This is a genomic window from Pseudomonas corni, from assembly GCF_057128765.1.
Genome location: NZ_JBSKHW010000004.1, coordinates 114,007 through 228,812 on the forward strand (window position 1 = coordinate 114,007; position 114,806 = coordinate 228,812).

The 114,806-nt window shown below is 60.1% G+C and carries 100 protein-coding genes and 2 pseudogenes (1 of these 102 running past the window's edge); 48 read left to right on the forward strand and 54 right to left on the reverse strand.

Annotation, left to right across the window (positions count from 1 at the left end):
• Together ACWKV9_RS09340 and ACWKV9_RS09345 are read left to right on the forward strand one after the other, a co-directional pair.
• Positions 1-593, forward strand: partial view of a GntP family permease gene (locus ACWKV9_RS09340; protein WP_483835817.1) — the end only. It extends 799 nt beyond the left edge of the window; only the last 593 of its 1,392 coding nucleotides appear in the window; its start codon lies beyond the left edge, outside the window; its stop codon occupies positions 591-593.
• Between the two features lie 10 nt (positions 594-603).
• Entirely contained in the window at positions 604-1,377 is a 774-nt protein-coding gene (locus ACWKV9_RS09345; RefSeq protein WP_483835818.1) for a 3-hydroxybutyrate dehydrogenase, read from the forward strand.
• Between the two features lie 130 nt (positions 1,378-1,507).
• On the opposite strand, the gene ACWKV9_RS09350 is transcribed toward ACWKV9_RS09345, so the two are convergent.
• The 7 genes from ACWKV9_RS09350 to ACWKV9_RS09380 all read right to left on the reverse strand — a co-directional run bounded on the left by ACWKV9_RS09350 (position 1,508) and on the right by ACWKV9_RS09380 (position 10,091).
• Positions 1,508-4,609, reverse strand: coding sequence for an error-prone DNA polymerase (locus ACWKV9_RS09350; protein WP_483835819.1), 3,102 nt, complete (start codon positions 4,607-4,609; stop codon positions 1,508-1,510).
• Entirely contained in the window at positions 4,606-6,036 is a 1,431-nt protein-coding gene (locus tag ACWKV9_RS09355; RefSeq protein WP_483835820.1) for a Y-family DNA polymerase, read from the reverse strand. The genes ACWKV9_RS09350 and ACWKV9_RS09355 overlap by 4 nt, the downstream gene beginning before the upstream one ends.
• A gap of 7 nt (positions 6,037-6,043) precedes the next feature.
• Positions 6,044-6,661 carry a translesion DNA synthesis-associated protein ImuA gene (gene imuA, locus ACWKV9_RS09360; protein ID WP_483835982.1) on the reverse strand — a complete coding sequence of 206 codons (618 nt, stop codon included), beginning with the start codon at positions 6,659-6,661 and terminating at the stop codon, positions 6,044-6,046.
• A complete protein-coding gene (gene lexA, locus ACWKV9_RS09365; RefSeq protein ID WP_483835821.1) occupies positions 6,661-7,278 on the reverse strand; it encodes a transcriptional repressor LexA in 618 nt (205 codons plus the stop codon). The genes imuA and lexA overlap by 1 nt, the downstream gene beginning before the upstream one ends.
• Positions 7,279-7,401: 123 nt before the next feature.
• Positions 7,402-7,941, reverse strand: a complete 540-nt coding sequence (locus ACWKV9_RS09370) for a methylated-DNA--[protein]-cysteine S-methyltransferase (protein ID WP_483835822.1) — start codon at positions 7,939-7,941, stop codon at positions 7,402-7,404.
• Between the two features lie 107 nt (positions 7,942-8,048).
• On the reverse strand, positions 8,049-8,729 hold the full coding sequence (locus tag ACWKV9_RS09375) for a hypothetical protein (protein WP_483835823.1): 681 nt from the start codon (positions 8,727-8,729) through the stop codon (positions 8,049-8,051).
• A gap of 243 nt (positions 8,730-8,972) precedes the next feature.
• Entirely contained in the window at positions 8,973-10,091 is a 1,119-nt protein-coding gene (locus ACWKV9_RS09380; RefSeq protein WP_483835824.1) for an MFS transporter, read from the reverse strand.
• Positions 10,092-10,396: 305 nt separating this feature from the next.
• On the opposite strand from ACWKV9_RS09380, the gene ACWKV9_RS09385 reads away from it, so the two are divergent.
• The 8 genes from ACWKV9_RS09385 (at position 10,397) to ACWKV9_RS09420 (ending at position 18,664) form a co-directional block, all read left to right on the forward strand.
• Positions 10,397-11,398, forward strand: a complete 1,002-nt coding sequence (locus ACWKV9_RS09385) for an aliphatic sulfonate ABC transporter substrate-binding protein (RefSeq protein ID WP_483835825.1) — start codon at positions 10,397-10,399, stop codon at positions 11,396-11,398.
• The gene (locus ACWKV9_RS09390) at positions 11,395-12,228 is read left to right on the forward strand and encodes an ABC transporter permease (protein ID WP_483835826.1); all 834 of its coding nucleotides are present in this window, start codon (positions 11,395-11,397) and stop codon (positions 12,226-12,228) included. The genes ACWKV9_RS09385 and ACWKV9_RS09390 overlap by 4 nt, the downstream gene beginning before the upstream one ends.
• A gap of 170 nt (positions 12,229-12,398) precedes the next feature.
• Positions 12,399-13,400 carry a LacI family DNA-binding transcriptional regulator gene (locus ACWKV9_RS09395; protein ID WP_483835983.1) on the forward strand — a complete coding sequence of 334 codons (1,002 nt, stop codon included), beginning with the start codon at positions 12,399-12,401 and terminating at the stop codon, positions 13,398-13,400.
• Positions 13,401-13,478: 78 nt separating this feature from the next.
• Positions 13,479-14,276, forward strand: coding sequence for a sugar phosphate isomerase/epimerase family protein (locus tag ACWKV9_RS09400; protein WP_483835827.1), 798 nt, complete (start codon positions 13,479-13,481; stop codon positions 14,274-14,276).
• Complete coding sequence (locus tag ACWKV9_RS09405; RefSeq protein ID WP_483835828.1) at positions 14,269-15,234, forward strand: sugar kinase; 966 nt, start codon at positions 14,269-14,271, stop codon at positions 15,232-15,234. Before ACWKV9_RS09400 ends, ACWKV9_RS09405 begins: the two co-directional genes overlap by 8 nt.
• A gap of 91 nt (positions 15,235-15,325) precedes the next feature.
• Entirely contained in the window at positions 15,326-16,612 is a 1,287-nt protein-coding gene (locus ACWKV9_RS09410; RefSeq protein WP_483835984.1) for an MFS transporter, read from the forward strand.
• Positions 16,613-16,634: 22 nt separating this feature from the next.
• Entirely contained in the window at positions 16,635-17,618 is a 984-nt protein-coding gene (locus tag ACWKV9_RS09415; RefSeq protein ID WP_483835829.1) for an NAD(P)-dependent oxidoreductase, read from the forward strand.
• A 95-nt stretch (positions 17,619-17,713) separates the two neighbouring features.
• Positions 17,714-18,664: a VTT domain-containing protein gene (locus ACWKV9_RS09420; RefSeq protein ID WP_483835830.1), complete on the forward strand. Its 951-nt coding sequence runs from the start codon at positions 17,714-17,716 to the stop codon at positions 18,662-18,664.
• Here ACWKV9_RS09420 and ACWKV9_RS09425 read toward each other — a convergent pair.
• The 6 genes from ACWKV9_RS09425 to ACWKV9_RS09450 all read right to left on the reverse strand — a co-directional run bounded on the left by ACWKV9_RS09425 (position 18,646) and on the right by ACWKV9_RS09450 (position 24,566).
• Positions 18,646-19,638 carry an XdhC family protein gene (locus ACWKV9_RS09425; protein WP_483835831.1) on the reverse strand — a complete coding sequence of 331 codons (993 nt, stop codon included), beginning with the start codon at positions 19,636-19,638 and terminating at the stop codon, positions 18,646-18,648. The genes ACWKV9_RS09420 and ACWKV9_RS09425 overlap by 19 nt on opposite strands.
• A gap of 470 nt (positions 19,639-20,108) precedes the next feature.
• Complete coding sequence (locus tag ACWKV9_RS09430) at positions 20,109-20,849, reverse strand: amino acid ABC transporter ATP-binding protein (RefSeq protein WP_483835832.1); 741 nt, start codon at positions 20,847-20,849, stop codon at positions 20,109-20,111.
• The gene (gene argH / locus ACWKV9_RS09435; protein ID WP_483835833.1) at positions 20,846-22,348 is read right to left on the reverse strand and encodes an argininosuccinate lyase; all 1,503 of its coding nucleotides are present in this window, start codon (positions 22,346-22,348) and stop codon (positions 20,846-20,848) included. Before argH ends, ACWKV9_RS09430 begins: the two co-directional genes overlap by 4 nt.
• Positions 22,349-22,359: 11 nt before the next feature.
• Positions 22,360-23,037, reverse strand: coding sequence for an amino acid ABC transporter permease (locus tag ACWKV9_RS09440; protein WP_483835834.1), 678 nt, complete (start codon positions 23,035-23,037; stop codon positions 22,360-22,362).
• 7 nt (positions 23,038-23,044) lie between these two features.
• Positions 23,045-23,707: an amino acid ABC transporter permease gene (locus ACWKV9_RS09445; protein WP_483835835.1), complete on the reverse strand. Its 663-nt coding sequence runs from the start codon at positions 23,705-23,707 to the stop codon at positions 23,045-23,047.
• A gap of 13 nt (positions 23,708-23,720) precedes the next feature.
• A complete protein-coding gene (locus ACWKV9_RS09450; RefSeq protein ID WP_483835836.1) occupies positions 23,721-24,566 on the reverse strand; it encodes a transporter substrate-binding domain-containing protein in 846 nt (281 codons plus the stop codon).
• Positions 24,567-24,797: 231 nt separating this feature from the next.
• Here ACWKV9_RS09450 and ACWKV9_RS09455 point away from each other — a divergent pair, with 231 nt between their 5' ends.
• Complete coding sequence (locus ACWKV9_RS09455) at positions 24,798-25,700, forward strand: LysR substrate-binding domain-containing protein (protein ID WP_483835837.1); 903 nt, start codon at positions 24,798-24,800, stop codon at positions 25,698-25,700.
• A gap of 137 nt (positions 25,701-25,837) precedes the next feature.
• Here the strand turns inward: ACWKV9_RS09455 and ACWKV9_RS09460 are convergent, their stop codons facing one another.
• From ACWKV9_RS09460 to ACWKV9_RS09500, 9 genes are all read right to left on the reverse strand, one after another.
• Complete coding sequence (locus ACWKV9_RS09460; protein WP_483835838.1) at positions 25,838-26,191, reverse strand: RidA family protein; 354 nt, start codon at positions 26,189-26,191, stop codon at positions 25,838-25,840.
• Between the two features lie 9 nt (positions 26,192-26,200).
• The gene (locus ACWKV9_RS09465; protein ID WP_483835839.1) at positions 26,201-27,382 is read right to left on the reverse strand and encodes an NAD(P)/FAD-dependent oxidoreductase; all 1,182 of its coding nucleotides are present in this window, start codon (positions 27,380-27,382) and stop codon (positions 26,201-26,203) included.
• Positions 27,375-28,751: an FAD/NAD(P)-dependent oxidoreductase gene (locus tag ACWKV9_RS09470; protein WP_483835840.1), complete on the reverse strand. Its 1,377-nt coding sequence runs from the start codon at positions 28,749-28,751 to the stop codon at positions 27,375-27,377. The genes ACWKV9_RS09465 and ACWKV9_RS09470 overlap by 8 nt, the downstream gene beginning before the upstream one ends.
• The gene (locus tag ACWKV9_RS09475) at positions 28,748-29,101 is read right to left on the reverse strand and encodes a (2Fe-2S)-binding protein (RefSeq protein WP_483835841.1); all 354 of its coding nucleotides are present in this window, start codon (positions 29,099-29,101) and stop codon (positions 28,748-28,750) included. The genes ACWKV9_RS09470 and ACWKV9_RS09475 overlap by 4 nt, the downstream gene beginning before the upstream one ends.
• Positions 29,091-30,230, reverse strand: a complete 1,140-nt coding sequence (locus tag ACWKV9_RS09480) for an NAD(P)/FAD-dependent oxidoreductase (protein WP_483835842.1) — start codon at positions 30,228-30,230, stop codon at positions 29,091-29,093. The genes ACWKV9_RS09475 and ACWKV9_RS09480 overlap by 11 nt, the downstream gene beginning before the upstream one ends.
• On the reverse strand, positions 30,227-31,024 hold the full coding sequence (locus tag ACWKV9_RS09485; protein WP_483835843.1) for an ABC transporter permease: 798 nt from the start codon (positions 31,022-31,024) through the stop codon (positions 30,227-30,229). Before ACWKV9_RS09485 ends, ACWKV9_RS09480 begins: the two co-directional genes overlap by 4 nt.
• Positions 31,025-31,030: 6 nt before the next feature.
• Positions 31,031-31,903 carry an ABC transporter permease gene (locus ACWKV9_RS09490; RefSeq protein ID WP_483835844.1) on the reverse strand — a complete coding sequence of 291 codons (873 nt, stop codon included), beginning with the start codon at positions 31,901-31,903 and terminating at the stop codon, positions 31,031-31,033.
• Entirely contained in the window at positions 31,890-32,963 is a 1,074-nt protein-coding gene (locus ACWKV9_RS09495; RefSeq protein WP_483835845.1) for an ABC transporter ATP-binding protein, read from the reverse strand. Before ACWKV9_RS09495 ends, ACWKV9_RS09490 begins: the two co-directional genes overlap by 14 nt.
• A 73-nt stretch (positions 32,964-33,036) precedes the next feature.
• Positions 33,037-34,104: an ABC transporter substrate-binding protein gene (locus tag ACWKV9_RS09500; protein WP_483835846.1), complete on the reverse strand. Its 1,068-nt coding sequence runs from the start codon at positions 34,102-34,104 to the stop codon at positions 33,037-33,039.
• Positions 34,105-34,326: 222 nt separating this feature from the next.
• Here ACWKV9_RS09500 and ACWKV9_RS09505 point away from each other — a divergent pair, with 222 nt between their 5' ends.
• Entirely contained in the window at positions 34,327-35,220 is an 894-nt protein-coding gene (locus tag ACWKV9_RS09505) for a LysR substrate-binding domain-containing protein (RefSeq protein WP_483835847.1), read from the forward strand.
• A gap of 345 nt (positions 35,221-35,565) precedes the next feature.
• Here ACWKV9_RS09505 and hemB read toward each other — a convergent pair whose 3' ends face one another.
• A complete protein-coding gene (gene hemB, locus ACWKV9_RS09510) occupies positions 35,566-36,540 on the reverse strand; it encodes a porphobilinogen synthase (RefSeq protein ID WP_483835848.1) in 975 nt (324 codons plus the stop codon).
• Between the two features lie 246 nt (positions 36,541-36,786).
• Here hemB and ACWKV9_RS09515 point away from each other — a divergent pair, with 246 nt between their 5' ends.
• Positions 36,787-38,046: an MFS transporter gene (locus ACWKV9_RS09515; protein ID WP_483835849.1), complete on the forward strand. Its 1,260-nt coding sequence runs from the start codon at positions 36,787-36,789 to the stop codon at positions 38,044-38,046.
• A gap of 9 nt (positions 38,047-38,055) precedes the next feature.
• Here the strand turns inward: ACWKV9_RS09515 and ACWKV9_RS09520 are convergent, their stop codons facing one another.
• Positions 38,056-38,601 (reverse strand): N-acetyltransferase family protein, encoded by a 546-nt coding sequence (locus tag ACWKV9_RS09520; protein WP_483835850.1) that lies wholly within the window; start codon positions 38,599-38,601, stop codon positions 38,056-38,058.
• Positions 38,602-38,709: 108 nt separating this feature from the next.
• Here ACWKV9_RS09520 and ACWKV9_RS09525 point away from each other — a divergent pair, with 108 nt between their 5' ends.
• Positions 38,710-39,651: a class I SAM-dependent methyltransferase gene (locus ACWKV9_RS09525; protein WP_483835851.1), complete on the forward strand. Its 942-nt coding sequence runs from the start codon at positions 38,710-38,712 to the stop codon at positions 39,649-39,651.
• An 80-nt stretch (positions 39,652-39,731) separates the two neighbouring features.
• On the opposite strand, the gene ACWKV9_RS09530 is transcribed toward ACWKV9_RS09525, so the two are convergent.
• The 3 genes and pseudogenes from ACWKV9_RS09530 to ACWKV9_RS09540 all read right to left on the reverse strand — a co-directional run bounded on the left by ACWKV9_RS09530 (position 39,732) and on the right by ACWKV9_RS09540 (position 43,098).
• Positions 39,732-40,499: a methyl-accepting chemotaxis protein gene (locus ACWKV9_RS09530; RefSeq protein WP_483835985.1), complete on the reverse strand. Its 768-nt coding sequence runs from the start codon at positions 40,497-40,499 to the stop codon at positions 39,732-39,734.
• A gap of 165 nt (positions 40,500-40,664) precedes the next feature.
• Positions 40,665-41,351, reverse strand: a pseudogene (locus ACWKV9_RS09535) (methyl-accepting chemotaxis protein); the annotation flags it as partial.
• 898 nt (positions 41,352-42,249) lie between these two features.
• Positions 42,250-43,098 carry an IclR family transcriptional regulator gene (locus ACWKV9_RS09540; RefSeq protein WP_483835852.1) on the reverse strand — a complete coding sequence of 283 codons (849 nt, stop codon included), beginning with the start codon at positions 43,096-43,098 and terminating at the stop codon, positions 42,250-42,252.
• Positions 43,099-43,345: 247 nt separating this feature from the next.
• Here ACWKV9_RS09540 and ACWKV9_RS09545 point away from each other — a divergent pair, with 247 nt between their 5' ends.
• The 8 genes from ACWKV9_RS09545 to ACWKV9_RS09580 all read left to right on the forward strand — a co-directional run bounded on the left by ACWKV9_RS09545 (position 43,346) and on the right by ACWKV9_RS09580 (position 51,590).
• A complete protein-coding gene (locus tag ACWKV9_RS09545; RefSeq protein WP_483835853.1) occupies positions 43,346-44,374 on the forward strand; it encodes an ABC transporter ATP-binding protein in 1,029 nt (342 codons plus the stop codon).
• Complete coding sequence (locus ACWKV9_RS09550) at positions 44,371-45,243, forward strand: ABC transporter permease (protein ID WP_483835854.1); 873 nt, start codon at positions 44,371-44,373, stop codon at positions 45,241-45,243. The genes ACWKV9_RS09545 and ACWKV9_RS09550 overlap by 4 nt, the downstream gene beginning before the upstream one ends.
• 3 nt (positions 45,244-45,246) lie before the next feature.
• Positions 45,247-46,041 carry an ABC transporter permease gene (locus ACWKV9_RS09555; RefSeq protein WP_483835855.1) on the forward strand — a complete coding sequence of 265 codons (795 nt, stop codon included), beginning with the start codon at positions 45,247-45,249 and terminating at the stop codon, positions 46,039-46,041.
• Positions 46,042-46,081: 40 nt separating this feature from the next.
• Complete coding sequence (locus tag ACWKV9_RS09560; RefSeq protein ID WP_483835856.1) at positions 46,082-46,372, forward strand: (2Fe-2S)-binding protein; 291 nt, start codon at positions 46,082-46,084, stop codon at positions 46,370-46,372.
• Positions 46,369-47,730: an FAD/NAD(P)-dependent oxidoreductase gene (locus tag ACWKV9_RS09565; RefSeq protein WP_483835857.1), complete on the forward strand. Its 1,362-nt coding sequence runs from the start codon at positions 46,369-46,371 to the stop codon at positions 47,728-47,730. The genes ACWKV9_RS09560 and ACWKV9_RS09565 overlap by 4 nt, the downstream gene beginning before the upstream one ends.
• Positions 47,727-48,911: an NAD(P)/FAD-dependent oxidoreductase gene (locus tag ACWKV9_RS09570; protein ID WP_483835858.1), complete on the forward strand. Its 1,185-nt coding sequence runs from the start codon at positions 47,727-47,729 to the stop codon at positions 48,909-48,911. The genes ACWKV9_RS09565 and ACWKV9_RS09570 overlap by 4 nt, the downstream gene beginning before the upstream one ends.
• Positions 48,908-49,960: an ABC transporter substrate-binding protein gene (locus ACWKV9_RS09575; protein ID WP_483835859.1), complete on the forward strand. Its 1,053-nt coding sequence runs from the start codon at positions 48,908-48,910 to the stop codon at positions 49,958-49,960. Before ACWKV9_RS09570 ends, ACWKV9_RS09575 begins: the two co-directional genes overlap by 4 nt.
• Before the next feature lie 283 nt (positions 49,961-50,243).
• On the forward strand, positions 50,244-51,590 hold the full coding sequence (locus ACWKV9_RS09580) for a cation:proton antiporter (protein ID WP_483835860.1): 1,347 nt from the start codon (positions 50,244-50,246) through the stop codon (positions 51,588-51,590).
• 11 nt (positions 51,591-51,601) lie between these two features.
• On the opposite strand, the gene ACWKV9_RS09585 is transcribed toward ACWKV9_RS09580, so the two are convergent.
• Complete coding sequence (locus tag ACWKV9_RS09585) at positions 51,602-53,350, reverse strand: ATP-binding protein (RefSeq protein ID WP_483835861.1); 1,749 nt, start codon at positions 53,348-53,350, stop codon at positions 51,602-51,604.
• Between the two features lie 186 nt (positions 53,351-53,536).
• The gene (locus ACWKV9_RS09590; RefSeq protein WP_483835862.1) at positions 53,537-53,725 is read right to left on the reverse strand and encodes a hypothetical protein; all 189 of its coding nucleotides are present in this window, start codon (positions 53,723-53,725) and stop codon (positions 53,537-53,539) included.
• A 93-nt stretch (positions 53,726-53,818) separates the two neighbouring features.
• On the opposite strand from ACWKV9_RS09590, the gene ACWKV9_RS09595 reads away from it, so the two are divergent.
• Positions 53,819-54,646, forward strand: coding sequence for a formate/nitrite transporter family protein (locus tag ACWKV9_RS09595; RefSeq protein WP_483835863.1), 828 nt, complete (start codon positions 53,819-53,821; stop codon positions 54,644-54,646).
• Positions 54,647-54,708: 62 nt separating this feature from the next.
• Positions 54,709-55,707, forward strand: a complete 999-nt coding sequence (gene moaA, locus ACWKV9_RS09600; protein WP_483835864.1) for a GTP 3',8-cyclase MoaA — start codon at positions 54,709-54,711, stop codon at positions 55,705-55,707.
• Positions 55,708-55,956: 249 nt separating this feature from the next.
• Here the strand turns inward: moaA and ACWKV9_RS09605 are convergent, their stop codons facing one another.
• The 8 genes from ACWKV9_RS09605 to pedF form a co-directional block, all read right to left on the reverse strand.
• Positions 55,957-57,687, reverse strand: a complete 1,731-nt coding sequence (locus ACWKV9_RS09605; protein WP_483835865.1) for a PAS domain-containing hybrid sensor histidine kinase/response regulator — start codon at positions 57,685-57,687, stop codon at positions 55,957-55,959.
• Entirely contained in the window at positions 57,671-58,834 is a 1,164-nt protein-coding gene (gene ercA, locus ACWKV9_RS09610; RefSeq protein WP_483835866.1) for an alcohol dehydrogenase-like regulatory protein ErcA, read from the reverse strand. Before ercA ends, ACWKV9_RS09605 begins: the two co-directional genes overlap by 17 nt.
• Before the next feature lie 154 nt (positions 58,835-58,988).
• The gene (pqqA, locus tag ACWKV9_RS09615) at positions 58,989-59,060 is read right to left on the reverse strand and encodes a pyrroloquinoline quinone precursor peptide PqqA (protein ID WP_483835986.1); all 72 of its coding nucleotides are present in this window, start codon (positions 59,058-59,060) and stop codon (positions 58,989-58,991) included.
• Positions 59,061-59,174: 114 nt separating this feature from the next.
• The gene (locus ACWKV9_RS09620) at positions 59,175-60,950 is read right to left on the reverse strand and encodes a PQQ-dependent methanol/ethanol family dehydrogenase (protein ID WP_483835867.1); all 1,776 of its coding nucleotides are present in this window, start codon (positions 60,948-60,950) and stop codon (positions 59,175-59,177) included.
• Between the two features lie 248 nt (positions 60,951-61,198).
• Positions 61,199-62,158 carry a quinoprotein relay system zinc metallohydrolase 1 gene (locus ACWKV9_RS09625; protein WP_483835868.1) on the reverse strand — a complete coding sequence of 320 codons (960 nt, stop codon included), beginning with the start codon at positions 62,156-62,158 and terminating at the stop codon, positions 61,199-61,201.
• Complete coding sequence (locus ACWKV9_RS09630; RefSeq protein ID WP_483835869.1) at positions 62,158-62,928, reverse strand: quinoprotein dehydrogenase-associated SoxYZ-like carrier; 771 nt, start codon at positions 62,926-62,928, stop codon at positions 62,158-62,160. The genes ACWKV9_RS09625 and ACWKV9_RS09630 overlap by 1 nt, the downstream gene beginning before the upstream one ends.
• Before the next feature lie 165 nt (positions 62,929-63,093).
• Positions 63,094-63,984, reverse strand: coding sequence for a substrate-binding periplasmic protein (locus tag ACWKV9_RS09635; RefSeq protein WP_483835870.1), 891 nt, complete (start codon positions 63,982-63,984; stop codon positions 63,094-63,096).
• A gap of 5 nt (positions 63,985-63,989) precedes the next feature.
• A complete protein-coding gene (gene pedF, locus ACWKV9_RS09640; protein ID WP_483835871.1) occupies positions 63,990-64,466 on the reverse strand; it encodes a cytochrome c-550 PedF in 477 nt (158 codons plus the stop codon).
• A gap of 181 nt (positions 64,467-64,647) precedes the next feature.
• Here pedF and ACWKV9_RS09645 point away from each other — a divergent pair, with 181 nt between their 5' ends.
• From ACWKV9_RS09645 to ACWKV9_RS09670, 6 genes are all read left to right on the forward strand, one after another.
• Positions 64,648-65,829 (forward strand): ABC transporter substrate-binding protein, encoded by a 1,182-nt coding sequence (locus ACWKV9_RS09645; RefSeq protein ID WP_483835872.1) that lies wholly within the window; start codon positions 64,648-64,650, stop codon positions 65,827-65,829.
• Between the two features lie 46 nt (positions 65,830-65,875).
• Entirely contained in the window at positions 65,876-66,835 is a 960-nt protein-coding gene (locus tag ACWKV9_RS09650) for a YVTN family beta-propeller repeat protein (RefSeq protein ID WP_483835873.1), read from the forward strand.
• A complete protein-coding gene (locus tag ACWKV9_RS09655; protein ID WP_483835874.1) occupies positions 66,832-67,563 on the forward strand; it encodes an ABC transporter ATP-binding protein in 732 nt (243 codons plus the stop codon). The genes ACWKV9_RS09650 and ACWKV9_RS09655 overlap by 4 nt, the downstream gene beginning before the upstream one ends.
• Positions 67,560-68,354: an ABC transporter permease gene (locus tag ACWKV9_RS09660; RefSeq protein ID WP_483835875.1), complete on the forward strand. Its 795-nt coding sequence runs from the start codon at positions 67,560-67,562 to the stop codon at positions 68,352-68,354. Before ACWKV9_RS09655 ends, ACWKV9_RS09660 begins: the two co-directional genes overlap by 4 nt.
• A 178-nt stretch (positions 68,355-68,532) precedes the next feature.
• Positions 68,533-69,072, forward strand: coding sequence for a PQQ-dependent catabolism-associated CXXCW motif protein (locus ACWKV9_RS09665; protein ID WP_483835876.1), 540 nt, complete (start codon positions 68,533-68,535; stop codon positions 69,070-69,072).
• A gap of 53 nt (positions 69,073-69,125) precedes the next feature.
• Entirely contained in the window at positions 69,126-69,791 is a 666-nt protein-coding gene (locus ACWKV9_RS09670; protein WP_483835877.1) for a response regulator, read from the forward strand.
• Positions 69,792-69,809: 18 nt separating this feature from the next.
• Here ACWKV9_RS09670 and ACWKV9_RS09675 read toward each other — a convergent pair whose 3' ends face one another.
• Positions 69,810-70,139, reverse strand: coding sequence for a thioredoxin family protein (locus ACWKV9_RS09675; RefSeq protein WP_483835878.1), 330 nt, complete (start codon positions 70,137-70,139; stop codon positions 69,810-69,812).
• An 850-nt stretch (positions 70,140-70,989) separates the two neighbouring features.
• Between ACWKV9_RS09675 and ACWKV9_RS09680 the strand changes: the two genes are divergently transcribed.
• From ACWKV9_RS09680 to ACWKV9_RS09695, 4 genes are read left to right on the forward strand one after another with little or no spacing between them, the layout of a single operon-like run.
• Positions 70,990-71,538, forward strand: a complete 549-nt coding sequence (locus tag ACWKV9_RS09680; protein WP_483835879.1) for a winged helix-turn-helix transcriptional regulator — start codon at positions 70,990-70,992, stop codon at positions 71,536-71,538.
• A 6-nt stretch (positions 71,539-71,544) separates the two neighbouring features.
• Positions 71,545-72,708 carry an HlyD family secretion protein gene (locus ACWKV9_RS09685; protein WP_483835880.1) on the forward strand — a complete coding sequence of 388 codons (1,164 nt, stop codon included), beginning with the start codon at positions 71,545-71,547 and terminating at the stop codon, positions 72,706-72,708.
• Complete coding sequence (locus ACWKV9_RS09690) at positions 72,705-74,318, forward strand: DHA2 family efflux MFS transporter permease subunit (protein ID WP_483835881.1); 1,614 nt, start codon at positions 72,705-72,707, stop codon at positions 74,316-74,318. Before ACWKV9_RS09685 ends, ACWKV9_RS09690 begins: the two co-directional genes overlap by 4 nt.
• Before the next feature lie 7 nt (positions 74,319-74,325).
• A complete protein-coding gene (locus tag ACWKV9_RS09695; RefSeq protein ID WP_483835882.1) occupies positions 74,326-75,852 on the forward strand; it encodes an efflux transporter outer membrane subunit in 1,527 nt (508 codons plus the stop codon).
• Positions 75,853-76,110: 258 nt separating this feature from the next.
• Here the strand turns inward: ACWKV9_RS09695 and ACWKV9_RS09700 are convergent, their stop codons facing one another.
• Entirely contained in the window at positions 76,111-77,736 is a 1,626-nt protein-coding gene (locus tag ACWKV9_RS09700; RefSeq protein ID WP_483835883.1) for a methyl-accepting chemotaxis protein, read from the reverse strand.
• Positions 77,737-78,363: 627 nt separating this feature from the next.
• Between ACWKV9_RS09700 and ACWKV9_RS09705 the strand changes: the two genes are divergently transcribed.
• Positions 78,364-78,645 (forward strand): DUF1652 domain-containing protein, encoded by a 282-nt coding sequence (locus ACWKV9_RS09705; RefSeq protein WP_483835884.1) that lies wholly within the window; start codon positions 78,364-78,366, stop codon positions 78,643-78,645.
• A gap of 101 nt (positions 78,646-78,746) precedes the next feature.
• Here ACWKV9_RS09705 and ACWKV9_RS09710 read toward each other — a convergent pair whose 3' ends face one another.
• A complete protein-coding gene (locus ACWKV9_RS09710) occupies positions 78,747-81,254 on the reverse strand; it encodes a UvrD-helicase domain-containing protein (RefSeq protein ID WP_483835885.1) in 2,508 nt (835 codons plus the stop codon).
• 268 nt (positions 81,255-81,522) lie between these two features.
• Here ACWKV9_RS09710 and ACWKV9_RS09715 point away from each other — a divergent pair, with 268 nt between their 5' ends.
• Positions 81,523-82,218, forward strand: coding sequence for a pirin family protein (locus ACWKV9_RS09715; protein ID WP_483835886.1), 696 nt, complete (start codon positions 81,523-81,525; stop codon positions 82,216-82,218).
• A 153-nt stretch (positions 82,219-82,371) separates the two neighbouring features.
• Here the strand turns inward: ACWKV9_RS09715 and pgm are convergent, their stop codons facing one another.
• From pgm to ACWKV9_RS09740, 5 genes are all read right to left on the reverse strand, one after another.
• A complete protein-coding gene (gene pgm, locus ACWKV9_RS09720) occupies positions 82,372-84,018 on the reverse strand; it encodes a phosphoglucomutase (alpha-D-glucose-1,6-bisphosphate-dependent) (RefSeq protein WP_483835887.1) in 1,647 nt (548 codons plus the stop codon).
• Positions 84,019-84,192: 174 nt separating this feature from the next.
• The gene (locus tag ACWKV9_RS09725; protein ID WP_483835987.1) at positions 84,193-86,478 is read right to left on the reverse strand and encodes an ATP-dependent DNA helicase; all 2,286 of its coding nucleotides are present in this window, start codon (positions 86,476-86,478) and stop codon (positions 84,193-84,195) included.
• A gap of 150 nt (positions 86,479-86,628) precedes the next feature.
• Positions 86,629-88,032 carry an aminotransferase class I/II-fold pyridoxal phosphate-dependent enzyme gene (locus ACWKV9_RS09730; protein ID WP_483835888.1) on the reverse strand — a complete coding sequence of 468 codons (1,404 nt, stop codon included), beginning with the start codon at positions 88,030-88,032 and terminating at the stop codon, positions 86,629-86,631.
• Between the two features lie 90 nt (positions 88,033-88,122).
• Positions 88,123-89,628: a hypothetical protein gene (locus tag ACWKV9_RS09735; RefSeq protein WP_483835889.1), complete on the reverse strand. Its 1,506-nt coding sequence runs from the start codon at positions 89,626-89,628 to the stop codon at positions 88,123-88,125.
• Between the two features lie 707 nt (positions 89,629-90,335).
• Positions 90,336-91,358, reverse strand: a complete 1,023-nt coding sequence (locus ACWKV9_RS09740; RefSeq protein ID WP_483835890.1) for a zinc-dependent alcohol dehydrogenase family protein — start codon at positions 91,356-91,358, stop codon at positions 90,336-90,338.
• 486 nt (positions 91,359-91,844) lie between these two features.
• Here ACWKV9_RS09740 and ACWKV9_RS09745 point away from each other — a divergent pair, with 486 nt between their 5' ends.
• The 6 genes from ACWKV9_RS09745 (at position 91,845) to ACWKV9_RS09770 (ending at position 101,705) form a co-directional block, all read left to right on the forward strand.
• Positions 91,845-92,759: a LysR family transcriptional regulator gene (locus ACWKV9_RS09745; RefSeq protein ID WP_483835891.1), complete on the forward strand. Its 915-nt coding sequence runs from the start codon at positions 91,845-91,847 to the stop codon at positions 92,757-92,759.
• Between the two features lie 429 nt (positions 92,760-93,188).
• The gene (gene mexE / locus ACWKV9_RS09750; RefSeq protein WP_483835892.1) at positions 93,189-94,427 is read left to right on the forward strand and encodes a multidrug efflux RND transporter periplasmic adaptor subunit MexE; all 1,239 of its coding nucleotides are present in this window, start codon (positions 93,189-93,191) and stop codon (positions 94,425-94,427) included.
• Between the two features lie 12 nt (positions 94,428-94,439).
• Positions 94,440-97,631, forward strand: coding sequence for an efflux RND transporter permease subunit (locus ACWKV9_RS09755; protein ID WP_483835893.1), 3,192 nt, complete (start codon positions 94,440-94,442; stop codon positions 97,629-97,631).
• A complete protein-coding gene (locus ACWKV9_RS09760) occupies positions 97,631-99,028 on the forward strand; it encodes an efflux transporter outer membrane subunit (protein WP_483835894.1) in 1,398 nt (465 codons plus the stop codon). The genes ACWKV9_RS09755 and ACWKV9_RS09760 overlap by 1 nt, the downstream gene beginning before the upstream one ends.
• An 838-nt stretch (positions 99,029-99,866) precedes the next feature.
• Positions 99,867-100,967: a tetratricopeptide repeat protein gene (locus ACWKV9_RS09765; RefSeq protein ID WP_483835895.1), complete on the forward strand. Its 1,101-nt coding sequence runs from the start codon at positions 99,867-99,869 to the stop codon at positions 100,965-100,967.
• A 375-nt stretch (positions 100,968-101,342) separates the two neighbouring features.
• Positions 101,343-101,705: a histone-like nucleoid-structuring protein, MvaT/MvaU family gene (locus ACWKV9_RS09770; protein WP_483835896.1), complete on the forward strand. Its 363-nt coding sequence runs from the start codon at positions 101,343-101,345 to the stop codon at positions 101,703-101,705.
• A gap of 468 nt (positions 101,706-102,173) precedes the next feature.
• Here the strand turns inward: ACWKV9_RS09770 and ACWKV9_RS09775 are convergent, their stop codons facing one another.
• Positions 102,174-102,725, reverse strand: coding sequence for a DUF4946 domain-containing protein (locus ACWKV9_RS09775; protein WP_483835988.1), 552 nt, complete (start codon positions 102,723-102,725; stop codon positions 102,174-102,176).
• 151 nt (positions 102,726-102,876) lie between these two features.
• Between ACWKV9_RS09775 and gloA the strand changes: the two genes are divergently transcribed.
• Entirely contained in the window at positions 102,877-103,404 is a 528-nt protein-coding gene (gene gloA / locus ACWKV9_RS09780) for a lactoylglutathione lyase (RefSeq protein ID WP_483835897.1), read from the forward strand.
• A gap of 95 nt (positions 103,405-103,499) precedes the next feature.
• Here gloA and ahpF read toward each other — a convergent pair whose 3' ends face one another.
• The 6 genes and pseudogenes from ahpF to galU form a co-directional block, all read right to left on the reverse strand.
• Complete coding sequence (ahpF, locus tag ACWKV9_RS09785; RefSeq protein WP_483835898.1) at positions 103,500-105,062, reverse strand: alkyl hydroperoxide reductase subunit F; 1,563 nt, start codon at positions 105,060-105,062, stop codon at positions 103,500-103,502.
• A 152-nt stretch (positions 105,063-105,214) separates the two neighbouring features.
• Positions 105,215-105,778, reverse strand: coding sequence for an alkyl hydroperoxide reductase subunit C (gene ahpC / locus ACWKV9_RS09790; RefSeq protein WP_483835899.1), 564 nt, complete (start codon positions 105,776-105,778; stop codon positions 105,215-105,217).
• Between the two features lie 193 nt (positions 105,779-105,971).
• Positions 105,972-106,328 carry a response regulator gene (locus ACWKV9_RS09795; RefSeq protein WP_483835989.1) on the reverse strand — a complete coding sequence of 119 codons (357 nt, stop codon included), beginning with the start codon at positions 106,326-106,328 and terminating at the stop codon, positions 105,972-105,974.
• A gap of 75 nt (positions 106,329-106,403) precedes the next feature.
• A pseudogene (locus ACWKV9_RS09800) lies at positions 106,404-107,672 on the reverse strand (hybrid sensor histidine kinase/response regulator); the annotation flags it as partial.
• Between the two features lie 107 nt (positions 107,673-107,779).
• Positions 107,780-109,135 (reverse strand): glutathione-disulfide reductase, encoded by a 1,356-nt coding sequence (gene gorA, locus ACWKV9_RS09805; protein WP_483835900.1) that lies wholly within the window; start codon positions 109,133-109,135, stop codon positions 107,780-107,782.
• 147 nt (positions 109,136-109,282) lie between these two features.
• Positions 109,283-110,113, reverse strand: a complete 831-nt coding sequence (gene galU / locus ACWKV9_RS09810; RefSeq protein WP_483835901.1) for a UTP--glucose-1-phosphate uridylyltransferase GalU — start codon at positions 110,111-110,113, stop codon at positions 109,283-109,285.
• A gap of 313 nt (positions 110,114-110,426) precedes the next feature.
• On the opposite strand from galU, the gene ACWKV9_RS09815 reads away from it, so the two are divergent.
• Both ACWKV9_RS09815 and ACWKV9_RS09820 read left to right on the forward strand, forming a co-directional pair.
• Positions 110,427-110,612, forward strand: coding sequence for a hypothetical protein (locus ACWKV9_RS09815; RefSeq protein WP_483835902.1), 186 nt, complete (start codon positions 110,427-110,429; stop codon positions 110,610-110,612).
• A 126-nt stretch (positions 110,613-110,738) separates the two neighbouring features.
• Positions 110,739-111,020 (forward strand): hypothetical protein, encoded by a 282-nt coding sequence (locus ACWKV9_RS09820; RefSeq protein WP_483835903.1) that lies wholly within the window; start codon positions 110,739-110,741, stop codon positions 111,018-111,020.
• A gap of 6 nt (positions 111,021-111,026) precedes the next feature.
• Here ACWKV9_RS09820 and ACWKV9_RS09825 read toward each other — a convergent pair whose 3' ends face one another.
• Positions 111,027-111,386: a hypothetical protein gene (locus ACWKV9_RS09825; RefSeq protein WP_483835904.1), complete on the reverse strand. Its 360-nt coding sequence runs from the start codon at positions 111,384-111,386 to the stop codon at positions 111,027-111,029.
• 169 nt (positions 111,387-111,555) lie between these two features.
• Here ACWKV9_RS09825 and ACWKV9_RS09830 point away from each other — a divergent pair, with 169 nt between their 5' ends.
• The 3 genes from ACWKV9_RS09830 to alkB all read left to right on the forward strand — a co-directional run bounded on the left by ACWKV9_RS09830 (position 111,556) and on the right by alkB (position 112,820).
• Positions 111,556-111,861, forward strand: coding sequence for a DUF1883 domain-containing protein (locus ACWKV9_RS09830; protein ID WP_483835905.1), 306 nt, complete (start codon positions 111,556-111,558; stop codon positions 111,859-111,861).
• A gap of 66 nt (positions 111,862-111,927) precedes the next feature.
• Positions 111,928-112,107: a hypothetical protein gene (locus ACWKV9_RS09835; protein ID WP_483835906.1), complete on the forward strand. Its 180-nt coding sequence runs from the start codon at positions 111,928-111,930 to the stop codon at positions 112,105-112,107.
• Between the two features lie 35 nt (positions 112,108-112,142).
• Positions 112,143-112,820, forward strand: a complete 678-nt coding sequence (alkB, locus tag ACWKV9_RS09840) for a DNA oxidative demethylase AlkB (protein ID WP_483835990.1) — start codon at positions 112,143-112,145, stop codon at positions 112,818-112,820.
• Between the two features lie 143 nt (positions 112,821-112,963).
• Here alkB and ACWKV9_RS09845 read toward each other — a convergent pair whose 3' ends face one another.
• On the reverse strand, positions 112,964-114,772 hold the full coding sequence (locus ACWKV9_RS09845) for a glycoside hydrolase family 15 protein (protein ID WP_483835907.1): 1,809 nt from the start codon (positions 114,770-114,772) through the stop codon (positions 112,964-112,966).
• Positions 114,773-114,806: the final 34 nt, after the last annotated feature.

Sequence of the window (114,806 nt, forward strand, 5' to 3'; positions counted from 1 at the left end):
TGGCCGCGCCGGTGCAGACGGAAATCGGCAAAATTACTGCCATCTGGGCCGTTGAAGCGGCGTTGCTGGTGGGCATCTTGTTCGTGCTGGTGTTCGCCTTCAACGCGGTGCGCACCAAGCTTGCCGAAGGCAGTAAAAGTGCCGTCAGTGGCGCATTATTGGCGGCCATGAACACCGCGTCGGAATACGGTTTTGGCGCAGTGATCGCTTCCCTGCCCGGCTTTCTGGTGTTGGCGGACGGCTTGAAGAGCATCCCCAACCCGCTGGTCAACGAAGCGATCACTGTGACATTGCTGGCCGGTATCACCGGTTCCGCCTCGGGCGGAATGAGCATTGCACTGGCGGCGATGTCCGACAGCTTCATTGCCGCCGCCAACGCGGCCAACATCCCGATGGAAGTCCTGCACCGCGTGGCGGCCATGGCCAGCGGCGGCATGGACACGCTGCCGCACAACGGCGCGGTGATCACCTTGCTGGCGGTCACTGGGCTGACCCACCGCGAGGCCTACAAGGACATTTTCAGCATCACCATCATCAAGACCCTGGCGGTCTTTGTGGTGATCGGCACCTTCTATGCAACCGGCATCGTATGAGGAATCGAACATGAGTCTGCAGGGCAAAACCGCACTGGTCACGGGTTCCACCAGCGGCATCGGCCTGGGCATCGCGCTGAGCCTGGCCAAGGCCGGGGCCAATCTGGTGCTTAACGGTTTCGGTGACGCTTCGGCAGTCATCGAGCAAGTAAAACAGCACGGCGGCGGCAAGGTCGGGCATCACCCCGCCGACGTCAGTGACGTGGCGCAGATCGCCGACATGATCGCCTACGCCGAGCGCGAGTTCGGCGGCGTCGACATTCTAGTGAACAACGCCGGTATCCAGCACGTTGATGCGGTGGAAGATTTTCCGGTAGAAAGCTGGGACAAGATCATCGCGATCAATCTGTCGTCGGTGTTTCACAGCACCCGCCTCGCCCTGCCTGGCATGCGCGCCAAAGGCTGGGGCCGGATCATTAATATTGCTTCTGTGCATGGGTTGGTGGGTTCTACCGGGAAAGCGGCTTATGTGGCCGCCAAGCATGGCGTGATCGGCCTGACCAAAGTCGTCGGCCTGGAAACGGCCACCAGCAACGTCACCTGCAACGCGATCTGCCCCGGCTGGGTGCTGACGCCGCTGGTGCAGAAGCAGATCGATGATCGCGGCGCCGAGACCGGTGATCTCGAACAGGCGAAAACCGATTTGCTGGCCGAGAAGCAGCCTTCGCTTGAGTTCGTCACGCCGTCGCAGCTGGGCGAGTTGACGTTGTTTCTGTGCAGCGAAGCCGGCGCGCAGGTGCGGGGCGCGGCGTGGAATATTGATGGAGGGTGGTTGGCTCGATAGGCGCCCAATCGGTGTTTTCAGGGGGCACCCCCTGTAGGAGCGAATTCATTCGCGAGACGGCAGATCGGGACTCACCCGTACAACCGCCTCGCCAACAAGTTGGCTCCTACAGGATATGTCCTGCGCTCAATCACTTGAAATCCCGGCTCCGCACGTCCAGCCCGGTCAGCAGTGGCGTAAGGTCAAACAGCCGTTGGGCGATGACGTGGCGCACGCCTTTCTGGTACTCGAACTTGCCGAACACCTGCATCAATTGCGAACCCACCAGCACTTTTCTCTGACGCTCGGCCAAGTCCAGCCACACCACCACGTTGAGCATGCCGTGCTCGTCTTCCAACGTGACGAAGGTCACTCCACTCGCGGTTCCCGGCCGTTGCCGCCCGACCACCAGGCCTGCGACATTGACCGTGCAGCCATGTTCCAGCGTCAGCAAATCCTTGGAGCTGCGAAAGCGCTTGGCCGCCAGTTTGCCGCGCAACAAGGCCATCGGGTGCGGGCCCAGTGTGGTGCCGAGGGTCTGGTAATCGGCCACCAGATCCTGCGCGACACTGGGAAGCGGCAGCGCCACTTGCGGTTCAGCGGAGGTGCATTGATCGGTGAACAGCGGTCGCTGCGCCTCGACCCCGGCGATTTCCCAACGCGCCCTATGACGATGGCCGATCAAGCCCCGCAGCGCACCAGAGTCGGCCAAGGATTCGCGCGCGCGATTGTCCAGACTGGCTCGCAGGCACAGGTCAGTGGCGTCGCTGAATGACTGGACAGCGCGCACGGCTTCGATACGTTTGGCGTCTTCCTCGCGAAAGCCACGGATCATGCGCAGGCCCATTCTGATCGCCAGATTCTGGTTGTATTCCGCGCTTTGAACCGGCTCCAGCGAGCAATCCCAGTCGCTATAACGCACGTCCACCGGGCGGATTTCAATGTGGTGGCGTCGTGCGTCCTGAAGCAGTTGATCGGGGCTGTAGAAACCCATCGGCCAACTGTTTATCAGCGCGCAGGTGAACGCCGCCGGTTCATGGCATTTGAGCCAGCAACTGGCGTAGGTCAGCAGCGCAAAACTTGCGGCGTGGGACTCGGGAAACCCATAGCTGCCAAAGCCCTTGATCTGCTCGAAAATCCGCGTAATGAAGTCTTGGGAATAACCTTTTTCGGCCATCCGCGCACCAAGCCGGATGCGATGGGGCTCCAGCCCGCCATGGCGTTTCCAGGCGGCCATGGAACGGCGCAACTGATCGGCTTCGCCGGGGGAGTAATCGGCGGCGACGATCGCCAGTTGCATGACCTGCTCCTGAAACAGCGGGATGCCCAGGGTTCGTTCGAACACGGCCTTGAGTTCTTCGGAGGGATACGTCACCTCCTCCTCGCCCATGCGCCGCCGCAGATACGGATGCACCATGCCGCCCTGGATCGGTCCCGGCCGGACAATGGCCACTTCGATCACCAGGTCGTAAAAGGTTTTGGGCTGCAGGCGCGGCAGCATCGACATCTGCGCACGGGATTCGATCTGGAACACGCCGATGGTGTCGGCGCGACTGATCATCTCGTAAGTCGGTTTGTCCTCCTGCGGGACAGTCGCCAGGGTCCAGTGGGTCTGGCGATGCAGCTGCACCAGATCGAAGGTGCGGCGTATCGCCGTGAGCATGCCCAACGCCAGAATGTCGACCTTGAGCAGTCCGACCAGATCCAGATCGTCCTTGTCCCACTGAATGATCGTGCGATCGGCCATCGCCGCGTTTTCCACGGGCACCAGAGTGTGCAGCGGATGCTCGGAAATCACGAAACCTCCGGGGTGCTGCGACAGGTGCCGGGGGAAGCCGATCAACTCACCAGTCAGCGTCATCACCCGGCGCAGGATCGGGCTGTCCGGATCGAAGCCGCACTCGCGCAGACGTTCGGCGGGCGGCATCGAATCGCTCCAGCGGCTGAAGCAATCGGCCAGCGCGTTGATCTGATCAGGCGGCAAGCCCAGCACTTTCGCCACGTCCCTGACGGCGCCAGCCCCGTGATAAGTGCTGGCTACCGCCGTCAGCGCTGCCCTGCCCCGGCCATAACGACGAAACACGTATTGCAGGACTTCTTCCCGGCGCTCGTGCTCGAAATCCACATCGATGTCCGGTGGCTCGTTACGCTCGGTGGAAATGAACCGCTCGAATAGCAAGTTGCTGGTTTCCGGGTCCAGCTCGGTGATGCGCAGGGCGAAACACACTGAAGAGTTGGCCGCCGAGCCCCGGCCCTGACACAAAATCCCGCGCTCACGGGCGAAGGCGACGATGTCCTGCACCGTGAGGAAGTAGCTTTCGTACTTCATCTGGGCGATGACTTTCAGCTCTTTTTCAAGGTTGGCCCGAGCTGTGGTCGGGACGCCCTCGGGCCAGCGAAAACGTGCGCCCTCCTCGGTCAGTTGGCGCAGCCATGAACTTGCGGTGTGATCCTTGGGCACCAGTTCATGGGGGTACTCATAGCGAAGCTGGCTTAAATCGAAGGTACAGCGCCCGGCAATGCGCAGGGTTTCGGCCAGCAAGTGCGAGGGGTATACGTCCGCCAACATGGAGAGTGGACGCAGATGCCGCTCGCCATTGGCAAACAATCGATGGCCCGCTTCAGCGACGGTGGTGTGATGCCGGATTGCGGTCATGGTGTCTTGCAGGGCGCGGCGACCACGAGCATGCATGTGTACATCGCCACAGGCTACGGCAGGAATGTCTGCCTCACGGGCGAGTGTTAGCAAGTGCGCGAGACGCTTTTCATCGTCCGGCCCACGATGCAGCTCGACGCTGAGCCACGCACTGTCGGGAAATATCCCACCCAGCCATTGGCCCTGCTCACCCAGCGTGGCGGCGTCTTCCTGCAAGTCCGGCACCCACAACGCCAGCAACCCGCTCATGGGGGTTTTGAAATCCTCGCGTAGCAGCCGGTACTCGCCCTTTTTCACCCGACGACGCGCCTGAGTGATCAGCCCGCACAGGGTCTGATAGCCCGTCAGGTTTTCCACCAGCAGCACCACTTTCGGGCCCTGGTCGATGCTCATTTCGCTGCCGATGATCAGCGGCAGTTCGGCATCCTTCGACGCCTGCCAGGCCCGCACGATGCCGGCCAGCGTGCATTCGTCGGTAATCGCCAGCGCCTGATAGCCGTGCAGTTTCGCCCGTTCGAACAGCTCCTTGGCGCTGGAGGCTCCGCGCTGGAAACTGAAGTTGGACAGGCAATGCAGCTCCGCATATTCGCCGCTCATGCAAACCAGCCGTGCAGCAACAGGCCGCTGTCGTCACCCACCGGGCGATAGGCCCAGGCGCGCTGACCGGAGCGGGTTTCGATGAGGAAATAATCGCGCCGCACATCCCCGCCGTCCCACCAGCCGGACTCGATGCGCTCGGGACCTGCCAGCACCCGGACGCTGGATTCGTGCAGCGGCTCAGGCTCACGCAACAGCCAGCCGGGGCGCGGGACAAAGGGCGCGGGGCTGGTGGTCTTGCTGATCAGGCCCGGCTGCCACGCACATTCGGGACGATGATCGGCATGGGCGCGCAAGCCGCTGACCGCTTCATCCCCCAGCCGCGCGCGCAGACGTTCGCGCAGCTGCTCCCACGGCAACGATTGTTGCGGGCGCTCGTCGAACAGCTCGCGGTGGGTGGGCACGAAGGCCGGCAGATCCCGAGCGTGCAGGCGCATGGCGCGCACCGGCGCTGGCACCTGAATCTGCTCCAGTCGCCCACGCGCCAGTTCAAATAGCATGTTCACTTCACGCTCGGCGCTGAGCAATCCGATCGGCACCAGGGTGTCCGGCACAGCACCGGTCACACTCGGCACATGCTCCAGATGAATGATGAAGCGCTGCACGCCGCTGTCGCGCCCGGCCAGAAACGCAGCCAGATCGGAAATCAGACGTTTGAGCGGAAACAGCAGCGCCTGATGGGATTCCACGTCGAAATTGAGCTCGAGGCGGATGTCGAAAAAGTCCGGTGGCAGGTAGCACTCCAGCGCCACAGGCCTGCGCCCGACCAGGGTGTCCAGATGTTGCAACACCTGCGCCGGAAAGCGTCGGGCCAGGGTTTCCCGAGGTAATGCCAGCACTTGCCGCAACGTGTGCAAGCCCATGCGCGCAAAAGCGGTGGAGGCCTCGCGGCTCAGGCCAATGCGGTTGACCGGCATCTGCTCGATGATCTGCAGCAGGCTGTCATTACAGGTCACCGACAGCCCGTCGTGACCATTGGCGAGCATGCGCGCCGCCACCGGATTGGGCGCCACGACGATACGGTGAGTGAAACCCAGAGCGGTCAGTTCATGGCGCAGACGTGCTTCAAACACCGGCCATGGGCCGAACAGACCCAGGCTTGATTCAATCTCCATCAGCAACACCCGTGGGTATTTCAGGCTGACCTGAGAGCTGAATCGGTAGGCCCAGGCAGCCAATAACCGATGCCAGCGCTCGGTGTCGGCGGGCTCGTATTCGACCGTGTCGAAGCCATGGGTCATGGCGTGGGCGGCGGTCAATGACTGACCCGGACGCAGACCCAGTTCGCGAGCCGCTGCGTTAACGGTCTGCAACACACGCCGCTGGGCCGTGCCGCTGATCAGCGCCAGCGGTTGTTCAGGATCGGCGCGACGACGCAAAACGCCGTCCAGCGCCAGTTGCGGCAACAGGACACAGGCCCAGAGCATAGGAACCTCAAGCGTCGGTCGCGAAGGGAATGGGCGTCAGCGGCACCAGACCGCCTCGGCATTTGAGCACCCGCAATTGGGTCGGGCGCACGTCGATGGCCAGGCGTAACGCTGCCGGCGACGGATTGGCAGCGGCCTGTTGCGGACGGCAGGCAAACGCCAGGGTTTCGCCGGTTTCGGCGGCAACCTGCAGTCTTCGCAGCGCGCGGTCATCGGCCTTCTTCGGCCAGCACAGCACCGCGCCGCAACTGCCCGAACGCAGGCATTGCTCAACCGCCCACAAGGCATCGCGCTCGTTGGCCTCGATCACCGCCAGTTGCCGCAGATCAATCCCCGCCGCCTGCCAGGCCTGCGGATACGGCACGTAGGGCGGCGCCACCAGCACAATGCGTTCGCCGCTCTCGGCCAGACGGGCCAGCGTCGGCCAGAGCAATCGCAACTCACCACTGCCATCGGCCGGAATCAGGATTTCGCTCAGCGCAGACGGCGGCCAGCCACCCATGGGCAACGCGGCATCGAGCAACGCATGCCCGGTGGGTTGCGCGGCGACGGGCTGGACCGCAGGACGGCCTTTCCAGATTCGACGCTCATCGAGCAGCGCGTCGAGGCTGACCACTGCGCCCATCATTCGCGTCGCACCAGGCCACAGAACACGCCTTCAATGGCGAAGTCCTGATCGGGATGAACGATGATCGGCTTGTATGCCGGGTTGCGTGGCAGCAACTGGATTTGCTGCTCGCCTTTGTGCAGGCGCTTGATCGTCACTTCGCCGTCCAGCCGCGCCACAACGATTTGCCCCTCATGGGCCTCGCCGCTTTGCTGCACGCCCACCAGATCGCCATCGAGGATGCCGTCCTCGATCATCGAGTCACCTTTGACCCGCAGCAGATAATCCGGTACGCGGGAGAAAGTCCCACGGTCCAGCAGCAATGTGTCATGGGTGTCGATGTCCGGCCCGATGGGCAAGCCCGCTGCCACGCGACCGAGCACGGGCAGTTCCAGTAATTCAGGTCTGGGGCTGGCAGACACCAGTCTTATGCCCCGCGCCTGATTGGCGGTAACTTCGATCAGCCCGGCCTCGGTCAACGCCACAATGTGCTTGCGCGCCACACTGCGCGACGCAAAACCGAAGGCTTCAGAGATTTCAGCAAGGCTCGGCGGCTGTCCGTTCTGCGCAATGCGATCACGGATAAAGGCGAGAATTTGGGTACGGCGGGGAGATAAGGTCGTCATGGAGTACATTTGTACTCCATTGGGAGGTTTTTTGGCTAGGGCCTTTGGTCAGGCAGAAGATTTTCAAGAGAAGAACAAGCAAGCGGCGCTCCTAGGGCCTCCGGCCAGAATCAAAACCGCAATGCAGCTGCCCTAAAACAACGAGGCCTGCGCGGCATTCTCAACCGCGACGCGGTTCTTCAACCGATTGCCATCCCACCCCTCAAGCCTCAGCAGCAACTCTTTGGCCGCCAACCCACCGGCAAACCCGGTCAATTCACCGGACATGCCAATCACCCGATGACACGGCGCGATGATTGAAATCGGGTTCTTGCCGTTGGCAGCGCCCACCGCTCTGACTGCCGCAGGGCTGCCGATTTGATGGGCGATCTGGCTGTAGGTGCGGGTTTCGCCGAAGGGAATGGTCAACAGGGCTTGCCAGACTTTCTTCTGAAAGTCGGTGCCGGAAAAATCAAGATTGAGTTCGAAACTGGTACGCGTGCCAGCGAAGTACTCGTTCAATTGCTGTTCGGTACGCTGGAGAATTTCGCTGTTCAGGTCATGCGTCATAGGACCAAGGTGGATGCGGTTCGGGCGGTCGTTTTCCCACAAAATCGCTACCAGCATTTGCCCTCTGGCAATCAGCTTGAGCTGGCCCACCGGGGAATCCATGAAGCGGTAGATGAGGGTCATCGGGTGTTCCTGATCAACGGGGGCAACACGGTTTGATCCGTACTGGCGGGGCAAACCGAAAGATTACCCCGTCACACCGTTTCAATCACCCACGCTGTGGCAGCGACTCAGGTTGGACAACCCTCTTCGCCGCCATTCAGATTCTGCTTGTAGTTCTCATACTCCAGCGACGCCTTGCCGTTGACCCACTTGAGGGTCAGCACCAGCACGGAGTCGAAGTCATCGCCGACCCAGTCGTCTAACAGCTTGACCTTTTTACCGGAGGCCTCTTCAGCCACCTTGTTGATCAGCTCTGGCAGATAGCCGTGGGACCAGGCGGTGTAGATGGTGGCGTCGTGGTATTTGTCGCGCATGAACTCGTCGGCCAGATCGCTGGTGTCGTTGGCGGCGAAGTCGATGTTGACCGGCAGACCCAATTTGATGGCGCTGGGGCTGATGGTCATCAGGGGGCGCAGGTAGCTGTAAGAATGGTCGCCTTCGCCTTCTTCTACATGCCGGCTGGGGTTGGCGGCGAAGATGAAGTTGGCGTTACCAAACTCTTTGGGCAGCAGGGTCGAAAGGTCAATGGCGCGATTCAAACCCTGACAATTCAACTGGCCGAGCCCCATGTCGGGCTTTTCCGCGTGACGCAGAAAGACCAGGGTTTGCGTACCGTTTTTCGGTTCGGCATGGACACCTCTGCCCACCGAGAAGAACACCACGGCGGAGCAAAGAAGCAATACGGGCAACAGGAAATAGGCGATGCGGCGCAGAGGGTGGGATAGAGCTGAGGATTTGAAAAAAGTCATGATGGCCTGAGTTCTTATAGTACGTGGTGGGCGCCTGCGGCCCGGCTGCTACGTCCTTGTGAGCTGGCTGTTTGATACTCGCCACAGCTTGGCAGCGATTTATTGCGGTATGAAGAATGAGGGTAAGAGGCGAAAACGCCTGAAAGGTTGCACGTAAGTGCCTGATTGAGCGAAATATTCGCCGAACGGTCGCTAAGTACCGCAGATTTACCGGAGCAAGATCATACCTTTATCCAGCCCAAATCACCTGCGCAGACTGCAGACTATCGCACTGGCGACCACTGCCAGTCCCGCCAGCGAATATACCCAGGACGCCGAGGCAACCGGCAGTAAAACCCCCGCCAACAAAGGGCCAACCCCTGCCCCGACATCACGCCATACCGCATTGGAAGCCAGCGCCTGCACGCGACTGGCGCCCGGATTGCGTTGCGCAACCAGAGTCGTAACCAACGGCAATTGCAAGGCTCGCAGGATCAGCACACCACCGGCTCCGATGATCAGCCAGTGAAAGCCGAAGGCTGTCAGGGCAAGGGCGGTCAGCGCAGAAAACACCACCAGCATTTGCACTGCGCCAAAAGTGTCGGCAGCGCGTCCACCCAGAGGGCTCAGAAGCATTTCCGAAGCGTAACGCAGGGCCAGCAGCACTCCCGCGATAAACACCGCATTGCCGCCGAGTACCGCTTGCGCCTGCAACGACAAGCCGAAGATGAACAAACCGTCCAGTGCCACGCCTTCAACGAAGGACCACACCGCCACGCTGTCGGGCATTTTGAAGCGACGGCCGCTGGCAGGCGGCATGGGGTGGGCCTTGTCCGGCAAGCCACGGGCTACCCACAACCCCAATAGCGAGGCAAACGCCAGGATCAGAAAAATCAATCGTGGTCCGAAATGCAGGCTGATCAACGCGCCGACGGGCAAGGCGATCATCGGACCGATGGCGATCAATGCCCGCGAACGACCTGAGCGCCGGGCCGCGCCGCCGGGTTCTGAGGTCGCCAGCACTTGGGTGGAAAGGTTCAGAGCGGCGTAGGCCAGGCCCCACCCCAGACGCAGGATCAATAGCCACCAGAAGCCAGAAATGAACGAATTACCCAGCGCGCAAACGGCCGCAACGCCTGCCGCCAGCATCACCGTCGGGCGATCGCCTCGGCTGGCGAAGAAGCGCACTACGTAGCTGTAGCCAAAAATACGTACTAGCCGATTGGCGGCCAGAAGAACACCGGCCTGGGCCAGGGAGATGCCGAAAGCGTCGGCATTCATCGGGAGCAAAAGGTACAGCAGCACATCGCTGGGCAGGCACAAACTAAGAACGATCGCCGAGCGGCGAGAGGCGTGGTCGGCATCACGGGCAGCGGCAGACATGTGCAGAAAGACCCTGAAACAATTGGACCGATAGAATGCTGTGCCGCCAGTCATCTGACAACCTGCATGTGACGATTTTGTTGCAGCCACCTCAAGTGTTTTCCCAGCAACAGCACATCAACAGACTGTCGCTAAACCACCCTTCTGATCTCCTTCTAAAACAGTTCCAGCCCGCAAAATCACCGCTCCAGCAACATGGCACAGAGCCTGCAATATTCCATTTAAATAGTACGTCGGCATCTGTACTGCTCATTTCGAAATAAGCATGCCACTGGCCGTTCCTGAATGCAGATTGGAAAACAATGATGACTCAACTCCCCCGTTTCAATGCGCTGCGCCTACCTTTCACCCGTTTGGCCACAGCCTTCGCCCTGGCTTTGGGTCTGCAATCAGGCGTTCAGGCCGCCGAAGCGCCGCCCGCCGAAGTGCATCTGGATTACGCCTACTACTCGCCCGTGAGCCTGGTGCTAAAGCATTTCGGCTGGCTGGAAAAAGCTCTGCCGCAATCGAAAGTGACGTGGGTGTTCAGCCAGGGCAGCAACCGCTCGCTGGAGTACTTGAACAGCGGCGGCGTGGACTTCGCCTCGTCCGCCAGCCTTTCGGCGGTATTGGCACGGGCCAACGGCAGCCCGATCAAATCGGTCTACGTGTACAGCCGCGCCGAATGGACCGCCTTGGTGGTGCGCAAGGATTCAACCCTGCAAACCGTCGCCGATCTCAAGGGCAAGAAGATCGCGGCCACCAAAGGCACCGACCCCTACTTGTTTACCCTGCGCGCCCTACAGCAAGCTCACCTGACCAAAGACGACGTTGAACTGCTGCACTTGCAACACCCGGACGGTCGCATCGCGCTGGAAAAAGGCGACGTAGACGCGTGGGCCGGCCTTGATCCGCACATGGCTGCCAGCGAAATTCAGGCCGGCTCGCGCTTGCTCTATCGCAACAAGGACTTCAACAGCTATGGCGTGGTCAGCGTCACAGAGACCTACGCCGAGGAACACCCTGAAACCATCAAAACTGTGTTGAGCGCGTACGAAAAGGCTCGTGAATGGGCGCTGAAGAATCCGGAAGAGTTCGCCAAACTGCTGTCCACCGAGTCAGGCTTGCCGCTGGATGTCGCCAAACTTCAACTGACCCGCACTGACCTCAACAGCCCGCAACTGACTGACAAGGACGTCACCGCCTCCAAAGCCGCGGCACCGATCCTGGTGTCCGAAGAGCTGGTGCGCAAAGGCGTGAACGTCGATCAGGTCATCGACCAACTGATCGATCCGAGCTTCTCCAAAGCGGTGATCGGCAAGCCATGAAGACGTTGACCGGACAGTGGCGCACCCGCCTCAAGGGGCTTGCAGTCCCGGTGGCGATCATTGTCCTGCTGGAAATCGTCGTACGCATCGGCTGGGTGCCGTCCTACCAGATGCCGGCGCCCAGTGAGATCGCCGTGACCCTGACCGACCTTGCCAACGGCGCGCTCTGGAAGCACATCGGCGCCAGCTTGATCCGGGTTCTGAGCGGCTTTGCCATCGGCGCCAGTCTGGCGCTGTTTTTTGCCGCCTGGGTCGGACTGAGCCGCGAAGCCGAGGCCTATCTGGAACCGACATTTGCCGGGCTGCGTTCGATTCCGAGTCTGGCCTGGGTGCCGCTGTTACTGCTGTGGCTGGGCATCGGCGAGACCTCGAAAGTAGTGCTGATCGCCATCGGCGCGTTCTTTCCGGTGTACCTCAACGGTGTCGCGGCGATTCGCGGCATCGACCGCAAGCTGGTGGAGGTCGGGCAAGTGTTCGGCTTCAGTCAGCAGCAAATGACTCTGCACGTGTTTCTCCCCGCCGCCATGCCGGGTTTGTTCACCGGATTGCGCAGCGGGCTGAGCCTGTCGTGGATGTTTCTGGTGGCTGCCGAATTGATCGCCGCCACCAAGGGGCTTGGTTATCTACTCAGCGACGGCCGTGAAACCTCAAGGCCCGACATCGTGCTGGCAGCGATCATCGTCCTAGCCGTACTTGGAAAATTGAGCGATGGCATATTGGCTGCGCTGGAAAAACGTTTCCTTGCCTGGCGTGATTCCTACAGCGGCAACAGCAAATCCCCTGCCCGCTTGAACCCCGATTCGCCCAAGCTGAAACCCCTCCAGGAATAACCTTTCATCTGAAGCCGTGTTGACGAACGCCTTGCCATGGTGTTTCCTGAAACCGGTTTCAGAGCGTGACAATCCGTCGCACCTCTCTTCCCGACGGGTCCGGTAACGGTTGTACAAAGCCTGCTGATAAATCCAATAAGGACCAGGCCGTGAACAGTATTCCTACACCGATGCGCCCACGCGTCACCATGAGCGACGTCGCCGAACTGGCAGGCGTGTCCAAAGCCAGCGTCTCGCGCTTCATCGGCGAAGACCGGCCATTGCTGTCGGTCGCCATCGCCCAGCGCATCGAACACGCCATTCAAACCCTCGGTTATCGCCCCAATCAAATGGCCCGAGGCCTCAAGCGCGGCCGTACTCGTCTGATCGGCATGCTGGTCGCCGACATCCGCAACCCCTACTCCATCGCTGTCATGCACGGCGTCGAAACCGCATGCCGCCGTCACGGCTACAGCCTGGTGGTGTGCAACACCGATCGCGACGACGAACAGGAACGTCTGCATCTGGCCGCGTTGCGCTCCTACAACATCGAAGGGCTGATCGTGAATACGCTCGGCCATCATCTTGATGAGCTGCGCGAACTGCACGCCGAATTACCGATGGTGCTGGTGGATCGCAAGGTCGACGCGCTACACAGCGATCTGGTCGGTCTGGACAATCTGGCCACCGTACGCCAGGCGCTGGACCATCTACAGGACTCAGGCTTTCGCGACATCTTGATGGTCACTGAACCTCAGGACGGCACCAGTTCGCGCATCGAGCGCGTAGAGGCGTTCAACATGCTGATGCAGCAACGGCCCGGATTGCGCGGCCAGGTGCTGGAAACCAACAGAGCGTTCGACGAGCAACTAAGAACATTTATCGCAGCCCCGGGCCCCGGCCCAAAAGCGCTGTTCACCGCCAACGGCGTCGCCACCCTGACCTGCACTCGCCAGCTGCACGAGCTGGGTTGCCATCTGTTCGACGACGTCGGCCTGATCGCCCTCGACGAACTGGAGTGGTATCCGCTGGTGGGCAGCGGCATCACGTCGCTGGCGCAGCCGACTCACGACATTGGCGTGACGGCATTCGAGTGCCTGCTCGGCCGATTGCGCGGCGATCAGGCGCCAGTGCGCGCCTACGACTTCCCGGCGCAATTGATCGTGCGCGGCTCCACTCGACGACGACGGTAAGGCCCCGCTTTGCACGAAGGCGGCTGCGCCTGCTTTTGACATGAAAGAAAATGAAACCGGTTTCAGAGGACAACAACAATGAATAGATTCCCTGTATCCATCAGCCTGTCCAGCTTCGGCGCGGACCTTGTACGCGAGCGCGGTCAGGCCAGCTTTATCCCGTTGCTGGTCGAGGCTGGCGTCAAACGCATCGAACTGCGCGAAGAACTGTTCACCACCGAAGACTTCCCTGCCCTGGCCGGGGCCATCAAATCCCAAGGACTGGAATGCCTGTACTCGGCGCCGCTGGAACTGTGGCTTGAAGGCCAGCCGCTGCCTAATCCGGCGCTGGAGCCCACATTGCAACGCGCGGTTCAGTGCGGCGCGGCATGGCTGAAGGTGTCGCTCGGGCATTTTTCGGAAATCAGCGAAGTGGCCGCCTTGGCCGAGCGCCTGGCCCCTTACAACGTGCATTTACTGGTAGAGAACGACCAGACCGTTCAGGGTGGCCGGATCGAGCCGTTCACCCGGTTCTTCGCCCGGGTCGAGGCGCTGCAAATGCCTATCGGCATGACGTTCGACATCGGCAACTGGCAGTGGCAAGACCAATCGGCCAGCGAGGCAGCGCGGGAGCTGGGTCGTTTTGTCGAATACCTGCACTGCAAGGCCATCACCCGCAACGCCCACGACAAACTGATCGCAATTGCGCCATCGCCCGTTGACGTACAGCACTGGAACCAGCTGATGAAGCACATGCCCAACGGCCTGCCCCGCGCCGTCGAATACCCGTTGCAGGGCGGCGACTTGTTGCAGGTCACCCGTGAGCAAGTGGAGATTCTGGCCACTCTCGGCCAACCGCACGAAGCGCCAACAGCGCAGGGACTGAGCCATGTCTGATCTGGATATCCTTTCGTTCGGCGAAACCATGACCATGCTGGTGGCCGAGCAAGCCGGCGATCTGGCGCAAGTCACCCATTTCGAAAAACGCATCGCAGGCGCCGACAGCAACGTCGCCATCGGCTTGTCGCGATTGGGTTTCAACGTGGCCTGGCTGAGCCGGGTCGGCAACGACTCCATGGGGCGTTTCGTCATCGACAGCTTGCAGGGCGAAGGCGTGGATTGCCGTTATGTGAGCATCGACGCTGCCCACCCTACCGGCTTCCAGTTCAAATCCCTGGAACTGGAAGGCGCCGACCCCACCGTCGAGTACTTCCGTCGCGGTTCGGCGGCCAGTCACTTGTCGCTGGCCGACATCAAGCCCGAGCTGCTCAAGGCCCGGCATCTGCACGCCACCGGCATCCCGGCGGCGCTGTCCGACAGCTGCCGCGAGCTGTCGCGGGCGCTGATGACGCAGATGCGCGACGCCGGTCGCAGCGTGTCGTTCGATCCCAACTTGCGCCCGTCGCTGTGGTCGAACCAGGCAACCATGATCCGTGAAATCAACCACCTCGCCAGCCTCGCCCACTGGGTGATGCCGGGCTTGGCCGAAGGTGAACTGCTCACAGGTTTCGACACCCCCGCCGACATCGCCGCGTTTTATCTGGATCAGGGCGCAGAAGCGGTGGTGATCAAGCTGGGCGCAAAAGGCGCGTATTACCGCACCCAGCTCAACCAAGCGTTTGTGCCGGGGGTGGTAGTGCCCAAGGTGATCGACACGGTTGGCGCTGGCGATGGCTTCGCGGTCGGCGTGATCAGTGCGCTGCTGGAGAACCTCGATTTCCAACAGGCCACGGCGCGCGGCAACTGGGTTGGCAGCATGGCCGTGCAGAGCCGGGGCGACATGGAAGGTCTGCCGACACGCCAGCAGTTGCAGGCAGCGACATCGACTGCGCAGCCCCACGTACACACCGCCTGACCGATTCACAACACACACGACAACCGCAATCACCTGCTGCGAAAACAACAACAAGCTCAGGGAGCTCGATATGGAAAACATCCTCAACACCATGAAAACCGGGGGTCTGAAACGCCGCTGGCTGCTGATCATGCCCATCGTGTTCATCACCTACAGCCTGGCGTACCTGGACCGGGCCAACTACGGTTTCGCCGCCGCGTCCGGTATGGCTGAAGACCTCAATATCACGCCGAGCATGTCCTCTTTGCTGGGCGCGCTGTTCTTCCTTGGCTACTTCTTCTTTCAGGTACCGGGCGCGATTTATGCGCAGAAAAAGAGCGTCAAGAAGCTGATCTTCGTCAGCCTGATTCTCTGGGGTGGCCTGGCAACCCTGACCGGCATCGTCTCCAACGCCTACATGCTGATCGGCATTCGTTTCATGCTCGGCGTGGTCGAAGCGGCTGTGATGCCAGCGATGCTGGTGTACCTCTGCTACTGGTTTACCAAAGCCGAACGCTCCCGCGCCAACACCGTGCTGATTCTCGGCAACCCGGTGACCATGCTCTGGATGTCGGTGGTGTCCGGTTATCTGGTGGCACATTTCAGCTGGCGCTGGATGTTCATCGTCGAAGGCTTGCCCGCCGTGATCTGGGCGTTTATCTGGTGGCGTCTGGTGGACGAACGTCCGGCCCAGGCCAAGTGGCTGAGCGACGCTGAGAAAGCTGAACTGCAACGCCGTCTGGACGCCGAGCAAGTCGGCATCAAGCCGGTGAAGAACTACGCCGAAGCCTTCCGCTCGCCAAAAGTGCTGCTGCTCGCCGCGCAGTATTTCTGCTGGAGCATCGGTGTTTACGGCTTTGTGCTGTGGCTGCCGACAATCCTGAAAAAAGGCATGCAGATGAACATGGTCGAGGCGGGCTGGCTGTCGGCGCTGCCGTATCTGGCGGCGGTGATCGGCATGGTCGCCGTGTCTTGGGCTTCGGACAAACTGCAAAAACGCAAACTGTTCGTCTGGCCGCCACTGTTGCTGGCAGCCGTCGCTTTCTACGGTTCGTACGCTCTTGGCACCGAGCACTTCTGGTGGTCGTACTCGCTGCTGGTCATCGCCGGCGCCTGCATGTACGCGCCGTATGGTCCATTCTTCGCCATCGTTCCGGAAATCCTGCCGTCCAACGTGGCCGGTGGCGCCATGGCACTGATCAACAGCCTCGGCGCGCTGGGCTCCTTTGCCGGCTCGTATCTGGTGGGTTACCTGAACGGCGTGACGGGCACTTTGAGCGCGTCGTATCTGTTCATGAGCGGCGCATTGCTGGTCTCGGTGGTGCTGACGCTGATGCTCAAGCCCGACACCAAGACCAAGCCGGTGCAAACGGCGCCCACCGCCCCCGCGCATTCCTGATCCTGACGTGGAACCGAATTCGATGAAAAAGCAGGTCGTTTTGTACAAGCAACTTTCCGCGCCCTTGATGGCGCGGTTAAAAGAACACGCCGATGTCACGCTGATCGAGGATGTGAAAGGCGCAGGCCTGGCGCGATTGAAAGCCGCCCTGCCCCAGGCGCAAGGTCTGCTGGGGGCCAGCCTCAAGCTGGACGCCGCATTGCTGGATTTGGCGCCGAAGCTGGAAGCGGTGTCCAGCGTGTCAGTGGGTGTCGATAACTACAACATCGATTATCTGGACCGTCGCGGCATCGTCCTGAGCAACACCCCGGACGTGCTGACCCAGACCACCGCCGACACCGGTTTTGCCCTGATCATGGCGACCGCCCGGCGCGTGGTGGAGCTGGCCAATCTGGTGCGCAACGGCGAATGGACACAGAACCTGGGTCCTGCGCATTTCGGCACCGACGTACACGGGAAAACCCTCGGCATCATCGGCATGGGGCGCATCGGTGAAGCGGTGGCGCAACGGGGTCATTTCGGGTTCGGCATGCCGATCCTCTATCACAGCCATTCGCCTAAACCTGCCGTAGAAGCGCGCTTCAATGCCAGCTATCGCAGCCTTGAGGCGCTGTTGCAGGAGGCGGATTTCATCTGCCTGACCGTGCCGCTGACCGCTGAAACAGAGGGCCTGATCGGTGCAGAACAATTTGCGCTGATGCGTCCCGAGAGCATCTTCATCAACATCGCCCGGGGTAAGGTGGTGGACGAACAGGCGCTGATCGCCGCCCTGCAAAACGGCCAGATCCGCGCTGCCGGGCTCGATGTGTTCGAGCGTGAGCCGGTTGCGCCGGATTCGCCGTTATTGAAGATGGATAACGTCGTCGCCACCCCGCACATGGGTTCAGCGACCCATGAAACCCGGGAGGCCATGGCCCGTTGCGCGGTGGACAATCTGATCAGTGCGCTGGCGGGGGAAAAGCCGGCCAATCTGGTCAATCCAAAGGGCTGGGACGCCCGCCGCTAAGCGTCAGGCCTTCTCAATCTGATCAGCAGCATTGACACATCGGGGTGTTCAGGCGACGTTACTGGCACCCTTTTTGTTTGCACGAGCCGCGCCCGATGAACGAACTCCAGCAACTGAACGAAACCCACGGCTTGTTGCTGGTGTTCGTCAACGTTCTGTTGGAGCAATTGGGTCTGCCAGTGCCAGCCTATCCAACGCTGATCGTCACCGGCGCCCTGGCCATGCAAAGCAAGCCGTTGCTAGGCGCGGGCGTAGTATTTGCGATCATCGCCTGCCTGATCGCCGACTCAGTCTGGTACTGGGCCGGCAAACGCTTCGGCGGCACGCTGCTCAAATCGATCTGCAAGATTTCCCTCTCTCAAGACACCTGCGTGCGCCAGGGCCTCACGGTCTATCAGCGGGTAGGCGTGCGCGCGCTGCTGCTGTCCAAATTCCTCCCCGGCGCCGGGGCGTTGGTCACCACTGTGGCCGGCATGAACGGCACGCCGTATGGCATCTTTGTGCGTTACTCGCTGGCGGGCTCTTTTATCTGGGCAGGTTCGGCGATGCTGCTGGGGATGTTGTTCAGCGATGCCATCATGCCAATCCTCGACTGGCTAAGCGGCTATGTGCCCCTGGCGCTGGCGATAGTGTTCGGCGCCCTGGCGGTGTTCATCGCCTGGAAATACTGGAAACGGCGGCGCCTGATGTGGCGCACGGCGCAGGTGCCGCGCATCACCGTTCCCGAGTTGCTGGCCCTGCGCGATACCGATGATGCCCCGGTGGTGATCGACGTACGTCCTTCATTCCATGTGAGCGATCAGGAAGGCATCCCGGGCGCAGTGGCCATCGGGCTTGAAGAACCGCTGGCGCCGTGGGTGGCTCAGTTGGGCGACGTCGACATGGTGATTTATTGCGCCTGCCCCAATGAGCTATCAGCCGCGCTGCTGGCAGAGAAACTGCGGGCTCACGGGCTGACCAAGGGCAAGGCACTGATCGGCGGGCTGGACGCCTGGCAACTGGCGCATCCAGTACCATCGGTGAAACCTCAGGCCAGCGCGGCCTGAGGAAACGGTTTTTTCTGCACCGCCAGCACGCCGTTCTTGATCGAAACGATTTCAGCCATCAGCGACAAAGCAATCTCCGGCGGTGTGTGGCTTCCGATGTGCAGGCCGATGGGGCCGTGCAAGCGGGCGATTTCTTCGTCGGACAGGCCCAGCAGCGCAAGATTTTCCCGGCGCTTGAGCGTGTTGACCCGTGAGCCGAGTGCGCCGATGTAGAACGCATCGGACTTGAGCGCGGTCAGTAAGGCCATGTCGTCCAGCCGCGGATCGTGGGTCAGCGCGACAATGGCCGTGCGCGCATCCGGGACGATGGACTCCACCGCATCATCCGGCATGCCCGGCACGAAGCGCGCGCCCTCTTCTTCCCAGCCGAAAGCAAATTCCTCGCGGGGATCGCAGATCAGCACTTCAAAATCGAGCATCCGCGCCATCGACGCCACGTAGCGCGACAGCTGACCTGCACCAATGAGGAACAAACGCCAGCGCGGGCCGTAGATGGCGCGCAGTGTGTGCCCATCGAAGCTCAACGCATCATCGCGCGTCGCAGTGCCCAAGGTGACCGCGCCGCTGGCAAGCGACAGTTCACGGGAAACGATTTCATGGTTCTGGCAGCGTGCGAGCAGGTCATCGACCCAGGCGTCTTCGACCACTTGTTCTTCGGTCAGGCGCAGCGTGCCGCCACACGGCAGGCCGAAGCGCGCTGCCTCGTCCTTGGTAACCCCGTAGGTGACCAGCTGGACGCGGTCGGGAGGCGATTGTGCTTCGCGCTGAGTTTGCACGCGGGTAATCAGGTCATCTTCGATGCAGCCACCGGACACGGAGCCTGTGACTACACCGTCATCACGCAACGCCAACATCGCCCCCGGCGGACGCGGCGCACTGCCCCAGGTTTGAATGACGGTGTACAGCCACACGCGGTGGCCTTCAAGACGCCATTGGCGAACGCTCTTCAACACGTTCAAATCAACACTGTCCACCGGGACCTCCAAGGCTGAATAAAGATGTGCGAATGGATGCAGAAAGGGTGCCATTCGAGCCCATGTAGGAGGGCCCGGACGCCCGATAAGTTCTGTTCGTTCGACGAGATCCCAGCGTTGTACACCATGAGGCGGATCGATGGAATCGGTGGGCGCGCAGTGTACTGCCCGGCATAACCCCGCAGCGCGTGGTGACGATCGGTATTTTTGCGGCGAATGCAATCCTTGTCGTTGATTGATCAGCATGGGCATGAAACCTGTGGGAGCGGACCTGTCCGCGAAGAGTGATGATCCGGCACCACACCTGTGTCGGCTGTACCGCCCTTTCGCGGACAGGTCCGCTCCCACGGAGTTTGCATGGCGTCAGCAACCATCGACACGGCCTGCGGCCAGAATCAAAAGCTTCACGGGCAAGGCGAAATGCCGCCTACTCGCCCAACAAGATTTGCAGCGTTTGGCAAAATGGTTATTCATCGCAACACGCTCTGCAAAAACTGCTGCGTGCGCGCTTCTTTCGGGGCGGTGAATATCTGCGCGGGCGGGCCCATTTCGACGATCTGGCCGCCGTCGAAAAACACTACGCGGTCTGCCACTTCCCGGGCGAAACCCATTTCATGGGTGACCACGATCATGGTCATGCCCTCTGCCGCCAGGCCCTTCATCACGTTGAGCACATCGCCTACGGTTTCCGGGTCCAGCGCCGAAGTCGGCTCATCAAACAACATCAATCGAGGCTTCATCGCCAGTGCGCGCACGATCGCTACGCGCTGTTGCTGGCCCCCCGACAGTTCCGAGGGGTAGCCCTCAGCCTTGTGCCGCAGCCCCACCCGATCCAGCAGCGCCAGCGCGTTGCTTTCAGCTTCTGCTTTGCTCGCACGACCCAGTTTCACCGGCGCCAGGGTCATGTTTGCCAGCACGCTCATGTGCGGGAACAGGGTGTAGTCCTGAAACACCATGCCCACCTCTTCGCGCAGCCGTGCCAGCGCCTTGCGGTCCCCGGCTTTGATCGATTCACCGCCAGCGATCACCACACTGCCAGCGGACGGCTCTTCCAGACTGTTGAGGCAGCGAATGAACGTTGACTTGCCCGAGCCGCTGGGCCCGATGATCACCACCACCTCGCCTTCGCTGACGTCCATGTCCACGCCCTTGACCACCTCGTGCTCGCCAAAGCGTTTGTGCAACCCTCGCACCGTCAGCATTGTGCTCATAGGCCAGCCTGGGCACGGGTAGCCGCCTGCAAACGTTCATGTGCCGCCGCCATACGATCACGCAGCGCCTGACTGGCCCGACGCTCGACGACGATGCGGTTGTTGGCGCGCTGTAAACTCGGCTTGAGCGACGACAGCGACGGCCCTCCCGCCGAACTGCGGCCCTGCACGTTGGCAGTCGGATCGAGGCAATCGCGAACCATCGCCGCCGGAAGATTCAGCGCATGACCCAGCTGCTCCATCGCGCACACGTCCACCATCGCCGTGTCGATCTGATGGGCAAACAGCCCCGCGTCCATCGCCATGCGCACCACCCCGCCAACCACATGATGGGCCTCGCGAAACGAGAGATCCGCTTCCCGCACGATCAAATCGGCCAAGCCCGTGGCAGTAGAGAAATCTTCCCCTGCGCGCTTCACCGCCAACCCGACATTCGGCGTGGCGGTACGCAACACCAGATCCAGCAGTTTCAGGCAGCGCAGGCTTTCTTCGGCGGCTTCCCAGAAACCCCGCGTGCCTTCGCGGTTGGCGTCGCCGGTGTGGGAAAAGTTGCTGCCCTTGATGGTGATGCTCGCCCCCATCAACAGCCCGACGATATGCCCGCTGCGGCCCTTGAGGTATTCAAGCACCGTAGGGTTTTTCTTCTGCGGCATGATGCTCGACGTGGCTGCAACGCTGTCCGGGAAATCGATCAGGCTGAATTCGTGGGTGCTCCAGATGAAATAATCCTGCGCCACGCGACTCCAGAACACCGACAGCAGACTCAGGTGCGACAGGCTTTCAAGAATGAAATCCCGCGAACCGACTGCGTCCAGAGCGTTATCGAGATAGCCATCGAAACCGAGTAATTCAGCTGTGCGCGCCCGATCAATGTCGAACGGCGTTCCGGCAAACGCAGCAGCGCCCAGCGGGCTTTGATTCATGGACTCCAGCGTCTGGGTCAGGCGTTTGCAGTCACGTTCCAGCGCCTGCTCCACTGCCGACAAGTAATAGCCGTACGTAATCGGCTGCGCCGGTTGCAAATGGGTGTAACCGGGCATCACCACATCGGCGAACACTTCGGCGTTGTTGATTGCGGTCTGGCGCACTTGAATCAGGGCGTCGATCAGGTCCATCAGCACTTCACGGCATCGCAAACGATCGAGCGTTGCCAAGATGTCATTGCGGCTGCGACCGGTGTGCAAGCGCCCGCCGATGTCAGTGCCGATCTGCTCGATTAAATGCGCTTCGTAGTTGAAATACGCATCCTCCCGGGACGGGTCCAGCGTCACCACACCTGGCCCTGCGGCTTCCATGTCCAGCACGCCTTTGGCGAGCACCGCCGCGTGCTCGCCACGAATCAGACCTTGCTCGGCGAGCATCACAATGTGCGCCTTGTTGACGTTGCCCAGGTTGTCGAAACCTGCGGCGAAACCTTCCAGCCTTGGCCGGTAGATGAACTCATTCACTTCTGGGGCGGTGGTTTCTTTCAGGCGCCGACTGACTTTGGACTCTTGCATGGTGAAACCCCTTAAATGGTGGCGCGCGTCACCGGGCGACCCAGGCGACGTTCGAGATAACGGCTGAGCCAACTCAGCAGCGAACAAATGACGAAATAAACCAGCAGCACCACGCCGTAGACGGCAAACGCCGGACTGACGCCGGTCATGACCGTGGCGCGTTCGATGATGATCTGGCCGACTTTGAGAAACTCACCGACACCGACCAGAGCCCCGAGGGACGTGGCCTGCACCAGCATGGTCAGCAAGCCGGTGTAGGCCGGCAGAATCGCGCGCATCGATTGCGGCGCGATCACGTGGAGATAGATCTGCCAAGGCCGCAGCCCCAGTGCCCAGGCGCTTTTCCATTGATGGCGAGCGACTGATTCGAGACCGCCGCGCACGATTTCGATGCCGTTGGCGCTGCCCCATAACGTCAGCCCCGTAGTCACGGCAGCAAACGGACTGAGGTCCAGGCCCAGCATCGGCGCACCGAAGAAGATGAAGAACACGTTGACGATCAGCGGGATCGAACGGAACAGCTCGACGTAGGCATGAATCGTCCACCACAGCACCCGATTTTTCAGGGTCGCCAGCACGCCGAACACCGCCGAAATCAGGGTAGTGAACAGCAGAATCACCAGCGCCAGGCGCAAGGTCATCCACAGGCCCTTGGTGACAAAACCCCAGTTTTCCACGAGAAAATTCATAGTGGCCTCACTGCCGGAAGGGTCGTTGCAAATGCGCAGAGAGGCGCCCGGTCAACAGCGCCAGAACCGCCACCAAGACCAGGTACATCACGCAGATCGCGCTGAACATCTCGATGGCGCGGAAATCCGTAGCGATGCGGTCCACTGCCACGAACGTCAGCTCGGCCAGACCGATGGCCTGCAAGTACGAGGAGTTCTTCAACAGCGAAATCGCCGTGTTGAGCATCGCCGGCAAGCTGGTCCTGACCGCAATCGGCAAGGCCACCAGACAGAAGTAATGCGCAGGTTTCAGGCTCAGGGCCATGCTCGCCTCGCGCATGCCGTGCTCGACCGTCGCCAGACCGCCGCGCACGTTTTCAACCTGATAAGCCCCGGCCCACAGCGACAGGCAAAACACCCCGGACCAGAACAGCGACAGCTCCAGGCCAATCGCCGGCAAGCCGTAGAAAATGAAAAACAACTGCACCAGGATCGGCGTGTTGCGAATCAACTCCACGTACAGCACGACGATCTGCGACAGCACCGGCACCTTCATCACCCGCGCCGCGCCGCCCAACACACCGATCACCAGTGAGAACGCGATAGCCAGCAGCGACACTCGCAGCGTCATCAATACGCCGTCGAGCAGCGCGGGCCACTGAGCCAGCAGGTAGTTGACGTCGAAATCCATCAGCGGCAACCGGTTACAGGGCTTCAGCAGGTTTGGCCTGCTCGAAGACGCTCAGGTAGTAGCTCTGGATGTTGGTGGGCACGTATTGCTGAACCCAGACGCGGTAGAGCTTTTCTTCGTGCATGCGAGCAACTGCAGCGCTCAGGTAATCGCGCCACTTGTCCTCGTTTTTGCGCACGCCGATGGCAGCGTCGGAAATCTGGAACGGCTCATTGAGCAAGCGCGCGTCCTTGTCGTTGTCGGCCACGACCACCAAAGTTGCGGCGTCGTGGGTGTAGGCATCGGCGCGACCCTGACGGAAGGTCTGCAACGCGTCGGCGGCACTGTTCATGCGCAGGGTCTTGACCTCGGGCATGTGGTCCTCGAACCACTTGGCCTGCACCGAGCCTTTGAGCGTGGCGAGGGTCTTGCCGTTGAGGTCCTTGATGTTCTTGATCGGGCTGTCTTTCTTCACCACCACGTCGCTCGCGCCCCAACGGTAGGGCGTGGTGAAGTCGATCACGCGCTGGCGTTCAGGGGTGACGCCGAGGGTCGCGATCAGGAAATCGACCTTGCGCCCGAGCAACTGCGGCACGCGGTTTTCAGCGGTGACACAGGTGAACGTCACTTTGTCTTTGGAGCCCAGCGCCCACAACGCGATCTGTTTGGACATCTCCACTTCAACCCCAGCGAACTCGCCGCTGCCGTCCTGAAAACCGTACGGCGGCTGATCGCAACGCACCCCGGCGCGCAATTGGCCGGCCTCTTTGATTTCATCGGGAACAGCAGGCAGGTCTGCGGCAAGCACCTGCGTCACACCCGCCAGGGACAGGCAGGAAACGGCCAACGCATTGCCAAGGGTTTTGAAAGAAAACGACATGATGCCTCCTGGTTACATAGCAGCATCGTCTGGCTCAGGGCCTGAAACGACGCAATGAATTCAAGGGCAGAACTGAAAAGAGATGACGCGGTGCAATCAGTGCTTGAGGGCTAGTGGTGATCGCATCCGTCTGCGCGGTGATATCGATCTCGCAATCAGTTATAAAGCCTCTGGCTCATGCCAACAAATGACAATACAGTGGTCATCCATACCGAATTGATATGGCCTGCCATGAACTTCAAACAAGTCGAAGCCTTCCGTGCCGTGATGTTGAGCGGCTCGATGACCGCTGCTGCCGAGTCCCTGCACACCTCGCAGCCGAACATCAGCCGCCTGATTGCACAGCTGGAGCGCACCAGTGGTTTCAAATTGTTCGAGCGGGTCGGCGGGCGTCTATTGCCCACGGATGAGGGGGCGGCGCTGTTCGCCGATGTTGAGCGCGCATTCACTGGTCTGCAGAGCATTGAGCAGTCGGCGCAGAACATTCGTCGCGGCGGCACCGGGCGTTTGCGTATCGCGGCCGTACCGTCTCTGTCACTGACCGTATTGCCTCGGGTGATTCAGCGCTTTCGCCAGGAAAACCCGGACGTGGCGATTTCGATTCACACCAGTGATTCACCAATGGTGGCGCACTGGGCGGCCTCGCAGTTTTGCGACCTGGGTCTGGCGTCGTATGTCGCTGAAGACATGCCAGGGGTGAAAACCCAAGTGATCTGTGACGTGCCGGGGGTCTGCGTGTTTCCCAAAGGGCACCGCCTGAGCGGCTTGACGTCGGTGGGACCAGAGGATTTGAAGGGCGAGGAGTTTATCTCCCTGTCCCAGAGCGACGGCACCCGCAGCCGAGTGGACCGGGTGTTCCCCGACGACAAGGGACATCGCAAACTGAACCTGGAAACACCCTATGCCGCGACCGTGTGCTCGCTCGTGGCGTTGGGCTTGGGTGTGAGCATCGTCAGCCCCATGGTGGCGCTGGAATACCTGCACACCGGCATCGAAACCCGACCGTTCCGCCCGAAGATCCGGTTTTCCACCTATTTGCTACTCCCAGCGGATCGTCCACAGAGCGTGCTTTCGCAGCGATTTGGCTTGCTGATACACGAAATGCTGACGACGGCTTCGGAGGATTGGCAATAGATCCGCGCATTTGCAGGAACGCGCTTGCCCGCGATGACGTCCGTACAGTCGACACAATTTCATCGCCCATTCGAGTTTCGCGGGCAAGCGCGCTCCTACAGGTTTGGATTACGACCGGGGACGCGAGCGTTGGGCAATCAGCCCGCCGCGATCACGGTAATTTCCACCAGCAGATCCGGCGCAGCCAGCTTCGACTCAACCGTCGCGCGCGCGGGCGCATGGCCTTCGGGGGCCCAGGCGTCCCAGACTTCGTTCATACCGGCAAAGTTGGCGTTGATGTCTGACAGCCAGACTTGCGCAGTCAGGATGCGTGTCTTGTCCAGACCGGCCTTGGCCAGGAAGTTGTCGATCTTCTCCAGCACCTGTGCGGTCTGGCCCTTGATGTCCAGGGTGCGGTCGGTGGCGGTCTGGCCGCCGAGAAAGGTGAAACCGTTGCACTGAACGACGCGGCTCATGCGCTGATTGGTTTCGATACGGGTAATTTCAAGCATGTGAACTCCTCAATGGTGCGGGATGGTTGAAGCGGTTTTTGGAAGGGAAAGCGGCGCCAGCAGCGCGACTTTCTCGAATCGGTCGACGGCGAACGCATCGAGGGAAATATCCGAATGCTCGCCCAGTATTTGTTGCGCAAGACGCTTGCCGGTCCCGGGCCCCATCTGGAAGCCGCTGCCGCAGAAGCCAAATGAATAGCTCAGGTTGCTGGCTTTGCGACTGGCACCAATCACCGGCAGATCGTCTGCGGTAAAGGCCTCGACGCCCGCCCAAACCCGATTGACGCCCAGGTTTTTCAAGTGGGGAAACAGGTCAGTGACGGTTCGCGCGCTGGTACCCAGCCGGGTCATGTCGACCTCACCGTGACGCGCCGGAAAATCCAGCGAGCCGATCAGTTTGCCGCCAATCACCACTGTGCCGTTGGCAAACTGTTTGAAAGACAACGAGCGCCCGGTCGCGCCCAACACCGGCGCGCAAAACGGCGCGACACGGTGGGTGACCATCAGCATCAGACCCTCGGGATGCACCGGCACCGGCTCACCGATTTGCGCGGCCAACTCACCGGCCCAGGCGCCTGCGGTCACCACCAGATGCTCTGCCGTATACACCCCGCGCGCGGTAGTCACGCGCCACTGGCTGCCGGTCTGTTCGATGCGCTGGGCAGGGGTGGTTTCATGCACCAGCACTCCCAGCTTTTGCGCGGCCAGACGAAACGCCGTCACGGTTTTATAAGGCACGGCAAAGCCATCGTCCTTGACCCAGATGCCGCCCACCACATGCCGGGCGACGGTCGGAATGATGTCGAAAACCTGCTGTTGATCGATCAGCACTTCATGGTCGAAACCCAGTGCTTGAAGCTGCTCCACGCGCTGCCGACACTCTTCAAGCTCGGCCAGGTTTTCCGCCAGTTTCAACTGCCCGCTGGGCACGAATCCGCCGTCATCACCCAGCACGCTTTTCAGCTCATGCCACAGCGTGCGAGAAGACAGCGCCAGCGGGATTTCCGGCATGTGCCGACCCAGGGTTCGCACGCCACCGGCATTCACCCCGGAGGCATGACGCCCGCAGTAATCAGCCTCCAGCACCGTCACCTTGACCCCACGCTGAGCCAAATGAAACGCCGTGCTCAGGCCATGAATACCGCCGCCGATCACCAGCACATCGCCCTGGCGCTGGCCTGAGTCACTCACCGGCCAGCTCTCCCAGGGTAATCGGCTTGATCGGCGGACGTATGCGGTAGTACCCCACTTCCGACGCAGACACACCCCGCGCCTTGGCAATCACTTCGGTCACGGTCAGGCCGCACATGCGCCCCTGACAAGGCCCCATGCCGCAACGCCCGAACGATTTGGCCTGATTTGGACCGGCGCAACCCAATGCGACAAACCCGCGCAAGTCCCCCGCCGTCACCTCCTCACAGCGACAGACCATCACGTCATCGGCAGGAATGCGGTTCTCTTCCTTAGGCTGATACAGCGCGTCAAGAAACGGCCGAATGCGCAGGTTGCTTTCAAGCTTCGCTCGTAACGGATCGGCCTGATGATCGCGCTGCGCCGGGTTGATCGAACCCAACCGGGAAGCGATGCCCAGCGCCGCCAATTGCCCTTGCACCGCTGCCGCCAGCGCGCCACCAATTCCGGCGCCATCGCCTGCGACAAAAACGCCCGGCACATCCAGCTCACCCCACGGATCTACCACCGGGCTGAAGCACAGCTGATCCAGATCCCACACATGACGGGCGCGCAGTGACTGGCTGAATTGAATATTCGGCACCACGCCCTGATGCAGCAGCACGCAGCGGGTAGCAACGCGCTGAGGTTTGCCGGACGCAACGAAGGTCAAGGCTGTGGCCGCCTCGTCACCCTCCACCGCCAACTGCTCGGCGCCGGTGTAATGAGCAATACCGGCGCTGCGTAAACTGCGCATCAATTCCAGCCCCTTGCGCAGGTACGGCCAGGCGCGCAGCGCTGCGAACAGATGACGCCGGGCGCGCCAGTAATCTTCGGGCCGGGTGGTATCGACCAACGCTTTGATCGGCACACCGGCCCGCAGGTATTGCCAGCCAAGCAGGTACAGCAGCGGCCCACAGCCGGCCAGCACCACTGGCTCGGTCGGTGCCAGGCCTGCGCTTTTCAGCAGAATCTGCGCAGCGCCTGCGCTCATCACGCCGGGCAATGTCCAGCCGGAAATCGGAAACGGACGTTCCATGGCGCCGGTGGCGAGCAATACGGCCTTGGCCTGCAAGGTATGCAAACGGCCTTCGCGCAAATAACTGACTTGATGATCCCGGGTGACCTGCCACACCGCCGCGCCCTTTTCATAACGCACGCTGGACGACGCCAAAGCCTGAGCCAGTTGGTTGCCATGGGCGTAATCCGGCCCAAGCATGTCCCGGCGCGACAACGGCGCCAGGGTGATGCCGCGGTAAATCTGCCCGCCGGGGCTGCCCTGTTCGTCCAGCAGCACCACTTGCAGGCCCAGCCGTGCCAGCTCAACCGCGCCGCTCATGCCTGCAGCACCCGCGCCAATCACCACCACATCGACCGTTTCCGGATTCATGACTGCACCTCCACGGCAAGGACATTAACCGGTTGAAACACCAGGTCCCGGGCGCCTTCCTGGGAGTGAATGCGCATGCCGTCGGCGGCTTCGATCAGGCAGCTCTGGCGATTGGGTACGCCGTCGATTTCCACCAGGCACTCGAAGCACACACCCATCATGCAGTAAGGCGCGCGAGGCGACTCGCTCACTGGCGTGGCGCGAAAACGACTGACGCCGGACATCAGCAGCGCAGCGGCGACACTGATGCCAGCGGGCACCGTCAGGGATTGTTCGTTGAAGGTCAGGCTCACGGTCCGCGTCGATCTGACTTCACTGGCGACCGGTTGAAACAGCGAATCAGTGCGCATGGGAAAACACCTTGTCAGTTAAAAAACGCTCACCGGCAAACACGCCCAGCTCACCGGGTTGCGCGCCGCCCATGACCCACGGTGCGATGCGCAACGCGTGCGCGGCGGCCAAAGTGACGCCGCTGTGGCACGTCACAACGAAGGCGCCGGGATGAGCGTCGGATTGCTGATAGATCGGAAAACCGTCCGGGCTCATCACCCGCAATGCACCCCAGGCACGAATCAGCCGCACATCGCGCAGCAGCGGAAAGGTCGACACCCCGCGCTTGGCGATGGCCGCCAGGACCTCGGTGGACGTGCCGTCATCAAAACCCACCTCCTCCATTGAATCGCCCAACTGCACGGTGCCTTCGTCGGTCTGTCGGACGTTGATGGTCGGATACTCGAGAAACGGCCGGACGCGTTCGCTGACCAGCACTTGCCCGCGATTGGGCGCAACAGGCGCATGCAGGCCAACCTGTTTCGCCAGCCCCGGATTGCCCAAACCGGCGGCCAGGACGATGCGCGGCGCGATAAAGCGGCGATTGCCAGCGCTCACACGAAACTCACCCGGTGCGCAGTCGATGCGATCCACCTGCACGCCACCAGAAAAACGTGCGCCTTTGGCCTGGGCCGAGGTGTGCAATGCGCGCAGCAGCTTCAGCGGATTGACGTGGCCGTCCTGGGGCGTGTAGCTGGCGCCGATCACCGACGGCCCGATCAGCGGGAGTCGTGCCTTCAGCTCAGCGGCGTCGAGCATCTGAAACGGGTAGTCGCCCAGCGCGTCCTGCAGGGTTTGCAAGCGCGACTGACGCTCCAGCAGTTCTTCATCACTGAAGCACATATGGAAACCGCCCGGCTGCTTGAGCTGCACATCGACGCCGCTATCTTCCATCAGCGCTTGGGCCAAGGCCGGCCAGCGCGTGGCCGATGAACGCGTCCAGCGCGAATAATCCGGCAGGTCGTGGCCCTTGCCCTGCACCCAGACCAACCCGAAATTGCCTCGCGATGCACGAAAGGCATCGTCGCCCTGATCGAGCACCACGGTGTCGGCGCCGGTACGTGCCAACCCGTAGGCCACCGCCGTGCCCACCAGACCGCCACCGATCACGATGACGTCAGACTGCGTGACATTTAAATCCTGGCTCATTTGCCCTCTCCGATCAGTACCCGATCCAGACCCACCATGCGGTCGAGCACCAGCATCAGCAGCAAGGTGCCGACGATGAGCACCGTCGAAACGGCGGTGATCAACGGGTCAATGGTCTGGGAAATCTGGTTGTACATCGCCACCGGCAAGGTCGTGGTGCCGGGCGTGGCGACGAAGACAGTCATGGTCAATTCATCGAAGCTCTGGATGAACGCCAGCATCCAGCCGCCGATGACACCGGTGCGAATGCGCGGCAGCACAACCCGATAAAACGCGGTCCAGCGACTGGCGCCGAGTGACAAGGCCGCCTGTTCGATGTCGCGCTCCAGGCCGATGGTCGAGGCCAGGGTCAGGCGTAGCGCATATGGCAGGACGACAATGACGTGAGTGAGCGTGAGCGCCCAAAACGATCCGCCAATCTGCGCCAGGGAAAAGAAGCGCAGAAACGCGATCCCCAACACCACCGACGGGATCATCAGCGGCGACAGCAGAAAGCCGGTCAGCGCGCCGCGTCCGGGGAACTCATAGCGACTGATCGCCAGTGCCGCCGGGATCGCCAGCAACGCAGCGATGGTGGCCGAGGCCAGCCCCAGCTTGATCGACAGCGTGAAGGCATCGAGCATTTCCTGGTTGTCCAGCAATGCACGAAACCAGCGCAGCGACAGGCCGTCGGTGGGCAGCGACAGATAGCCCTTGTTGGTGAACGCCATCGCCATGACCACCAGTAACGGCGCGACGATGAAGGCCACGAAACAAGCGTGATACAGCTGCGAGAAAAATCCGTTCTTGTGCATGGCCGTCTACTCGAAGACTTGCTTGAAGCGGCGCTCGGCCAGCTTGCTGCAACCTAAAATGATGATCAGGTTCGCCACCAGCAACAGCATGGCAATGGCCGCACCGAGGGGCCAATTGAGCGTGCCGAGGAACTCGTCGTAGGCGGCAGTGGCAACGACTTTCAAACGCCGACCGCCAATGATCGCCGGTGTGGCAAAGGCTGAGGCTGCGAGGGCAAAGACGATGATCGAGCCCGAGAGAATGCCCGGCATGATCTGCGGCAGGATGATTCGGCGAAATACCGTCAGCCGCGATGCGCCCAGGGACAGCCCCGCCCACTCCACCTGCAGGTCAAGGCGCTGCAAAGTCGCCCACACCGCGATGACCATGAACGGCACCAGCACGTGGGTCAGCGCGATGATCACCCCGACCTGGGTGAAGAGCATTTTCACCGGCTGATCGGTAATGCCCAAGGCTTGCAGGGCGTCGTTGATCAGTCCGTTATTGCCCAGCAGGATCGCCCAGCCCAAGGTACGCACCACCACCGAAATCAGCAGCGGGCCAAGCACCACCAGCAGAAACAAGGAGCGCCAGCGCGGGGCCATGCGCGCAATGATGATGGTCTCCGGCACGCCCAGCAGCACGCAGAGCACGGTGACGGCCAGCGCCATGCCGCCAGTGCGCAGGAAGATTTCGTGAAAATAACCGTCCTGGAACACTTCGATGTAGTTGCCCAGGCTGTAGCCCGGCACTACGACGCCGCTGTCGCTGAACAGGTTCAGGGACAAGACGGCCGTCAGCAGCAAAGGCGCCAGCAACAGCGCGATAAAGACCAACAGCGCCGGCCCGCTGAGCAACCACGGCGCAGCGCCGACGTGTTCGGCGTCATACCTGGCCATGGGCGACCTCCCGATCCAGCAGGCGCAAGTCATCATCTGACCAGTCGAGGCCGACTTCGCTGCCTTCATCCGGCGGCGGCGTGCCCAGATTCGGCTGGGTCATGTGCACCAGGCCCAAATGGCTGTCCACCGCGATCAGCCACAGGTTGCCGAGGAACACCCGCAGGCGCACCCGGCCGGTCATGCGCCCTGCGCCGACGGCGGTCAGGCGTATTTTTTCCGGGCGGATATAGACGTTGACGTCGTTGCCCAGCGAGCGGTCTTCGTGGGGTACGTGCAGCGTGGTGTCCTTGACCTGAACGTGACAGCAGCGGTCATTGCGTAACTGGACGGCGCCTGCGAAAGCGTTGGTCTTGCCCAGAAACGCCGAAGCGAAGGGCGAATGCGGGCGCTCGTAGGCCTCGAACGGCGTATCGATCTGCACGATGCGACCCTTCTGCATCACGGCAATGCGGTCGCTCATGGTCATGGCTTCGACCTGATCGTGGGTTACCAGAATGGTGGTGATGCCCAGATCGCGCTGAATCGCCCGCAGTTCGATGTGCATCTCCTCGCGCAGCTTGGCGTCGAGGTTGGACATCGGCTCGTCGAGCAGCAATAAATTGGGGCGGATCGCCAGGGCGCGAGCGATGGCCACCCGCTGACGCTGTCCGCCGGAGAGCGCTTTTGGATAGCGATCACCCAGGCCTTTGAGGCGTACCAGATCCAGGGCTTCGACGACCCGCGTGCCGCGCTCGGCCTTGGGCACGCCGCGCATTTCCAGGCCAAAGCTGATGTTTTGCGCCACGGTCATGTGCGGAAATAGCGCGTAGCTCTGAAAGACGATCCCCAGACCTCGCTGCTCGGGGCGCACGTGGGTGATGTCACGGCCATCGAGGACGATGCGCCCTTCGGTGGGCTGCACAAATCCTGCAATCGACTGCAACGTGGTGGTCTTGCCGCAGCCGGACGGACCGAGCAAGGCGATGAATTCGCCGTGCTGAACTTCGAGGTTCAGCCCGTCAATGGCCCGGAAACTGCCGTAGGTTTTGACGAGGCCTTCGAGTGTGAGAAATGCCATGGGCTTGCCACGCAGGCACGGGGCCTGCGTCTCCAGAAAGGTGTCGGGAAGCGTCATCCATCAACGCAGGCGTCTAGCGCTCGACCGTGCGGTTCCAGCGCGTCGTCCACTCGCTGCGCTGCTGGTTGATGGTGTCCCAATCGACCTTGATCAGCGCGTTGACCTTCTCGGGTCCATAAGGCATGCGAGCGGCGATGTCCGGCGCCAGCGTCACTGTCTGGTTGACCGGGGCAAAGCCGTTTTCCTTGGCCTGAATGGTCTGCACTTCCGGCGAGAGCACGTACTGAATGAACGCTTGCGACAGCTCGGACTGAGCATTGGGCGTGACGCCGCAGGCCGCGATCTGCAGGGCGATGCCGCCCTCTTTCGGATAGATGAATTTCAGCGGAAAACCGGTGCTTTGCAGCGCCACCGCGCGACCGCTGCCGTAGACGGCCATGACCACGTCGCCGTTCTGCATCATGCCGTCCATTTCGCCGGGCGCTGAAACCCAAGCCAGCACGTTGGGCCCGATTTCGTCTTTGAGCGCCTTGAAGCCGGGGTCGATGTTTTTCTCGCCACCGCCACGCAATCGGGCCATTTCCACCAGGCTGTGCAGGCCGTAGGTGTTGGTCACCGGCGGCATGCCCAGCAGTTGCTTGTATTTGGGATCGGTGAGGTTTTCCCAGGAATCAGGTGGCGCCCAACCGCGCTTCTTGAACGCGTCCTCGTTGTAGCCAATACCGGTGGCGACCACGCCAATCCCGGTGGCCTCCGGGCTCAGCCGGGCCAAGGGATAGAGGTCCTTATAGACCGGTGCATCGCTGAGCTTTTCGCACAGCCCCATCTGCAACGCCTGATACATCGGGCCGTCGTCCATCATCGCCACGTTGATCTGCTGCCGGCCCTTTTGCGCCTGCAGCTTGGCCAGGGTTTCGGTGGAGTTGCCGGCGACGTAGATGACTTTGACGTTGTGCAGCTTTTCGAAGGCGGGGATGACTTTGGTTTTGTACATCTGCTCGGTGGAGCCACCGACCCCTGCGACATACAGGGTGGTGTCGGCGGATGCGCTGGCGCTGCCAAAACCTGCAAGGGTCATGGCTACGGCGGCGGCGATGCGGGCAAACGGCTGTGGGGCTGAGGACGAGTTGAGGCTATTCACAGACTATCTCCGAAGTGCATGGGGCAGATCGAACAATGCGTCAGTCGCTTCGGTGTGAGCCGAGGCTTTGCATGCACGGTGCATGCGCCCGGAGTATCCGTTCCGGGTGGCGCATCTTCATGTGCGCTATGGGTTGCTGGCTTCGAGTATTGCTATCGACGATCCATATGGTCAAATACGGATATATCGGTTAGTTATTCATATTTGATATGGAAGATCGTGATGAATCTCAGGCAGATTGAAGCGTTCCGCAGCGTGATGAGACTGGGTTCCATGACCGCTGCGGCCGAGGTCCTGTACACCTCGCAGCCCAATGTCAGCCGGCTGATTTCGCAGCTGGAATTGAGCACGGGGCTGAGTCTGTTCAAGCGTGCGGGCGTGCGATTGATTCCGACCCAGGAAGGCCAGGCGTTCTTTCAGGAGGTCGAGCGTGCGTATGTGGGGCTGGACAGCCTCAAACTGTCTGCCAAGAACATTCGCAATCTGGGCACCGGGCGTTTGCGAGTGGCGGCGGTGCCGTCGATGGGCCTGAGCGTGATTCCCAGAGTGCTGAAAACCTTCACTGACTCACGCCCGGAACTCACCGTGTCGCTGCACGTGAACTCATCGCCGACGGTGGAGCAATGGGTGAAATCGCAGTTCTGCGACATCGGCATCGTCGTGCACCCAGGCGATGTCAGCAGTCAGCAGATCGAGTTGCTGGCGCAGGTGCCGGCGGTCTGCGTTTTGCCTGGATCGCACCCCTTGGCCGAGCGATCTGAAATCACGTTTACCGACCTTGAGGGTGAGGCGTTTGTCTCGCTCTGCCATGGCGATGGGACGCGGTCTCTGGTGGACGGCTTGTTCGAGCAGGCGGGTGTCGAGCGGATCATGGCGGTGGAGGCGCAATACGCCGCGATCAACTGCGAAATGGTAGCGCTGGGCATGGGCATCACCCTCGCCCACCCCTTCGTGGCCCGGGATTATCTGCACCTGGACGTGGTGGTACGCCCGTTCCGGCCGGACATCCTGTTCCCCACCTACGTGATCTGGCCCACGTCGCAGGCAAGGACGACATTGGCCGAGGAGTTCATCGACACATTGAAAGCGTATTACCGGGAGGTGTTGGGACATTGATCGCACCCACGGTCGCGGCCCCCCACACATCTCCTGTAGGAGCGTACGAGCAGCGCGAGGCCGCGATTGCGGTGTGTCAGGTGTATCGCGATCGCAGCCTTCGGCGGCTCGGCAGCTCCTACAGGTTGGGTAGCGACCTGCACAACTGCGGCGCAACCCCATTCGCGGACGGGTCCGCTCCCACGGATCCCGTGCCCTCCGGCAAACATACATCCCCTGTAGGAGCGTACGAGCAGCGCGAGGCCGCGATGCGGTGTGTCTGATACACCGCGTGCTCAGCTTCGCGGGCAAGCCTCGCTCCAACAGTCTTGCGCACGTCCAGGCTTGCTGATCAAGCCATCTCTATCAAATCCCGCTCAGCGCCAGATCCATCGCAAAGTAGGTGAAGATCAAATCCGCGCCTGCGCGCTTGATGGCGCCCAGGCTTTCGCGGACTACGCGGTGTTCGTCGATGGCGCCCGCTTGCGCGCCGAACTTGATCATCGCGTACTCGCCACTGACCTGATACGCCGCCAATGGCAGGGTCGACGCTTCGCGGATGTCGCGGATGATGTCCAGGTAAGCGCCCGCTGGCTTGACCATCAACGCATCGGCGCCTTCGGCCTCATCCATCAGCGATTCACGCAGCGCTTCGCGGCGGTTCATCGGGTTCATCTGGTACGTCTTGCGATCACCCTTCAACGCACTGCCGCCCGCTTCACGGAACGGGCCGTACAACGCCGAGGCGAACTTGGTCGAATACGCCATGATCGGCGTGTGGGTGAAACCTGCTGCGTCCAGCGCCGCGCGAATCGCCTTGACCTGCCCGTCCATCGCTGCCGAAGGGGCGATCACATCGGCGCCTGCACGGGCAGCCATCACCGCCTGCTTGCCGAGGTTTTCAATCGTTGCATCGTTATCGACGTGATCACCGTGCATCACGCCGCAATGGCCGTGATCGGTGTACTCACAAAAACAGGTATCGGACATCACGATCATTTCCGGCACTGCGCTTTTGATGGTCCGCGAGATCCGCGAAACCAGGCCGTTTTCTTTCCAGGTGTCGCTGCCGTCGGCGTCAAGATGGTGGGACACACCAAAGGTCATCACCGACTTGATGCCAGCCTTGGCGTAACGCTCGACTTCCTGAGCCAGTTTCGACTCTGGAATACGCTGCACACCGGGCATGCTCTTGATCGGCACGAAGTCGTCGATTTCTTCTTCGACGAAGATCGGCAGCACCAGATCGTTGAGGGTAAATTCGGATTCCTGAAACAGCGCACGGAAGTTTTCGTTGCTGCGCAGGCGACGTGGACGGGAAGCTGGAAACAGGCTGGACATGGCAGTTCCTGAAATGAAAATCCGGAAAAATGACGGACGCCAAGCGTCAGGCAAATATCGATGGCGCGAAGCTTATGCCTGCCGCGACCTCGATTCAAATATCTGGACGATAAAGTCCCTTGCCGAGTCTGCAACAGTGCCATGAAAAATTGCTGCAACATCCCGCAACTAAAGGACTGTGGCGCAGGTCACTGCTATCGGAGAGTGCCATACAAAGTGGCGACCTTGACTGGGGCGGGACCGGCCTTGAACACACAAAACAAATACGCAGATAAACGCAACAACCTTTCCCTGGACGGTCTCAACTTCTTCCTCGCCGATGTGCGCGACGGACTGGGGCCCTATCTGGCGATCTACCTGCTGGCAGTCCACAAGTGGGACCCCGCCAGCATCGGTCTGGTGATGACACTGGCGGGCATCGCCGCCCTGATAACGCAAACCCCGGCTGGCGCGCTGATCGACCGATCCAAAAGCAAGCGCCTGATTGTCGCCATCGCCGCCCTACTGGTGACGGGCGGCTGTCTGGTGTTGCCGTTTATCAATTCGTTCAGCTGGGTTGCGATCACGCAGTCCATCAGCGCCATTGCAGGCTCGGTGTTCGCCCCTGCGATTGCCGCTATTTCCCTGGGCATCACCGGGCCCAAAGCCTTTACCCGCAGGACTGGCCGCAACGAAACCTGGAATCACGCGGGCAATGCCGTGGCGGCCTTGCTGGCGGGGTTGTTTTCCTGGATGTTCGGCCCCGTCGCCGTGTTTTATCTGATGGCGTTCATGGCGGTGGCGAGCGTCGTCGCGGTCAGCTTTGTGTCCGCCGATGCCATCGACCATGAGGTCGCGCGGGGTTTTGATCCCGCGCACAAAGACTCGGGCGAACAACCGTCAGGGGTGAAGGTGCTGCTGACCAACAGACCGCTGTTGGTGTTCGCGGTGTGCTGCGGGCTGTTTCATTTGGCCAACGCGGCGATGCTGACGCTGGTCAGTCAGAAGCTGTCGCAGATCGACATGAGCCTCGCTACGCCGCTCACCTCGGCCTGCATCGTCGCTGCGCAGTTGGTCATGGTTCCGGTGGCCTGGCTGGTAGGCGCCAAGGCCGATGACTGGGGGCGCAAGCCTTTGCTGCTGGCGGGGTTCATCATTCTGCCGTTGCGGGGCGTGCTGTATGTGCTGTCGGACAACCCGTGGTGGCTGGTGTCGGTGCAGTTGCTGGACGGCATCGGCGCCGGGGCGTTTGGCGCACTGCTGCCGTTGGTGGTGAAGGATCTCACCGCTGGCACCGGACGTTTCAACGTCAGCCTTGGCGCGATCTCGACCGTGTTCGGGCTGGGCGCCGCCTTGAGCAACGGTCTGGCGGGCCTGGTAATTCAACAAGCGGGCTACAGCGCGGCGTTCTTGACCCTGGCGGCGATTGCAGCGGTCGCCTTCGTTTTGCTGTGGGTGGCAGTGCCGGAGACGCTGGGGCGCGCGAAAACTGACGATGAACCCACAGCGGCCGCCGTCACAGGTTGAGTCGGCAGATCAGACGCGAGCCGCTGTGCCGGGGGTGCTCGATGAGCCCTCACCCAGTTCACGTTGCATCAGCACCGTGTCCAGCCAGCGGCCATGCTTGAAGCCGACCGATTCAAATACCCCGACGCGGCGGAATCCCATCCGCTGGTGCAGGCGAATGGAGGCGGCGTTTTCTCTGTCGCCGATGATCGCGATCATCTGCCGACGCCCTCCCGTCTCGCATCGTTCGATGATCACCTGCAACAGCCGGTGACCAATCCCCAGCCCGCCTAGACCTTCACGCACGTAAACCGAATCCTCAACGCTGGAGCGATAGGCTGGACGCGGCCGATACAGGGTGGCGTAACCGTAACCGACCACCTCCCCCGCGCGTTCGGCCACCACATATGGCAGATCGTTGGCCAGGATATCGGCACGCCGCCTAAGCATTTCAGCAAGCGGCGGCGGATCGAGTTCAAAGCTGGCCGTGCCGTGGATCACATGGTGAGCGTAAATCGCCTGCACGGCGGGCATGTCGTCATCGCGGGCGTCGCGCAGGATCAGGTCTTGGGTCATGTGGGTCTTCTTTGTTCGTCAGCCATCGGTTGGGCAAATGATCAACGCAGACGCAGACCTTGTAAATGCGTTTAAAATGCCGCCCATTCCCTCTGCCGACCCTGCCGAATGAACCCTGACGCTCTCGCTGTCCTGCAGCACCATCTATTGACCGCCCTTGCAAACCCGCCTGCAGAAACCCGCCGTCTGTTCCATGGCCGGGGCCGTCGCTGGCCTGGTCTGGAGCAACTGACCGTCGACTGGATGCAGGGCGTGGTGCTGGTGTCGCTGTTCAAGGCGCCGGCCGAATCCGAATTGCAGGCGTTGAAAGAGTTACTGATGGAAATCATCGATTGCGCACCCTGGAAATCATCCGGTGCGCACACGCTGCTGTTGCAACATCGCTACCTGCCGGACAGCACAACCGAATGGCTGGTGGGCGAGCATCTGGATGAATGGACGCTGACTGAAGGCGGCCTGCGCTATCTCGTGGATTTTGGCAAAAAGCAGAACAGCGGGTTGTTTCTGGACATGCGCTATGGACGTGACTGGGTGCGGGCCAACTCGCAGGGCAAACGGGTGCTGAACCTGTTTGCCTACACCTGCGGGTTCTCGGTGGCGGCGATTGAGGGCGGTGCGGAGTCGGTGGTCAATCTGGACATGTCCCGCGCAGCCTTGAGCCGGGGGCGCGACAATCATCGGCTCAATGGCCATGACCTGAGTAAAGTCAGTTTTCTCGGCCATGAGCTGTTCAAATCCTGGGGCAAAGTGAAGAGCACCGGGCCATATGACCTGGTGATCATCGACCCGCCTTCGTTCCAGAAAGGCAGCTTTCTGCTGACCAAGGATTATCAGCGCGTACTGCGCAAACTGCCGGAACTGTTGACCGACACCGGTACGGTGCTGGCGTGCATGAATGACCCGGCGATGGGGGCCGATTTCCTTGTCGAAGGCGTGATGCGCGAAGCACCGAGCCTGCAGTTCGTGCAGCGTCTGGACAACCCGCCGGAGTTTGCCGATATAGAGCCCGAAGGCGGTTTGAAGGCCTTGGTCTTTAAGCAAACCCTGTAGGAGCGAACTTGTTCGCGAGACGTAGTGCCTGACACACCGCAGCGTCTGCCTCGCCAACAAGTTGGCTCCTACAGAAAAACTTAAGCACTCAACCGCGAGATCACGTCGTTGAGCCCCACCGACAGCTGATGCAAATCGCCACTGGCAACTTGAGTGCGCTTGACGTTGTCCTGGTTAGTGGTGGCGATGGCGGTGATTTCCGTCAGGTTGCGCGAGATGTCTTCGGCAACCGACGTTTGCTCTTCGGCGGCGGTGGCAATCTGGCGGTTCATGTCACGAATCGATTCGACCGCTGCCGTGATGCGCTGCAACGAACTCCCAGCCAACGCCACTTGATCGACGCTTTCCTGACTGCGTGTCTGGCCGCTTTCGATGGCCAGCGCCGCATCGGTTGCCCCGGTCTGCACCGAATGAATGATCTGATTGATCTCGGCAGTGGAGGCGGCGGTGCGCTGTGCCAGCGTCCGGACTTCATCAGCCACCACCGCAAAACCACGCCCGGCGTCGCCTGCCCGCGCCGCTTCGATGGCAGCGTTCAAGGCCAGCAGATTGGTCTGCTCGGCGATGCCGCGAATCACTTCCAGCACTTTGCCGATACGTCCGCTGTCAGTTTCCAGACGGCGGATGACTTCGGCGGTGTTGCTGATTTCAGTGCGCATGTGGTTGATCGCGGTGATGGTGGCGCCCATCACTTTGTCGCCTTCCTGAGAACAGCGATCCGCTTCGTCAGCCGCCTGCGAAGCCTCGGCGGCGTGACGGGCAACTTCCTGAGCGGTGGCCGACATTTCATTCATGGCGGTGGCGACCTGGTCGGTACGCTCGAACTGCTCCAGCGTGCCTTGCGCCATCAACGCGGCAATGGCTTTAAGCTCGCCGCCGGCGCTGTCCAGATCCGTGGTGCTGCGCTTGAGACGAGTAAAGGTATCGGCCAGGAAATCGCGCAACGTATTGGCGGCCACCGCCAGACGGCCCAGCTCATCCTGACGCTTGATGCTGACGCGCTCGCTGAATTTGCCTTCGCTCAGTTGCGCGACGTAATCGATCAGCATCCGAATCGGCCCGACGATGTTGCGGTTGACCAGCCACAAGGTGAGCACACCCACCAGCAATGCGGACGCCAGCATGATCAGCGTCCCCAGCAGAATGGTTTGATCCGCCGCCGCGCTGATCGCCAGCGATTGTTGGTCGCTCTGTTTGCGCAGTTCAGTCACCAGCTCGGTCATCTGCTCGCTGGCAGCGCGGTCTACGCCTTTCACCGCTTGATCTCCCGCCACCGGATCGGCGTTGGCGGCAATGAACGCGTCGCGGCCTTTGCGGTAAGCGGTGCCAAGGGTGCGGTGTTCTTCTTTTAGACGGTCGATGCGGGTTTTCAGTGCTGGATCGATGCCCTGCACTTCGCCCAGGCGGCCAAGGGTGGCTTGCACCTGGCGCTCCTGATCTTCGAACTGGCCCCAGAATTTGTCACGGTCAGCAGCCTGTTTGCCGCGCAGCAGCACGTTCTTCCATTCCTGAACCTGAACTTTGAATTGCAGATTGGCCTGATCGATCAACTGTGAACCCTGCAACGGCCCGTCCAGCAGGCCGCGATAGGCGTGCACATTGCTCGACAGGAAGTGAAAGCACGCCAGCGCGATCAACAGCACCAGCACCAGGCTTGCACTGAGCATCGCCAGAATCTGGAATTTAAGGGATTTGGACATACGGGAATCTCGCCGGGAAGGACCGCAGTCTCCGAGGTCGCCCCGGAGGATTGAACACGTGCCACTTCCCTGTGCCCCTGCCGGAAAACGTTTCGCAACAGAGGGTTACCCAGGATTCATCGACCAGGATTAACGCTTCTTTAGCGCCGTCCTCATCAAACCGATAATCGGTCGAAAAGCTTCGTATGCCCTTCATCTTCGGGGCCTGACAACCGATATTCGCGGGCAAGCGCGCTCCTACAACGGATCACTGCCTGATACCAATCCCGTGGGAGCAGACCTGTCCGCGAAGGCGATTGATCGGGCGACATAGATGCGTCGGATGTACCGGCCCTTTCGCGGACAGGTCCGCTCCCACGCGGGATGCGCAGCGCCGCTGAAATCCAGGTTTGATGCCAATCCTGTAGGAGCGCGCTTGCCGGCGATATACGGCGATACACCCGACGCATCTTCAGCGCCTGGCAGAAAGCTTTCGCGGGCAAGCGCGCTCCTACAAAAGGATCTGGGGCGTTACTGAAAGAGGGCTGACGCTGATCCCGTGGGAGCGGACTTGTCCGCGAAGGCGATTGATCGGGCGACATAGATACGTCGGATGTACCGGCCCCCTCGCGGACAGGTCCGCTCCCACGGGTTAGGCAGCGCACAACGCATTGCTTTTGATTCTGGGCGAAGCCCGTAGGAGTCCGGCTTGCCGACGATCTGGCGCGCAGCGGCAGCAAAACGGGGGAATGCGGTGTGTCAGTTGAAACCGGGACGTTAGGTTTGGGGCCGCTGCGCGGCCCATCGCTGGCGTCGTAACCTCCGTGAGCTCCTACGGGATGCGCAGCGCCGCTGAAATTCAGGTTTGATGCCAATCCTGTAGGAGCGCGCTTGCCCGCGAAAAGGCCGGTACATCCGTTTACCCAGGCTGCCCAAACACCTGGGAAGGCCGGCGTAGCAAGGGGTCGAACGGGTTGATCTTCTGTCCGATGGCCATGGCTTCGCGTTTGAGCAGTTCGACCACCGTGGGCAGGCGGTCGGCGTTGAGGCGGTCGCTGATGGTCGCCACGCTTAAAGCCGCGACGGCGCGCCCTTCTCGGTCGAGGATCGGTACGGCAAGCCCGGCCATCCCCGGCAGCACACCGGTGTTGCGGGCGGCGTAGCCCAGGCGCCGGACGTTGTCGATTTCCGAGCGCAGCAGCACCTCGTCGTACAGATGCACGTCCCGCAGGCGCGGCAGGTTGTAGCTGATAACGGTGTCACGCTCGTCCTCGGGGAGAAAGGCCAGAATCGCCAGACTGCCCTGCCCCACACCCAAGGCCACCCGCCCGCCGATATCGCCGGTAAAGGTACGAATCGGGTACGGCCCTTCGCTGCGATCAAGGCAGATCGCATCAAAACCACTGCGTGCCAGTAAAAACAACGAATCGCCCAGTGACGCTGACAAACGCAGCAAACTGGGACGCACGATTTCACGCAGATTGCCGGAGTTGCCTGCGCGCGCCGCCAGGGCGAAGAAATCCAGGCTCAGTCGATAACGTTTGCTGCTGGCGTCCTGTTCCACCATGCCCTCGTCCACCAGGCTGCGCAGCAGACGATGGGTGGTCGGCTGCGACAGGCCGACACGCTGCGCCAGCTGGGTCACGCGCTCACCGCCCTCCGCGCTGTCGCCCAGGCAACGCAGCACCGCGAACAAACGGGAGACCGCACCCACGCCGGTCTCTTTGGCAGCAGGATCGCCCAACTCATTCCGATCAGTGGAATTCATATCGTGATAAATCTCGTCTTAATTCACTCAATGGATTAAATGAAAGAAAAAACTCATTCAGTGAAATTCTTCGTTGAGCGCATCCTAGTCTTCGTCCTAGGATCGGTCCACAGGGCGATTTGAATAACACCGGCAGCCGACATCGATCGAGCGCCACCGTCCACAGCGTCACGCACGGTTTCTCTTCGCATCTGCCCATAAAAAACGTACGCCCCCGGCGTGCTCGAAAAACAGGTGGAACTCAGCGATGGCATTTCTCCAGCTTCAAGCACTCGGCAAACGCTACGGCGCCGTTGACGCGGTAGTCGCCACGGACCTTGCCGTGGAGAAAGGCGAATTCGTGTCCCTGCTCGGCCCGTCAGGCTGCGGCAAAACCACCACCCTGCAAATGATCGCTGGTTTCGTCGATGTCAGCGCAGGTCGCATCCTGCTCGATGGCCGTGACATCACCCACGCTAAACCGGCCAGTCGCGGTCTGGGGGTGGTGTTTCAGTCCTACGCGCTGTTCCCGCACATGAGCGTTCGCGACAACGTCGCCTTTGGCCTGCGCATGCGCAAAGTGCCGGCCGCCGAGATCAAGACCCGAGTTGATCGGGTGCTGGATCTGGTCCGCCTGACCCCGCACGCCGACCGTTACCCCCGTGAACTGTCCGGCGGCCAACGCCAGCGAGTCGCACTGGCCCGTGCATTAGTGATCGAGCCGCCGGTGCTGTTGCTGGACGAACCGCTGTCGAACCTGGACGCCAATCTGCGCGAAGAAATGCAGTTTGAGATCCGCCGGATTCAGCGCGAAGTCGGTATCACCACCCTGATGGTCACCCACGATCAGGCAGAAGCGTTGTCGATCAGCGATCGCGTGGTGGTCATGCAGGGCGGCCGCATTACCCAGATCGACGAGCCCTACAAGCTCTATGAACACCCTCGCACCCGGTTCATTTCCGGCTTCGTCGGCAAGGCCAACCTGCTGCAAGGCGAACTGGATGCCAGCGGAGCGCCGCAAGTACGTGAACAGCCTGGCAATGGCGCGGTGATCCTCAGCCTGCGTCCGGAGAAAATCGATCTGGTGGAGGCCGGCAGCGGTCGCCTGCAAGGCCGCATCCTCACCCGCTATTTCCTCGGTAGCCAATGGTTGTATCGCGTCGAGACTGCCATCGGCGAGATCACCGTGGTGCGCCGCAACGATGGTGACGCGCCGATGAATGAAGGCACCGCTGTGGGGCTGACCTGGCCGTCGGAATTGTTGCGCGTACTAACCGCCGACGAGGTGCATCCATGAATGCGCCCAGCGTATTTCGCGACACCGGGCGCGGCTATCTGTTGTCGGCGCCCGCGTTGATTTTGTTTCTCGGCCTGCTGGTGCTGCCGCTGTTGCTCACCCTGGTGCTGTCGTTCAACGTCTTCGACTACACCATCGGGGTCAAAAGCGATGCATGGACCTTCGCCCAGTACATCAACCTGCTCACCGATTCGTACTTCTACGAAATCTTCTTTCGCACCTTCTGGATCAGCGCACTGGTCACGCTGTTGTGCGTAGTCATCGGCGTACCTGAGGCCTACATTCTCAGCCGCATGGGCGCACCCTGGCGCTCGATTTTTCTGATTCTGATCCTCACCCCCTTGCTGATTTCAGTGGTGGTCCGCGCCTTTGGCTGGAGCCTGTTGCTGGGCGCCGACGGGCTGATCAATCAGGCGATTGCTGCGCTGGGCGGCACGCCGATCAAGATGCTCTACACCCCGTTTGCCGTGATTCTGGCGCTGGTCCACGTGATGCTGCCGTTCATGATCATTCCGGTGTGGACCTCGTTGCAGAAACTCGACCCGTCCGCCGAACAGGCCGCGCTGTCGTTGGGCGCGACCCAGGCCAAGGTGATGCGCCTGGTGGTGCTGCCACAGGTCATGCCCGGCGTGCTGTCGGGCACGCTGATCGTGTTCGGCCTCTCGGCCAGCTCGTTTGCGATCCCCGGCCTGCTCGGCGGTCGCCGCCTGAAAATGGTCGCCACCGTGGTGTACGACCAATACCTCTCGGAACTCAACTGGCCCATGGGCGCGACCATCGCGGTGGCGCTGCTGCTGGTGAACTTGCTGATCATGCTGTCGTGGAACCGCATGGTCGAAGGCCGCTACAAAAAATCCCTGGGGGAATGATCGATGTCCAAGAACGGTTCTCTCGCCCTGTCGTTTCATGCCCTCGTTGTGGTGTTCATGCTCGCGCCGCTGATGGTGGTGTGTCTGGTGGCTTTCACCCCGGAAAACACCCTGAGCCTGCCGTGGTCAGGGTTTTCCCTGCGCTGGTTCAAGGCGGTGTTCGAGCGGGCGGACTTCATCGACTCCTTTTATAACAGCCTGATGCTGGCAGTCGTCGCAGCCACCCTCGCCACCTTGATCGCGGTGCCCGCGGCCCTGGCAATCACCCGTTATCAATTTCCCGGACGCGGGTTTCTCAACGGTCTGTTTCTCTCGCCGATCATCATTCCGCACCTGGTGCTGGGGGTGGCGATGCTGCGTCTGTTCGCGCTGATGGGCGTCAATGGCAGCTTTGTCTGGCTGACCTTCGCCCACGTTGTGATCATCACGCCCTATGTGCTGCGCCTTGTGCTGGCGGCTGCCATCGGCATCGACCGCAGCGCCGAACAGGCCGCTGAATCCCTGGGCGCCAGCCGTTTCACGCTGTTTCGCCTGATCACTTTGCCGATGATTCTCCCGGGGGTGGCCGGAGGCTGGCTGCTGGCGTTCATCAACAGCTTCGATGAAGTGACGCTGTCGATCTTCGTCACCTCGCCCTCGACTCAGACGCTGCCCGTGCGCATGTACGTCTACGCCACTGAATCCATCGATCCGATGATGGCCGCCGTGTCAGCGCTGGTCATCGCGTTGACCGCCGCCACCATGATCATCCTCGACCGGGTTTACGGCCTGGACCGTGTACTGGTGGGCAGACACTGATGCCGCAAACAACCGCACCCCGGCTGACAGAGAGAGCGCCATGGCCTTGCTGAAACGACTGGCAGAAAAAAACCGGCCGTCCCTGCCCTTCATCCTCGACGGCCAACCCGCCACTGGCTTGCAGGGCGACACGTTGCTGACGGCGGTACTGACCGCCAGCGATTACTTGCGCGGAAGTGATTTCAGCGCCGAGCCCCGTGCCGGTTTTTGCCTGATGGGCGCGTGTCAGGATTGCTGGGTCAGACTCGATGATGGCCGCCGTGTGCGCGCCTGTTCGACGCTGCTCGAAGCGGGCCAGGTGGTCAGCCGCGAACCGGGGCGCCGGTCATGAAGCGCGCCGAGATCGTAATCATCGGTGCCGGACCTGCGGGTATTCGCGCCACGCAAACCCTGGTCGCTTACGGGTTGCAGCCGTGCCTGATAGACGAAAGTCTGCGCGGCGGCGGGCAGATCTATCGTCGTCAGCCGGAAAACTTCCAGCGTTCGCCAAAAAAGCTGTACGGCTTTGAAGCCAGCAAGGCAGTAGCCCTGCATTCGACGCTGGACCGTTTGGCCCATGAAATCGACTATCGCCCGCAGACGCTGGTGTGGAACGCCGAAAATCAGGTGCTGGACACGTTGACCGAAGGCGTTGCCGACCAACTTGCCTATCGACACTTGATCGTGGCGACCGGCGCGACCGACCGCATTCTGCCGGTGCCAGGCTGGACATTGCCTGGAGTCTACAGCTTGGGTGCGGCGCAGATTGCCCTGAAGTTTCAGGGTTGCGCCATTGGCGAGCGTGTGGTGTTTGCCGGCAGCGGACCGCTGTTGTATCTGGTGGCCTATCAATACGCCAAAGCCGGTGCCAAGGTGTTGGCCGTCCTCGACAGCTCACCTTTTTCCGCGCAAAGCCGCGCGCTGCCGGCGTTGATTCGCCAGCCGCTGACGTTGGCCAAAGGTGTGTATTACCGCAGTTGGCTGACCGCCCACGGGATACCGGTGCATCAGGGCGTGGAACTGGAGCGCATCGACGGCGAGCAACGGGTCGGTTCGGTGAGTTGGCGCAAAGGCGAGCAAACCCACTCAATGGACTGCGATGCCGTGTCCTTCGCTCACGCGCTGCGCAGTGAAACCCAATTGGCCGATTTGCTCGGTTGCGCATTCAGTTGGAGCGCGCTGAACCGCGCCTGGTTGCCCACTCGCGACAGCGACGGACGTAGTACGGTCGAGGGCGTTTATCTGGCCGGTGACGGCGCGGGAATCATGGGCGCCGACGCCGCAGAAATGGCTGGCGAGCTGGCTGCACTGACGTTGTTGGCCGACGTCGGTCACCCCATTGATGCCGCACGTATTGCGGCACTGAAAAACAAGCTGGCCGCCGTCGAGCGCTTTCGCCACGGACTGGAAACAGCGTTTCCGTTCCCGGAAGACTGGGCCGCGCAAACAGCGGATGAAGTCACGATCTGCCGCTGCGAGGAGATCAGCGCCGGGGATATTCGCCAGACCGTTGCCCAGGGCCATTGGGAAATCAACCGGGTCAAAGCCATGTGTCGCGTAGGCATGGGCCGCTGTCAGGGCCGGATGTGCGGGCTGGCGGCCACCGAAATCATCGCCCAGGCCAGCGGCCGGGAAGTGTCGAGCATTGGCCGATTACGCGGTCAGGCACCAATCAAACCGCTGCCGTTTGGTCTGGAGATCCAGCAATGAGCGCGCCAATCGAAGTGGATGCACTCGTCATTGGCGGCGGGATTGTCGGCGCATCCGCTGCGCTGTTTCTCGCGCAAAAAGGCCAGCGGGTTGCCTTGCTGGAGCGGGATTTTTTTGGCTCCCATTCCAGCGGTGTGAACTATGGCGGCGTGCGACGTCAGGGCCGACCGTTGTCGCAGTTGCCTTTGTCGCAACGGGCCCACGGCATCTGGGGCAATTTGCAGCAGTTGATCGGCATTGATGGCGAATACCTGCGCTCGGGGCATCTAAAACTGGCGCGCAGCGACAAGGATATGCAGGCGCTGGCGGCTTATGCCCAGGCCACTCGGGGTTTTGGGCTGAACCTGCAATTGCTGGATCGGGCGCAATTGCGCACGCGGTTCGCTTGGGCCGGAGATGTTGCGGTGGGTGGATCACTGTGCGCCGACGACGGTCACGCCAACCCTCGTCTGGTCTCCCCCGCGTTCGCCCGCGCTGCGCAGCGTCTGGGCGCGCAGGCGTTCGAGCAGGCCCACGTCATTGACGTCAACCATGATGGCCAGGCCTTCAACGTGCGCACTGACAGCGGACAGCGCTTTCGCAGTCACTGGCTGCTCAACTGCGCCGGGGCTTGGGCGGCACATCTGGCTGAGCAATTCGGCGAGCCGGTGCCTATGCGCTCGGGCCATCCGGCGATGCTGGTGACCGAGCCGCTGCCAATGTTCATGGACGTCAGCACTGGCGTTGAAGGCGGCGGTATCTATGCCCGCCAGGTGGCTCGGGGTAATTGCGTGCTGGGGGGCGGCCAGGGTTTTCCACTGGATTCGGCACGGGCGCGACCGGGCCATGCCGCGATCATGGAAATCCTGCGCAACGCCGCTGAACTCTATCCACCGTTGACCGGTGCCCAGGCGATTCGCACCTGGAGCGGCACCGAAGGTTATTTGCCGGACCGCGAACCCGTGCTGGGTGCCAGTGCGACCCAGCACGGTTTGCTGCATGGTTTCGGTTTCGCAGGCTCCGGCTTTCAAATCGGCCCGGCCGCCGGAGAAGCCTTGGCGGAAATCGTCTGCACCGGCGCATCGAGCATTTCCCTCGACGCATTTTCAATCCGTCGATTCCAAGCTGTTCCATCTGCCACCGGCGCCCTCAATGGCGCCGATAACGTCATCCCACTGCACAGAGGAAGGTCGCACCCATGAACAACCTGAAACGTTTTGCACTCAGCGGTTTGTCCTGCTTGCCACTGGCGACCTTGCTCGCTTCGATGCCGGCTCACGCTGAACCGACGCTGTACCTGGGCATGAACGGCGGCACCATGGAACGCCTGTACGCCGATCAAGTGTTGCCCGCCTTCGAAAAGGCCAACAACGTCAAGGTGGTGATCGTGCCGGGCACCTCGTCCGACATTCTGGCCAAGGTTCAGGCCAGCAAAGACAACCCGCAGATGCACGTGATGTTCCTCGACGACGGCATCATGTACCGCGCGATCTCCATGGGCCTGTGCGGCAAGCTGCAACCGAGCGCGGCGCTGGCGGACATCCCGGCCAAAGGCAAAATCAAGAATGAAGCCGTTGCCGTGAGCCTCGGGGTGACGGGCCTTGCGTACAACACCAAGATGTTCAAGGAAAACGGCTGGAGCGCGCCGACGTCCTGGGGCGACATGGCAGACCCGCGCTACAAGGAAAAGCTGGTGTTCCAGTCGCTGGCCTCCTCTACTTTCGGTCTGCACGGCTTCTTGATGTTCAACCGGTTGCAGGGCGGCAGCGAGAAAGACGTCGAGCCGGGCTTCAAGGCATGGCCAAAAACCGTGGGCCCCAACGTGCTGGAGTACATCGCAAGCTCGGCGAAGATTTCGGAAATGGTGCAGACCGGCGAAGCGGCGTTGTTCCCGCTGACGCCCACGCAAGTCACCGCGCTGAAACTCAAGGGCGTGCCAGTCGAATACGCGCCGCCTAAAGAAGGCGCGGTGGTGCTGAACGTGGCCGAATGCACCATCGCCAACAACGACCAACCGGAACTGGCGCAGAAACTTGCCGCCTTCCTGCTGACGCCCGAAGCCCAGGCACCGGCGCTGGAACAGGGTGATCAAATCCCGTCCAACCCGAAAACCCCCACCACCGAGAAAACCAAAGGCCAGGTAGATGCGATGAATAAATACCTGGAAACCGCTGTGACCATTGATTGGGATCAGGTCAACCAGATCCGCCCGGAATGGAACGCGCGCTGGAGCCGGACCATCGAGCGGTAGACAGACCTTGGGGCTGTCCCGTGGGAGCGGACCTGTCCGCGAAGGGGCCGGGACAGCCGATACATCTTCTGTGGCTGTAACATAGCCTTCGCGGACAGGTCCGCTCACACTCTGGTTCTCCGGCGTGGGGGGCATCTCGATCCGGCGCCCGCCCTAAAGCGCAGCCCCGGCGCTGCTGAGCACTTTCGCACCGATGCAAATCCTGTTGAAACAGATTGTTTCAACTATCCGGCCCTCCCACAGTCACACACTCACCCACGCTCCCTACGTATATCGAGGCCGGATGAGTTTTATTCTTTGCATGACTGTGCTCGGCGTCCTGTTGATGCTGCTGGCACTGACCTCCTCTTACTTGCGCTGGCTGCCCGTGACCACCTCTGCGGTGTGTCTGGCGTTCGGCGTCGGCATCGGCCCGCTGGGGCTGGACCTCATGCAGCTGGACATCCGCACCGCCCACGAATGGCTTGAACGCCTGACCGAAGTTGCCGTGCTGTTTTCGCTGTTCAACACCGGGATCAAACTGCGCCTGCCATTCAGCGGCAAAGCCTGGTCCGCCGCTTATTTACTGGCTGGGCCGGTAATGCTGCTGACGATATTGGGGACCTGCCTGGCGGCGCATTACCTGCTGGGGATTTCCTGGGGCATCTCGTTGTTGCTCGGCGCCATGCTTTCTCCCACCGACCCGGTATTGGCGGGCCTGGTGCAGGTCAACAACGCGCAGGACTTCGACCGGGTCAGGTTTGGCTTGTCGGGCGAGGCCGGGATGAACGACGGCACGGCGTTTCCCTTCGTCATTTTCGCCCTGGCATTTCTCGGCATGGACGGTGCCAATTACGACTGGGTGCAGGGCTGGTTGCTGCGCACGATAGTCTGGGGCGTGCCAGTGGGCTTATTGCTCGGCTACGGGCTGGGGCGCGGCGTCGGACACCTGATGATTTACCTGCGCATCAAGAACGCTGACAGCACCTCCTCGCCCAACGACTTCCTGGCGCTGGCGCTGATCGCCATGGCCTACGTGATCGCCGAAGGTCTGGGCGCGTTTGGCTTTCTTTCGGTCTTCGCCGCAGGTTTGGGTTTGCGTCAGGCCGAGGCGCAGGTGACGCAATCCGAACTGCCTTCCGAGCATGTGGCCAAGCCGGTGTTGGGCCACATGCACAGCGACCCTGCGACAGCGACCGCCACCACCGATGAACTCAGCGATACCCAGCTTGCCGCGGGCGTGATGATGGGGGACATGCTGGCGTTCGGCGGTCTGGTTGAGCGTTCGATGGAAGTGTTGTTGATCACGCTGCTGGGCGCGGCACTCTCGCTGTATTGGGACTGGCGCGCGATTGGCCTGGGCTTGGTGCTGTTCTGCATCATTCGGCCGGTGAGCGTGTGGCTGCTGGTCAGCCGCCGCTTGCTCAATGTGCCGCAAAAAGCGCTGGTCAGCTGGTTCGGCATTCGCGGCATCGGAACGCTGTATTACCTGTGCTACGCCTTGGCCCACGGACTACCTCAGGCAGCAGTGCAAACCACTATCGGCCTGACGCTGTCGGTCGTGGCGCTCAGCATCTTGTTGCACGGGGTGAGTATCCAGCCACTGCTTGAGCGCTATGAGCGCAGCAATGCGGTGAACCAAGAAGACTGACGGCCTGCAACCTACGCCTGACGACCTGCACGACTATGCAACGGCAACTGCTCCTGGATCTTGCTGAGCAGGTTGTCGAGGCTGACCGGTTTTTGCACCAGCAATTCATCGCGCACGGTGTCGCAGATCAGCGAACTGCGGTCGGCGGCCCCGGACATGAACAACACCGGCAATCCGGGACGAATCTGCTTGAGCACCTTGCCCAGTACTGACCCGCCCAAGTCGCGCATCAGGCAATCGGTAATGACGATGTCGGGCCGCGTGTGTTCCAGCGCCTGCACTGCCGCAAAGCCGCTGCCGACTGCGTGTACCTCGTAACCCACGTCAATCAGCAGTTGAGCCAGAGTATCGCGCAGTGCTTCATCGTCATCGACCAGCAATACATTGGCGCGATGGACCATCGCCTCCGTGGCTGGCGTTGCCTGAATCTGCAAATTGATGTCATCCCCCCGATCACTGACTTTGAGTAACAACCGCACACGAGTGCCCGACTTCTCACCACATGAAACTGAGGCAGAGCCTCCTGTCTGGATAGCAAAACCGTAGACCTGAGACAAGCCGAGTCCGGTGCCTTCGCCGATTTTCTTGGTGGTGAAAAAAGGTTGAAAAACCTGTTCGCGTACCGACTCAGGAATCCCCGGGCCGTTGTCGGTGACGGACAGCTCAATGTACTCGCCATTGCCTGCGCTTTCGGTGAGATCAATGAAACGGGTGGTGACCTCTATCCTGCCGTGGCCCTGCATCGCATCACGGGCATTGATCAGCATGTTGAACACCGCCGACTCCAGCTGGGTCGCGTCGCACAACACGTTGACGGGCGCCCGCGCCAGGTTGAATTCAAGCTCGATGTCCGGACCCAGCACCCGCCCAAGCATCAGTTCAATGCTCGCCAACTGTTCGCAGATGTTGAGCGCTTGAAGCGTAGGCTGTGTTTCTCGGGAGAATGCCAGCAACCGGCTGATCAGCGCGGCACCTTTGTCGACAGCCTGCAGGCCAACCTGCGCCCAACGCTTGACCACCTCCGGCTGCTGGGCCTTGCGGTCGACAAATTGAAAACTGGAACTGATGGCCTGAAGCAAGTTATTGAAATCGTGGGCGATGCCGCTGGTGAGCTGGCCGATGGAGGCCACTCGCTGGTTTTGCCGCAACCGGGCGTGGGCACTGCTGTCGTCGGCCAGTGCTGCGATCACCTGCTGGCTGAGGCGGCGGGCCTGTTGGTCGCGGTGGGCACTCAGTTCGCGCAGTTGCAACAGTGCCGCAGTCTGGCGGGCCAGAGCTTGCAAAGCGGCACATTGAGCCTGGTTCAGGGTTCGTGGTTTGCTGTCGATGACGCACACCGTGCCAAGCGCGTGACCGTCGGCGGTGACAATCGGCGCGCCCGCGTAAAAACGAATGAAGGGTTCGCCGAGCACCAACGGGTTGCCGCTGAAGCGAGGGTCCTGAGTGGCATCTTCAACCACTAGCAGGTCGTCGGGCTCAAGAATGGCGTAAGCACAAAATGCCAGATCCCGGTGAGTTTCCCTGGCCGGCAGTCCAATGCAGGCCTTGAACCACTGACGTTCGTTGTCCACCAGCGACACCAGGCCAATGGGCGCGTCACACAGGCGCGTAGCCAGCTCGACGATGTCGTCAAAGGACTGTTCCGGAAGACTGTCGAGAATCGCCAGCCTTTCCAGCGCCTGGATGCGACGCGCTTCATCAATGGGTAACGGGGCGGGTATTTCGGTCATGTACTGAGGGTTCGCGATAAGTGCAGTCATTAAACAGCATTCGGAATCAGGCAAATTCGACTGGAACCATAGAAGGCAAACAGCGATGTCATCGCGCCCAAGCCACATGATGCAAGAAGGCCAGCACGGCTTGCAATCCAGTTTTGGACAAGGGGTGTGGCCTTTGGTCCCTTTAAGGAGCGGTTTTTTGCAGATAAGTTCTGCTGCTACCGCCATTTAGTCGGTACGACCCTCATCGACCCAGTCGATCACCTCATCAGCAGTAGCGATTGGACGCTGCGGCGCAGGATAGGTAGCTTGCTTGGCAACTGGCCCCGTTTTCATGGGCAGTGCCTTTTTTGCCTGCTTCACACGCCAATTCTTCGTGACACTCTTTCCCAGGAACATGCCGTCCTGTGCTTTCACAGACGCGCACCGAGACCGGACTCTTGCCAAAACCTAATTTGTGGAACGCCCGACCTGGGGTTGCGGCGCCCGCCCTCGCGTAAGAGCCTTGCCATGTCCATCAATACACCACAACAGATCGCCGACATCACCATCGAAGCCGGAGTCAAGAAATCCCACCTGCCGACGCTGTCGGTGATGGTGCTGGGGTTTCTCGCCGGAGCCTTCATCGCACTGGGCTTTTTGCTGGACATTCACGTCAGCACGATGATCCCCGGCCCTTGGGCGTCGCTGGGCAATCTGCTGGGTGCGGCGGTGTTTCCGATTGGTTTGATCCTGGTGATCCTGGCGGGTGGGGAATTGCTCACCGGCAACATGATGAGCCTGCCCACGGCGATGTTCGCCGGGCGCATTACCCTCAGTGCGGTAGCACGTAACTGGTTGTTGGTGACATTCGCCAACCTGCTGGGCGCTTTGTTTGTGGCGTACTTTTTTGGCCATGTGCTGGGGTTGACCGAAGGAGTCTTCATGGCCAAGACGCTGGCCATTGCCACCGCGAAGGTCAATGCAGACTTCGGTCAGGCCTTCATTTCCGGAATCGGCTGCAATTGGCTGGTGTGCCTGGCGGTGTGGCTTTCGTATGCCAGCAAGGACGTGGCAGGCAAGATTCTCGGCATGTGGTTCCCGATCATGGCCTTTGTCGCCATCGGCTTTCAGCACGTCGTCGCCAATATGTTTATTATCCCGGCGGCGATCTTCGCCGATGCTCTGAGCTGGACCCAGTTCGTCGAAAACTTCGTTGCGGTGTTCCTGGGGAACGCAGTGGGCGGTGCAATTTTTGTCGGTTTGGCGTATTACGTATCTTATTCGAACGTCTTGCAGTCCACGGTTTCCAACAACAGCGAGACAGTGGCTAACGATCGCGAAATTCAAAAAATGTGAGCCTTTTGGCAGCGGTGGCCAGCGACATGGCCAGGCTGCCGAAGGGTTACCGAGAGCATTAAATGTCAGAACGAGTCTTATTGGACGGGTTTGCACGCAAAGTCGATTACGTACGGATTTCCGTTACCGATCGCTGCGATTTCCGTTGCGTTTACTGCATGGCCGAAGAGATGACGTTTCTGCCGCGCCAGCAGATTCTTTCCCTGGAAGAGATCGAGCAGGTTGCCGAGCGCTTCGTCGCCCTTGGGACCAAGAAGATTCGCCTGACTGGCGGCGAGCCACTGGTGCGTGCCGGCATCGTGGGCCTGTGCAAACGTATTGCCGCCCTGCCCGGTCTGCGCGAACTGTGCATGACCACCAACGGCTCTCAACTCGACAAACTCGCCCAGCCACTTTTCGACGCAGGCCTCAATCGCCTGAACATCAGTCTGGACAGTCTTGATCCGGCACTTTTCAAGGAACTGACCCGCACCGGTGATCTGGCCAAGGTCATCGCCGGTATCGATGCTGCCAATGCGGCGGGTTTTGTTCACACCAAACTCAACTGCGTGGTGATGCAGGGTCGCAACGACCATGAGATCAACGATCTCGTGGCCTTCGCCATCGAACGCAAGCTGGACATCACTTTCATCGAAGAGATGCCGCTGGGTGTCATCAGTGAGCACAGCCGTGCCGAGTCGTTCTTTTCCAGCGACAAAGTGCGCGAGCGCATTGCCGAACGCTTCACTTTGATCCACTCCACCGAATCGACCCAGGGCCCTTCGCGCTATTGGCGGGTTGCCGAAGCGCCTGACATCCGCATCGGCTTCATTTCGCCCCACAGCCATAACTTCTGCGCCACCTGCAATCGGGTACGTGTCACCGTCGAAGGGCGTCTGCTGCTGTGTCTGGGCAACGAACACTCGATGGACCTCAAGGCTGTGCTTCGCGCCAATCCCGGCCAACCGGAAAAACTCGAAAAAGCCATCATCGAGGCCATGAAACTCAAGCCGTATCAGCACAACTTCGAGATCAACGACGACGTGCAAGTGGTGCGATTCATGAATATGACAGGCGGCTGATTCGACTTGGCTTGGCCTTTTTGCGAAGGCGCCGCAAACCCCCTGTAGGAGCTGACGAGCAGCGCGAGGCTGCGAAGCGATGTTCTGGCCGCTGAATATTCAGTGCCCGAAACACGTTCTCGCAGCCTTCGGCAGCTCGTCAGCTCCTACATTAATTTGGCACGACCCGAAATCAGCAGCGCATCAAATCAGGTAGGAGCGCGTGATACGCAGAGTCAGCGGCGTACATAAAATCTGGTTTGAGCCAGATCACCCCAATAGCTGACTCATCACCGCCCGCAGTTTCCCCGGTTTCACCGGTTTGTTGAGCAGCGGTGCGTTGAGTTGTTGCAGGGAGTGGCGGCAGAGGTCAGTGCGGTCAGCGCTGATCATGACGCAGGGTATGTCGTGGCCGAAATGCTCGCGCAGGTTGCGCACCACGTCGCACCCGAGCACGCCGTGGTCGAGGTGGAAATCGAACAGGATCAACTCCGGGGCGCGGCCTTGCAGCACGTCATGACAGGACGCCTGGTCGGTGGCGGTCAGGACCTCACAGCCCCACTGACCGAGCAGCGCGGCCATGCTGTCAAGGATGCTGGTTTCGTTGTCCAGCACCAACAAGCGTCGGCCCGGCAGCGGATTGCCCGTGCTGCTGGTCTGCTGCACCACCACGTCAACCGGCAGTGGCATATCACTGGAAAACGGCACATCCAGGGTGAACACCGACCCCCTGCCCGGCTGCGAGCGCACCTGAATACGCGCATCGAGAATACGCGCGATGCGTTCGACAATCGCCAGTCCCAACCCCACACCCTTGCGGTCAGCAGCGCGTCCGACGTCCAATTGATTGAATTCCAGAAAGATTGATTCGAGTCGGTCTTCGGCAATGCCGCGACCGGTGTCCCAGACTTCGATTCGGACTTTGTCCCCGCGCCGCCGTGCGCCCAGCAGGATCGTCCCACGCTCGGTGTAGCGGCAGGCGTTGCTGAGGAAGTTGCGCAGGATGCGAGTGACCAGGCGCAAATCAGTGTTGACCGCGAACTTGCCGATCCGCGAGCGCAAGGTCAGGCCAGCCGCAGCCGCGACGCTTTCGAATTCGGAGACCAACGGCGCCAGTACATCTTCCAGCCGGTAGAGATCGATGTCCGGTTTGATGGAGGCGCGGTCGAACTTGCTGATATCGAGCAAATCCGTCAGCAGGTCTTCAGCGCCTTCCAGCGCCTGATGGGTGCGCTCGACCAGCACCTGCTCGGCGTGAGGTAACGAACGTTCGCGCAACGTCGAGATCAACAGGCGCGCCGCGTTCAAGGGTTGCAACAGGTCATGGCTGGCAGCGGCGAGGTATTTGTCCTTGCTGCGGTTGGCCGATTGCGCCGCATCGCGAGCATCTCGCAGGGCGTGCTCAACCTCCTCACGTTGGGCGATTTGCTGTTGCAGATTGCGGTTGGCTTCCAGCAATTCATCGGTGCGTGCCGACACTCGCAGCTCAAGCTGATCGTTGAGTTCCTGCAGGCGTTTCTGCGCCAGTTTGCGTTCGGTGATGTCAGCGACAAACCCCTCGAACAGCCCCTCCTCGTCCGGTTTGAGCAGCAGGTTCATCAAAACATCGATGTGACTGCCATCCCGGCGACGCAGACGGGTTTCGTATCCCAACAGGCTGTGCTCGCGCTGCAACACCTGGGCGATGGCGTCGGTTTCCGCCTGGCCGCCGACGAATAGGCTACTGGCCAGGTCGTCCAGGGAAAACAGCACCTGTTGCGGGTCGTCGTAGCCCAGCATTCGCGCCAGCGCCGGATTGGCGGCGCGCAGGCCCTTTTGCAGGCTGGCCTGAAAGATCCCGTGGACCGCGTGCTCGAACAGCCATTTGTAGCGATTGCGCTCGTTTTCCAGCTCTTCGAGGCGCAGGGTGAGTTCGGGGTAATGGCTCTTGCGGGTTGAGTGGTTGCCCAGCCCAAGCAGCGCGGTAAGCGCGCCTTGGCGCTCGTCAGAGGGCCTCGCCATAAACGACCTCGACGTCACGCTGGCTCGACACTCGGGGGTTGGTGAGGATGCACGGATCGCCCATCGCGTGTTGCGACAGGAAAGGAATGTCCGAAGTCCTGACCCCTTGCAGCCCCAGGGTTTCGCGGAAACCGACCTGATGCTTGAGGGAAATCAGGTGCTCCACCAGGCGCTTGCTGATCGCCACATGGCTCAGGCCACGGCAGTCGATGCCGAGGGTTTGGGCGATGACTTTGAAGCGGTCCGGCGCCGAGTTGTAGTTGAACGCCACCACGTGCTCGACCAACACCGCATTGCACAGGCCATGGGGCAGATCGAGAAACCCGCCAAGGCTGTGGGACATGGCATGAACCGCACCCAGAATCGCATTGGAGAACGCCAGCCCCGCCTGCATGCTGCCGAGCATGATTTTTTCGCGCAGGGCAATATCGTTCGGGTTGGCGATCATCTGCACCAGGTTCCCGTTGATCAGGCGCATCGCTTCCAGCGCATGAGGGTCGGTCAGCGGCCCATTTCCGGTGGAGACGAACGCCTCGATGGCATGTACCAGCGCGTCAATGCCGGTGCAGGCCGACAGAAACGGGTCCATGGTCAGCGTTGTTTCGGGGTCGATCAGCGACACGTCCGGAACCACGGCCTTGCTGACGATGGAGAATTTCATGCGTTCTTGCTGATCGGAAATGATCACGAACTGCGAGACATCGGCAGAGGTGCCGGCGGTAGTGGGGATCAGAATCAGCGGCGGACTGGGCACCCGAATGGTATCGACGCCTTCGAACTCAAGGATGTTGCGCCCGTGGGCTACGGCGATGCCGATCCCTTTTCCGCAGTCCATCGGGCTGCCACCGCCGACGGCGACGATGACGTCACAGTGATGCTCGCGATACAGCTCGGCGCCGAGCATGACTTCCTCGACCCGAGGGTTGGGCGAGACGTTGCTGTAGAGGAAAAAATCGATCCCTTGGGCTTGCAGGCTCAACTGGACATCGGTGACCCAACCGGCGGCGATGACGCCCGGATCGCTGACCACCATGACTTTGCGCGCGCCGAAGGTCTTGGCGTAGTTGCCCACGCTGTGGCGACTGCCGGCACCGAAGATGATTTCTGGAGAAACGAATTTGCGCAGCTGGTTGAGGCTCTGGCTCATATAAAGCCTTTTCTTTTTGTTATCGCAGATCAGCGCCAGCCTAGAGCATTTGCGTCGTAAAGCAATAAGACCAATGGCTGTCAGAGGGGTTAGCCGATGATCGTTCATGGTTGAGGGGGCTGCGGTCGATGTTGCACCGACCGCAGCCTGTCAATCAGCGGTTGGCAAAGTACATCGTGACTTCAAAGCCAATGCGCAGATCGGTGTAGGCCGGTTTTTTCCACATGGGTCAGTCCTCTTGTCAGGCCGGAACGCTCCGGCAGGCTTATTAGTGCATGGCACAGGGTGTCGGGAAAATAGAACTTTAGGATCGCAACGCCCTGATTTCAGGGCGTTGCACCTAGCGTTTGGTCACCAGTTCCTTGGGCAGCTTGAAGGTCCAGAGCATGCCGCCCTGGTTGAAATCCTTCACGCGCTTGGCCACCTCGCCGCCCCACAACGGCACGGCGCCGCCCCAGCCAGACAGCACTGACACGTACTGCTCGCCGTCCATTTCCCAGGTGACCGGAGAACCAAGCACACCGGAACCGGTCTGGAATTCCCAGACCTTGTCGCCGGTCTTGGCGTTGAACGCCTGAAGGTAGCCTTCAGGGGTACCGGTGAACACCAGATTGCCTTTGGTCGCCAACACTCCGCCCCACAGCGGCGCGTAATTCTTGTGGCGCCAGACTTCCTTGCCGGTTTTCGGATCGATGGCACGCAGCACGCCGATGTATTCCTCGTTCAGCGGCCTGATAGTGAAGCCTGCCCCGAGGAACGCTGCTCCCTTCTTGTAGGCGATGCCTTCGTTCCAGATGTCCATGCCCCATTCATTGCCTGGCACGTAAAACAAGCCGGTGTCGGGGCTGTAGGCCATTGGCATCCAGTTTTTCGCGCCGAGAAAGGCTGGGGCAACAAACGCCGAGGTGCCTTTGGTTTCACCCTCCGGTGCACCGGGACGGCTGGCTTCGTTGTAGATAGGGCGGCCGTCCTTATCCAGGCCGCTGGCCCAGGTGATCTTGTCGGCGAACGGGAAGCCACGGATGAACTTGCCGTCTTTGCGATTGAGCACGTAGAAGAAGCCGTTTCGGTCAGCGGTGGCAGCTGCCTGAATGGTTTTGCCGTTTTCCTGATAGTCGAAGGAGATCAGCTCGTTGACGCCGTCGTAGTCCCAGCCGTCGTGGGGCGTACTCTGGAAATGCCATTTGATAGTGCCATCGTCCGGGTTCAACGACAGCCGCGAGGACGAATACAAGTTGTCGCCGGGACGCATGTGGGAGTTCCACGGCGACGGGTTGCCGGTGCCGATCAGGATCTGATTGTTGGTGGGGTCGTAATAACCGCCGAGCCAAGGCGCAGCGCCACCGGTTTTCCAGAGATCACCCGGCCAGGTCTTGTTGGCTTCGCCGCCGGAAATCCCGTTTTCGACTGCCTGACCGTCCTTGTAGACGTAGCCCATGTTGCCTTCCACGGTGGGGCGCGACCATAGTAATGTGCCGTTTTTCGGGTCGTACGCCTCGACTTTACCGACCACGCCAAACTCGCCGCCCGCCACGCCTGTGATCAGCTTGCCATTGACGATCATTGGCGCAGCGCTGATGGAGTAACCGGCTTTGTGGTCGGCCACCTGCTTGCTCCACACCACTTTGCCGGTGTCTTTGTTGAGCGCCACCAGCTTGGCGTCCAGGGTGCCGAAGTACACAAGATCGCCGTACAGCGCCACGCCACGGTTGATCACGTCGCAGCACGGACGGATGTCATCGGGCAGGCGCGCATCGTATTGCCAGAGCTTCTTGCCGGTGCGTGCGTCCACGGCAAAAACCCGTGAATAGGAACCGGTGAGATACATCACACCGTCCTTGATCATCGGCTGAGCTTGTTGGCCGCGCTGCTTCTCGCCACCAAAAGAGAACGCCCAGACCGGGCGCAGGTCCTTGATGTTTTCGGTCGTTATGGTGTCCAGCGGGCTGAAGCGCTGCCCCTGGACGCCCAGGCCATTGGTGACGATCTGCTCAGGGTTTTTCGGGTCCTGAAGGATTTCTTCGTCGGTGACAGCGGCCAACGCGCCGGCAGAAAGAAGCAAGGCGCTGACCAGCAAACTCAGGGCGAAAGGTTGACGACGTGCGGCGTGACTCATGACGGCTGCCTCTGCGGTTTATTGTTATCGGGCACGGTTGGGGCGTAGCTGTGATCTGCACCGATTGTTCGGGTTGTGCGCCATTCCCGACAATTGCCCGCAGTGAGGAGGTTTGTAGTTCTTTGGTAGGTGGTGTGGGGCGCCGAGCGTCGATACCAGTAGCCCACGGTTCTTCTGTACGAGCCAATGTGCTGGCGACGCGGTTCAACGGCAGAATTTTGCCTGCCGCCTCGCGCGCAAGTTCGCGCCTACAGACCGTGCGCAGGTCCTTGATCCATACGACTCATCTGCTCACGCTCATAGCGCGGATACAGGTGACTGACGCTGCGGATCAGTTCGTAGCGGGTCAGGCTGATGGCGGCGAAGCGGTCGGGGATGGGGCTGCGGATCAGTTCGGCCATGTCAGCGCCCTGGCCGGCACCGTCGCGCATCAGCTGATCGAGCCAGGTGAGGTAATCGCGCATCTGCTCCAGCGGCCGGGCATCGGTGGCAGGCGGTCCGTGCCCCGGCACCAGAAGTTTCCAGGGCAGCGCCTGCACGGTGTCCAAATCCTTGAGCCACACCTCCAGCCCCGGCGTGTTCGGCGTGGTCAGCGCTCGCTCGTAGAACACAATGTCGCCGGCAAACAACACGCCGGTGCTCTCATCGAAAATCGCCAGATCAGCTCCGGTATGCCCGGCCAGGGCCAGCAGCCGCAAGCGGTGGCCGCCGATCGTCTGCGTGCCGTCCTCAACGACGTGATCGGGCAGGTGAATTTCGGTGCCGCGCATCCAGTCACCCACCAGTCGGTACATGTTCTGCGCCAGCATGTCGTCCTGCTCGCGCATCAGTCGGGTGGTGCCGGGCAGCGCACTGATCGGCACGTCGGCGAAGGCCTGATTGCCCAGCACATGATCGGGATGGTGATGGGTCACAAATACCTGAATCACCGGTTTGTCCGTTATCCCGGCAATCGCCTTGCGCATCGCTTCGCCGTAGCGCCGCGACGGCCCGGTGTCGATCACTACCACGCCGCTGTCGGTGACGATAAATCCGGTGTTGACGATGTTGCCGCCGTTGGACTTGGCGAAGTTCTCCGTACTGCCTTCGAGCAAATAGGTGCCCTGAGCAATCTGCCGGGGCTGTAGGGCATATTCCATTTGCGCGCACGCCCAAGGGCTTAAACACAGCCAGAGCGCGGCAATGATCCAGCTCAGATTTTTTTTCATTATTTGATCGCTGCGCTGAAGACGTTGCCGCTGATGTCGCGCAATGAAAGCTGCACCGCGCCCTCGCCCTGAATATCAAAGCCCAGCGTCGGGTTTTCACTGACCGCAGGAAACAGCTCCAGCGTTGCCAGGAGCGCGCCTTGGGCATCGTGCAATTGCGCCTGATTGAGATAAAACTCCGGAATGCCGCTGACCATGCCGTTGTCCATCGGATGCGCGATCTGCGCCCGAAAACGACTGAATCCAGCGCGCGGATAACGCCCGCCGATGACCTCGCCCAGATGCTCTTCCCAACCGGGCTGGGTGCGCACCACACTCGGCGCCGTGCAGCCACCGCCTGCCGCTTCGATACTGGTTGAGCCGACATGCCACAGGCCGTCGCGGGTCAGCACGGCTGCACGTAACGGTGTGGCCTGCTCGATCCGGATGCGGATCGACAGCCACGGCAGCACGCGCGCCCCTGGCTGAAAATCTACAATCTGCGGCAGCGGGTTGAGTTCGGCCCAGGCAAGAATTCGCACGACATCGCCGGTATAGGCACGGGCGTCGATTTCGATAGGCACCTGGCGCGCGTCTTCGGCGAACGGCGGCGCGCTCAGAATGACCTTATCGTCGAACACGAACGGCGCGCCGTTGAGCAGCTTCTGGTGATAGAAATCCCACATCACCGAGACCACCGGGTCTTTACCCGGCTCGGTTATGGGCGGTGTGGCGGCCAGCGCCAGCAGGGGTAAACCGATGATTAGCGCACAAATCGCTCTTGCATTCATTTCGCCCACTCGATTGGGTGCTGAGAGTCAGGTTGCCTGGACCGACGTCTTCGCGGACGTGTCCGCTCCCACGGGTTCTGCATCTGGCCGCTCAATCAGCAGTACCTCGAATCCATTGTGGGAGCGGACTTGTCCGCGAAGAGGCCATCGGGCTCACCCGTGCCCTCACTGATACAGCTCCGGCACTTCGTAGCGCATGCCGTAGCCCGTGTAGATTTTTTGCACAGTGCCTTCGCGGATCATGGTTTCCAGCGCCTCTTCGATGGCATAGGCCAGTTGGCGGTTGCTCTCATGCACCGCCATGCCGATTTCCCACTGCTGGCGACCCATGTTCGGATAGGCGTTTTCAGCAAGCGCCCAGTCGGGGTCGGCAGCCTTGTGCAACTGGTAATCGACCTCGCCACGCATGGCCATCACGGCATCCACCGAACCGGCATGCAGGGCGCCGAAGGCTTGCTCGACGCTGGGAAAGTGGTGAGTGCTGGGGCCGAACTGCCCGTTGAAGATCGAGGTCAGGTAAAACGACGGCACGCTGTCGATTTCGACGCCAATGGGGTGCTTTTCAAACACCGCGACACTGGGCACCGCTTCCAGCCGACGGCGGTCGAACGCCACCTGCCAGCGCTCGGTCTGGTAAGGCCCGAACATCACCACATGATCGTTTTCCAGCTCACCCACGTCGTTGCGTTTTTGCGTGTACGTCTTGTCGTATGGCACGCGCATCATCAGGTCTGCCAGTTGCTGGTCACGCAGCTGGCTGCCGCGCCAGATCAGATCGCGCAAATCGTCGTCGAGTTTTTCCCCGGGCGGCGCCCACATCAATTCCAGCTGCACACCCAAGGCTGCTGCCAGCGCTTGCGCCAACTCCACATCAACCCCTCTGGGCTGGCCATCAACCTTGAAACTGTAAGGCGCAAAGTCTTGGTAAACCGCCACTTTGATCACCCCGGCCGCGATGATCGTGTCGTAACTGCGAACCTGCGCGCTGACGCCCTGCCCCCAAAGCGCCAGAACGGTCAGCATCAGCGCGCTCAATAACCTGGCGAAAACGCCCATGCCGGTCATTCCTCGTTGTGAACGCTGTCCAGATACGTGCGCACCGCCCACAAGGCTTCCTGACTCAGGTAGTCGGCCATCTTCGGCATGTACACCCGACCATCGCGCACTGCGCCGTTACGTACCCGCTCCACATACCACTCGTCCCCGGCCGCGCCGACATCCAGGTGCCGAAGATCGGGAGCGATACCGCCGGAAATGGCTTCGAGCCCATGGCACGCCGCGCAGTTCTGGGTGTAGGCCGACTTGCCGATCTCCACGGCTTTGTCGTGATCCTTGGAGTCGCGATAGGGGTTTTCTGCGCGCCACTCCGGCCCCAGTTGCTCAAGGCCCGGTGTGGCGACGTCATGGGGGACAACGTCGCCATGGGCCGACGCAAATCCACTGGCGCACAGGCCGCCGAGCAGAACTGCGCCCAGTAACAGACGGCGCTGTCGGGCAGGAGGCAATACAGCAGCAGCGGTCAGGGATGTTGTTGTCATTGTTATGTCCTCAAGGGTGCAGGCAAATCTTGCTGTCATCTTAAGAACCCCACCCCGCCCGCCGAATGCTGCTTTGGTGGCCGCGCCCTACTACCTTGGTACTGGCAGACCCGTACCATCTGCATATTTCGCCCATGGGCGCGCATTCCTATGCTGGCTGCATCTGCCAATGGAGTGCCCCATGCGCCTGCCTGCTTGTCACCGATGGTTGCTGTCTGGCTTGCTCGCCTTGGGTTCGGTTGCCTGCTGCGCACAGGCCGCAGAGGACTCGTTGCAGGTACGTATCGGCTATCTGGCCTACATTCCCGATGCCGGGCCGATTCTTTCCAACGTGATCCCCGAACCCAGGGACGCCGGACTGCGTGGCGCCGAGCTTGCCATTGTCGACAGCAACAGCACCGGGCGCTTTCTCAAGCAGAATTACAGCCTGACTGCGGCGGATGCCGACAGTACTGAAGCGCTGCTGGAGCAAGCCAAGGCCCAGCATGACCAAGGCTTGCGGTTGTTCGTGGTCAATGCGCCGGTTGATACCCTGCGCCAACTCAGCGCGGCGATGCCCGACAGTCTGTTGTTCAACGCAGGCAGCGCCGATGACAGCCTGCGCAGCACCGCGTGCCTGCGCAACGTGCTTCACACCCTGCCCAGCCGGGCGATGTTGACCGACGCCCTGGCACAGTACCTTGCCGTACGGCGCTGGAATCGCTGGCTGTTGATCGTCGGCCAGACACCTGATGACCAGGCCTACGCCAATGCCCTGAAGCGCGCCGCCAAGCGTTTCGGCCACACCATCGTCGCTGAGAAGCCGTTCACTTTTGATAACGACCAGCGCCGCAGTGCCCAGGCCGACATGCCGCTGTTCACTCAGACCGCCGAATACGATGTGGTGCTGGTGGCCGATGAACGCGGGGACTTTGGCGAATACGTGCCCTATCAGACCTGGTATCCGCGCCCCGTCGCAGGCACCCAGGGACTGACGCCGACCGGCTGGCACAAGACCGTCGAAACCTACGGCGCCGCGCAATTGCAAAAGCGTTTTGAGGCCGCCGCCGGGCGCTGGATGAATGATCGCGACTTTGCGGCGTGGATGGCCGTGCGCAGCATTTCCAGCGCAGTGACCCGCCTAAGGGGGAGCGATGCCGAACAGATCCGCACCCTGGAACTGAGCGACACCCTGCCGCTGGACGGCTTCAAGGGCAGCAAACTCAGTTTCCGCTCGTGGAACGGCGAGCTGCGTCAGCCGATCCCGTTGGTGCAGCCTCGGGCGCTGGTGAGCACCTCGCCCCAGGATGGTTTTCTGCACCCCGGCACCGAGCTCGACAGCCTGGGTTACGACAAGCCTGAGGTCAGTTGCAGCTTCAAATGACCGAACCGTTTTTCTGGAAACATCTTCCAACAATAAGGAACACACCATGCGCCGCACCCTGCTTGCTGCCGCCTTGCTGATCGCCACCGCACAGGCCGTGGGCGCGACTGCCTACGTTTCCAACGAAAAGGACAACACCCTTAGCCTGATCGACATGGCCACGTTGCAGGTCACCCAGACCTTGCCCGTGGGCATGCGCCCTCGCGGCCTGTTGCTGTCCCACGACAACAAGCTGCTGTACATCTGCGCCAGCGACTCGGATCGGGTGCAGGTGATGGACGTCGCCACGCACAAGATCATCAAGGAGCTACCGTCAGGCAAGGACCCGGAACAATTCGCCCTGCACCCCAACAACCGCTGGCTGTACGTCTCCAATGAAGACGACTCGCTGGTGACGGTGATCGACACCGAGACCTCCAAAGTGCTCGCCCAGGTGGACGTCGGCGTCGAGCCCGAAGGCATGGCAGTCAGCCCGGACGGCAAATGGGCAGTCAATACCAGCGAGACCACCAACATGCTGCACTGGATCGACACCAGCACCCAGAAACTGGCCGACAACACATTGGTGGATCAGCGCCCACGGTTCGTCGAGTTCAACAACGACGGCTCGCAGCTGTGGTCATCAGCCGAAATTGGCGGCACGGTCAGCGTCATCGACGTCGCCACGCGCACGATCCTCAAGACTCTGACCTTCCAGATCAAGGGCGTGCACCCGGACAAAGTGCAGCCGGTGGGCATCAAGATTTCCAAAGACGGGCGCTATGCCTTCGTCGCCTTGGGCCCCGCCAACCATGTGGCGGTGATCGACGCCAAGACGTACGAGGTGGTGGATTATCTGCTGGTCGGGCGTCGCGTCTGGCAACTGGCGTTCACCCCGGATCAAAGCCAATTGCTCGCCACCAATGGCGTCAGCGGCGACGTCTCGGTGATCGACGTTAACAGCCTCAAGGTCCTGAAGTCGGTGAAGGTCGGGCGCTACCCATGGGGCGTGGTGGTGACTCCATGAGCGCGTTGCAGGTCAGTGAACTGAGTTTCGCCTATGGCCCGAGGGAGGCGCTGCGCCAAGTATCGTTTGCGCTGGAACCCGGACAATTCGGTGCGCTACTGGGGCCGAACGGCGCGGGCAAATCGACGCTGATCGCGCTGCTGACCCGGCTCTATGATCTGCAACGGGGCGAGGTGCATATGGCAGGGCACTCGCTGCGCCAGTCGCCAGGGCCTGCGCTCAAACAGATGGGCGTGGTGTTCCAGCAAAGCACGTTGGACCTGGACCTGAGCGTCGAGCAAAACCTGCATTACCACGCGGGGCTGCATGGTTTCTCCCGTCGGCAGGCGCGTCAACGGATCGATCTGGAACTGGCGCGCCAGGGCCTGACCGAACGCCGACGTGAAAAGGTCCGTGCGCTCAACGGCGGTCATCGGCGGCGCATCGAAATCGCCCGCGCGTTGTTGCATGAGCCACGGCTGTTACTACTGGATGAGGCCAGCGTCGGGCTAGATCCGGCCAGCCGACTGGCGCTCAATCAACACGTACGCAGCCTGTGTCGCGAGCACGGCATCAGCGTGTTGTGGGCCACCCATTTGCTGGATGAAGTGCAGCCCGATGACGACCTGTTGATTCTGCATCAGGGCCGGTTGGTTGCCTCTGGTCAGGCGGCCAACGTGAGCGCCGATCATGGCGGCGAACTGGCCGTCGCCTTTCAACGGCTGACGGCATCGGGAGTGGTGCAATGAGCGCTTACTGGCATTGTTTCAGCGCGATTGTGCTGCGCGAATGGCTGCGTTTCGTGCTGCAACGCACGCGCTTTTTAAGTGCCTTGGTACGCCCGTTGCTGTGGCTGCTGGTGTTTGCGGCGGGGTTCCGCGCCGCGCTGGGCATCGCCATCATTGCGCCCTACGACACTTACATCCCGTACGAGGTGTACATCATTCCTGGGCTGGCCTGCATGATCCTGCTGTTCAACGGCATGCAGGGTTCGCTGTCGATGGTCTATGACCGGGAAATGGGCAGCATGCGCGTGCTACTCACCAGCCCCCTGCCCCGCACGTTTTTACTGGTCAGCAAACTGTTGGCGACCTCATTGATATCGCTGCTGCAGGTGTATGCGTTTCTGGCAATTGCCTGGGTCTACGGGGTGCAACCGCCGCCCTGGGGCCTCCTGGCTGCGCTACCGGCGCTGTTGCTGGTGGCGTTGATGCTCAGCGCGCTGGGGTTGCTGCTGTCCAACGCGATTCGTCAGTTGGAGAACTTCGCCGGGGTGATGAATTTCGTGATCTTCCCGCTGTTTTTCATGTCTTCGGCGCTGTACCCACTGTGGAAAATGCGCGAGTCCAGCGAATGGCTCTATTGGCTGTGCGCGATCAACCCGTTCACCCACGCCGTGGAACTGGTGCGATTCGCGCTGTACGAGCAGCTCAACCTGCTGGCGCTGAGCGTCTGTCTGGGGCTGGCGGTTCTGTTCGCGCTACTGGCCGTGCTCACGTTCAATCCGCAGCACGCGGCATTGTTGAAGGGAAAGGCCTGAGGGGAAAGCGGCAAGCGGCAAGCGGAGCAACGCAAACCCGCTTCTAACTTGCAGCTTGCAGCTTCCTGCTTGCAGCTGCTTCTAATCCTTTAGTACTGCCTTTGCTCTCTATGGTCGCATTCACAAAGCATCGCGTCTGACGTGTAATGCGGGCCATAAGAAGAAAGGAATCGCCCTCATGTTTCGTGCCCTGCTGCCCGCCTGTGTGCTGTTGCTGTCGATGACCTGCGACGCGGGCTCATCCGCTCCCCTGTTCAACGCCGACGGCTATCGCATTTCCCTCTATCGCAGCCCGACGCCGGACCAGGTCGCCGGTGCGACCGTTATCGACACCGCTCAGCTTCAGTCGCTGCTCAATCAACCGCGCAAACCGCTGCTGATCGACGTCTATCGCCAGCAGTGGCTTGAAGGGCGGTTCATCGAAGACGAGCCCCACGCCAATCTACCTGGGAGTCACTGGCTGGCCAATACCGGGGATGGCGAACTCAGCGTGCAGTGGATGGATTACTTCACCCGGCACCTGCGCCACCTCAGCGACGGTCATCTGGACCAGCCCACCGTGTTCTACTGCCGCGCCGATTGCTGGTTGAGCTGGAACGCGGCCAAACGCGCCCACGGCTTGGGCTACAGTGAAGTGTATTGGTACCGCGACGGTCTGGACGCCTGGCTGGCGGCCGGTTTGCCCGTTTCTGCCGCGCAACCGGAGTCTGTGCAATGAACTGTCCCGCGCTGTCCAGCGACACCGCCATAACAACAATGAGGTCACCGACCGTGTACAAGATCCTGATCGCCGACGACCACCCGCTGTTCCGTGAAGCGATCCATAACGTGATCAGCGACGGGTTTCCGGGCTGTGAAGTCATGGAAACCGAGGACCTGGACAGCGCTCTGATGCTGACCCGCAGTCACGATGACCTGGATTTGATCCTGCTGGACCTGAACATGCCCGGCATGCACGGCCTCAACGGGCTGATCAACCTGCGCAACGAGGCGCCTACCATCCCGGTGGTGATCGTCTCGGCCGAACAAGACAAACAAATCGTGCTGCAGGCGATCACTTATGGCGCGGTGGGTTTCATCACCAAGTCATCGCCCCGGGCGCAAATGACCGACGCCATCATGCAGATTCTCAATGGCAACGTGTACCTTCCCTCGGACATCATCCGCAGCCAGACCACGCCCCAACGCCGCAGCAACCACGACAGCCCCCGTTTCCCGCCGCAACTGCTCCAGGCGCTGACCCGCAAGCAATTACTGGTGCTGGAGCGGATGACCAAAGGCGAATCCAACAAACAGATCGCCTACACCCTGGAAATCGCTGAAACCACAGTCAAGGCCCACGTTTCGGCGATCCTGCGCAAGCTCAACGTGCACAACCGGGTGCAGGCGATTCTGAGCGCAGGGGATGTGGATTTTTCGGCGTATTTGCGTCGCTAGTTTTGGCGCTCAATGCGCTCAGCCCTCCTGAACGAGGGCTTCGAAGGCTTCTTCTATCGTACTGACATCCGTGGGCCTGACCAGGCGCGCAATCTCTACCCCGTCACGAAAAAAAATCAAAGTGGGCCACAGTTTCACCCGAAACGATCGACCTAGCGGGCGCCCGCTGCCGTCTTCGATTTTCAAATGACGCACGTTGGGAAAGTCTTTGAGGACCGTGGTGATCAACGGCTGAGCCGCCTTGCAGTGCCCGCACCAGTCAGTGCCGAACTCAATGACGCTTGCGCCGGACAATGCATTGACCTCATCGCGGCTGGGGGCTGTAGTGGCGTAAGGGGTAATGCTCATGGGTGAAGTGCTCCGGGTGATTTCGGAATTTGTGGTGAGTTTTGAGAAGCGAAGCTACCACGCGCAGCGCTGAAGCGATCAGTTGTGGCCCCCTCGACCTGCCTCTGCCCAAAGGGCGTAGGAGTCCGGCTTGCCGACGATGGGGCGCGAAGCGGCCCCAATCCCGGATCATACTGACACACCGCGTACGCAGGGTTTACTGCCGCTACGCGGTCGAGCGCGACCCCGGCAGATCGCGGGCAAGCCACGCTCCTACGGACTCCGCCCAGAAGCAAAAGCGTGTGGCGCCGCTATCCCGCTTCTGCCCGGAGGGCGTAGGAGTCCGGCTTGCCGACGATGGGGCGCGCAGCGGCCCCAAAACCAACCATCTCCCGGATCTGACTGACACACCGCGTACGCAGGATTTACTGCCGCTACGCGGCAGATCGCGGGCAAGCCACGCTCCTACGGACTCCGCCCAGAAGCAAAAGCGTGTGGCGCCGCTATCCCGCTTCTGCCCGGAGGGCGTAGGAGTCCGGCTTGCCGACGATGGGGCGCGCAGCGGCCCCAATCCCGGATCTGACTGACACACCGCGTACGCAGGGTTTACTGCCGCTGCGCGGCAGATCGCGGGCAAGCTACGCTCCTACGGGCTCCGCCCAGAAGCAAAAGCGTGTGGCGCCGCGCGTCTGACTGATCGTTTCCGCGCGCCGCGCGGTCGTTAATCCCATGACGTTCCGCATCTTCATCCTTCCCTTTATTACCAAATCCGCATCAGTCCTTTACCGTTCGAGAGGATTACATGATGGAAGTCATATGCGTATATTAAGGCCATCATCTTAAAGCAGCATCTTGCGCTGGAGACTTGGTCATGAAGAAGACGAGCTTTGAAAACATGCCCTGCCCGATTGCCCAAAGCCTCGAACACGTGGGCGACTGGTGGAACATTCTGATCCTGCGCGATCTGTCTTATGGGCTCAGCCGTTTCGACGAATTCCAGAAAAGCCTGGGCATCGCGCCGAACACCCTTTCCCGGCGTTTGAATGGTCTGATCGAGTCCGGGCTGGTCGAGCGCCGGCCCTACACCGACAAGCCACCGCGCTTTGATTACGTGCTTACCGAGCGCGGCCGGGACTTCCGCCCCGTGGTGCTGACGATGATGAAGTGGGGCAACAAGCACTTCTCGCCCTTGGGCGCCCACATTGAGCTGATCGACAACACCACCCAGCAACCGGTGGACCTTGTGGTCGCCGACGCTCACACCGGCAAGCGCATCGACCTGTTCGAACACAGCCTGCGCTACACCGGCGAGCCCGACTCGGTTTCAGCCTGGCGAATCGAGGCCGGACGCAGTCGCCGTCAGGCCTACCGCGACAGTCTCCCCGACGCCCAATCCACCTCACAGCACCGCACAAGGTAACCCGCGATGAATAGCCCGATCACTGCCACCGAGTCGGCGACGCCTGTCGCTCATTCCGAGAAAAAACCATCGCGCGTCAAACGCCTGATCTTGCTGCTGCTGATCATCGCCGCCCTGATAGCTGCGGTGCTGTTCGGCATTCATTGGTGGACCGTAGGCCGCTTTCTCGAATCTACCGACGATGCCTACGTGGGCGGCGATGTGACGGTAATCGGACCGAAAGTGCCGGGCTACATCACTGAATTGAAAGTGATCGACAACCAGTTCGTTCACGCAGGCGACTTGCTGGTCAAGATCGACGACCGCGATTACGTCGCCGCGCTGAACAAGGCCCAAGGCGCGGTGGCCGCTGAAGAAGCGCTGCTGGCCAATCTAGATGCCACCGAACAGCTGCAACACGCAGTGATCGGCCAGACCAAGGCCGGGATTGATGCCGCCAACGCCGAAACCGTGCGTTCCCGGGACGATCAGGTGCGCTATCAAGCCTTGTCCAGCCGCGCCGCGGTATCGATTGAGAGCTTCCAGCGCGCCGATGCCACCTTCAAGACCGCCCGTGCCAATAGCGAGAAAGCCCAGGCATCGATGCTGGCGGCCCAACGCCAACTGGACGTGATCTCGACCCAGAAGCAACAAGCCCGCGCCGCACTCATGCAGGCCAAAGCCGAACGCGATATGGCGCAGCTCAACGTCGGCTACACCGAACTGCGCGCTCCGGTGGATGGCGTGATCGGCAACCGTCGGGCCCGTGTTGGTGCCTACGCCGCCGCTGGCACGCAGTTGTTGTCAGTGGTCCCGGCCAGCGGTCTGTGGGTCGATGCCAATTTCAAGGAAGACCAGCTGGAACACATGCTGCCAGGTCAGCCAGTCAGCGTGCGCGCCGACGTACTGCCGGGCCGGGTATTCCATGGCCACCTGAACAGCCTGGCACCGGCCACCGGTTCGCAATTCAGCGTGTTGCCGCCGGAGAACGCCACCGGCAACTTCACCAAGATTGTGCAGCGGGTGCCGGTGCGCGTGTGGCTGGACAACGATGACGGCGTGCTGGGCAATCTGCGCCCGGGCCTGTCGGTGATTGCCGAAGTGGACACCAACGCCAAAGTCCAGAATGACAACGCAGCACCCGATCAAAAAACCCAGCCTGTCGCCGTCGCCGGGAAGACCGCGCCATGAGCAGCGCAATCGCCGCGTCGGGGACGCAACCGGCCAGACCCAAAGGGCCCGTCGACGCCGCGTCGATGCCCACCGTTGCCAAGGTTTTGGCCTTTGCCACCATGTGCGTCGGCATGTTCATCGCCCTGCTGGACATCCAGATCGTATCCGCTTCGTTGCGCGACATTGGCGGCGGGCTGTCCGCCGGGCAAGACGAAACCGCCTGGGTGCAGACCAGCTACCTGATTGCCGAAATCGTGGTGATTCCGCTGTCGGGCTGGTTGTCCCGAGTGTTCTCCACGCGCTGGTTGTTCTGCGCCTCGGCGGTGGGTTTTACCATCGCCAGCCTGTTATGCGGCCTGGCCTGGAACATCCAGAGCATGATCGCCTTTCGAGCGATGCAAGGCTTTCTGGGTGGCTCGATGATCCCGATGGTATTCACCTCGGCGTTCATGTTTTTCACCGGCAAACAGCGGGTCATCGCGGCTTCCACCATCGGCGCCATCGCCTCTCTGGCGCCGACCCTGGGCCCGGTCATTGGCGGCTGGATCACCGATGTCTCGTCCTGGCACTGGCTGTTCTACATCAACCTGCTGCCGGGCATCTTTGTCGCCATCGCCGTGCCGATGCTGGTGAACATCGATTCCATGGATCTGAAGCTGCTCAAGGGCGCGGACTACCTGAGCATGCTGTTCATGGCACTGTTTCTCGGCTGTCTGGAATACACCCTCGAAGAAGGCCCGCGCTGGAACTGGTTCAGCGACCAGACCATCCTCACTACCGCCTGGATTTCCGGCCTCGCCGGCCTGGCGTTCATCAGCCGCACCTTGATGGCGAAAAATCCGGTGGTCGATTTGCGCGCCTTGAGCGACCGCAACTTCGCACTGGGCTGTTTCTTCTCGTTCGTCACCGGCATTGGCCTGTTTGGCACGATCTACCTGACACCGCTGTTTCTGGGCCGCGTACGGGGCTACAGCGCACTGGACATCGGCATCGCGATTTTTTCTACCGGCGTGTTTCAGCTGTTGGCGATTCCGGTGTACGGCTTTCTCGCCAACCGTGTGGATCTGCGCTGGATCATGATGTTCGGCCTGTCGTTGTTCGCCTTGTCGATGTGGGATTTTTCGCCGATCACCCACGACTGGGGAGGCAAGGAATTGCTGCTCCCCCAAGCGATTCGCGGCTTCGCCCAGCAGATGGCGGTGCCGCCGACCGTGACCCTGACACTCGGCGGTCTGGCGATGTCGCGCCTCAAGCAGGCCTCTGGGCTGTTCAACCTGATGCGCAACCTGGGCGGGGCTATCGGTATTGCGGCCTGCGCGACGATCCTCAACGACCGCACCAACCTGCACTTCACCCGTATGGCCGAGCACCTGAACACCACCAACGAATCCATGAACGGCTGGATCGATCAGGTCACCGGCAGCTTCATGGGCCTGGGCCAGAACGCGGCCGACGCCGCCAACTCCGCCCTGCACCAGTTGTGGCTGCTGACCTACCGCGAAGCGCAAACCCAGACCTACGCCGATGCGTTCTTGGCGATCATGGTCTGCTTCATCGTCGCCACTGCCATGGTGCCGCTGATGCGCAAGGTCGTGCCACCCGCTGCACCTTCGGCTGACGCCCATTGAGAACGCTATGACCATCACTCATTCATTGGAGGACCGCACCATGAACACCCTGGCGTCGCGCTTGCAGCAAACCCGCCGTTTCGCCCTCAGCGCCCTGTTCGTGGCGCTCATGCCGCTGTTGCCAGGCTGTGCCGTCGGCCCGGATTACCAGCAACCGGCCAATCCGCTGACATCGACCTATGACAATCAGTCGCTGTTGCAGCAGCGCGTCGGCGAAACACCGGCGCCGCCGCTGGACACCTGGTGGACCGGTTTTGCCGATCCGCAACTGACCCGCATCGTGCAGCGCGTGCTGGATCAGAACCTTGACCTGGCCAAGTCCATGGCCCGTGTCGAGCAGGCCCGCGCGGTCGCCAGCCAAGCCGGCGCCGAGCGCTTGCCCCAAGGCAGCCTTGATGCTCAGGTGGTACGCCAACGCCAATCCACCGAAAGCCCGATGGGCCAGGTCGGCAGCGCATTCCCCGGCTACAAGCGCAATCAGACCCTGGAAACCGTGGGCGTTGGTGCCAGCTGGGAGACTGATCTGGCAGGCGGCCTGAAGCGCGGCGAAGAAGCTGCGATTGCCGAAGCGCAAGCGGCTGAAGCCAGCCATACCGGCGTGCGCATTTCTGTCGCCTCGGAAGCTGCCGACGCGTACTTCCGGGTGCGCGGCGCCCAGCAGCGAATCAGCGTGGCCGAAGAGCAGGTGAAGACCGAAAGCAACCTGCTGGATCTGGTCAAGGACCGGCTCGGCAGCGGTCTGGCAACCAACCGCGAACAGGCTCAGGCACAGGCGTTGGTGCTGCAAGCGCGCGCGACTTTGCCGCCGTTGCGCACCGAACTGTCAACCCAGCTCAATCGCCTGGATGTGTTAATGGGCGTGCAGCCCGGCACGTACGCCAAAGAGCTGACAGCCAGCGCGGAGCAATATCGCGTGCCGACCATCACCGACACCGAAGGCCCGGCCAGCCTGCTGCGTCGTCGCCCTGACGTGATCGCCGCCGAACGCAAACTGGCAGCGTCGAATGCCCGCATCGGTCAGGCGATTTCCGAGTACTACCCGAAGGTTTCACTGGCCGGGCTATTGGGCTTCGATACCGTTCACAGCGGTCAGTTGCTGTCGTCTGCCGCGTTCCAGCCACAGGCAATCATCGGTCTGCACTGGCGGCTGTTCGATTTCGGTCGGGTGGATGATGAAGTGGCGCAGGCCAAAGGCGCCAACGCCGAAGCTCTGGCGGACTATCGCCAGTCAATGCTCAAGGCCACCGAAGACGTTGAAAACGCGATCGTGACCCTGACACAACTGGAATTGCAGCGCAGCGACGTGGAGCAGGAAGTCGCCGCTCACCAAGTGGCGCGCGACGCCGCTCAAGACGCTTACAAGGGCGGCGCGATCAGTTTGATTGAGGTGTTGGACGAAGACCGCCTGCTGCTGACCTCGCGGGATCAGTTGGCGCAGTTGCACGCCAATGATGCCCGCGCAGCCGTGTCGACCTTCCGAGCCCTCGGCGGCGGTTGGCCTCAGGCGGCGAAGGATGATGTTGCGCAGAAGTGACCCTGCGCGCATCGCAGCCTTGGACAGAGGCGATGTCCTCAATCGTTTGACCGGCGCATACATGTGGGAGGGAGCTTGCTCGCGATCAGGCTTCCGAGGGCAGAAGCAAACCCGTGGGAGCGGACCTGTCCGCGAAGCGTCATAGCAACCGATACATTTCCGGTGCCTGACGCTCAGCATTCGCGGACAGGTCCGCTCCCACAGGTACCGGCTGCCGAAGGCTAAGATGCGGTTGTGCTGACAGCCTTCTGAACGGGCTTAGATCACAAACCGCGTTACCAGCGTGTTCAGGTCCACCGCCAGGCGGGAAAGCTCATGGCTGGCAGCGCTGGTCTGGTTGGCGCCCGCAGCTGACTGCGTCGCCAGATCGCGGATGTTCACCAGATTGCGGTCTACCTCGCGCGAGACTTGCGCCTGCTCCTCCGAGGCGCTGGCGATCACCAGATTGCGCTCGTTGATCTGCGAGATCGCTTCGGTAATCAGCTCCAGTGCATCGCCTGCCGCATTTGCCAGCCCCAGCGTGCTTTGGGTGCGGTCGGTGTTCTTGACCATCGATTGCACCGCTTCACCGGTGCGAGTCTGGATACCGGCGACCATCTGCTCGATTTCCGTAGTCGATTGCGCCGTGCGATGAGCCAGCGCACGCACCTCGTCGGCCACCACCGCAAAACCACGTCCCGCTTCGCCTGCCCTTGCGGCTTCGATGGCTGCGTTCAACGCCAGCAGATTGGTTTGCTCGGCGATCGAGCGGATCACGTCCAGCACCTTGCCGATGTCTCGGCCCTGCTCTGCCAGGCCCTGAACCAGACCGGAAGTCGTCTGAATTTCGGTCGCCATGGTCTGAATCGATTTGACCGTATCAACCACTCGATCGCGACCTTGGCGTGCAGTGTCGTTGGACTGCTTCGACGCCTCAGACGTCGATACCGCGTTACGCGCAACCTCTTCCACCGCCGCAGTCATTTCATTGACCGCCGTGGCCGCCTGTTCAATTTCATCGTTCTGCTGCTGCAAGCCCCGGGACGATTCCTCGGTTACCGCACTGAGTTCTTCAGCGGCAGACGCCAGCTGCGTCGAGGAGCCGGAGATCAGTTCAATGGTCTGACGCAGGTTCTTCTGCATCGCCACCAACGCCTCAAGCAGCCGAGCCGGTTCATCATTGCCGTCGACGACTATTGGTCGGGTCAAATTTCCTTCGGCGATGTTTTGGGCAGCATGCACCGCTCTAGCTAGCGGGTTAACGATACTTTTAGTGAGTAGCCAGGCAAGTAAGACGGTGAGCAAAACAGCAAACACCGCGACACTGATCACGCCGATCAAGGCACCGTCATATTCGGACTTGGAACTAACGGCCGCTTGAGCCGCTTCCTGTTTGTTGAGGTTGATGAGTTGATTGATCTGCACCCCCATCAAGTCAGTTGCATCCTTCATACGGGTGTTGATCAAAGTGCGCATTTCTTCGGTCTTGTCTTGCCGCGACAGCTCTAGCACTTGGCTTTGCACCTCCAGAAAAGTAGCCAGCGTAGTTTCGAACTGTTTATAAATTACTGATTCTTCGCCCCCGATCGTAATGGCCGAGTAGCTTTTTTTTGCTTCCTGCAATTTGCCTATCAAGTCAGCGATCCGGGTTTCCGTCTCGCGAAGACTGGCGGGTTCGCGATTGACCAGTGTGCGAAACGACGTGATTCTCAGCCGTAAGGAGTTCTCCAGCATGTTGCCCAGATACCCGACGCTGGGGAGCATGTTGGTCTCCATCGAGATCGTCGCTTGGCGAATCAGCGCCAGCCGGTTCAGTGAGAAAATGCCCAGCCCTACGACCAACGCGGCAATGAATGCAAACCCCAGGAACGCCCGTGGCGCGATGTTGATGCTTCTTATAGACATAGACACTTTCTCATTGAAATTCGGGTTTATTGCGTCCGTGCCTTGGCGTGACTGATCAGACGGCTTTTGCGCAGTTCAGCAACGGCAGATGTCAGGGTAGGTTTCAGACTGCATTAACTTCCTGTCACCTGATTGCTCTATCGGCTGAATGTCTAAATACATTCAGGCCCATGCTTAATTAATTTAAAACAGCTGTTTAGGGGCACCTGATTGAATGCCGAAAACGTTTGCGCGTTGGAAGGACTAAAACCTGAATGAAACTTCCGCACTTTTCACTTCTTTTTCACCTGTGCCCGCTATCTTCAGCACAGCGAAGGGTGAGGCACATACCGAAGATGGCGCCTTGCCTTATCTGCATATGGGCTATCGCTGGCGCGATTGGCAGGGCTCATGGAATAAGAAACATGACCTGTATCAACACTTCGAAAAAAATGACCGTCTTGTAGAAAAAATTTCCCCTAACGGTCAGAAGTCGATGCTACTTTTATGAACTGAGGAACTGTCCACCCACCTGTCGTAAGCGCTGTTCGAAGAAAGCGACGCCCTGCTCTGGCAACGGTATTGCAGACTTGTTCGATGAGGGTGGCAGATCTGGATTTCCTGCCCTGGGTCGTATCATTTGCTTGAATGAACGAGGGAGGCCCCATGAATAAAGTCACGTTCCCCAATGCCTGCCAGCTGATGCGCTGGCATTTCCATCCTGTGGGCTTTGAAGCCAACATGGATGCACCCAGCAGCATGGTGGCGCGTCTTTTTGATCGCGCCAGTGGCGAGACAGTGATCGCGATTGCTGGCATCCCTTGCGCCACCGTGATGAACGCCATGGACGTGGAGCGCATCATCGAGGCCATCGAGCTTGAGCTCGAATCATTCATCCCGCCGCAGACGGTTTACCTCAATCAGGCGTGATTAACCGACGCAAAATCTGTAGGAGCCAACTTGTTGGCGAGACGGACGATTCGGTGTATCGGTCGACCGCCTCGCGAACAAGTTCGCGCTTACAGCAATAATTACGCTTGCTGCGGCTCTTGCTCCACCATCGCCCCGCGTCGATCCTCGAAAAACGCTTTATCTCCGGCAATCCGCGCCGATGCCCTTGGCACATTGGCGTCGTCTTTACCGTTGGCGTCGATGTACCAGTAGCAATGCCGAACCGCGCGGGTGATGGCGACATAGGCCAGGCGCAGCACCTCGTCTTTCTGCGCGTTGTCGAACGCCTCCAGATCGCCCTCTTTGCCTAAACCGGCCAGCAGATAGACCTGATTCTTGTACGGAGACTGCGTCAGGTGCAGACAATCGCCGAGCAGGAACACCGCATCGGCCTGCAGCCCTTTGGAGCTGTGGTACGTCAACTGCTTAAACCGGCGCGAAGCTGCCGGCAAGCCGTAATCGGCATTCACCAACGCTTGCAGTGCTTCGGGCAATCTGGCCTTGTCGCTGCCCTTGCGGTACAGCAGCAGTACCGAATCGCCGTCGTTGTAGTGCTCAATCAACCTTGCGACCAACTGATCGTCATCTCGATCGAGCACCTGAACCGGTAGCAGCTCTTGCTCTGGCCCGCTCGCCCTGGCTTTTTTGCCGGTGATCGCCGGGGCAGCGCGCACGATGTGTTCGGCCGCATCGATGATGTGCTGATGACTGCGGAAGTTTTCGCTGAGCATGACCTTGGTGGTCGATGGGGAGGAGAACTCCTTGGCAAACTCCATGAAGTACTTGGGCGAGCTGCCGCGCCAGCCGTAAATCGACTGCCAGTCATCACCCACGCACAACAGGGAAGAACGCTGCGCGCCCCGCCCGATGTGCATCGCGGGGCCACGGCTGCGGATTTCCCGAAGGCTCGCGCGAATCCACGACACGATCTGCGGCGAGACGTCCTGGAACTCATCGATCATCAAATGGGCCAGCGGCCGTAATCCTTCGTCGCTGACCAGCCTCAGGTTTTCCGGCGAGTGTTCGCCGAACAGCGAGAACATGCGGTTATAGGTCATCACCGGGGGTGACTGGTCCAGCAGGTGGTCTTCAAACGCTTTCCAGAACAGGCTCAGGGCTTCGAAAAAGAAGCGATCCGGGTCTTGCTCAGAAAAGCTCATCTGCGAGACCGCCTGCGGCACATCCAGCCCCAGGTTTTCGATAAAGCTTGCCGCCGCGACAAAGCAATCGAGAAGCGGCGCTGCGGTCAACTCCCCTTTGACCTTGTAATCAAAACCGGGCCCGGCCACTGCCGCACCGGATAGCGATTGAAGAAAACCTTTTGATGATTGATAGTTTTCTATCCAGATCAATGGCTTGCGACAGAAAGCTTGAAACAGTGTGCGCTTGATAACCCACTCGGCCCAGACCGGCAGCTTGGCATCCGGACGGCGCAGATGCTGGTCCTCGCTGGGGTCGAAGCCCAACACGATCCAGGCATCCAGCTGCGCCGAGTAACCGTGGACATGAAAGGACAGACCGCTTATTTCCACCACCTGGCGCATGGGCTCGACACCCTTGATCGGCCAGGCCCCGGCGCGAATCCATAGATCCTCAACCACGTCGCACAGCTCTTCATCGCGCTTGGAAGACAGGCCCATGACGGTGATGCGTTTCTGCACGTCGGGGTGATCGCGGTCCAGTTCCTTGAGTTGCAACGCGTGGCGGTACAGCGGCGCGATGACTTCACGGAAGCGCTCGTTAGCCGCGTACAGATCGCGATAGCACAGGTTCATCTGCTGACGCTGGGCATCGTTGATGCGCAGGTCGAACGGGTTACTGTCGGCGCCTTCCTCCAGCAGATTGCCGGACTGATTACTGAGGTTCTCGAAGGCTTGCAGTTGCTCGAAACCCGGCAGGCTGCGCACCAATGGCAGGATGCGCGAGTGAAAGGTTCTGACGACATCGCGTGCTTCGCGCAGGCTGAGGGTGTGCCCCCACAGCGCCATGACTTCGATCAGCTTGTTGATGAAGTCCTTGCGCGACTCTCGGGTGAAGGTCACGACGGTCATGGAGTCCAGCTCGAAACCCAAGTAGTGATGCAACAACAGCACGCGCAGTACCAGGGACGTGGACTTGCCCGCACCGGCTCCAGCGATCACGTAGGTAGATGGCGTGTCGCTGAAAATCATCTTCCACTGCGCGGCAGTCGGTTGGGCATGAGGAGGCAGGTTTTGCCCGACATCGGTCTTGATGCGTTTCTTCAACTCAGTGGTGAGCGGCAGGCGCCAGTCATCGAAAAGATGATCGTCGGTTTTCGGACCGCGATGCTCCTGTGGGCGCGTGTCACGGATGACCAACACCTGTCGGCCTTGTTCGATGCCATCCAGATGGCCTTCGGCGTAGCCCTCGTTCATGCCTTCCATATGGCCGTTGAGGTAACCGTCAGCGTGACCTTGATGCCACGACGGCACGTGCTGCGCTTGCAACCGGGACAGGCTACGGCCATGCAGGCGCGCTAACAGGCGTTTGAAGAACGGCAAGCGTTCAGGGGTGGAGAGTTCGGGGGGCAGCTCGTGGATGGGCTCGGCAGAAGGATCGTGCGGCACGCGGGCTCCAGATTTCGGCGGGTGAACTTGATAGGCGGCTATGGTCCGCTGATTCGTGCTCAAGCTCCAGCGAAATGCTTGTTGCTCATGGGGTTAGCCGATCAAGTGCAGGTAGTGCGATAGATTTAACATCAAATAAACCGATTGTTATTAAGCAAAACTTACGCTTTTTATCGATAATAATTTGATAGATCATCCTCCCATCGACATTAAGTCATCACTCAGCGGCGCGGGTAAACAGCCCGGCCCTGCTCTGGAGGTAACGATCATGCTGCAACTGAGACCCTTCAACACCCTGGGCGGCGCCAATCACGGCTGGCTGAACGCGCATCACCACTTTTCCTTCGCCGAGTACTACGACCCTAAACGCATGAACTGGGGCCAGTTGCGCGTCTGGAACGACGATGTGATTCAGGCCGGTACGGGCTTCCCGCGCCACCCTCACCGAGACATGGAAATCATCACTTATGTCCGTGAAGGCGCAATCACCCACGAAGACAGCCTGGGCAACCGTGGCCGTACCGAAGCGGGTGATGTGCAGGTGATGAGCGCTGGCACCGGCGTGGCTCACAGCGAGTACAACCTGGAGTCCAAAGAGACTCGCATCTTCCAGATCTGGGTCATGCCGGACGAAGTGGGCCTGCCGCCTTCCTGGGGCGCCAAACCATTCCCGAAAGGCAATCGCGAAGGCTTCGTGACACTGGCCAGCGGTAAGGCTAACGATGACATCGACCTACGGATTCGCGCCAACGCTCGACTGGTCGCTGCCAATCTGAAAGCCGGCGAAACGGCCGAGTACGTGCTGGATGCAGGTCGCCGGGCATACCTGGTACCGGCCACCGGGATCATCGAAGTCAACGGCCTGCGCGCCGAAGCGCGGGACGGGATCGCGGTCGAAGATGAACGCACCCTGCGGGTGACCGCCATCGAAGACAGCGAAATCGTGTTGATGGATGTGGCGTGATGTAACGCCAGCTGCAAATAAAAACCCCGCCTGCGTGAAGCAAGCGGGGTTTTCCATTTTCTGTAGGAGCCAACTTGTTGGCGAGACGGCCACCAGGTATTACAGGATTGCCGCCTCGCGAATAAATTCGCTCCTAAAGGGGGGTGCATCGTATCAGCGTGGTGCGATCGCCGTGTCCACCAACACCTGCGCCTCTTCCACCAGACGCTTGAGGTGGTCTTCGCCAATGAAGCTTTCGGCGTAGATCTTGTAGATATCCTCGGTGCCCGAAGGCCGTGCGGCGAACCAGCCATTTTTGGTCGATACCTTCAGACCGCCAATCGCCTGATCATTGCCCGGCGCTTTGCTGAGAATGCTCTGGATCGCTTCGCCCGCCAGCTCAGTGGATTTCACCTGCTCCGGCGACAGCTTGCCGAGCAAGGCTTTCTGCTCAGGATTGGCCTTGGCTTCGACGCGTGTGGAATAAGGCTTGCCCAACTCTTCAGTCAGCGCCTCATAAATCTCGCTGGGGTCACGTCCCTTGCGCGCGCGGATTTCGGCCGCCAGCAAGGCGGGGATCAGACCATCCTTGTCGGTGGTCCAGACTGTGCCATCGCGACGCAGGAACGAGGCGCCCGCGCTCTCTTCCCCGCCGAAGCCCAGCGTGCCCTCAAACAGCCCTTGGGCGAAATACTTGAAGCCCACCGGCACTTCATAGAGCTGACGACCCAGACGCTGGGTCACCCGATCAATCATCCCGCTGCTTACCACGGTCTTGCCGACGGCCGCATCGGCGCGCCAGTCAGGGCGGTTCTGGAACAGGTAATCGATGGACACTGCCAGATAATTGTTCGGTGCCAGCAGGCCGCCGGTTGGGGTGACGATGCCGTGACGGTCGTGATCCGGGTCGCAGGCGAACGCAACCTGGAAACGGTCCTTCAGGCCGATCAAGCCTTGCATGGCGAAATTGGACGACGGGTCCATGCGGATCTTGCCGTCCCAATCGACACTCATGAAGCGGAAGGTCGGATCGACGAACTTGTTTACCACTTCGAGGTTGAGGCCGTAATGCTCGCCAATCGCTGACCAATAGCGCACGCCCGCGCCGCCTAATGGATCTACACCCAGACGCAGGTTGGCACCACGAATGGCATCCATGTCGATGACGTTTTTCAAGTCCGCCACGTAAGTGTTCAGGTAGTCATGGCGGTGAGTGGTGTCGGCGCGCAAGGCTTTTTCGAAGCTGATGCGGTTCACGCCCAACACTTTCTCAGCCAGCAATTCGTTGGCTTTTGACTCGATCCACTTGGTGACGTCGGAGTCTGCCGGGCCACCGTTGGGTGGGTTGTATTTGAAGCCGCCACTTTCCGGCGGGTTGTGGGATGGCGTGATGACAATGCCGTCGGCAAGGCCGGAGGTGCGGCCTTTGTTGTAGCAGATGATCGCGTGGGACACCGCAGGCGTCGGGGTGAACTCGTCATCCTGGGAAATCATCACCTGGACGCCATTGGCCGCCAGCACTTCAAGCGCCGTGGCACTGGCCGGGGTAGACAACGCATGGGTGTCGGCGCCGAGAAACAGTGGCCCGTTGATCCCTTTGGATTGGCGATACAGACAGATCGCCTGGCTGATGGCCAGGACGTGCCATTCGTTGAAGCTCAAATCAAAGGAGCTGCCACGGTGGCCGGACGTGCCGAACGCCACGCGTTGGGTCGCGACCGATGCATCCGGCCGGCCGGTGTAATAGGCCGTTACCAGACGAGGAATATCGACCAGCAATTCTGCAGGCGCCAGTTTGCCCGCAAATGGACTGATACTCATGCGAAACCTCCATGGAGGAAAAAGGAAAAGATCACTCGGCGCTGATGGAAAGCACCTACAGAATATATCGGAAAAGGCCTACATGACGGCAATTTACTGGCAGTTGGACCACCCCGCTCGCATATCGATCCGTAAACCGTTGAAGTGTCTGAAACAACGAGTTAGGCCGCCCAATCAAAGCGCCCACCACCTGGGCAACAGATGTTGCACTTTGCGCTCGGCAAACCGATCGTCGATGAGCATCACCACGCCTTGGTCCGTCTGCCCGCGAATCACCCTCCCCGCCGCCTGCACCACTTTCTGCATGCCGGGGTACAGATAGGTGTAGTCGTAACCGTCGCCAAACAACTGGTTCATGCGCTGCTTGAGTTGCTCGTTGATCGGGTTGATCTGCGCCAGCCCTAAAGTGGCGATAAACGCGCCGATCAGTCGCGCACCTGGCAAATCGATGCCCTCACCAAATGCGCCGCCAAGCACCGCAAAACCAATGCCCTGACTGCTCTGGGTGAAGCGGTCGAGAAACCTTTGTCGATCCGCTTCGGCCATGCCCCTGGATTGCTGCCAGATGGGCAAGTCCGGATGGTTGCGCTGCATCAGTTCGGCCACTTGCTGCAAGTAATCGAAGCTGCTGAAGAACGCCAGATAATTGCCGGGCCGCGCCCCGAACTGTTCGGCCATCAGCTCGACAATCGGCGCCAGCGACGCCTGGCGATGGATGAAGCGCGTGGATATCCGGCTGACGATGTGCACGTCCAGCTGCGCCCGGGTGAACGGCGACTCGACATCGACCCACGCGGTGTTATCCGGCAGCCCGAGCAGATCGGTGTAATAGCGCCGCGGATTGAGGGTCGCCGAAAACAGCACGGTACTGCGCGCAGCCGTCAGCCGCGGCCGCACGAATTGAGCGGGCACCACGTTGCGTAAGCACAGCCGGGACAACGCCGGCTTGCTGCCGTATTCACGCTTGCTGATGTCGAAAATGAAATGCTCGTCGAACACTTCAGCGATCTTGCCGAACTGAATCGCTTCGAAATAGAAGCCCTGCAATTCGCCATTGGCCGCGTGGGGATGCTCGTTGAAATAGTCGCCGAACAGCGTCACGCACTGGCTGAGGGCCAGCAGAAATCGGGCCGGCAGACCGGGATAGGCCTGATACGGCGCGACTTGCTCTTTGTGCAGGGTGTTCCACTCGCGATTAAGTCGTTGCAACGGTTTTTTCAGCGGCTCGGGCGCATGTTGACGCACGATGTTCAGGCTGTGTTGATCCAGGGTTGCGCTGTACATCGAGCGCGTACGCTCGACCATGTTGTGCGCCTCGTCCACCAGGACCGCGACGCGCCACTGATTGAACTGGCTCAGGCCAAATAGCAGCGCGCTGAGATCGAAGTAATAGTTGTAGTCGCCGATCACCACATCGACCCAGCGCGCCAGCTCCTGGCTCAGGTAATACGGACACACCTGATGACGCAACGCGACCTGGCGCAAACCGGCCTGATCCAGCCACGGATTGACCAGCGCCGCACTGCGCGCGGCAGGCAGCCGGTCATAAAAGCCCTCGGCCAACGGGCACGAATCACCGTTACAGGCCTTGTCCAGGTGCTCGCAGGCTTTGTCCCGCGCCACCAGTTCCAGCACACGCAGGGTTAACTGTGGCGCGCTTTTGCCGATCACGCTCAAAGCGTCCAGCGCCAGCTTGCGCCCCGGGGTCTTGGCGGTGAGAAAGAATACCTTGTCCAGTTTCTGCGTCGGCGCAGCCTTAAGCATCGGGAACACCGTGCCGATGGTCTTGCCGATCCCCGTCGGCGCCTGGGCCATCAGGCAACGCCCGGTGCTGACCGCTTTGAACACCGTCTCCGCCAGAGTGCGCTGCCCGGTGCGGAAACCGGCGTGGGGGAATTTCAGGCTGCCGAGCACCTGGTCGCGGTCATCGCGGTGGGCCATTTCCTGTTGCGCCCATGTGAGAAAGACCACGCATTGCTGCTCGAAAAACCCACGCAGGTCCGCTGCGCTGAAGCATTCGCGCAGCAGCGTTTCCTGCTCGTTGATGATGTTGAAATACACCAGCGCCACGTTCACTTCGGTCAGCTGAAGTTGCTGGCAGATCAGCCAGCCGTAGATCTTCGCCTGCGCCCAATGCAGCTGCCGATGGTTGGCTGGCATCTTCGTCAGGTCGCCGCGATAGGTTTTGACTTCTTCGAGTTGATTGAGCGAAGCGTCGTATCCGTCTGCCCTGCCCCTCACTTGAAGCTCGCAATAATGCCCGGACAGTGGCACTTCAGCCTGATAATCCGGACCACGCCTGGCGGCGACAGTGCGGTGCCCGGCAATCCCTTCCTGGGCGGTGGGCGACGGCGTAAAGCGCAAATCCAGATCACCAACCTTGGCCGTGAATTCGCACAGCGCCCGTACTGCCACTACGTAGGTTCGGGGAAGCTCGGGCGACGGGTCAGCCTGCGCCACAGCACTGGCGTCTGCGGCGCGGGCAACTTCTTCAATGGGGAGAATGGGGATCACGAAAACAAAGGGCCGCAAGCTGTGGGTACTGGACGGACGTACAGATAACAGTTGCACACCCTCTCCTGCAAACAAAAAAGGATCGGCGGCCTTCAGTCAGGCTTGCGGCAAGCGCTCCTGAACCAGCGCATTCTTGATAATGACCAGCATCGACTCGATGTCCTGGGTCCAGTCCGCCGTGCCACTGATGCGCAGATGTTGCTGATGCAGACCGCGCACGCTGAACAGCTCACCGGGCGCGATCACGATGCGCTGTTCCAGCAAGCGCTCGAACACGCGGCCCATGTCCACCCGCTGCACGCTTTGCAGCCAGATCGTCGCGCCGCCTTGTGGCTTCTCGAAACGCACTTGTTCGCCCAGAAAAAGCTCGACCTTCGCGCTCAAAGTGTCCATCCGCACGGCCAGAGCGCTGCGCAACAGCTGCAAGTGGCTGTCGAACTGCCCGCTGCTGCACAGCCGCGCAATCGCCTTTTGCCGGATCAGTGGCAAGCGGAAGGAGCGCAGGAGGAACTGCTGATGCCACATGTCCCGCGAATGTCGACTGAGCAAATACCCGAACGGCGCTTCCAGGCCCATCAGACGATCAAAGGTGCCGATGATCAGCAGCCGCTGCGGGTCAATCAAGTCACGCAATCGCCCCTCACCCGGCTCGTAACACAGCTCGCTGTGGCTGTCGTTCTCCAGCACCCAGACGCCCTGTCGATTGAGTACTTCGGCCAGTGCCTGGCGCTCCGCGTACGGCTGGATCTGGCCACGGACCGGGTCCAGTTGCGACGACATGATCGCCAGCTGGATCTCCTCGCGCTGCAGCACTTCCCGCAAGCGGTCCGGGTCAATATGCCCCGCTGCGTTGGCGGTGATCTCGACAACCTTGATGTTGAAGGACTGCAGCGTGCGCAAAATGCTCCAGCCGCAGGGCGATTCCACCAATACTGCGCTGCCAGCCGACTGCAAGCCCTGGAGCACGGTTTTCAAGATGCCGGTCTTGTCCGGGCCAACGAATACATTGTCCGGGTGCCAGCAATGCTCGGTCGATGAGGTATAACGCGCGGCCAGCGCAGTGCGCAGCTCCAGGTCTCCGAATGGCTGAAAGCGTGGGTCGGGCTGGCACGGGTATTGGCGCATCAGTTCACGTTCAAGGCTGAGCAGCGGGCCATCGAGAGATTGCAACAAGGTCGGCTCATCAGCGCCAAAGACGAACATGTCAGCACGCCGGGTACTTGAGTGATAGCGGCCCAGCAGGTCCTCGCCCTCGCACACTACGTCGTGGCAGGGGTTGGGCAATGCGTAATATCCGGACTTGGGCACGGAACAGATCCGCCCTTCCTTTTCAAGTAATGAATAGGCGTTTTGCACGGTCGAGATCGATACTCGCAAGCGCCGGGCCAACAGCCGCAATGACGGGAGGCGCACGGCCGGACCGCCCTGAATTTCGTTGATCAGTCGCACCAGGTAGCGATACACCATTTGGTAGGCAAAGTCGGTCTTGTTGTTATTCATGCGGGTATACCCGTTGATGCGCGCGGCGCAAGGTCCATCGGAGAAAATAAGTGGCGATGCCGCCGATCTTTCGGCGGCAGTCGCGCAGGCTCAGCACCCGGAAGTGGCTTTGCTGGCGCACTGCTGCGCCTGGGTATCAGGCACCTGACTTGCGGACATCTGCCACTCATCGACCCCATCTGGAAAATTGATTGAGGCGTGGTTGCTCTGCACATCGCGCTGCTTGCCATAAAGGTTCTGCAGGGCTTTGAGGCTCAAGCCGCTGATATCGACCAGCCATTGCACGACCTGCTCAGGCGAAGCGCCCCCGGTCAGCGCTTTGTGCAAATCCGCCAGCGCCACCAACATCCCGGGATGGCAGCGCCGCAGAAATGCTTCGAGCCCGGCGCCGCCATCCACAAAGGGAGCAAACAGCAGACATACCAGCTGCGCCTCGCTAAGGCCGTAGGCGTCCTGGGCAAAACTGTTCGCCAATGCCCGACGCGATTCGAGTTTTTCGTCATCGTCGTAAGCCGCCATCGCCTGGTCGATCAAGCGGCGTGGCATTCGCTTGCGGCGCATCAGCGCCTTGGCGAGCGTCAGGTATTCGCTGATGCCCTGGGCATATTCGCGCTCCTCGAGAAATTGAGCCCGGAGGCCCCGCATATGGGCCATTAACAGCGGATTTGCACACTCAGACTCACTGAAGCTAAACGCCAGATCGTCGTACCTGAAGCCCAGGAACTCGGTCAGCATGACCCAGTGATCTTCCACTCGGCAGTCGAGCAAGTCGGAGACAGACAACACCGCCGGCACGATTGCCTTTTGCGGATAGCCCAGCGGACGGGCCATGAAACTGGCGGTCTGCAGATCCTCGCCATACAACTGGCGGTAGTAGGCCCGGCTGATGTTGTCAGTGGTTTTCAGCACGCTGCTGAACGTCTGTTGTTTCCAGTCAACGTCAGGCTGGCCAGTGCGCTGTGCAAAGTGCGTGATCCAGTTGGCGTAATGCGTCTGCTCCTTGAGCGATTCGCCATTGAGCACCGCATCCACCCCGTCATTCCAGCACGCTGCGCGACCCAGAAACTCGGCCATACCCAGGTAACAACTGTTGCAGAACGGCATCTGGCCATTGCCAGCACCCAGGTGCCCGCTGAGCAGCATGTCGGAACGGTTTTGCTCCCGACCCGCCTGCGAAAGCGGCAGGTCGCGCTCGAATAGCTGGACGTATTGATGGTCGACAATCAGCAGCTCGACGCGGGGGTCATCGTGCAGAAATAGCGCCGAGTAGCAGCGATGAATATTGTCCATCACCGCCGGGGTCATCCCGGCATGGCGCATGCTGGCGATTCTCAGATTGAAAGACTGGGGTGCTCGGCACGCGATGCTCAGCTGAGCTGCGCGAAGAAAAGCCAACGTGTAGGCACTGTCGTTGCCGCCACCGAAGGGCACCAGCACTTTAAAACTGCCGATCTGTTCAATACCGCCAGCGGCAACGATCAACCTCTGAATCAGCAATTGAAGAGCCGTTCTCTCTGCTCGATCAAAATAGCCAAGCAAGCGTTGCAAGACTTGCTGGTAGACGAAGTTCATAGCCTGATCATGTATGTAACTCATGGTCTGATACCTGGAGTGCAATTATCAACGAAGGCATCCACGCGACACATTGCCCATGACAATCGTCGGCGTTGACAGACTTATCTAGCCGCGCGTTCGCGACTGTAGCGGGTAAGTTTTAATCAAATGGCTGACACTGTTTAAGCGAAAAACAGATGCGCCTGCCGATGCGCCGGGCCGCTGACAAGCCATATGGAGGCCCCGCGGAGTAGGGCCTGAAGCCGCGACACGGGTCGCTGGCGTGCAGCATCGGTCGTCGGCTTGCGCCGACCCGGCCATATACAGAGTTGATATGAAACGCAGTCGAGTATCGCTGCATCAGGAGCATGACTCATTCCTTGAGTATTGATCACCGAACTATTATCGGGTCATGCGCGACAATTACAAGGTGCAGATAACCGACGCAATACCGCTCAGCTTTCGCGATAAAAGACCGAACTATAAACATAGTTGTTTAATTATCAGGCCATTAAACAGCTCTATAACGAGGCTAGAACGATCCGCCGTTTAAACAAACTAACAATTTAAACATCAGGACTTTTCACACGCCCAAACAAAAAGCCCTCCTGAAATTGCGGGAAGGCTTTGAGCGAGATGGCCGGTTGGGTGACAGGTCAGCGCCGAAGGTCTGGCGCCGGGTCCTCAACTGCGATGTCTGGCCACAGACATCGGTGCACTATTGAACTAATGAGCGCGGTGAACTGCGCTCAGGCAGGCTCGACTTCGAGCACTGCACGGCCGCCGACGGGGCAACCATCCATGTAACGATGGGCTTGCACGACATCTGCAAAAGGGAACACCCGCGTGATCTGCGGTACAAGCACCCGGTCGGCAGTCATCTGGTTGATATCGCGCAACGCACGCTTCAACGCTTCTTCGTCCTGGCAAATGCCCAGTTCAGGTTTGCCGGTGAAGTTACCCACGCAGTGAACGAAAAACTGAATGTTCTTCTGGAACGCCGCACATGCCGGGAAAGGCGTCTGATTACCGCCTTGCAGGCCGTACAACACCAGACTGCCGCGAGGCGCCAGCACGTCTCCCAGAATCGACATCTGAGGACCGCCCAGACCGTCGAACACCACGTCAACGCCACGGTTATCCGTGTATTTGTTGATCGCCATCAAAAGATCCTGGTCTTCGGTGACCACAACCTTATCGGCACCCAGGGACATCAAGTACTCACGGGAGCTTTCGGTCTTGGTGGCCGCGATGACTTTCACACCCAGTGCTTTGCCCAACTGCAGGAACGCAGGGCCTACGCAGTGGCTGGCGTCAGTGACCAACGCCGTTTGCCCTGGTTTTACCCGAGCCAGATCGACGTATGCAAAGTAAGCCACCAGCAGCGGCGTGTAGTGAACGCTAGCCTCGATGGGTGTCAACACGTCGGGATAGCGGGTCACCGAGGTGCGTGGTAGCACGATCAGTTCGCCATACACCGGGTGTGTATTAGGATCTGCAGAAGGAAAACTGGCGACTTTATCGCCGACTTGCAAGTCGTGCACGCCATCGCCCAATGCGGTGACGACGCCTGCCATTTCAGAACCGAGGCCGGCGGGTAAACGCGCCTGAGAAGAAGCCAGGTTCTGGCGCCACAGTACGTCGTACCAGGAAACACCGATGGCCTGAACCCGCACCTGGACTTCGCCAGCTGCCGGCGTCGCAGCAGGGTGCTCTTCTATCTTGAGCACCTCTGCCGGGCCAAATTGATGAAAACGGATCGTGCGGGACATTTCGAACCTCGCCTTATGGACCTTGATGCCATGAACTCTATCCGGGCTCTGCCGGTAACACTATCAGTGGCTATTAATAGTCGACATGCCTGTCATCGATTCTGTTGTTGATTGTCGGGCAATCGTTAGATAGCCATCGAATGCACAGGGTTTCAAGCGGGCCATTGTTGGCATCCGCGCGGCACATTGCAAGCCAACTCCCGGTTTCCGGACCAATGCACCCTCTATCTGGCGTGAATCCTGCTGCATCGCCCCTTCATCAGCGTGCGCAACAGGCACTTATTCATTGGGCTGGAACGAACGGACAAGGTTTCATCGAATGTGACACACGCCACTCGCAAAACAGGTTTGTATACCTTCATATGATTTTATCGATGCAGCGACCTGGTGTTTACTCGTACTATTAATACCTGAGTTCATGTACCGGCGCCGATACACAGGCGTTTCCGGATCACTGCATCGCCCCACGGCTCGAGACCCACCGTAATGAATCGTAACGACCTGCGTCGCGTCGACCTCAACTTGCTCATCGTCTTTGAAACCCTCATGCATGAACGCAGCGTCACTCGCGCAGCGGAGAAACTGTTCCTCGGTCAACCAGCCATCAGCGCCGCTCTCTCGCGCTTGCGCGGGTTGTTTGATGACCCGCTTTTTGTGCGCACCGGCCGCAGCATGGAGCCCACTGCGCGGGCCATCGAAATTTTCGGTCTGTTGTCCCCTGCCCTCGATTCGATTTCCACTGCCGTCAGTCGCGCCGCCGATTTCGATCCGGCTACCAGCACGGCGGTGTTCCGTATCGGCCTTTCGGACGATGCCGAGTTCGCCCTGCTGCCCTCACTGCTCAAGCGTCTGCGCTCCGAAGCGCCGGGCATCGTGCTGGTAGTACGTCGCGCCAACTACATTCTGATGCCAGCGCTGCTGTCCTCCGGCGAAATCTCCATCGGCGTCAGCTACACCAGCGACCTGCCTGCCAACGCCAAGCGCAAGGTCCTGCGCCGCAGCAGGCCGATGCTGTTGCGCGCCGACACCATGCCGGGGGCGATGACGCTGGATGACTTCTGCGAGCGTCCCCACGCGCTGGTTTCCTTCGCCGGAGACCTGGGCGGATTCATTGACGAATACCTGGAAAAGCTCGGGCGCAAACGGCACGTCGTGCTGGCCGTCCCGCAATTCAACGGTCTGGCGACCTTGCTGGCCGGCACCGACATCATTGCGACGGTGCCCGATTACGCCGCCGCCGTGCTGACTGCAGCTGGTGGCGTTCGCTCCGAAGAAGTCCCCGTCGAGTCACGCACGTTCGAGCTTCATATGGCCTGGCGTGGCTCCCAGGACAACGATCCGGGCGAGCGGTGGTTGCGTTCGCGGATTCAGATGTTTTTTGGCGATCCGGATAGTCTTTGAGCGCCAGCGCAGCAGCTCGATAACGCCAGGACGGGTACTGCGTTCAAACAAGATGGAAGCTTGATGCCTCCCTGATGGGTTAATTCCAATATTTTGGGTCTTACAGCCGCAGATCGGGTTTAAGCCCCAATTTTATGGATTTACAGCGGTCGGCAGCCGAGGTCAATTACCGCCGCCCTTCTCCTATAGATCGCTTCCTCTGGACATCTTTGCCAACACCCTATAAACAAATGGAACGTCCCAAACACATGAGTGTCTGTACCTGCATTCAGGCCAGTAGGGTCTGAAGACCCCGCCTTACCTCGCCCTCAGCAGATGTAACCGGACATATCATTAAGACTGATAGTTACCTTCGGTTTATTCGATTCGTGCAATACCAGAGGCCAGAACAGAATCCGCCCATCTCAACAAATGTCGGCGGATTTTCCCATGGTTCAGTCACTCACTCCTTTGCGCTATCCCCTTGCTGCTTTGGCCCTGGTCGTGATCAGTGCTTGCGGCAAGACACCGGAAGCGACGGTCGCGCCAGCCGCTGCAAAAGTCAGCGTGGCCAAGGTTCTGGAACAGCCGATCAACGAGTGGGATGAAGTCACCGCCCGCCTCGAAGCACCGGAAACCGTTCAAATACGCCCCCGGGTTTCGGGACAGATCGACTCGGTGGCTTTCACTGATGGCGAACTGGTGAAAAAGGGCGATCTGCTGTTCCAGATCGACCCGCGTCCCTTCCAGGCTGAAGTCGACCGCCTGCAAGCGCAACTGCAACAAGCCCGGGCAACGGCGTCCAACAACGCCAATGAAGCGCAACGCGGCGAGCGTCTGCGCAGCAACAATGCAATTTCCGCCGAACTGGCCGATTCGCGCAACACCACCGCGCAGGAATCCAAAGCTGCCGTTGCTGCCATTCAGGCGCAACTGGATCTGGCCAAACTCAACCTTAGTTTCACCCGGGTGACCGCGCCGATCACTGGCCGCGTCAGCCGTGCGGAAATCACTGCTGGCAACATTGTCACCGCCGATACCACGCCGCTTACCAGTCTGGTCTCGACCGACAAGGTTTACGCCTACTTCGACGCAGACGAGCGCGTGTTTCTCAAGTACAACCAGCTGGCGCGCGATGGCAAACGCGGCACCACCACCCCGGTGTACATGGGCCTGTCCAACGAAAGCGACAACCCCCACCTGGGCCAGATGAACTTCGTCGACAACCAGGTCAACCCCAAGACCGGCACCATCCGTGGTCGCGCAATTTTCGACAACAGCAAGGGCGAGTACACCCCCGGCCTGTATGCGCGCTTGAAGCTGGTCGGCAGCGGTACTTACTCCGCCATGCTGATCAAGGACGAAGCAGTCGGTACTGACTTGGGCAAGAAGTTCGTGCTGGTGGTGGACAAGGACAACAAGGCGATTTATCGCACCGTTGACCTGGGCCCGAAACTCGAAGGCCTGCGCATCGTGCGCAGTGGTCTGGCCAAGGATGACCGCATCGTCGTCAACGGCTTGCAGCGTGTGCGTCCCGGCTCACCGATCGACCCGCAGGACACCCCGATGGCCAGTGATCAGACCCTCGCCGCCCTGCAACAACAACGCCAAGCATTCGAAGCCAGCAATCAGCCCAAGGCGCAGTCCAAAGCGGACGCCAAGGTCGCTGTTGCCACGCCACGCGGTTAAGGGACAACTCCGATGAATTTTTCCAAGTTCTTTATCACGCGGCCGATCTTCGCAGCGGTGCTCTCGCTGTTGATCCTGATCGCCGGTGCGATCTCGCTGTTTCAGCTTCCCATCAGTGAATACCCAGAAGTCGTCCCGCCCACCGTGGTGGTACGCGCCAACTTCCCTGGCGCCAACCCCAAAGTGATCGGCGAAACCGTTGCCGCGCCACTAGAGCAGGCCATCACGGGCGTTGAGAAGATGCTGTACATGTCTTCGCAAGCGACATCCGATGGCAAGCTGACCCTGACCATCACCTTCGCCCTAGGCACCGATCTGGACAACGCCCAGGTGCAGGTGCAGAACCGCGTGACGCGGACCGAGCCCAAGCTTCCCGAGGAAGTGACGCGCATCGGTATCACCGTCGACAAGGCGTCGCCGGACCTGACGATGGTGGTCCACCTGACTTCGCCGGACAAACGCTACGACATGCTGTACCTGTCCAACTACGCGGTGCTCAACATCAAGGATGAGCTGGCGCGTCTGGGCGGTGTGGGTGACGTGCAGCTGTTCGGTATGGGCGACTACTCGCTGCGTGTCTGGCTGGATCCGAACAAAACTGCCTCACGCAATCTGACTGCTACCGACGTGGTCAACGCCATTCGCGAGCAGAACCGTCAGGTCGCCGCCGGTCAGTTGGGTGCCCCGCCCTCGCCTTCGGCCACCAGCTTCCAGATGTCGATCAACACCCAGGGCCGTCTGGTCAATGAAGAAGAGTTCGAGAACATCATCGTTCGCTCAGGCGCCGATGGTGAAATCACTCGCGTCAAAGACATCGCTCGGGTGGAGCTGGGTTCCAACCAATACGCTCTGCGTTCGCTGCTGAATAATCAGCCAGCGGTCGCGATCCCGATCTTCCAGCGTCCTGGCTCCAACGCCATCGAGATTTCCAACGAAGTGCGCGCCGAAATGGAGCTGCTCAAGAAGAGCTTCCCCGAAGGCATGGACTACAGCATCGTTTATGACCCGACGATCTTCGTTCGCGGCTCCATTGAAGCGGTGGTTCACACCCTGTTCGAAGCGCTGATCCTCGTGGTGCTGGTGGTGATCCTGTTCCTGCAAACCTGGCGCGCGTCGATCATTCCGCTGGCGGCTGTGCCGGTGTCACTGATCGGTACCTTTGCGGTCATGCACCTGTTTGGTTTCTCGCTCAATGCCCTGTCGCTGTTCGGACTGGTATTGGCCATCGGCATCGTGGTCGATGACGCCATCGTGGTGGTGGAGAACGTCGAGCGAAACATCGAGCTTGGACACGAACCGATGGAGGCGACGCAAATCGCCATGCGGGAAGTGACGGGGCCGATCATTGCGACCGCGCTGGTGCTGTGCGCGGTGTTCGTACCGGCTGCCTTTATCTCCGGACTCACTGGGCAGTTCTACAAGCAGTTCGCATTGACCATCGCTATCTCGACCGTGATCTCCGCGTTCAACTCCCTGACTCTGTCGCCGGCTCTGGCTGCGGTTTTGCTGCGCAGTCACAACGCGCCGAAAGATGGCTTCTCGCGGTTCCTCGACAAACTGCTGGGTGGCTGGCTGTTCCGTCCCTTCAACCGCTTCTTCGTCAAAGCCAGTAACGGCTACGTGAATACGGTTGGCCGAGTGATTCGTGTCAGCGGTGTGGCCCTAGTGGTATACGCCGGCCTGATCGTCATGACCTGGCTGGGCTTCTCGACTACGCCAACCGGTTTTGTGCCAACGCAAGACAAGCAGTACCTGGTGGCGTTTGCCCAGTTGCCGGATGCTGCGAGCCTGGACCGCACCGAAGACGTGATCAAGCGCATGTCCGACATTGCCCTCAAGCAACCGGGCGTTGAAAGTGCGGTGGCCTTCCCTGGCCTTTCGATCAACGGTTTCACCAACAGCCCCAACTCCGGCATCGTCTTCGTCACGCTCAAGCCGTTCGAGGACCGCAAGCTGGCCAGTGAATCAGCGGGGGCGATTGCCGGCGCACTGAACGGCCAGTTTGGCTCGATCCAGGAAGCCTACATGGCGATCTTCCCGCCACCACCGGTACAGGGTCTGGGCACCATTGGCGGGTTCCGTCTGCAGATCGAAGACCGTGGCAACCTGGGTTACGACGAGCTCTATAAAGAAACGATGAACATCATCGCCAAGAGCCGCAGCGTGCCTGAGCTGGCGGGCCTGTTCACCAGCTACACGGTGAACGTGCCGCAAGTCGACGCTGCCATCGACCGCGAAAAAGCCAAGACCCACGGCGTGCCGATCAGCGACATCTTCGACACATTGCAGGTCTACCTGGGCTCTCTGTACGCGAACGACTTCAACCGTTTTGGCCGCACGTATCAGGTCAACGTTCAGGCAGAACAGCAGTTCCGTCAGGACGCCGAGCAGATCGGTCAGCTTAAAGTGCGTAACAACCTGGGCGAAATGATCCCGTTGGCGACGCTGCTCAAAGTCACCGACACCTCGGGCCCTGACCGCGTGATGCACTACAACGGCTTCATCACCGCCGAGATCAACGGCGCGGCGGGTCCGGGTTTCAGTTCCGGTCAGGCGCAGATTGCCGTGGAGAAATTGCTCAAGGAAGAACTGCCCAACGGCATGACCTACGAGTGGACCGACCTGACTTACCAACAGATCCTGTCGGGCAACACCGCGCTCCTGGTCTTCCCGCTCTGCGTACTGCTGGCGTTCCTGGTACTGGCGGCCTTGTATGAAAGCTGGAGCCTGCCGCTGGCAGTCATCCTGATCGTGCCGATGACGCTGCTGTCAGCCATCGCCGGTGTGATCATTGCCGGTAGCGACAACAACATCTTCACCCAGATTGGCTTGATCGTACTGGTGGGCCTGGCGTGCAAGAACGCGATCCTCATCGTCGAATTCGCCAAGGATGAACAGGACAAAGGCAAGACTCCGCTGGAGGCTGTTCTTGAAGCATGCCGTCTGCGTCTGCGGCCGATCCTGATGACCTCGTTCGCCTTCATCATGGGTGTCGTGCCACTGGTTCTGTCCAGCGGTGCAGGTGCTGAAATGCGTCACGCCATGGGTGTGGCGGTGTTCTCAGGGATGCTGGGTGTGACCTTCTTCGGACTGCTGCTCACCCCTGTGTTTTATGTCCTGATCCGTAACCACGTAGAGCGCAAACAAGCGCGCAAAGCGGCCAAGGCTCAACGCGTTCAGACCATCTCGCCGGAGGCGCATTAATGAAGGCTGCAAAACTCTTCCTGCCGAGCCTGCTGGTCCTGGCGCTGGCGGCCTGCGCCGTCGGCCCTGACTACAAGACGCCAGAGACCGCAGCGGCCAACATCCAGGCCGCCGCGATGAGCAAGTACGACCGCGATCACACTGAAACCATCTGGTGGCAGCAGTTCGACGATCCGACCCTGAACAAGCTGGTGGCTGAATCGCTGCAAGGCAACCGCGAACTGCGCATCGCCTTCGCCCGCCTGAAAGCCGCTCGGGCGATCCGCGATGACATCAGCAACGATGCCATGCCGGTCGTCACCAGCCGCGCCAGCAGCCAGATCGGCCGCGCTCAGGTGCCGGGCGAAACCGAAAACCGGGTCAATCAGGAACGCTATGACCTGGGCCTGGACATGGCCTGGGAGATCGACCTGTTCGGGCGTATTCAGCGCGAACTCGAAGCCAGTGATGCAGACCGGCAAGTGGCTGAAGCCAATCTGTATCAGCTGCAAGTGACGATGATTGCCGAACTGGTGGACGCCTACGGTCAATTGCGCGGCGCCCAACTGCGCGAAGGCATCGCCCGGGACAACCTGAAGAACCAACAGGATTCCCGTGGCGTGACCGCTCAACTACGCGACGAAGGCGTGGGTAACGAACTGGATGTGGTGCGCGCCGATGCGCGTCTGGCGGCGGTTGAAGCGACTATTCCGCAGCTGCAAGCCGAGCAAGTGCGCGAGAAGAACCGCATCGCCACGCTGCTGGGTGAGCGCGCCGACTCGATGAGCGTCGATCTGAGCCCGACCAAGCTGCCAGCGATCTCCAAGGCATTGCCTATTGGCGATCCGACCAAACTGCTGCACAACCGTCCCGACATCCTAAGCGCCGAGCGTCAATTGGCGGCGCAGACTGCGCGCATCGGCGTGCAGACGGCAGACCTGTTTCCACGGGTCAGCCTGAGCGGGTTCTTGGGCTTCACCGCCAGCCGTGGTTCGCAACTGGGCTCGGGCGCCGCGCAGGCGTGGGGGCTTGGTCCAAGCATCACCTGGGCTGCGTTTGACCTGGGCAGTGTGCGGGCGCGGATTCGTGGTGCAAACGCCGATGCCGAAGGGGCGCTGGCGAACTACGAACAGCAGGTATTACTGGCACTGGAAGAAACCCAAAACGCCTTCAGCGATTACGACAAGCGCCAGCAACGCCTCGTGTCGCTGGTGCGTCAGAGTGAATCCAGTCGCTCGGCGGCCAATCTGGCGAGCATCCAGTACAAGGAAGGCACCGCTGACTTCCTCGTCCTGCTGGATGCCGAACGTGAACGTCTGGCGGCAGAAGACACCCAGGCGCAAGCAGAGATCGAGGTCTATCGCGGCATCGTCGCCATCTACAAAGCGCTGGGCGGCGGCTGGCAGCCTAGCGCCTGATCTGAGGCGTTACGTTTCACACAAGCCCTGCACTCTCCCAGTGCAGGGCTTTTTTTATCGGTTCCGCCGGCCAACACAAACCCCATGAGAGCTGCGGCATTGCTGATCTTTCACGCGGCACAAACCTTGTAGGAGCGCGCTTGCCCGCGAACAGGCCGGTGCATCCGCTGCATCTCTATCGCCCAAACCACCATCTTCGCGAACAGGTTCGCTCCCACAATAGTCCCGAGGCGCTGCCGATTTTTCGCGCGGCACAAACCTTGTAGGAACTTGCCCGCGAACAGCCCGGTGCATCCGCTGCATCTCTATCGCCCAAACCACCGCCTTCGCGAACAGGTTCGCTCCCACAATAGTCCTGAGGCTGCTGATTTCCGCCTAAAGGAGATCCTGTTGGGGCCTCAATCGCCGCTGATATCCGACCAGCTCTGCTCTCAAGGTAAACCTGCGACACACCGGAATCTCAAGCTAATACGAAAAACTGTGGGAGCGGACCTGTCCGCGAAGAAGCTGGTGCATCCGCTGAATCTCTATCGCCCAACCACCATCTTCGCGAACAGGTTCGCTCCCACATTAGTCCTGAGGCACTGCTGATTTTTTGCGCGGCACAAACCTTGTAGGAGCGCGCTTGCCCGCGAACAGGCCCTAACACCCGCTACATCTTTTCGCCTCACATATCGCTTCGCGGGCAAGCGCGCTCCTACAGTGATCCTGAGGATCCGGCTAATACGCGGGTAGGAGTGAGCCTGCTCGCTAAAAGGGCGGGCCTGCAATCGCGATTGCCGTTTGACACACAGCAAGCAGTCCTCGAAGCTGCTGAGCCACAGGAATGGAATTCGACATGCCCAACGCGCCTGCCCAGGGCCCATCGTCCGCCCTTAAAAAAACCCGCCATTGGAGAATTGCGCTGGCTGTCGCGTTGCTGTTGGCGGTTGTGGTCGCAGGCTTGCTGGTTCACCGGGCATGGAACGCCGTGCCGACCGCCGCTCCCCTCAGCCACACCTACGCCGAGGCGCTGGAGCTGGCGCACAACGGCAAGCCAGGGGCCGCTCGCGTGCTGTATCAGCAATTAGGCCGCACCGACCTGTCGGACATCCGCCGCGCCGGTTTGCTCACTGAACTCGCCAACTACCCAAGCCCTCAAGCGCTCAAGCTGCTTAAAGCAGACCTCAGACAACCCTCTGCACTGATCCAGCAAGCGGCGATTAATGCCGTCAGTGCGATGGTGCCCGCGCCGCAACGAAGCGTGTTGATCGGGCCCCTGTTAGATGACCCGGATCAGGCCACGCGCTTCAATGCTGCCAAAGCGTTACTGGGCCTGAGCCCGGACGACGTTGGGCTTTACTTCGGCCCGCTGCAAACCGTTGCGCAGGAATATGAAAGCGCCCTCGCCGCCCAGGCCCCGGATGGGCAGAGCCAGGTCCAGCTTGCCAGGCTTTACATGACCACCGGCTCAGCTCAAAAAGCGGTCGGCGCCCTGACGTTGGCATCAACGCTTGAGCCCGACAATCTGCAAGTCGGCCTGACCCAGGTCGATCTCCTTGACCTGCAAGGCCAGCCCGACCAGTCCCGGCAGCAGTTGGCGCGTTTGCTGGACAAACACCCGCAGTCTTCGCTGTTGCAGCACGCACTCGGCCAGTGGCTGCTCAGCCATGGTCAGCATGAATACGCCCTCCTCGCGCTGGCCAAGGCGGTTGAGCTGGAACCGGAAAATACCGGCTACCGTTACGACCTGGCGGTGGCGCTGCACGACCTCGATCAACTGGAGCCTGCACAACGCCAACTCGAAGACATCCTGCAGCGACAACCCGCCAACCGCAGCGCGAGAGTGCTGCTCATCCATTACTGGAAGGAAAGCGGGCAGTTGCAAAAAGTGCAGGTGTTGCAGGCTGAACTCGAACAGCAAAATCCGGATGATCCGGCACTGCAACAGGGCCTGTAGACAACGGTCACGTCCCCACCGCGGTAGCTTCAAGATGAGGGGCAGTTTCCAGATATGGACTAATATCGGAAATTACTTACAACTCCTTTCTCCTTCCACTACAGTTTTGTCAGATAAACCCAAGCGTTAATCCCCTCTTCATATAATGAATTGCAGGAAGAGTATTTTCTAACCGAAAAAAAACGTGCATGATTTGCCCGTAGCCCACCAACTACCCGTCACTCTCGCTGCGCCACTGAACCTTCACTGTTAGTTTCCTTGATCGATCAACAGCTCGCGCGGCAGGGTAGAAAAACGATGAGCACACGACCATTTATCGCGTCTCTAAAGACTGCGCCTGGCTGATTAAAGCCATTCACCGTTGGAGTACAGTATTTGTCCAGACTTGCCGAGTTTCGTGCAGCAGAAAAAGCCCTTCAGGAACAGCTCGCTCAGCTGGAGAATCTGAAGAATGACGCCGGCCTGAAAAGAGAGATCGAATTCGAACAGCACTTGCACAAGCTCATGGCCACCTACGACAAAAGCCTGCGTGACATCGTCGATATCCTCGATCCCAATCCAGTACCGTATACAACCGCCGCACCGGGGCCAAAACGCCGCCGCGCCCGTGTCATGAAGGTTTACCACAACCCGCACACAGGCGAATTGATCGAAACCAAAGGTGGTAACCACCGAGGTCTGAAATCCTGGAAGGAGCAATACGGGGTTTCGACGGTCGATTCATGGTTACGTGTTTGAACTCACGTTTAGACCATCAGTGCATATTAAGCCCCACTTGTCGGGGCTTTTTATTGACGTCGAAAAATCAACGCGTCTGAGTCAAATGTGAAAAAAACGTTATACATTCCACCAAAGCAATAATACTCGGCTTATCGTACAAGTTCGTTTAGACGGGCCGTTCGTGTATGGCCTGCATGGCGCGGCTTACAACCTGGTTAATAGGTTTGCACTTACTTACCGATACGTGGGATTCAGCGGATATTTCGCTTAATCGTTGATACTTTGGAAAGAATCAATTTATACCAGTTTCCAGCTGACCCGGCCGCAAATTGCATAAAGAGAAAAAACACACCGCATAGTCGCGTCATCTTCACACTTTTTTCACACCTGACCTTTCAGGATACAAGCAGCTAAAGGATTAGCACCCCATGCCCGCTTCGGCGGGCTTCTTTATGCCTGCTATTTAAGAAATCGACCGTCCGGGCATCACGGCGTGGCGTTGAGCTGCAAGCTGTCTCTGATGCGCACGACTTCATCCTTGTGGTTGGCATAACCGACGGCAGATCCAGCATAAGACAACGACCAGGCGCGCTCCTTGCTCGCGGCAGCCACCAGCGTTTGCGTCATCACATGCACGCCATTCTGGGTAATCGTGCAGGTGGTCTCCATGGTGGGCATTTCGCTTAGCGTGCCAGCCTTCATCTGCGTACAGGCGCTCTGAAAACCGCTGCGGGCAAAGTTGACCTGAATCGCCTTGCGCATCTCCAGCAAAACGCCCTGCACATTCACCGCATGCCCCGCCTGAAGTTGCGACTCGGTCAACTCGACAACCATTGCCGGGTCGCCGTTTTCATCATTTTTTACTGCGCGTTGGCGTAGCTGCCCAGTGGACGACGGCGATGAAGCGTCCGGTGTCGGCACAGGCTCCACCTCCCAACCGGCGGGCCAGTTGATCAACGAATCTTGCGCCTGGACGCAGCTGATACTGAGCAATACACCCAGAGCAGCCAACAGGGTTTTACGTTGCAGATAAGCCATGGTCGAGACCTGAACGACGAAGCGCAAAGTGTGAGCCAGTGAAACCTGCGGAACAAGGCCGAACAGATGGTTTGGCTGCATTAGCGTTTGGCGGGCCGGCGTCGGCCCCGTATCATTTGCCATTGTCTTTACCTTTCACCTGGAGTCATCCATGAGCCTGCACGACCTGAACACCCTCCCCGGCGTCACTGCACAACCGGAAGCGGCCACCCAGCAATTCGTGTTCAACCACACGATGCTGCGCGTCAAAGACGCCACCGCTTCATTGGACTTTTACACCCGCGTGCTGGGTTTCAGCCTGGTTGAGAAGCGCGATTTCCCTGAAGCCGAATTCAGCCTGTACTTCCTGGCACTGGTGGACAAAGCGCAAATCCCGGAAGACGACGCAGCACGCACTGTCTGGATGAAAGGCATTGCGGGCATCCTGGAACTGACCCACAACCACGGCACCGAAAACGATCCTGCTTTCACTTACCACAACGGCAACACCGACCCGCGCGGCTTTGGCCACATCTGCATCTCGGTGCCGGACGTGAAGGTAGCGTGCGAGCGCTTTGAAAAGCTGGGTGTGGATTTCCAGAAGCGCCTGACCGACGGCCGCATGAAAAGCCTGGCCTTCGTCAAGGACCCGGATGGCTATTGGGTTGAGATCATTCAGCCAACGCCGGTGACTGAGTAACCCGGCGAATACAGATAAAAAGCAAAAAAAACCTCATGATCGCTCATGAGGTTTTTTTGTTTCAGCGTCGTTTCAGATTTACCAGTTCATAACACTCACTCCGGCGCGCTGGTGCGGATCAAGTGATCGAATGCGCTGAGCGAGGCCTTGGCGCCCTCGCCGACAGCAATCACGATCTGCTTGTACGGCACGGTGGTCACGTCGCCTGCAGCGAAGATGCCTGGGATCGAGGTTTCGCCACGCTGATCGATCACGATCTCGCCACGAGGCGACAATTCGATCGTGCCCTTGAGCCATTCAGTGTTCGGCAGCAGGCCGATCTGCACGAAGATCCCTTCCAGTTCAACAGTAATTTCTTCGCCAGTGATGCGGTTCTTGTAGCGCAGGCCATTGACCTTCTGACCGTCGCCGGTCACTTCGGTGGTCAGCGCGCTGGTCAGCACAGTAACGTTTGGCAGGCTGTGCAGTTTGCGTTGCAATACGGCATCGGCGCGCAGAATGCTGTCAAATTCCAGCAACGTCACGTGAGACACGATCCCCGCCAGGTCGATGGCCGCTTCAACACCGGAGTTACCGCCGCCGATTACCGCAACGCGCTTGCCCTTGAACAGCGGACCGTCGCAGTGCGGGCAGTACGCAACGCCTTTGTTGCGGTATTGCTGCTCACCCGGCACGTTCATTTCTCTCCAGCGTGCGCCGGTGGCGAGAATCACGGTCTTGGATTTGAGAATCGCACCGCTGGCAAACTTCACCTGATGCAACTCGCCCGCCTTGCCAGGAATCAGCTGATCGGCGCGTTGCAGATTCATAATGTCGACTTCGTACTCTTTGACGTGCTCTTCCAGCGCCACGGCCAGTTTCGGCCCTTCAGTGTGCTGCACGGAGATGAAGTTCTCGATCGCCATGGTGTCTAGCACCTGGCCGCCGAAGCGTTCAGCTGCAACGCCAGTGCGAATACCCTTACGAGCTGCATAGATTGCTGCCGCCGAACCCGCTGGTCCGCCGCCGACGACTAATACGTCGAAGGCTTCTTTAGCGTTGAGTTTTTCCGCCTGACGATCCCCGGCACTGGTGTCGATCTTCGCCAGGATTTCTTCCAGGTTCATGCGCCCTTGGGCGAACAGCTCGCCGTTCAAGTAAACGCTCGGCACCGACATGATCTGACGCTCGGTGACTTCGGCCTGGAACAGGCTGCCTTCCACCGCAACGTGCTGCACGTTCGGATTTAGCACCGCGAGCAGGTTCAACGCCTGGACCACGTCCGGGCAGTTCTGGCAGCTCAAGGAGAAATAGGTTTCGAACTTGAATTCGCCGGTGAGCGACCGCGCTTGCTCAATGGTGTCTTCGGTGGCTTTAGACGGATAGCCGCCAACTTGCAGCAGCGCAAGCACCAACGAAGTGAATTCGTGGCCCATTGGCAAGCCGGCAAAGCGCAGGCTGATGTTTTCGCCCGGGCTGTTGAGTGCGAACGACGGGGTGCGCCCATCGTTGCCATCGGTGTTCAGGGTGATGCGATTGGAGCTGGCGACGATGTCGTTGAGCAACGACAGCATTTCCTGGGATTTTGCGCTGTCATCGAGGGACGCGACGATATCGATCGGGCGAGTGATCCGCTCCAGGTACGACTTCATTTGAGCTTTGAGGTTGGCGTCCAACATGAGATGGCTTCCTTTTCAAAAAAGTGGCTAAAAAAATAAAAGTGATTCGATAGTCAAAAAAAAACGCCCGAACGATGACCGCCCGGGCGTTTTGGGGGCGATGCGGATTACTTGCTCAAGAGCTCATCGCTCCCAGTCCTGTACATAAGGACTTAGATCTTGCCGACCAGGTCAAGGGACGGAGCCAGAGTGGCCTCGCCTTCTTGCCATTTGGCTGGGCAAACTTCGCCCGGGTGAGCAGCAACGTACTGAGCGGCCTTGATTTTGCGCAGCAGCTCGGAAGCGTCACGGCCAACGCCGCCATCGTTCAGTTCAACGATTTTGATCAGGCCGTCTGGGTTGATCACGAAGGTGCCACGGTCAGCCAGGCCTGCTTCTTCGATCAGCACGTCGAAGTTGCGGGAGATGGTCAGGGTCGGGTCGCCGATCATGGTGTATTGGATTTTGCCGATGGCAGGCGAAGTGTTGTGCCATGCAGCATGAGCAAAGTGGGTGTCAGTGGAAACGCTGTAGATTTCGACGCCCAGTTTCTGGAACGCGGCGTAGTTGTCAGCCAGGTCTTCCAGCTCGGTTGGGCAAACGAAGGTGAAGTCAGCCGGGTAGAAGAACACTACAGACCATTTGCCTTTCAGGTCTGCGTCCGACACTTCTACGAAGTCGCCGTTACGGTATGCAGTCGCGTTGAACGGTTTTACTTGGCTGTTGATGATAGGCATCGGGTGAATCTCCTTAGGGGTTATGAAATCTATGGGGAGGATACTACGCACAACCGCTGAGATGGGCCCATTGGCAAACCTCATGCGATCGATTGGTTTTCACTATAAAAGATGTTTATTAATAGAAGAAATCAGTCTTAGCGCAAATGGGCAATTGGCGGCGACTGCCCGAGTGTTATTTCGGGCGCGCTGATCAGTCATTGTCGATCAGCCCGCGTACGCGCTGGGCCAGGTCATCGATGCTGAAAGGCTTGGTCAACAGGTCCATGCCATCAGCCAGAAAATCCCCACGCACTTGCGCGTTTCGCGCATAGCCCGTAACGAACAAGACCTTGAGTCCCGGGCGATGCTGACGGGCGATCTCGGCCAGCTCCCGGCCGTTCATGCCCGGCAACCCGACATCGCTGACCAGCAGATCAATACGCTCGCTTCCCTGCAGGTGCTGCAGCGCAGTCGGACCATCTGCGGCGGATGACACCACGTATCCCAGATCGCTCAGCACATCCACCACCAGCATGCGCACGTCGGGTTCATCTTCAACCACCAGCACCCGCTCGCCCAGGCTGGCGCGACACGGCGCAGGCTGGTACGGAATATCAACGATCGGGGCAGCATTTTCGACATGACACGGCAGATACAACTCGATGCGGGTGCCCTGGGCTACAACGCTGTCGAGCTGCACGTGGCCACCGGTCTGGCTCATGAACCCATAGACCATCGACAGGCCCAAGCCCGTCCCCTGCCCGATCGGCTTGGTGGTGAAGAACGGATCAAAGGCGCAGGCAATAACCTCTGGGGGCATGCCGCATCCGGTATCTTGTACGGCAAGACGCACGTAATCGCCGGGCGCCGGCCCTTCGTAGGTGGCCCCTTCGTGCGCAGAACCCAGCGCGACCACCTCGGTGCAAATCAGCAACCGCCCGCCCTCCGGCATCGCGTCCCGAGCGTTGATCACCAGGTTCAACAAGGCATTTTCCAGCTGATGCTCGTCGGTGTTGGTCAAGCGCATCGCCAGACCCAGGTCGATTTCCAGCTCGATGTTCTCGCCCAATGTGCGGCGCAGCAACTCCTCCATGGACAGCACCATGCGGTTGACCTGAACCGGTTGCGGGTTCAACGACTGGCGACGGGCGAACGCCAGCAAGCGGTGGGTCAGCGATGCGGCGCGATTGGCCGAACTCATCGCAGCCTCGATGTAGCGATCAATCTCCGAAACGCGACCAGCTGCCACTCGACGCTGGATCAGGTCCAACGCGCCGAGCACCCCGGTGAGCATGTTGTTGAAGTCATGGGCGATACCGCCGGTAAGCTGGCCGATGGCGTCCATTTTCTGCGCGTGTCGCAGCGCCTCTTCAGCGTGGGCGCGCTCGCTCATCTCCACTTGCAGCAGCTCATTGGCAGTGGCCAGTTCGCGAGTGCGTGTGGCCACTCGCTGCTCAAGGCTCTCGTTGAGCTCGCGCAGCGCCTCTTCAGCATTGACCTGCGCGGTGATGTCGGTGCTGGTGCCCAACCAGTAGGTGATCCGCCCCTCATCATCACGAATGGGCAAAGCCCGAGAAAGAAACCAGCGGTAAAGCCCGTCCTGCCCCCGCAACGGGAAGGTGTCTTCCCAGACCGACCCGGTGGCAAAACATCGGGAAAGCCTCGCGTTGACACGTTCGATGTGGTCCGGGTGATGCAACGAGCGCCAGCCCAACGCGAGCATGGCTTCGAGCGACGTCCCGGTGTAGCTGTACCAGCGCTCGTTGTACCAATAGATATTGCCGGCAGGATCAGCAATCCATGCCAGCTGGCTCATGTTGTCGGCGAGAGTACGAAACTGCCGCTCGCTCTCTCGCAGCGCTTGAGCCTGGGGAAGTGGGGTTTCGTCGGGTCCGACGCGGTTCAAAGGCATAGGTGCCGGCAAACTCTTGCTGTTCAAAAAGGGTCCTTCCATCTTGTGTCTTACAACCCGGCTTCGTCCATGACGCCGGGGTGACTTCGGTTACGCTGCGTGAACGATCAACGAGTGGCCGTGCGCATGGTGACGAATTCTTCGGCAGCGGTTGGATGCACGCCAATCGTGTCGTCAAAGACACGTTTAGTCGCCCCCGCCTTCACCGCGATCGCCAGGCTCTGGATAATTTCTCCGGCATCCGGACCGACCATGTGGCAACCCAGGACCTTATCGGTTTTGGCATCTACCACCAGCTTCATCAACGTGCGCTCCTGATCGTCGGTCAGGCTCAGCTTCATGGGGCGGAAGCGACTTTCAAAAATCTGAACTTCGTATCCGGCCTCCTTGGCGTCCTCTTCCGTCAGGCCCACGGTGCCGATGTTCGGCAGACTGAAAACCGCTGTCGGAATGTGATCATAATCCACCGGGCGGAACTCTTCAGGCTTGAACAAGCGACGAGCAACGGCCATGCCCTCAGCAAGCGCCACCGGCGTCAACTGCACGCGACCGATGACATCACCCAGGGCGAGGATCGACGGCTCGCTGGTCTGGTAATCGTCGTTGACCTTGACGAAGCCATTGTCATCGAGCTCGACGTTGACCGTTTCCAGGCCAAGATTATCGAGCATCGGACGACGACCCGTGGCGTAGAACACAAGGTCGGTATTGACCGAGCGCCCATCTTTCAGGCCCAGCTGCAACGTACCGTCAGCCAGTTTTTCGATGCTGGCGATGTCGGTATTGAATTGCACATCCATGCCGTGTTTGGTCAATTCCTCGTGCAGGTGCTTACGCACGCTGCCATCGAAACCGCGCAGGAACAATTCCCGGCGATACATCAGCGTGGTTTCGGCACCCAGACCGTTGAAGATCGAAGCAAACTCCACCGCGATATACCCGCCACCGACGACGACGATGCGCTTGGGGAGCTTGTCCAGGAAGAACGCTTCGTTGGAAGTAATGGCATGCTCGCTTCCGGGAAACTCAGGCACTTGTGGCCAGCCGCCGGTAGCGATGAGGATATGTTCGGCGGTATGAACCTGACCGTTGATTTCGACTTCGTGGGGGCCGCGCAATCTGGCGTGGCCTTCCATCAGCGTCACGCCGCTGTCGACCAGCAGCTTGCGATAAATATCGTTGAGACGGTGGATTTCGCGATCTTTGTTGGCGATCAAGGTCGACCAATCAAAAGACGGCTCCCCAAGCTTCCAGCCGAAGCCCTTGGCGTGTTCAAACTCACCGGAAAAGTTGGCCCCGTACACCAGAAACTTCTTCGGCACGCAACCGACGTTAACGCAGGTGCCGCCCAGGTAACGGCTTTCGGCAACCGCTACACGTGCGCCAAAACCGGCAGCAAATCGCCCGGCACGCACACCGCCGGAACCGGCGCCAATCACAAAAAGGTCGAAGTCGTAAGCCATCATGTTCTCCTGAGCAGGCCCCTAGCATAACCGCTAAAACGCTGTCGGTCAGCGCTGTAGGACAGAAACGACAAAGCCACCCGAAGGTGGCTTTGTCCTACATACAGCTGCGCGATGGAAACCGGTACAGCTGACATAACGCGATGCTTACAGCTCTTTGTAGAAGTTCTCGAAGCAGAAGTTGGTGGCCTCAACGTAACCAGCAGCACCACCACAGTCGAAGCGTTGGCCTTTGAATTTGTAGGCCAGGACGTTGCCTTCGGCAGCCTGTTTCATCAGGGCGTCTGTAATCTGAATCTCACCACCTTTACCCGGTTCGGTCTGCTCGATCTTCTCGAAGATGTCCGGCGTGAGGATGTAACGGCCAATGATCGCCAGATTCGACGGCGCATCTTCAGGCTTTGGTTTTTCAACCATGTCGGTCACACGGAACAGACCTGGCTTGATCTCTTCACCGGCGATGACGCCGTACTTGTGAGTCTGGTCGGCAGGTACTTCCTGAATAGCAACGATGGAACATTTGTACTGGTTGTGCAGTTTGACCATTTGCTCCAGGACGCCGTCACCACCCGGGTTAACACACAAGTCATCGGCCAGTACGACGGCAAATGCCTCGTTGCCAATCAGTGGTCGACCGCTAAGGATCGCGTGGCCGAGGCCTTTCATTTCGGTCTGACGGGTGTAGGAAAAGCTGCATTCGTCGATGAGCTTGCGGATGCCGACCAGGTATTTCTCCTTGTCAGTGCCCTTGATCTGGTGTTCGAGTTCGTAGCTGATATCGAAATGGTCCTCCAGCGCGCGCTTGCCGCGGCCGGTCACAATGGAGATTTCGGTCAGACCGGCCTCCAGTGCCTCTTCTACGCCATATTGGATCAGTGGCTTGTTAACAACTGCCAGCATCTCTTTAGGCATGGCTTTGGTCGCTGGCAAAAAGCGAGTGCCGTAACCGGCTGCAGGGAACAAGCATTTCTTGATCATATAAGTCCTTGATGGGGCTGGGGGCATTACGGCGCAGTCTAAACAGGCGGCGGTCACCTCACAATGCCCGCCACTGGCCGTCCGATGCCATGATAGAGGAATCCTGGGGCAGATAGTTCCGTGCAGGCAACGAGATTGCGACCGTGGACCGTTCACCTGTAGACCATGACTCAGCCAAGCATAGCCGTGCAAGGTTTCAATGCGATGGATTATTCTCAGGGGCAGAATCGGCGCTTTTTCAGTGACGCTTCAGGCGACAGACACAGCCCGGCGCCTTATTATGCGAGGCCTTTTTTCTGATCGAGACGGATACATGTCGGACGTAAAAACTGTAAATGGCTACGTGATCAAGAAGCTGGCGGACAACCAGTGGTGGGTGTGCGGGATAGGCGATGAAGCCGTCGCGGGCCCCTTTCCAACCGAAAGCCTGGCCGTAGAGGTGGCCGCAGTCTTTGAAGACACGCCTGCACCGCGCCGCCGATCTGACCCGAAAAACTGACGCTGCAACGCCGGGACGGCAGATGCCACAAATGATTTCGGTGATGCCGGAACGATGGCACTGCCAGCCAGTCGAACACACGCTGTCCAAGACTCTTTCCCGGCCCTCATCATGAAGCATTCGAACATGACCAAGATTTTGTCCCTTATTGCAGTACTGGGCCTCACCGGCTGCGCCACCGCTGAAAATACCTACATGAAAAACGGCAAGCAGGGCTTGAGCATCGACTGCTCAGGCGAAGCCATGTCATGGGCGGCGTGCTACGAAAAAGCCGATGCCTCCTGCGCAGGCACCGGCTACAACATCGTCAGCACCGACGGCACTCCTCAGCCCAAGGAAAGCGACAAGACCCTGGGCGTAGATGTGGGCAATTACAAAACCCGCAGCCTGCTGGTCAGCTGCAAGTAAGCGCAATCACGCTGCGCCGGAAATGCAGGCAGTGGCAGCGCGCTGGACATCTTTGGGCCGCATCGGCACGTTGCTGATGCGCTCATAGACTTTGATCGAGCTTCCGCTTGAGCGCGGTTCAATGTCCAGGATCGCCGCCGGATCGCCCTGAATCAGCTTTTGCGGAACGATGATGCGCAGGCCTTCATGACGCGGTTCAATCTGCGGCGGCTTGCGGCTGTCCGCGATCTTGCGCAAAAAACACTCGGCATATTCTTGAGGATTCTTGCCAGACATGACGCTCATTGTTGCGGGTGTGTGTTCTATATCCGAGACCGTGGCACAGCCAGTCATCGCAAGAGCCAGAATAACAACAGCCAGTTTCATACAATCCCTCCAGTAAAGGTGCTTACGACAGGCCGATGCACGATAAAATCCCTATAGTTTGAATTTTCGCTCGCAAACAACGCAAAAAAACATTTGCGACCACAACTGCCAAACGACTGCGTGCTATCGTTTCGGGTTTTCGAGAATCGCCTTATCTCCGGAGAGATCCATGAAATTCGTACACCAGCGCGAGCACCTCAACGAAGACGATCTCGTCGTCATCGAATGCTCGCAGCTCTGCAATATACGCTTGATGAGTGATGCAAATTTTCGCAGTTTCAAAAATGGTGGCCGTCACACTTACCACGGCGGCGCGTTCGACTCCTTTCCAGCGAAAATCGCCGTTCCGAGTAGCGGCTTCTGGAACATTACCATCGACACCGCCGGGCGCAAGATGGACAGCAATGGCGGGCGCAAGACCACGTTTACCCACTCGATCAAAATCGTGCGCCGCTCTGCCTCGCGCCTGAGCTGATAGTCCATTCAACACCGGGCTGTGTGAATTTTTTGTCTTTGCACACGGCCCGACAGGAGTTTTTTTGTGAGTGCCCCAACCCCTACCGTGAAATACGCCATCAGCTATAAGCTCAATGGCGAACGCCGCTTTGAATTCGCGCAATTGCAGTCGCCCTCAGCGGAAGAAGCCAAAGCCGCACTGGAAAAAATGCACGGCCAAAGTGACGATCTGATCACAGAAGTCAAAGTCAGCAAGGCGCTCTGAGCCGTTACCTCGCCGCGCCACAGGTGCACGTAATGATGCAACGCAAAGGCGATACACCCGCCACCTTCGATATGTTTGCTGATGACACTCCTCAGCCGCCATTGACCGAGCAGATCGGTCCGGGCTCATTCGTGTTTCGAGGGTTCGCGCTGCCGTTGATCGAGCCGCTTTTACCTGCTCTGGAGTCGGTGCTGCAACAAGCACCGTTTCGCCAGATGACTACCCCCGGTGGCTTCACCATGTCAGTGGGCTTGAGCAGTTGCGGCGAGCTTGGCTGGACAAGCGATCGCAGCGGCTACCAATACGCCCGCGTCGATCCGCAGACCGGCCAGCCCTGGCCGGACATGCCACAGGTGATGCACGAGTTGGCGCAGACCGCAGCGGCCGCGGCAGGCTTTCCCGATTTCAATCCGGATGCATGCCTGATCAACCGCTACATCCCCGGCGCGAAAATGTCATTGCATCAGGACAAGGACGAACACGGCCTGCAATGGCCAGTGGTCTCGGTATCATTGGGGATTGCAGCGATGTTTCTGTTTGGCGGCCACGCGCGCAGCGACAAGACGCAAAAAGTGCCGCTGTTTCATGGTGACGTGGTGGTCTGGGGCGGCGAAGATCGCCTGCGCTTTCACGGCATATTGCCGATCAAACAAGCCAGCCATCCCCGGCTTGGCGAGCAGCGCATCAACTTCACCTTTCGCAGGGCCCGATAAAGGGTCGGAAGCTGAGTACACCGCCCTCCTGTAGGAGCGAACTTGTTCGCGAAGCGGCGTGACGGCAACGCACAAATTGGCTCGCCAACAAGTTGGCTCCTACAGATTACCGGGCATCCGGTAGGTTGCAGGAGCGGCCTGGCTCAAGCAGTCTGCGCCGCTGCCCGGGTTTTCACCGGGCATACCACACGGTGCAGGTTGAGCGCGGTATTGATGATGCCGACGTGACTGAACGCCTGGGGGAAGTTACCGAGCATGCGTTTCGAGCGCGGATCGTATTGCTCGGCGAGCAGGCCCAGGTCATTGCTCAGGCTACAAAGGCGCTCGAACAGATCTCTGGCCTCTTCCTCGCGCCCCAGCAGCACATAAACGTCCGCCAGCCAGAACGAGCACACCAGAAACGTCCCTTCGCTGCCGCTTACGCCATCGACACTGCGATCACTGTCATAGCGCAGCAACAAGCCATCCTGCATCAACGCCCGCTCGATTTCAGCCACAGTGCCCACCACGCGAGGGTCGTCTACCGGCAAAAAGCCTGTCAGGGCGATTTGCAATAAGCTGGCGTCCACCGCTTTGGAACCGTAGGTCTGCACGAAACTGCCTAACTCGGCGTCATAGCCATTGGCGCAAACATCGGCGTGAATTTCGTCGGCCACCGCGCGGTAATGCGTGCCCCGCGCACGCTCTTCGGCGTCGTCACTGTGCATCAGCACCCCGGCATTGCGATCAAACGACACCCAGGCCATGACTTTCGAATGGGTGAAGTGCCTGGGCTCGGAGCGGATTTCCCAGATGCCCGCGTCCGGCAGATGCCAGACCTTTTCCAGGAACGGCATGATCACTTTCTGGATCTCGACGCTACGCGGCAAACGCGGCAAACCACTCTTGAGTGCCTGGGTCATGGCATCGGCCACTTCCCCGTAGACATCAAGCTGCACTTGCGTGGCAGCGCCATTACCTACCCGCACCGGCCGTGATTTTTCATAACCGGCAAGCCAGGGCAGTTCGTATTCCTGCAAGCGCCGCTCACCAGCCAGCCCGTACATGATCTGTATTTGCTCGGGGTTGCCGGCAATCGAGCGCAGCAGCCAGTTACGCCAGGCTGTCGCCTCTTCGAAATACCCGAGATTCATGAACGCCAGCAGGGTCATGGTCGCGTCCCTCAGCCAGCAGAAGCGATAGTCCCAGTTGCGCTCACCGCCCAGTTGCTCAGGCAATGAGGTAGTCACGGCCGCAACGATGCCACCGGTGGGCGCAAACGTCATGGCTTTGAGGGTGATCAACGAACGCTTGACCTGGGCTGTCCAGGGACCGACTTCAGGACATCGATCAGAGAACTCCAGCCAGAATTGCTCGGTGCGATCCAACGCCTGATGCGCATCGAACGCATCACGAATTTTTTCATGGGACGGCTGCCAGGACAGATTGAAAGCACCGCTCTGCCCGGCTTCGACACTGAAGCGGCTTTGAGTATGGTGGTCGGACGGGCGCAGATCGGCAGGCGCGCGCAGTACCAGCATGTCCGGCCCGGCTACCGCCGTCAGCGTCTGCTCATCTCGGGTTTCGACCCACGGAACGGTGCTGCCGTAATCAAAACGAATCGCCAGATCCATACCGAAATCGACCCAACCCTCAACCCCGACAACGATGCGCACCACGCTGTTGTCGACCTCCATGGGCATGAAGTCGATCAGCAGCGCGCTGCCGGTTTCGGTGGTGAAGAGTGTTTCAAGAATCAGTGTGCCGTCGCGGTAGGTGCGCTCGACTTTCGTGGTGGGGTCCAGCGGGGCAATTTTCCAGCGTCCGTTGTCGGCGTCACCCAACAGGGCCGCAAAGCAGGCCGGGGCGTCGAAACGGGGGAAACACAGCCAGTCCAGCGAACCGTCTCGGGACACCAGCGCTGCGGTACGGCAATTACCGAGCAGCGCGTAATCTTCAATCAATACAGCCATGGGACCGATATCCCTCTTATGAATGCAACGCAGC

What these genes read in the sequence shown, in the direction of transcription:
- ACWKV9_RS09345 (WP_483835818.1), top strand. Translation starts at nt 604, where the DNA reads ATGAGTCTGCAGGGCAAAACCGCACTGGTCACGGGTTCCACCAGCGGC.
- ACWKV9_RS09350 (WP_483835819.1), bottom strand. Translation starts at nt 4,609, where the DNA reads ATGAGCGGCGAATATGCGGAGCTGCATTGCCTGTCCAACTTCAGTTTC.
- ACWKV9_RS09355 (WP_483835820.1), bottom strand. Translation starts at nt 6,036, where the DNA reads ATGCTCTGGGCCTGTGTCCTGTTGCCGCAACTGGCGCTGGACGGCGTT.
- imuA (WP_483835982.1), bottom strand. Translation starts at nt 6,661, where the DNA reads ATGGGCGCAGTGGTCAGCCTCGACGCGCTGCTCGATGAGCGTCGAATC.
- lexA (WP_483835821.1), bottom strand. Translation starts at nt 7,278, where the DNA reads ATGTACTCCATGACGACCTTATCTCCCCGCCGTACCCAAATTCTCGCC.
- ACWKV9_RS09370 (WP_483835822.1), bottom strand. Translation starts at nt 7,941, where the DNA reads ATGACCCTCATCTACCGCTTCATGGATTCCCCGGTGGGCCAGCTCAAG.
- ACWKV9_RS09375 (WP_483835823.1), bottom strand. Translation starts at nt 8,729, where the DNA reads ATGACTTTTTTCAAATCCTCAGCTCTATCCCACCCTCTGCGCCGCATC.
- ACWKV9_RS09380 (WP_483835824.1), bottom strand. Translation starts at nt 10,091, where the DNA reads ATGTCTGCCGCTGCCCGTGATGCCGACCACGCCTCTCGCCGCTCGGCG.
- ACWKV9_RS09385 (WP_483835825.1), top strand. Translation starts at nt 10,397, where the DNA reads ATGACTCAACTCCCCCGTTTCAATGCGCTGCGCCTACCTTTCACCCGT.
- ACWKV9_RS09390 (WP_483835826.1), top strand. Translation starts at nt 11,395, where the DNA reads ATGAAGACGTTGACCGGACAGTGGCGCACCCGCCTCAAGGGGCTTGCA.
- ACWKV9_RS09395 (WP_483835983.1), top strand. Translation starts at nt 12,399, where the DNA reads ATGCGCCCACGCGTCACCATGAGCGACGTCGCCGAACTGGCAGGCGTG.
- ACWKV9_RS09400 (WP_483835827.1), top strand. Translation starts at nt 13,479, where the DNA reads ATGAATAGATTCCCTGTATCCATCAGCCTGTCCAGCTTCGGCGCGGAC.
- ACWKV9_RS09405 (WP_483835828.1), top strand. Translation starts at nt 14,269, where the DNA reads ATGTCTGATCTGGATATCCTTTCGTTCGGCGAAACCATGACCATGCTG.
- ACWKV9_RS09410 (WP_483835984.1), top strand. Translation starts at nt 15,326, where the DNA reads ATGAAAACCGGGGGTCTGAAACGCCGCTGGCTGCTGATCATGCCCATC.
- ACWKV9_RS09415 (WP_483835829.1), top strand. Translation starts at nt 16,635, where the DNA reads ATGAAAAAGCAGGTCGTTTTGTACAAGCAACTTTCCGCGCCCTTGATG.
- ACWKV9_RS09420 (WP_483835830.1), top strand. Translation starts at nt 17,714, where the DNA reads ATGAACGAACTCCAGCAACTGAACGAAACCCACGGCTTGTTGCTGGTG.
- ACWKV9_RS09430 (WP_483835832.1), bottom strand. Translation starts at nt 20,849, where the DNA reads ATGAGCACAATGCTGACGGTGCGAGGGTTGCACAAACGCTTTGGCGAG.
- argH (WP_483835833.1), bottom strand. Translation starts at nt 22,348, where the DNA reads ATGCAAGAGTCCAAAGTCAGTCGGCGCCTGAAAGAAACCACCGCCCCA.
- ACWKV9_RS09440 (WP_483835834.1), bottom strand. Translation starts at nt 23,037, where the DNA reads ATGAATTTTCTCGTGGAAAACTGGGGTTTTGTCACCAAGGGCCTGTGG.
- ACWKV9_RS09445 (WP_483835835.1), bottom strand. Translation starts at nt 23,707, where the DNA reads ATGGATTTCGACGTCAACTACCTGCTGGCTCAGTGGCCCGCGCTGCTC.
- ACWKV9_RS09450 (WP_483835836.1), bottom strand. Translation starts at nt 24,566, where the DNA reads ATGTCGTTTTCTTTCAAAACCCTTGGCAATGCGTTGGCCGTTTCCTGC.
- ACWKV9_RS09455 (WP_483835837.1), top strand. Translation starts at nt 24,798, where the DNA reads ATGAACTTCAAACAAGTCGAAGCCTTCCGTGCCGTGATGTTGAGCGGC.
- ACWKV9_RS09460 (WP_483835838.1), bottom strand. Translation starts at nt 26,191, where the DNA reads ATGCTTGAAATTACCCGTATCGAAACCAATCAGCGCATGAGCCGCGTC.
- ACWKV9_RS09470 (WP_483835840.1), bottom strand. Translation starts at nt 28,751, where the DNA reads ATGAATCCGGAAACGGTCGATGTGGTGGTGATTGGCGCGGGTGCTGCA.
- ACWKV9_RS09475 (WP_483835841.1), bottom strand. Translation starts at nt 29,101, where the DNA reads ATGCGCACTGATTCGCTGTTTCAACCGGTCGCCAGTGAAGTCAGATCG.
- ACWKV9_RS09480 (WP_483835842.1), bottom strand. Translation starts at nt 30,230, where the DNA reads ATGAGCCAGGATTTAAATGTCACGCAGTCTGACGTCATCGTGATCGGT.
- ACWKV9_RS09485 (WP_483835843.1), bottom strand. Translation starts at nt 31,024, where the DNA reads ATGCACAAGAACGGATTTTTCTCGCAGCTGTATCACGCTTGTTTCGTG.
- ACWKV9_RS09490 (WP_483835844.1), bottom strand. Translation starts at nt 31,903, where the DNA reads ATGGCCAGGTATGACGCCGAACACGTCGGCGCTGCGCCGTGGTTGCTC.
- ACWKV9_RS09495 (WP_483835845.1), bottom strand. Translation starts at nt 32,963, where the DNA reads ATGGCATTTCTCACACTCGAAGGCCTCGTCAAAACCTACGGCAGTTTC.
- ACWKV9_RS09505 (WP_483835847.1), top strand. Translation starts at nt 34,327, where the DNA reads ATGAATCTCAGGCAGATTGAAGCGTTCCGCAGCGTGATGAGACTGGGT.
- hemB (WP_483835848.1), bottom strand. Translation starts at nt 36,540, where the DNA reads ATGTCCAGCCTGTTTCCAGCTTCCCGTCCACGTCGCCTGCGCAGCAAC.
- ACWKV9_RS09520 (WP_483835850.1), bottom strand. Translation starts at nt 38,601, where the DNA reads ATGACCCAAGACCTGATCCTGCGCGACGCCCGCGATGACGACATGCCC.
- ACWKV9_RS09525 (WP_483835851.1), top strand. Translation starts at nt 38,710, where the DNA reads ATGAACCCTGACGCTCTCGCTGTCCTGCAGCACCATCTATTGACCGCC.
- ACWKV9_RS09530 (WP_483835985.1), bottom strand. Translation starts at nt 40,499, where the DNA reads ATGGCGCAAGGCACGCTGGAGCAGTTCGAGCGTACCGACCAGGTCGCC.
- ACWKV9_RS09540 (WP_483835852.1), bottom strand. Translation starts at nt 43,098, where the DNA reads ATGAATTCCACTGATCGGAATGAGTTGGGCGATCCTGCTGCCAAAGAG.
- ACWKV9_RS09545 (WP_483835853.1), top strand. Translation starts at nt 43,346, where the DNA reads ATGGCATTTCTCCAGCTTCAAGCACTCGGCAAACGCTACGGCGCCGTT.
- ACWKV9_RS09550 (WP_483835854.1), top strand. Translation starts at nt 44,371, where the DNA reads ATGAATGCGCCCAGCGTATTTCGCGACACCGGGCGCGGCTATCTGTTG.
- ACWKV9_RS09555 (WP_483835855.1), top strand. Translation starts at nt 45,247, where the DNA reads ATGTCCAAGAACGGTTCTCTCGCCCTGTCGTTTCATGCCCTCGTTGTG.
- ACWKV9_RS09560 (WP_483835856.1), top strand. Translation starts at nt 46,082, where the DNA reads ATGGCCTTGCTGAAACGACTGGCAGAAAAAAACCGGCCGTCCCTGCCC.
- ACWKV9_RS09565 (WP_483835857.1), top strand. Translation starts at nt 46,369, where the DNA reads ATGAAGCGCGCCGAGATCGTAATCATCGGTGCCGGACCTGCGGGTATT.
- ACWKV9_RS09570 (WP_483835858.1), top strand. Translation starts at nt 47,727, where the DNA reads ATGAGCGCGCCAATCGAAGTGGATGCACTCGTCATTGGCGGCGGGATT.
- ACWKV9_RS09575 (WP_483835859.1), top strand. Translation starts at nt 48,908, where the DNA reads ATGAACAACCTGAAACGTTTTGCACTCAGCGGTTTGTCCTGCTTGCCA.
- ACWKV9_RS09580 (WP_483835860.1), top strand. Translation starts at nt 50,244, where the DNA reads ATGAGTTTTATTCTTTGCATGACTGTGCTCGGCGTCCTGTTGATGCTG.
- ACWKV9_RS09585 (WP_483835861.1), bottom strand. Translation starts at nt 53,350, where the DNA reads ATGACTGCACTTATCGCGAACCCTCAGTACATGACCGAAATACCCGCC.
- ACWKV9_RS09595 (WP_483835863.1), top strand. Translation starts at nt 53,819, where the DNA reads ATGTCCATCAATACACCACAACAGATCGCCGACATCACCATCGAAGCC.
- moaA (WP_483835864.1), top strand. Translation starts at nt 54,709, where the DNA reads ATGTCAGAACGAGTCTTATTGGACGGGTTTGCACGCAAAGTCGATTAC.
- ACWKV9_RS09605 (WP_483835865.1), bottom strand. Translation starts at nt 57,687, where the DNA reads ATGGCGAGGCCCTCTGACGAGCGCCAAGGCGCGCTTACCGCGCTGCTT.
- ercA (WP_483835866.1), bottom strand. Translation starts at nt 58,834, where the DNA reads ATGAGCCAGAGCCTCAACCAGCTGCGCAAATTCGTTTCTCCAGAAATC.
- ACWKV9_RS09620 (WP_483835867.1), bottom strand. Translation starts at nt 60,950, where the DNA reads ATGAGTCACGCCGCACGTCGTCAACCTTTCGCCCTGAGTTTGCTGGTC.
- ACWKV9_RS09625 (WP_483835868.1), bottom strand. Translation starts at nt 62,158, where the DNA reads ATGAAAAAAAATCTGAGCTGGATCATTGCCGCGCTCTGGCTGTGTTTA.
- ACWKV9_RS09630 (WP_483835869.1), bottom strand. Translation starts at nt 62,928, where the DNA reads ATGAATGCAAGAGCGATTTGTGCGCTAATCATCGGTTTACCCCTGCTG.
- ACWKV9_RS09635 (WP_483835870.1), bottom strand. Translation starts at nt 63,984, where the DNA reads ATGGGCGTTTTCGCCAGGTTATTGAGCGCGCTGATGCTGACCGTTCTG.
- pedF (WP_483835871.1), bottom strand. Translation starts at nt 64,466, where the DNA reads ATGACAACAACATCCCTGACCGCTGCTGCTGTATTGCCTCCTGCCCGA.
- ACWKV9_RS09645 (WP_483835872.1), top strand. Translation starts at nt 64,648, where the DNA reads ATGCGCCTGCCTGCTTGTCACCGATGGTTGCTGTCTGGCTTGCTCGCC.
- ACWKV9_RS09650 (WP_483835873.1), top strand. Translation starts at nt 65,876, where the DNA reads ATGCGCCGCACCCTGCTTGCTGCCGCCTTGCTGATCGCCACCGCACAG.
- ACWKV9_RS09655 (WP_483835874.1), top strand. Translation starts at nt 66,832, where the DNA reads ATGAGCGCGTTGCAGGTCAGTGAACTGAGTTTCGCCTATGGCCCGAGG.
- ACWKV9_RS09660 (WP_483835875.1), top strand. Translation starts at nt 67,560, where the DNA reads ATGAGCGCTTACTGGCATTGTTTCAGCGCGATTGTGCTGCGCGAATGG.
- ACWKV9_RS09665 (WP_483835876.1), top strand. Translation starts at nt 68,533, where the DNA reads ATGTTTCGTGCCCTGCTGCCCGCCTGTGTGCTGTTGCTGTCGATGACC.
- ACWKV9_RS09675 (WP_483835878.1), bottom strand. Translation starts at nt 70,139, where the DNA reads ATGAGCATTACCCCTTACGCCACTACAGCCCCCAGCCGCGATGAGGTC.
- ACWKV9_RS09680 (WP_483835879.1), top strand. Translation starts at nt 70,990, where the DNA reads ATGAAGAAGACGAGCTTTGAAAACATGCCCTGCCCGATTGCCCAAAGC.
- ACWKV9_RS09685 (WP_483835880.1), top strand. Translation starts at nt 71,545, where the DNA reads ATGAATAGCCCGATCACTGCCACCGAGTCGGCGACGCCTGTCGCTCAT.
- ACWKV9_RS09690 (WP_483835881.1), top strand. Translation starts at nt 72,705, where the DNA reads ATGAGCAGCGCAATCGCCGCGTCGGGGACGCAACCGGCCAGACCCAAA.
- ACWKV9_RS09695 (WP_483835882.1), top strand. Translation starts at nt 74,326, where the DNA reads ATGACCATCACTCATTCATTGGAGGACCGCACCATGAACACCCTGGCG.
- ACWKV9_RS09700 (WP_483835883.1), bottom strand. Translation starts at nt 77,736, where the DNA reads ATGTCTATAAGAAGCATCAACATCGCGCCACGGGCGTTCCTGGGGTTT.
- ACWKV9_RS09705 (WP_483835884.1), top strand. Translation starts at nt 78,364, where the DNA reads ATGAACGAGGGAGGCCCCATGAATAAAGTCACGTTCCCCAATGCCTGC.
- ACWKV9_RS09715 (WP_483835886.1), top strand. Translation starts at nt 81,523, where the DNA reads ATGCTGCAACTGAGACCCTTCAACACCCTGGGCGGCGCCAATCACGGC.
- pgm (WP_483835887.1), bottom strand. Translation starts at nt 84,018, where the DNA reads ATGAGTATCAGTCCATTTGCGGGCAAACTGGCGCCTGCAGAATTGCTG.
- ACWKV9_RS09730 (WP_483835888.1), bottom strand. Translation starts at nt 88,032, where the DNA reads ATGAATAACAACAAGACCGACTTTGCCTACCAAATGGTGTATCGCTAC.
- ACWKV9_RS09735 (WP_483835889.1), bottom strand. Translation starts at nt 89,628, where the DNA reads ATGAGTTACATACATGATCAGGCTATGAACTTCGTCTACCAGCAAGTC.
- ACWKV9_RS09740 (WP_483835890.1), bottom strand. Translation starts at nt 91,358, where the DNA reads ATGTCCCGCACGATCCGTTTTCATCAATTTGGCCCGGCAGAGGTGCTC.
- ACWKV9_RS09745 (WP_483835891.1), top strand. Translation starts at nt 91,845, where the DNA reads ATGAATCGTAACGACCTGCGTCGCGTCGACCTCAACTTGCTCATCGTC.
- mexE (WP_483835892.1), top strand. Translation starts at nt 93,189, where the DNA reads ATGGTTCAGTCACTCACTCCTTTGCGCTATCCCCTTGCTGCTTTGGCC.
- ACWKV9_RS09755 (WP_483835893.1), top strand. Translation starts at nt 94,440, where the DNA reads ATGAATTTTTCCAAGTTCTTTATCACGCGGCCGATCTTCGCAGCGGTG.
- ACWKV9_RS09760 (WP_483835894.1), top strand. Translation starts at nt 97,631, where the DNA reads ATGAAGGCTGCAAAACTCTTCCTGCCGAGCCTGCTGGTCCTGGCGCTG.
- ACWKV9_RS09765 (WP_483835895.1), top strand. Translation starts at nt 99,867, where the DNA reads ATGCCCAACGCGCCTGCCCAGGGCCCATCGTCCGCCCTTAAAAAAACC.
- ACWKV9_RS09775 (WP_483835988.1), bottom strand. Translation starts at nt 102,725, where the DNA reads ATGGCTTATCTGCAACGTAAAACCCTGTTGGCTGCTCTGGGTGTATTG.
- gloA (WP_483835897.1), top strand. Translation starts at nt 102,877, where the DNA reads ATGAGCCTGCACGACCTGAACACCCTCCCCGGCGTCACTGCACAACCG.
- ahpF (WP_483835898.1), bottom strand. Translation starts at nt 105,062, where the DNA reads ATGTTGGACGCCAACCTCAAAGCTCAAATGAAGTCGTACCTGGAGCGG.
- ahpC (WP_483835899.1), bottom strand. Translation starts at nt 105,778, where the DNA reads ATGCCTATCATCAACAGCCAAGTAAAACCGTTCAACGCGACTGCATAC.
- gorA (WP_483835900.1), bottom strand. Translation starts at nt 109,135, where the DNA reads ATGGCTTACGACTTCGACCTTTTTGTGATTGGCGCCGGTTCCGGCGGT.
- galU (WP_483835901.1), bottom strand. Translation starts at nt 110,113, where the DNA reads ATGATCAAGAAATGCTTGTTCCCTGCAGCCGGTTACGGCACTCGCTTT.
- ACWKV9_RS09815 (WP_483835902.1), top strand. Translation starts at nt 110,427, where the DNA reads ATGTCGGACGTAAAAACTGTAAATGGCTACGTGATCAAGAAGCTGGCG.
- ACWKV9_RS09820 (WP_483835903.1), top strand. Translation starts at nt 110,739, where the DNA reads ATGACCAAGATTTTGTCCCTTATTGCAGTACTGGGCCTCACCGGCTGC.
- ACWKV9_RS09825 (WP_483835904.1), bottom strand. Translation starts at nt 111,386, where the DNA reads ATGAAACTGGCTGTTGTTATTCTGGCTCTTGCGATGACTGGCTGTGCC.
- ACWKV9_RS09830 (WP_483835905.1), top strand. Translation starts at nt 111,556, where the DNA reads ATGAAATTCGTACACCAGCGCGAGCACCTCAACGAAGACGATCTCGTC.
- alkB (WP_483835990.1), top strand. Translation starts at nt 112,143, where the DNA reads ATGCAACGCAAAGGCGATACACCCGCCACCTTCGATATGTTTGCTGAT.
- ACWKV9_RS09845 (WP_483835907.1), bottom strand. Translation starts at nt 114,772, where the DNA reads ATGGCTGTATTGATTGAAGATTACGCGCTGCTCGGTAATTGCCGTACC.